Annotated in this window: 123 protein-coding genes and 3 riboswitches (2 of these 126 running past the window's edge); of the genes, 75 read left to right on the top strand and 48 right to left on the bottom strand. The window is 69.6% G+C overall.

Annotation, left to right across the window (positions count from 1 at the left end):
- The 10 genes from PUT80_RS09315 to PUT80_RS09270 form a co-directional block, all read right to left on the bottom strand.
- Nucleotides 1-2329, bottom strand: the 5' portion of a protein-coding gene (locus tag PUT80_RS09315) for a BTAD domain-containing putative transcriptional regulator (protein WP_238604463.1). 692 nt of this gene lie to the left of the window's left edge; only the first 2329 of its 3021 coding nucleotides appear in the window; its start codon is at nucleotides 2327-2329; its stop codon lies beyond the left edge, outside the window.
- A 158-nt stretch (nucleotides 2330-2487) separates the two neighbouring features.
- The gene (locus tag PUT80_RS09310; RefSeq protein WP_143271437.1) at nucleotides 2488-2925 is read right to left on the bottom strand and encodes a hypothetical protein; all 438 of its coding nucleotides are present in this window, start codon (nucleotides 2923-2925) and stop codon (nucleotides 2488-2490) included.
- Nucleotides 2926-3042: 117 nt separating this feature from the next.
- Complete coding sequence (locus PUT80_RS09305; protein WP_143271436.1) at nucleotides 3043-3897, bottom strand: hypothetical protein; 855 nt, start codon at nucleotides 3895-3897, stop codon at nucleotides 3043-3045.
- Nucleotides 3898-3938: 41 nt separating this feature from the next.
- Complete coding sequence (locus PUT80_RS09300) at nucleotides 3939-4502, bottom strand: hypothetical protein (RefSeq protein WP_308196524.1); 564 nt, start codon at nucleotides 4500-4502, stop codon at nucleotides 3939-3941.
- The gene (locus PUT80_RS09295; RefSeq protein ID WP_268745720.1) at nucleotides 4502-4972 is read right to left on the bottom strand and encodes a TadE family protein; all 471 of its coding nucleotides are present in this window, start codon (nucleotides 4970-4972) and stop codon (nucleotides 4502-4504) included. The genes PUT80_RS09300 and PUT80_RS09295 overlap by 1 nt, the downstream gene beginning before the upstream one ends.
- Nucleotides 4969-5445, bottom strand: a complete 477-nt coding sequence (locus PUT80_RS09290; RefSeq protein ID WP_235079100.1) for a TadE/TadG family type IV pilus assembly protein — start codon at nucleotides 5443-5445, stop codon at nucleotides 4969-4971. Before PUT80_RS09290 ends, PUT80_RS09295 begins: the two co-directional genes overlap by 4 nt.
- A complete protein-coding gene (locus PUT80_RS09285) occupies nucleotides 5442-5627 on the bottom strand; it encodes a hypothetical protein (RefSeq protein WP_037359953.1) in 186 nt (61 codons plus the stop codon). Before PUT80_RS09285 ends, PUT80_RS09290 begins: the two co-directional genes overlap by 4 nt.
- Nucleotides 5628-5666: 39 nt before the next feature.
- Nucleotides 5667-6560 carry a type II secretion system F family protein gene (locus tag PUT80_RS09280; RefSeq protein WP_037359951.1) on the bottom strand — a complete coding sequence of 298 codons (894 nt, stop codon included), beginning with the start codon at nucleotides 6558-6560 and terminating at the stop codon, nucleotides 5667-5669.
- Nucleotides 6557-7462 carry a type II secretion system F family protein gene (locus tag PUT80_RS09275; RefSeq protein ID WP_238604462.1) on the bottom strand — a complete coding sequence of 302 codons (906 nt, stop codon included), beginning with the start codon at nucleotides 7460-7462 and terminating at the stop codon, nucleotides 6557-6559. Before PUT80_RS09275 ends, PUT80_RS09280 begins: the two co-directional genes overlap by 4 nt.
- On the bottom strand, nucleotides 7459-8904 hold the full coding sequence (locus tag PUT80_RS09270) for an ATPase, T2SS/T4P/T4SS family (RefSeq protein WP_037359949.1): 1446 nt from the start codon (nucleotides 8902-8904) through the stop codon (nucleotides 7459-7461). Before PUT80_RS09270 ends, PUT80_RS09275 begins: the two co-directional genes overlap by 4 nt.
- Nucleotides 8905-9140: 236 nt before the next feature.
- Between PUT80_RS09270 and PUT80_RS09265 the strand changes: the two genes are divergently transcribed.
- Nucleotides 9141-9347 (top strand): hypothetical protein, encoded by a 207-nt coding sequence (locus PUT80_RS09265; protein WP_143271435.1) that lies wholly within the window; start codon nucleotides 9141-9143, stop codon nucleotides 9345-9347.
- A 389-nt stretch (nucleotides 9348-9736) separates the two neighbouring features.
- On the opposite strand, the gene PUT80_RS09260 is transcribed toward PUT80_RS09265, so the two are convergent.
- From PUT80_RS09260 to PUT80_RS09250, 3 genes are all read right to left on the bottom strand, one after another.
- The gene (locus PUT80_RS09260) at nucleotides 9737-10465 is read right to left on the bottom strand and encodes an SAF domain-containing protein (protein ID WP_081655062.1); all 729 of its coding nucleotides are present in this window, start codon (nucleotides 10463-10465) and stop codon (nucleotides 9737-9739) included.
- 120 nt (nucleotides 10466-10585) lie between these two features.
- Nucleotides 10586-11242: a hypothetical protein gene (locus tag PUT80_RS09255; RefSeq protein WP_235079097.1), complete on the bottom strand. Its 657-nt coding sequence runs from the start codon at nucleotides 11240-11242 to the stop codon at nucleotides 10586-10588.
- Between the two features lie 392 nt (nucleotides 11243-11634).
- Nucleotides 11635-12027 carry a hypothetical protein gene (locus PUT80_RS09250; protein WP_235079095.1) on the bottom strand — a complete coding sequence of 131 codons (393 nt, stop codon included), beginning with the start codon at nucleotides 12025-12027 and terminating at the stop codon, nucleotides 11635-11637.
- A 479-nt stretch (nucleotides 12028-12506) separates the two neighbouring features.
- Here PUT80_RS09250 and PUT80_RS09245 point away from each other — a divergent pair, with 479 nt between their 5' ends.
- The 16 genes from PUT80_RS09245 (at nucleotide 12507) to PUT80_RS09170 (ending at nucleotide 24190) form a co-directional block, all read left to right on the top strand.
- On the top strand, nucleotides 12507-13157 hold the full coding sequence (locus PUT80_RS09245) for a hypothetical protein (protein WP_051165943.1): 651 nt from the start codon (nucleotides 12507-12509) through the stop codon (nucleotides 13155-13157).
- Between the two features lie 94 nt (nucleotides 13158-13251).
- Complete coding sequence (locus PUT80_RS09240) at nucleotides 13252-13569, top strand: hypothetical protein (RefSeq protein ID WP_235079093.1); 318 nt, start codon at nucleotides 13252-13254, stop codon at nucleotides 13567-13569.
- Entirely contained in the window at nucleotides 13562-14089 is a 528-nt protein-coding gene (locus PUT80_RS09235; RefSeq protein ID WP_037359944.1) for a DUF6879 family protein, read from the top strand. The genes PUT80_RS09240 and PUT80_RS09235 overlap by 8 nt, the downstream gene beginning before the upstream one ends.
- A gap of 25 nt (nucleotides 14090-14114) precedes the next feature.
- Nucleotides 14115-14942, top strand: a complete 828-nt coding sequence (locus tag PUT80_RS09230) for a helix-turn-helix transcriptional regulator (protein ID WP_235079091.1) — start codon at nucleotides 14115-14117, stop codon at nucleotides 14940-14942.
- Between the two features lie 128 nt (nucleotides 14943-15070).
- The gene (locus PUT80_RS09225; protein ID WP_037359940.1) at nucleotides 15071-16222 is read left to right on the top strand and encodes a radical SAM protein; all 1152 of its coding nucleotides are present in this window, start codon (nucleotides 15071-15073) and stop codon (nucleotides 16220-16222) included.
- Nucleotides 16219-16794: a 3'-5' exonuclease gene (locus tag PUT80_RS09220; RefSeq protein ID WP_037359938.1), complete on the top strand. Its 576-nt coding sequence runs from the start codon at nucleotides 16219-16221 to the stop codon at nucleotides 16792-16794. Before PUT80_RS09225 ends, PUT80_RS09220 begins: the two co-directional genes overlap by 4 nt.
- Nucleotides 16775-17419, top strand: a complete 645-nt coding sequence (gene tmk, locus PUT80_RS09215; RefSeq protein ID WP_037359936.1) for a dTMP kinase — start codon at nucleotides 16775-16777, stop codon at nucleotides 17417-17419. The genes PUT80_RS09220 and tmk overlap by 20 nt, the downstream gene beginning before the upstream one ends.
- Before the next feature lie 760 nt (nucleotides 17420-18179).
- The gene (locus PUT80_RS09210) at nucleotides 18180-18524 is read left to right on the top strand and encodes a hypothetical protein (RefSeq protein ID WP_037359935.1); all 345 of its coding nucleotides are present in this window, start codon (nucleotides 18180-18182) and stop codon (nucleotides 18522-18524) included.
- Between the two features lie 269 nt (nucleotides 18525-18793).
- Nucleotides 18794-18982 (top strand): hypothetical protein, encoded by a 189-nt coding sequence (locus PUT80_RS09205; protein WP_037359933.1) that lies wholly within the window; start codon nucleotides 18794-18796, stop codon nucleotides 18980-18982.
- A 113-nt stretch (nucleotides 18983-19095) separates the two neighbouring features.
- The gene (locus PUT80_RS09200; protein ID WP_268745721.1) at nucleotides 19096-19347 is read left to right on the top strand and encodes a helix-turn-helix domain-containing protein; all 252 of its coding nucleotides are present in this window, start codon (nucleotides 19096-19098) and stop codon (nucleotides 19345-19347) included.
- Nucleotides 19344-19784 (top strand): NUDIX domain-containing protein, encoded by a 441-nt coding sequence (locus PUT80_RS09195; RefSeq protein WP_037359931.1) that lies wholly within the window; start codon nucleotides 19344-19346, stop codon nucleotides 19782-19784. The genes PUT80_RS09200 and PUT80_RS09195 overlap by 4 nt, the downstream gene beginning before the upstream one ends.
- The gene (locus PUT80_RS09190; RefSeq protein ID WP_158684461.1) at nucleotides 19772-20641 is read left to right on the top strand and encodes a hypothetical protein; all 870 of its coding nucleotides are present in this window, start codon (nucleotides 19772-19774) and stop codon (nucleotides 20639-20641) included. Before PUT80_RS09195 ends, PUT80_RS09190 begins: the two co-directional genes overlap by 13 nt.
- 251 nt (nucleotides 20642-20892) lie before the next feature.
- Nucleotides 20893-21216: a hypothetical protein gene (locus PUT80_RS09185; protein ID WP_037359927.1), complete on the top strand. Its 324-nt coding sequence runs from the start codon at nucleotides 20893-20895 to the stop codon at nucleotides 21214-21216.
- The gene (locus PUT80_RS09180) at nucleotides 21201-22172 is read left to right on the top strand and encodes a hypothetical protein (RefSeq protein ID WP_037359925.1); all 972 of its coding nucleotides are present in this window, start codon (nucleotides 21201-21203) and stop codon (nucleotides 22170-22172) included. Before PUT80_RS09185 ends, PUT80_RS09180 begins: the two co-directional genes overlap by 16 nt.
- Nucleotides 22173-22637: 465 nt before the next feature.
- Complete coding sequence (locus PUT80_RS09175) at nucleotides 22638-23549, top strand: Scr1 family TA system antitoxin-like transcriptional regulator (protein WP_037359923.1); 912 nt, start codon at nucleotides 22638-22640, stop codon at nucleotides 23547-23549.
- Nucleotides 23546-24190 carry a helix-turn-helix transcriptional regulator gene (locus PUT80_RS09170; RefSeq protein WP_106964894.1) on the top strand — a complete coding sequence of 215 codons (645 nt, stop codon included), beginning with the start codon at nucleotides 23546-23548 and terminating at the stop codon, nucleotides 24188-24190. Before PUT80_RS09175 ends, PUT80_RS09170 begins: the two co-directional genes overlap by 4 nt.
- 50 nt (nucleotides 24191-24240) lie before the next feature.
- Here the strand turns inward: PUT80_RS09170 and PUT80_RS09165 are convergent, their stop codons facing one another.
- Both PUT80_RS09165 and PUT80_RS09160 read right to left on the bottom strand, forming a co-directional pair.
- Nucleotides 24241-24783: a helix-turn-helix domain-containing protein gene (locus PUT80_RS09165; protein ID WP_081655058.1), complete on the bottom strand. Its 543-nt coding sequence runs from the start codon at nucleotides 24781-24783 to the stop codon at nucleotides 24241-24243.
- A gap of 164 nt (nucleotides 24784-24947) precedes the next feature.
- Complete coding sequence (locus PUT80_RS09160; protein WP_081655057.1) at nucleotides 24948-25568, bottom strand: GGDEF domain-containing protein; 621 nt, start codon at nucleotides 25566-25568, stop codon at nucleotides 24948-24950.
- 186 nt (nucleotides 25569-25754) lie between these two features.
- On the opposite strand from PUT80_RS09160, the gene PUT80_RS09155 reads away from it, so the two are divergent.
- From PUT80_RS09155 to PUT80_RS09140, 4 genes are all read left to right on the top strand, one after another.
- Nucleotides 25755-26243 carry a helix-turn-helix domain-containing protein gene (locus PUT80_RS09155; RefSeq protein WP_235079090.1) on the top strand — a complete coding sequence of 163 codons (489 nt, stop codon included), beginning with the start codon at nucleotides 25755-25757 and terminating at the stop codon, nucleotides 26241-26243.
- Nucleotides 26244-26321: 78 nt separating this feature from the next.
- Nucleotides 26322-26876 carry a hypothetical protein gene (locus tag PUT80_RS09150; protein WP_037359919.1) on the top strand — a complete coding sequence of 185 codons (555 nt, stop codon included), beginning with the start codon at nucleotides 26322-26324 and terminating at the stop codon, nucleotides 26874-26876.
- Complete coding sequence (locus tag PUT80_RS09145) at nucleotides 26873-28009, top strand: MAB_1171c family putative transporter (RefSeq protein WP_183124306.1); 1137 nt, start codon at nucleotides 26873-26875, stop codon at nucleotides 28007-28009. The genes PUT80_RS09150 and PUT80_RS09145 overlap by 4 nt, the downstream gene beginning before the upstream one ends.
- Nucleotides 28006-29214 carry an NAD(P)/FAD-dependent oxidoreductase gene (locus tag PUT80_RS09140; protein ID WP_037359917.1) on the top strand — a complete coding sequence of 403 codons (1209 nt, stop codon included), beginning with the start codon at nucleotides 28006-28008 and terminating at the stop codon, nucleotides 29212-29214. The genes PUT80_RS09145 and PUT80_RS09140 overlap by 4 nt, the downstream gene beginning before the upstream one ends.
- A 249-nt stretch (nucleotides 29215-29463) precedes the next feature.
- Here PUT80_RS09140 and PUT80_RS09135 read toward each other — a convergent pair whose 3' ends face one another.
- The 3 genes from PUT80_RS09135 to PUT80_RS09125 all read right to left on the bottom strand — a co-directional run bounded on the left by PUT80_RS09135 (nucleotide 29464) and on the right by PUT80_RS09125 (nucleotide 31899).
- Complete coding sequence (locus PUT80_RS09135) at nucleotides 29464-29763, bottom strand: hypothetical protein (RefSeq protein ID WP_037359915.1); 300 nt, start codon at nucleotides 29761-29763, stop codon at nucleotides 29464-29466.
- Nucleotides 29764-30494: 731 nt separating this feature from the next.
- Entirely contained in the window at nucleotides 30495-31019 is a 525-nt protein-coding gene (locus PUT80_RS09130) for a DinB family protein (protein WP_183124307.1), read from the bottom strand.
- A gap of 40 nt (nucleotides 31020-31059) precedes the next feature.
- Nucleotides 31060-31899 (bottom strand): GNAT family N-acetyltransferase, encoded by an 840-nt coding sequence (locus PUT80_RS09125; protein ID WP_101438014.1) that lies wholly within the window; start codon nucleotides 31897-31899, stop codon nucleotides 31060-31062.
- Nucleotides 31900-32000: 101 nt separating this feature from the next.
- Here PUT80_RS09125 and PUT80_RS09120 point away from each other — a divergent pair, with 101 nt between their 5' ends.
- From PUT80_RS09120 to PUT80_RS09105, 4 genes are all read left to right on the top strand, one after another.
- Nucleotides 32001-33341: an FAD-dependent oxidoreductase gene (locus tag PUT80_RS09120; protein ID WP_101438013.1), complete on the top strand. Its 1341-nt coding sequence runs from the start codon at nucleotides 32001-32003 to the stop codon at nucleotides 33339-33341.
- Nucleotides 33342-33347: 6 nt separating this feature from the next.
- Complete coding sequence (locus PUT80_RS09115) at nucleotides 33348-34562, top strand: MFS transporter (protein ID WP_183124308.1); 1215 nt, start codon at nucleotides 33348-33350, stop codon at nucleotides 34560-34562.
- Complete coding sequence (locus PUT80_RS09110) at nucleotides 34559-35641, top strand: NAD(P)-binding domain-containing protein (RefSeq protein ID WP_101438012.1); 1083 nt, start codon at nucleotides 34559-34561, stop codon at nucleotides 35639-35641. Before PUT80_RS09115 ends, PUT80_RS09110 begins: the two co-directional genes overlap by 4 nt.
- 283 nt (nucleotides 35642-35924) lie before the next feature.
- The gene (locus PUT80_RS09105; RefSeq protein WP_037359904.1) at nucleotides 35925-36689 is read left to right on the top strand and encodes a DUF4238 domain-containing protein; all 765 of its coding nucleotides are present in this window, start codon (nucleotides 35925-35927) and stop codon (nucleotides 36687-36689) included.
- 126 nt (nucleotides 36690-36815) lie between these two features.
- Here the strand turns inward: PUT80_RS09105 and PUT80_RS09100 are convergent, their stop codons facing one another.
- A complete protein-coding gene (locus PUT80_RS09100) occupies nucleotides 36816-37157 on the bottom strand; it encodes a metalloregulator ArsR/SmtB family transcription factor (RefSeq protein ID WP_037359903.1) in 342 nt (113 codons plus the stop codon).
- A gap of 186 nt (nucleotides 37158-37343) precedes the next feature.
- On the opposite strand from PUT80_RS09100, the gene PUT80_RS09095 reads away from it, so the two are divergent.
- Nucleotides 37344-37733 (top strand): helix-turn-helix transcriptional regulator, encoded by a 390-nt coding sequence (locus PUT80_RS09095; RefSeq protein ID WP_037359901.1) that lies wholly within the window; start codon nucleotides 37344-37346, stop codon nucleotides 37731-37733.
- 57 nt (nucleotides 37734-37790) lie between these two features.
- Here PUT80_RS09095 and PUT80_RS09090 read toward each other — a convergent pair whose 3' ends face one another.
- From PUT80_RS09090 to PUT80_RS09070, 5 genes are read right to left on the bottom strand one after another with little or no spacing between them, the layout of a single operon-like run.
- Nucleotides 37791-38681: an NAD(P)-binding domain-containing protein gene (locus PUT80_RS09090; protein ID WP_235079104.1), complete on the bottom strand. Its 891-nt coding sequence runs from the start codon at nucleotides 38679-38681 to the stop codon at nucleotides 37791-37793.
- Between the two features lie 29 nt (nucleotides 38682-38710).
- Nucleotides 38711-38848 carry an FAD-dependent oxidoreductase gene (locus PUT80_RS09085; protein ID WP_235079086.1) on the bottom strand — a complete coding sequence of 46 codons (138 nt, stop codon included), beginning with the start codon at nucleotides 38846-38848 and terminating at the stop codon, nucleotides 38711-38713.
- Nucleotides 38845-39933, bottom strand: coding sequence for an ACR3 family arsenite efflux transporter (gene arsB / locus PUT80_RS09080; protein ID WP_037359899.1), 1089 nt, complete (start codon nucleotides 39931-39933; stop codon nucleotides 38845-38847). Before arsB ends, PUT80_RS09085 begins: the two co-directional genes overlap by 4 nt.
- 33 nt (nucleotides 39934-39966) lie before the next feature.
- Nucleotides 39967-40371, bottom strand: coding sequence for an arsenate reductase ArsC (locus tag PUT80_RS09075; protein WP_037359896.1), 405 nt, complete (start codon nucleotides 40369-40371; stop codon nucleotides 39967-39969).
- 28 nt (nucleotides 40372-40399) lie between these two features.
- Nucleotides 40400-41041, bottom strand: a complete 642-nt coding sequence (locus PUT80_RS09070; RefSeq protein ID WP_051165952.1) for an arsenate reductase ArsC — start codon at nucleotides 41039-41041, stop codon at nucleotides 40400-40402.
- 112 nt (nucleotides 41042-41153) lie between these two features.
- On the opposite strand from PUT80_RS09070, the gene PUT80_RS09065 reads away from it, so the two are divergent.
- Nucleotides 41154-41564, top strand: coding sequence for a metalloregulator ArsR/SmtB family transcription factor (locus tag PUT80_RS09065; protein ID WP_063695767.1), 411 nt, complete (start codon nucleotides 41154-41156; stop codon nucleotides 41562-41564).
- A 26-nt stretch (nucleotides 41565-41590) separates the two neighbouring features.
- On the opposite strand, the gene PUT80_RS09060 is transcribed toward PUT80_RS09065, so the two are convergent.
- The gene (locus PUT80_RS09060) at nucleotides 41591-41842 is read right to left on the bottom strand and encodes a hypothetical protein (protein ID WP_143271432.1); all 252 of its coding nucleotides are present in this window, start codon (nucleotides 41840-41842) and stop codon (nucleotides 41591-41593) included.
- Between the two features lie 17 nt (nucleotides 41843-41859).
- Nucleotides 41860-42414, bottom strand: coding sequence for a Chromate resistance protein ChrB (locus PUT80_RS09055; protein ID WP_037359894.1), 555 nt, complete (start codon nucleotides 42412-42414; stop codon nucleotides 41860-41862).
- A gap of 94 nt (nucleotides 42415-42508) precedes the next feature.
- Here PUT80_RS09055 and PUT80_RS09050 point away from each other — a divergent pair, with 94 nt between their 5' ends.
- Together PUT80_RS09050 and PUT80_RS09045 are read left to right on the top strand one after the other, a co-directional pair.
- The gene (locus PUT80_RS09050; protein ID WP_051165938.1) at nucleotides 42509-43732 is read left to right on the top strand and encodes an MFS transporter; all 1224 of its coding nucleotides are present in this window, start codon (nucleotides 42509-42511) and stop codon (nucleotides 43730-43732) included.
- Between the two features lie 1252 nt (nucleotides 43733-44984).
- Complete coding sequence (locus tag PUT80_RS09045; protein ID WP_101438011.1) at nucleotides 44985-45329, top strand: HEAT repeat domain-containing protein; 345 nt, start codon at nucleotides 44985-44987, stop codon at nucleotides 45327-45329.
- A 72-nt stretch (nucleotides 45330-45401) separates the two neighbouring features.
- On the opposite strand, the gene crcB (PUT80_RS09040) is transcribed toward PUT80_RS09045, so the two are convergent.
- The 4 genes from crcB (PUT80_RS09040) to PUT80_RS09025 all read right to left on the bottom strand — a co-directional run bounded on the left by crcB (PUT80_RS09040) (nucleotide 45402) and on the right by PUT80_RS09025 (nucleotide 47143).
- On the bottom strand, nucleotides 45402-45770 hold the full coding sequence (gene crcB / locus PUT80_RS09040; protein ID WP_037359887.1) for a fluoride efflux transporter CrcB: 369 nt from the start codon (nucleotides 45768-45770) through the stop codon (nucleotides 45402-45404).
- A complete protein-coding gene (locus PUT80_RS09035; protein WP_037359885.1) occupies nucleotides 45767-46108 on the bottom strand; it encodes a DUF190 domain-containing protein in 342 nt (113 codons plus the stop codon). Before PUT80_RS09035 ends, crcB (PUT80_RS09040) begins: the two co-directional genes overlap by 4 nt.
- Before the next feature lie 2 nt (nucleotides 46109-46110).
- Complete coding sequence (crcB, locus tag PUT80_RS09030) at nucleotides 46111-46605, bottom strand: fluoride efflux transporter CrcB (protein WP_308196523.1); 495 nt, start codon at nucleotides 46603-46605, stop codon at nucleotides 46111-46113.
- Nucleotides 46606-46777: 172 nt separating this feature from the next.
- On the bottom strand, nucleotides 46778-47143 hold the full coding sequence (locus PUT80_RS09025) for a DUF190 domain-containing protein (protein ID WP_037359883.1): 366 nt from the start codon (nucleotides 47141-47143) through the stop codon (nucleotides 46778-46780).
- A 197-nt stretch (nucleotides 47144-47340) separates the two neighbouring features.
- Nucleotides 47341-47403: riboswitch (Fluoride riboswitch) on the top strand.
- A 111-nt stretch (nucleotides 47404-47514) separates the two neighbouring features.
- Between PUT80_RS09025 and PUT80_RS09020 the strand changes: the two genes are divergently transcribed.
- Nucleotides 47515-48477, top strand: a complete 963-nt coding sequence (locus PUT80_RS09020; RefSeq protein WP_037359881.1) for an NADH-quinone oxidoreductase subunit H — start codon at nucleotides 47515-47517, stop codon at nucleotides 48475-48477.
- A complete protein-coding gene (locus tag PUT80_RS09015) occupies nucleotides 48477-49169 on the top strand; it encodes a hydrogenase (RefSeq protein ID WP_183124309.1) in 693 nt (230 codons plus the stop codon). Before PUT80_RS09020 ends, PUT80_RS09015 begins: the two co-directional genes overlap by 1 nt.
- Nucleotides 49170-49466: 297 nt before the next feature.
- Here PUT80_RS09015 and PUT80_RS09010 read toward each other — a convergent pair whose 3' ends face one another.
- On the bottom strand, nucleotides 49467-49670 hold the full coding sequence (locus tag PUT80_RS09010; RefSeq protein WP_238608422.1) for a hypothetical protein: 204 nt from the start codon (nucleotides 49668-49670) through the stop codon (nucleotides 49467-49469).
- Between the two features lie 326 nt (nucleotides 49671-49996).
- Here PUT80_RS09010 and PUT80_RS09005 point away from each other — a divergent pair, with 326 nt between their 5' ends.
- The 7 genes from PUT80_RS09005 to PUT80_RS08975 all read left to right on the top strand — a co-directional run bounded on the left by PUT80_RS09005 (nucleotide 49997) and on the right by PUT80_RS08975 (nucleotide 56626).
- Entirely contained in the window at nucleotides 49997-50635 is a 639-nt protein-coding gene (locus PUT80_RS09005; protein WP_275291606.1) for a proton-conducting transporter membrane subunit, read from the top strand.
- Nucleotides 50632-52092: an NADH-quinone oxidoreductase subunit C gene (locus PUT80_RS09000; protein WP_183124310.1), complete on the top strand. Its 1461-nt coding sequence runs from the start codon at nucleotides 50632-50634 to the stop codon at nucleotides 52090-52092. The genes PUT80_RS09005 and PUT80_RS09000 overlap by 4 nt, the downstream gene beginning before the upstream one ends.
- Entirely contained in the window at nucleotides 52093-52866 is a 774-nt protein-coding gene (locus tag PUT80_RS08995) for a ferredoxin (protein ID WP_101438005.1), read from the top strand.
- The gene (locus PUT80_RS08990; protein WP_101438004.1) at nucleotides 52863-54902 is read left to right on the top strand and encodes a proton-conducting transporter membrane subunit; all 2040 of its coding nucleotides are present in this window, start codon (nucleotides 52863-52865) and stop codon (nucleotides 54900-54902) included. The genes PUT80_RS08995 and PUT80_RS08990 overlap by 4 nt, the downstream gene beginning before the upstream one ends.
- A 62-nt stretch (nucleotides 54903-54964) precedes the next feature.
- Nucleotides 54965-55183, top strand: coding sequence for a hypothetical protein (locus PUT80_RS08985; RefSeq protein ID WP_101438003.1), 219 nt, complete (start codon nucleotides 54965-54967; stop codon nucleotides 55181-55183).
- Between the two features lie 182 nt (nucleotides 55184-55365).
- A complete protein-coding gene (locus tag PUT80_RS08980) occupies nucleotides 55366-55659 on the top strand; it encodes a DUF3040 domain-containing protein (protein ID WP_101438002.1) in 294 nt (97 codons plus the stop codon).
- Between the two features lie 343 nt (nucleotides 55660-56002).
- Entirely contained in the window at nucleotides 56003-56626 is a 624-nt protein-coding gene (locus PUT80_RS08975) for a phosphatase PAP2 family protein (RefSeq protein ID WP_101438001.1), read from the top strand.
- An 18-nt stretch (nucleotides 56627-56644) separates the two neighbouring features.
- Here PUT80_RS08975 and PUT80_RS08970 read toward each other — a convergent pair whose 3' ends face one another.
- From PUT80_RS08970 to PUT80_RS08945, 6 genes are all read right to left on the bottom strand, one after another.
- Complete coding sequence (locus PUT80_RS08970) at nucleotides 56645-57523, bottom strand: ABC transporter ATP-binding protein (protein ID WP_101438000.1); 879 nt, start codon at nucleotides 57521-57523, stop codon at nucleotides 56645-56647.
- Nucleotides 57510-57929 carry a phosphatase PAP2 family protein gene (locus tag PUT80_RS08965; RefSeq protein ID WP_158242505.1) on the bottom strand — a complete coding sequence of 140 codons (420 nt, stop codon included), beginning with the start codon at nucleotides 57927-57929 and terminating at the stop codon, nucleotides 57510-57512. The genes PUT80_RS08970 and PUT80_RS08965 overlap by 14 nt, the downstream gene beginning before the upstream one ends.
- 99 nt (nucleotides 57930-58028) lie before the next feature.
- Nucleotides 58029-59705 (bottom strand): dynamin family protein, encoded by a 1677-nt coding sequence (locus PUT80_RS08960; protein WP_158242504.1) that lies wholly within the window; start codon nucleotides 59703-59705, stop codon nucleotides 58029-58031.
- Nucleotides 59702-60172 (bottom strand): NUDIX hydrolase, encoded by a 471-nt coding sequence (locus PUT80_RS08955; protein ID WP_037359862.1) that lies wholly within the window; start codon nucleotides 60170-60172, stop codon nucleotides 59702-59704. Before PUT80_RS08955 ends, PUT80_RS08960 begins: the two co-directional genes overlap by 4 nt.
- 47 nt (nucleotides 60173-60219) lie before the next feature.
- Nucleotides 60220-60284, bottom strand: a riboswitch (Fluoride riboswitch).
- Nucleotides 60285-60333: 49 nt separating this feature from the next.
- A complete protein-coding gene (locus PUT80_RS08950; RefSeq protein WP_037359860.1) occupies nucleotides 60334-61812 on the bottom strand; it encodes a hypothetical protein in 1479 nt (492 codons plus the stop codon).
- Nucleotides 61809-63335: a DNA mismatch repair protein MutS gene (locus tag PUT80_RS08945; protein ID WP_037359858.1), complete on the bottom strand. Its 1527-nt coding sequence runs from the start codon at nucleotides 63333-63335 to the stop codon at nucleotides 61809-61811. Before PUT80_RS08945 ends, PUT80_RS08950 begins: the two co-directional genes overlap by 4 nt.
- Nucleotides 63336-63364: 29 nt before the next feature.
- Nucleotides 63365-63426, bottom strand: a riboswitch (Fluoride riboswitch).
- Between the two features lie 136 nt (nucleotides 63427-63562).
- On the opposite strand from PUT80_RS08945, the gene PUT80_RS08940 reads away from it, so the two are divergent.
- The 10 genes from PUT80_RS08940 (at nucleotide 63563) to PUT80_RS08895 (ending at nucleotide 71895) form a co-directional block, all read left to right on the top strand.
- On the top strand, nucleotides 63563-64414 hold the full coding sequence (locus tag PUT80_RS08940) for a DUF4129 domain-containing protein (RefSeq protein WP_037359856.1): 852 nt from the start codon (nucleotides 63563-63565) through the stop codon (nucleotides 64412-64414).
- The gene (locus tag PUT80_RS08935) at nucleotides 64411-64845 is read left to right on the top strand and encodes a hypothetical protein (protein ID WP_037359854.1); all 435 of its coding nucleotides are present in this window, start codon (nucleotides 64411-64413) and stop codon (nucleotides 64843-64845) included. Before PUT80_RS08940 ends, PUT80_RS08935 begins: the two co-directional genes overlap by 4 nt.
- Nucleotides 64842-65810 carry a MoxR family ATPase gene (locus PUT80_RS08930; RefSeq protein ID WP_037359852.1) on the top strand — a complete coding sequence of 323 codons (969 nt, stop codon included), beginning with the start codon at nucleotides 64842-64844 and terminating at the stop codon, nucleotides 65808-65810. The genes PUT80_RS08935 and PUT80_RS08930 overlap by 4 nt, the downstream gene beginning before the upstream one ends.
- The gene (locus PUT80_RS08925) at nucleotides 65807-67045 is read left to right on the top strand and encodes a DUF58 domain-containing protein (RefSeq protein ID WP_051165935.1); all 1239 of its coding nucleotides are present in this window, start codon (nucleotides 65807-65809) and stop codon (nucleotides 67043-67045) included. The genes PUT80_RS08930 and PUT80_RS08925 overlap by 4 nt, the downstream gene beginning before the upstream one ends.
- The gene (locus PUT80_RS08920; protein ID WP_143271430.1) at nucleotides 67042-67512 is read left to right on the top strand and encodes a hypothetical protein; all 471 of its coding nucleotides are present in this window, start codon (nucleotides 67042-67044) and stop codon (nucleotides 67510-67512) included. The genes PUT80_RS08925 and PUT80_RS08920 overlap by 4 nt, the downstream gene beginning before the upstream one ends.
- A gap of 31 nt (nucleotides 67513-67543) precedes the next feature.
- Nucleotides 67544-68836 carry a phosphopyruvate hydratase gene (eno, locus tag PUT80_RS08915; RefSeq protein WP_200862802.1) on the top strand — a complete coding sequence of 431 codons (1293 nt, stop codon included), beginning with the start codon at nucleotides 67544-67546 and terminating at the stop codon, nucleotides 68834-68836.
- A 3-nt stretch (nucleotides 68837-68839) separates the two neighbouring features.
- Entirely contained in the window at nucleotides 68840-69280 is a 441-nt protein-coding gene (locus tag PUT80_RS08910; protein WP_037359848.1) for a hypothetical protein, read from the top strand.
- The gene (locus PUT80_RS08905; protein ID WP_037359845.1) at nucleotides 69277-70602 is read left to right on the top strand and encodes a hypothetical protein; all 1326 of its coding nucleotides are present in this window, start codon (nucleotides 69277-69279) and stop codon (nucleotides 70600-70602) included. The genes PUT80_RS08910 and PUT80_RS08905 overlap by 4 nt, the downstream gene beginning before the upstream one ends.
- Entirely contained in the window at nucleotides 70599-70880 is a 282-nt protein-coding gene (locus PUT80_RS08900) for a hypothetical protein (protein ID WP_037359843.1), read from the top strand. Before PUT80_RS08905 ends, PUT80_RS08900 begins: the two co-directional genes overlap by 4 nt.
- Nucleotides 70881-71250: 370 nt before the next feature.
- Entirely contained in the window at nucleotides 71251-71895 is a 645-nt protein-coding gene (locus PUT80_RS08895) for a PhoU domain-containing protein (protein ID WP_037359841.1), read from the top strand.
- 45 nt (nucleotides 71896-71940) lie between these two features.
- On the opposite strand, the gene PUT80_RS08890 is transcribed toward PUT80_RS08895, so the two are convergent.
- The 3 genes from PUT80_RS08890 to PUT80_RS08880 form a co-directional block, all read right to left on the bottom strand.
- On the bottom strand, nucleotides 71941-73074 hold the full coding sequence (locus PUT80_RS08890; RefSeq protein WP_081655054.1) for a site-2 protease family protein: 1134 nt from the start codon (nucleotides 73072-73074) through the stop codon (nucleotides 71941-71943).
- Nucleotides 73075-73478: 404 nt separating this feature from the next.
- The gene (locus PUT80_RS08885) at nucleotides 73479-73790 is read right to left on the bottom strand and encodes a hypothetical protein (RefSeq protein ID WP_051165934.1); all 312 of its coding nucleotides are present in this window, start codon (nucleotides 73788-73790) and stop codon (nucleotides 73479-73481) included.
- Nucleotides 73791-73953: 163 nt separating this feature from the next.
- Nucleotides 73954-75183: a hypothetical protein gene (locus PUT80_RS08880; RefSeq protein ID WP_051165933.1), complete on the bottom strand. Its 1230-nt coding sequence runs from the start codon at nucleotides 75181-75183 to the stop codon at nucleotides 73954-73956.
- 316 nt (nucleotides 75184-75499) lie between these two features.
- Here PUT80_RS08880 and PUT80_RS08875 point away from each other — a divergent pair, with 316 nt between their 5' ends.
- From PUT80_RS08875 to PUT80_RS08860, 4 genes are read left to right on the top strand one after another with little or no spacing between them, the layout of a single operon-like run.
- Entirely contained in the window at nucleotides 75500-76336 is an 837-nt protein-coding gene (locus PUT80_RS08875; protein WP_235079085.1) for a transporter substrate-binding domain-containing protein, read from the top strand.
- Nucleotides 76337-76346: 10 nt separating this feature from the next.
- On the top strand, nucleotides 76347-76991 hold the full coding sequence (locus PUT80_RS08870) for an amino acid ABC transporter permease (RefSeq protein ID WP_037359837.1): 645 nt from the start codon (nucleotides 76347-76349) through the stop codon (nucleotides 76989-76991).
- Nucleotides 76992-76993: 2 nt separating this feature from the next.
- On the top strand, nucleotides 76994-77803 hold the full coding sequence (locus tag PUT80_RS08865; protein ID WP_051165932.1) for an amino acid ABC transporter ATP-binding protein: 810 nt from the start codon (nucleotides 76994-76996) through the stop codon (nucleotides 77801-77803).
- Nucleotides 77800-78978, top strand: coding sequence for an aminotransferase class V-fold PLP-dependent enzyme (locus PUT80_RS08860; RefSeq protein ID WP_101437998.1), 1179 nt, complete (start codon nucleotides 77800-77802; stop codon nucleotides 78976-78978). The genes PUT80_RS08865 and PUT80_RS08860 overlap by 4 nt, the downstream gene beginning before the upstream one ends.
- Before the next feature lie 50 nt (nucleotides 78979-79028).
- Here the strand turns inward: PUT80_RS08860 and PUT80_RS08855 are convergent, their stop codons facing one another.
- A complete protein-coding gene (locus PUT80_RS08855) occupies nucleotides 79029-79886 on the bottom strand; it encodes an alpha/beta hydrolase (protein ID WP_101437997.1) in 858 nt (285 codons plus the stop codon).
- A 1049-nt stretch (nucleotides 79887-80935) separates the two neighbouring features.
- Nucleotides 80936-81298, bottom strand: a complete 363-nt coding sequence (locus PUT80_RS08850) for a metalloregulator ArsR/SmtB family transcription factor (protein ID WP_101441101.1) — start codon at nucleotides 81296-81298, stop codon at nucleotides 80936-80938.
- 193 nt (nucleotides 81299-81491) lie between these two features.
- Here PUT80_RS08850 and PUT80_RS08845 point away from each other — a divergent pair, with 193 nt between their 5' ends.
- From PUT80_RS08845 to PUT80_RS08790, 12 genes are all read left to right on the top strand, one after another.
- Nucleotides 81492-83426 carry a heavy metal translocating P-type ATPase gene (locus tag PUT80_RS08845; protein WP_101441100.1) on the top strand — a complete coding sequence of 645 codons (1935 nt, stop codon included), beginning with the start codon at nucleotides 81492-81494 and terminating at the stop codon, nucleotides 83424-83426.
- Between the two features lie 471 nt (nucleotides 83427-83897).
- Nucleotides 83898-84236: an NADH-quinone oxidoreductase subunit A gene (locus tag PUT80_RS08840; protein WP_220817034.1), complete on the top strand. Its 339-nt coding sequence runs from the start codon at nucleotides 83898-83900 to the stop codon at nucleotides 84234-84236.
- Entirely contained in the window at nucleotides 84227-85438 is a 1212-nt protein-coding gene (locus PUT80_RS08835; protein ID WP_101437996.1) for a hypothetical protein, read from the top strand. Before PUT80_RS08840 ends, PUT80_RS08835 begins: the two co-directional genes overlap by 10 nt.
- Complete coding sequence (locus tag PUT80_RS08830) at nucleotides 85431-86357, top strand: complex I subunit 1 family protein (RefSeq protein ID WP_101437995.1); 927 nt, start codon at nucleotides 85431-85433, stop codon at nucleotides 86355-86357. The genes PUT80_RS08835 and PUT80_RS08830 overlap by 8 nt, the downstream gene beginning before the upstream one ends.
- Before the next feature lie 16 nt (nucleotides 86358-86373).
- Entirely contained in the window at nucleotides 86374-86937 is a 564-nt protein-coding gene (locus PUT80_RS08825) for an NADH-quinone oxidoreductase subunit J (RefSeq protein WP_101437994.1), read from the top strand.
- Nucleotides 86934-87239 carry an NADH-quinone oxidoreductase subunit NuoK gene (gene nuoK / locus PUT80_RS08820; protein WP_101437993.1) on the top strand — a complete coding sequence of 102 codons (306 nt, stop codon included), beginning with the start codon at nucleotides 86934-86936 and terminating at the stop codon, nucleotides 87237-87239. Before PUT80_RS08825 ends, nuoK begins: the two co-directional genes overlap by 4 nt.
- Nucleotides 87240-87243: 4 nt before the next feature.
- On the top strand, nucleotides 87244-89067 hold the full coding sequence (locus PUT80_RS08815) for a proton-conducting transporter membrane subunit (RefSeq protein WP_101437992.1): 1824 nt from the start codon (nucleotides 87244-87246) through the stop codon (nucleotides 89065-89067).
- Between the two features lie 17 nt (nucleotides 89068-89084).
- Nucleotides 89085-90563 carry an NADH-quinone oxidoreductase subunit M gene (locus PUT80_RS08810; RefSeq protein WP_101437991.1) on the top strand — a complete coding sequence of 493 codons (1479 nt, stop codon included), beginning with the start codon at nucleotides 89085-89087 and terminating at the stop codon, nucleotides 90561-90563.
- 16 nt (nucleotides 90564-90579) lie between these two features.
- Complete coding sequence (locus tag PUT80_RS08805) at nucleotides 90580-91989, top strand: NADH-quinone oxidoreductase subunit N (RefSeq protein WP_037359823.1); 1410 nt, start codon at nucleotides 90580-90582, stop codon at nucleotides 91987-91989.
- Nucleotides 91990-92030: 41 nt separating this feature from the next.
- On the top strand, nucleotides 92031-93866 hold the full coding sequence (locus PUT80_RS08800; RefSeq protein WP_081655053.1) for a VanW family protein: 1836 nt from the start codon (nucleotides 92031-92033) through the stop codon (nucleotides 93864-93866).
- A 152-nt stretch (nucleotides 93867-94018) separates the two neighbouring features.
- Nucleotides 94019-95605, top strand: coding sequence for a multicopper oxidase family protein (locus tag PUT80_RS08795; protein ID WP_051165929.1), 1587 nt, complete (start codon nucleotides 94019-94021; stop codon nucleotides 95603-95605).
- On the top strand, nucleotides 95595-96101 hold the full coding sequence (locus PUT80_RS08790; protein WP_051165928.1) for a hypothetical protein: 507 nt from the start codon (nucleotides 95595-95597) through the stop codon (nucleotides 96099-96101). Before PUT80_RS08795 ends, PUT80_RS08790 begins: the two co-directional genes overlap by 11 nt.
- On the opposite strand, the gene PUT80_RS08785 is transcribed toward PUT80_RS08790, so the two are convergent.
- Entirely contained in the window at nucleotides 96028-96765 is a 738-nt protein-coding gene (locus tag PUT80_RS08785; protein WP_037359821.1) for a cytochrome c biogenesis protein CcdA, read from the bottom strand. The two genes, PUT80_RS08790 and PUT80_RS08785, sit on opposite strands and share 74 nt — an antisense overlap.
- Before the next feature lie 65 nt (nucleotides 96766-96830).
- Here PUT80_RS08785 and PUT80_RS08780 point away from each other — a divergent pair, with 65 nt between their 5' ends.
- From PUT80_RS08780 to PUT80_RS08745, 8 genes are all read left to right on the top strand, one after another.
- Complete coding sequence (locus PUT80_RS08780) at nucleotides 96831-97520, top strand: ABC transporter ATP-binding protein (protein WP_051165927.1); 690 nt, start codon at nucleotides 96831-96833, stop codon at nucleotides 97518-97520.
- On the top strand, nucleotides 97517-98197 hold the full coding sequence (locus tag PUT80_RS08775) for a heme exporter protein CcmB (protein WP_037359982.1): 681 nt from the start codon (nucleotides 97517-97519) through the stop codon (nucleotides 98195-98197). Before PUT80_RS08780 ends, PUT80_RS08775 begins: the two co-directional genes overlap by 4 nt.
- Nucleotides 98194-98925, top strand: coding sequence for a cytochrome c biogenesis protein CcsA (ccsA, locus tag PUT80_RS08770; protein WP_037359819.1), 732 nt, complete (start codon nucleotides 98194-98196; stop codon nucleotides 98923-98925). The genes PUT80_RS08775 and ccsA overlap by 4 nt, the downstream gene beginning before the upstream one ends.
- A gap of 108 nt (nucleotides 98926-99033) precedes the next feature.
- On the top strand, nucleotides 99034-99468 hold the full coding sequence (locus PUT80_RS08765; RefSeq protein WP_037359818.1) for a cytochrome c maturation protein CcmE: 435 nt from the start codon (nucleotides 99034-99036) through the stop codon (nucleotides 99466-99468).
- Nucleotides 99465-101438 (top strand): heme lyase CcmF/NrfE family subunit, encoded by a 1974-nt coding sequence (locus PUT80_RS08760; protein ID WP_037359816.1) that lies wholly within the window; start codon nucleotides 99465-99467, stop codon nucleotides 101436-101438. Before PUT80_RS08765 ends, PUT80_RS08760 begins: the two co-directional genes overlap by 4 nt.
- Complete coding sequence (locus PUT80_RS08755; protein WP_037359815.1) at nucleotides 101431-101898, top strand: cytochrome c-type biogenesis protein; 468 nt, start codon at nucleotides 101431-101433, stop codon at nucleotides 101896-101898. The genes PUT80_RS08760 and PUT80_RS08755 overlap by 8 nt, the downstream gene beginning before the upstream one ends.
- Entirely contained in the window at nucleotides 101895-102437 is a 543-nt protein-coding gene (locus tag PUT80_RS08750; RefSeq protein ID WP_051165926.1) for a hypothetical protein, read from the top strand. The genes PUT80_RS08755 and PUT80_RS08750 overlap by 4 nt, the downstream gene beginning before the upstream one ends.
- A complete protein-coding gene (locus PUT80_RS08745; RefSeq protein WP_037359813.1) occupies nucleotides 102434-103060 on the top strand; it encodes a redoxin family protein in 627 nt (208 codons plus the stop codon). Before PUT80_RS08750 ends, PUT80_RS08745 begins: the two co-directional genes overlap by 4 nt.
- Nucleotides 103061-103476: 416 nt before the next feature.
- Here the strand turns inward: PUT80_RS08745 and PUT80_RS08740 are convergent, their stop codons facing one another.
- The 4 genes from PUT80_RS08740 to PUT80_RS08725 all read right to left on the bottom strand — a co-directional run bounded on the left by PUT80_RS08740 (nucleotide 103477) and on the right by PUT80_RS08725 (nucleotide 106295).
- Nucleotides 103477-104472, bottom strand: a complete 996-nt coding sequence (locus PUT80_RS08740; protein ID WP_158242503.1) for a cytochrome c oxidase assembly protein — start codon at nucleotides 104470-104472, stop codon at nucleotides 103477-103479.
- Nucleotides 104473-104576: 104 nt separating this feature from the next.
- Nucleotides 104577-104882: a hypothetical protein gene (locus tag PUT80_RS08735; RefSeq protein WP_037359811.1), complete on the bottom strand. Its 306-nt coding sequence runs from the start codon at nucleotides 104880-104882 to the stop codon at nucleotides 104577-104579.
- Nucleotides 104883-104953: 71 nt separating this feature from the next.
- On the bottom strand, nucleotides 104954-105940 hold the full coding sequence (locus tag PUT80_RS08730; protein ID WP_235079083.1) for a cation diffusion facilitator family transporter: 987 nt from the start codon (nucleotides 105938-105940) through the stop codon (nucleotides 104954-104956).
- On the bottom strand, nucleotides 105927-106295 hold the full coding sequence (locus tag PUT80_RS08725; RefSeq protein ID WP_081655065.1) for a zf-TFIIB domain-containing protein: 369 nt from the start codon (nucleotides 106293-106295) through the stop codon (nucleotides 105927-105929). Before PUT80_RS08725 ends, PUT80_RS08730 begins: the two co-directional genes overlap by 14 nt.
- A gap of 161 nt (nucleotides 106296-106456) precedes the next feature.
- Here PUT80_RS08725 and PUT80_RS08720 point away from each other — a divergent pair, with 161 nt between their 5' ends.
- From PUT80_RS08720 to lspA, 3 genes are read left to right on the top strand one after another with little or no spacing between them, the layout of a single operon-like run.
- The gene (locus PUT80_RS08720) at nucleotides 106457-106873 is read left to right on the top strand and encodes a metalloregulator ArsR/SmtB family transcription factor (RefSeq protein WP_037359808.1); all 417 of its coding nucleotides are present in this window, start codon (nucleotides 106457-106459) and stop codon (nucleotides 106871-106873) included.
- Complete coding sequence (locus PUT80_RS08715) at nucleotides 106870-108834, top strand: cation-translocating P-type ATPase (protein WP_037359806.1); 1965 nt, start codon at nucleotides 106870-106872, stop codon at nucleotides 108832-108834. The genes PUT80_RS08720 and PUT80_RS08715 overlap by 4 nt, the downstream gene beginning before the upstream one ends.
- A 29-nt stretch (nucleotides 108835-108863) precedes the next feature.
- A complete protein-coding gene (lspA, locus tag PUT80_RS08710; protein WP_101437990.1) occupies nucleotides 108864-109337 on the top strand; it encodes a signal peptidase II in 474 nt (157 codons plus the stop codon).
- Between the two features lie 866 nt (nucleotides 109338-110203).
- Here the strand turns inward: lspA and PUT80_RS08705 are convergent.
- Nucleotides 110204-110444, bottom strand: partial view of a DUF2231 domain-containing protein gene (locus tag PUT80_RS08705; protein ID WP_158242502.1) — the 3' portion only. It continues 236 nt past the right edge of the window; only the last 241 of its 477 coding nucleotides appear in the window; its start codon lies off the right edge, out of view; its stop codon occupies nucleotides 110204-110206.

Here is a 110444-nt window from a genome sequence, read left to right as displayed (position 1 = left end):
GCGCAAGACACTCGATGAGATCGGTGGGATTCGGTTCAACGCGCATCAGGCGCAGTCGGCCGAGCACCTGCAGATGCAGCGGCGTGTCCTCGTCGGCGCTGAGCTGCACGGAGGCGTGGGCGGGTGTTTGCAGCAACGGACGACCGGTCGATTGCTCGTCGCCTGCCCGAGAGGTCGCGGGCTTCCCGTCCTTCGATGAGCCGGCTGTTCGCGGTGGGATAGGGGCACGCGGCGGGGGTCGAGGATCGTTGTTGGGCGGAAGTTCGGGGGTTTCCTGCTCGGTGGTGGCGTCCGGGGAAGCAATGTCGATCGCGCGGCGCGCCGGTGGCGAGGCTGGCAATGCTGACATTACGGGTGCTGGTTCGTGCGCCCCGCCGGTGATGAACTCGAAGTTCGTCTGGTGTGTCGGGCAGTCCGCACCGGCGTCGTCGGTGGCAGCAAACGCCGCACGGCGTGCGGGGGCGTCTTCGCCCCTGCGCACGGAGGTCGTCTCGGCCGCAGGCTGTCCGGGCGGCTCCGAGTCATCCGGTTCTGCGGCGTGGAGGAGGGCGAGCAGCTCTGTGGTGTCGGTTCCGGGCAGGGTGAACAAGCGGGCACCGCCCAGAGCATCGGCGAGAGTCGGGCTGGTCGCTCCGATGGTGCCGTCGTTGCGGACGCGCGCGGTGCCGCCGGGACGCCATTGGCCGAGAAGCACGCCGGCCAAGCCGAGACCGGCGCCGTTGTCGAGGATGGCCTGCATTCGTCGCTCGACATCTCCCGCGGGCGTTGCGACCAGCACCGCATGCGCCCTGTCGTCGGCGTCATGCTCCTGGTCGGCTTCGTCGTCGCGGACGCGTGTGAGGAGTTCTGCTTCCAGGACTGACAGCGCGGCCGGCAGGTCGTCAACGATGCGGAGCCGGGCAGGCGCCCCCAGAGGCAGGTCGGTACCGAACAGGGTTTCGGCGTCAGCGGCAGGAATGACCACGAATGCACCTTGGCCACCGTTCACCGCTGGCGCGAGCAGGGCGACGATCAGGGCACGCGCAGCGGCGTGGGCACCGGGGCCGATGAGTCCGAGCCCGCAGCTGCGGGCGAGGTCAAGCGCGACAGCCTGTCCCTCGCGGAGGCCGAGCACGGTCGTCTCTTGCGTGGGCAACGCTGCGCGCGCGGTGGCCTGCGCGCGGTCACGCGCATCGAGGTCAGCAGGCCGCGCGAAACCGGAGGGCTGCTGCGAGATGCGCGACGCATTCTCGCCGTCGTGGGGCAGCGTTGCGTAGTCGTATGCGATCCGCAGAGCACGTACGACCGGGGCCCCGCCCGGATCATCAGGTTCGGCTGCACTGGGCCGATAACGGCTTCGGCGGTGCAGCCGCACACTTATCATCGCGACAGTGATCAGCGCGGCAAGTCCCAGGCCGACAAAAGCACCGGTGGGCAATGAGATCCCAATGCCAGGAACGGCAGCGGCAGGAGCGGCTTTGGCTGGCGGCGAAGGAACGGACGGCAGCGGGGTTGAAGGGGCTTGTGTGTCGGGGCCAGGTGCCTGTGGCCGATCGGGCGGGCTGGGGTGCTCTGCGACAGGGGGCGGCGCGGGAGAGACGGATGTCAGCGCGGGCAACCGCAGTTGCCAACCTGGCCGAATGAGACTCGGCGTGGTGAACACCGTCCCGTCGATCTGCGTGGTGCCACGGTTGAGCTTCCAGATCTCCGGCCAGCGATTGCCGTCGCCAAGGCAGCGTTGAGCGACCCGCCACAGGCTGTCGTGCACACCGTGTTCAGGTGGCCGCACAGTTTCCATGTCCTGCTGGCTCGCCGTGGCAGCTCGAGTATGCGCCGCGGCGGTGACGATCGCGGGTCTATTTGTCGACAGGATCTCAGAACGGTGAACCGCCGTCGCGATGGTGGTGCGTCCGTCTGCGGAGGGTTCGAGCGCGGCAGCCTGTGTCGTTGTGGTCGGGGCGCTTGTCCGGCTGCTGAGGATGGAGAACACGATCGTCCCGACCAGCACGCCCGCGGCTGCGTGTAGCGGGCCATCCCGGACGCTTCCCCCTGAGCGCTGCCAAGGCGCGCAGCGAACCACGTCCGGGATCGCGGCCAGCACGTCGAACGTGAACCGGGCCCACAAGGGCCACAACGCGCAAGCCAGGGCGTCGAGCAGGAACTGAGGTGACATCGGCGCGAGCAGGGTGTTCTGGATTTCGTCCCAGGCAGGCAAGTGGTCGGGCAATGGCCAGCCGATGAATTGAACGAGTGCCGTAGGCAAGCCGCCAATCAGAGCAAGCAAGACGACGACTGCCAGCAGAGCGCGAAGAGCACGGGCAAGCACTCGGACCGTGGCGGCGAGGACCAACCAGGAACGGTGACCAGCGGCGAATGGTCGGGCCGGTTTCCGTTGCGCTGATTCTGATGTCGCGGTCATGACTTGCCCGTTTTCGTGGCGATGTGGAAATCGTGCTCGATGTGGTATCCACCAGCGTCGGCACAGTTGTGCCGCGCCGAGTAGCGAGGTCAGGTCACCGTTGGCGGGACAGGTGCACGCGCCTCCGTCGTAGTGGCGCTAGTCGCTCCCACCTCTGACGCCGCAGATGACTTATGGACTGCTGTCCTTTTCGTCGATTCTGGCCGGTGGTTCGGACCCGCCTTCGCAGCTGCCGCACTGGCCTTCGATCGCTGGCTTTTGACGCGAAGGGGTTTCTGACCATCGAACCAACGAGCCAGGTCAGTGGCAGATACATCGGTGAACTGCGCAAGCTCGTCGATGCTAATAACGTCGTTGGCAGCGGCCAAGGTTTTGCCGAGTTGCGTTTCGATCGCGGCGAGCTGGCCAGCGATCTCCGATCGCCTCTCCGCGAGGTCACCGACCTGCTTTGCTGCGGCTGATCGTCGTGCGCTGCGAGCAGAGTCGACTTCCTCGACGCGGCGCTCGATCTCCTCACCGGTGGCCATTTTTCTCCCTTCTCCGTTGACGCGCGGCACTTTCAGCTTTCGGCGGCACGTCGTTGCGACGGGGTTTCGCCGCTGTCGGTCCACAGCAGGTGATACGGGCATTCCTCGACAACGCACTCATCGGCAATGCCCCTCTGACGACGGCCACGACTCGACCGGCTGTTCCCACGGAAACCTTCCGGCGTCAACGACGTCGCGGGCAGCGGTGATGCCGCTGAACATGTGCTGCGCCAACGTTTCCGCGGTATGCAACAACTGTTGGGCCTCGCAGTGCTCGGGCAAGGCGGCAAGGGCTGCCTCAGTGCCTGCAGCCAGCTTGGCATGCCGAAGCTTCGCTTCCCATGCCCGAGTCAACACGAGGCAGCTGCGCATGTGAAGCAAGACCTCGTTAAGGACGTCCTCGATCTCAGCAACCGCCTCGCGTGCCACGGCACCCAGCTCGCCGACTGCGGACTTGGGCGCGCCGGCGAGTTCGTCGGCGAGGCTGCGGGCTGCGCGGGTGCGGTCCAGGAACTGGAGTGTCTGCCACACGATGCAATGCATCTCGCGTGGGACAGTGGAGCCAAGCCAGGCACGGGCCGGGCTGCGGCGCAGCTCGTCCACGCCCGTGATCATGGCACGCGCTGCGGTATCGGTTGCGCCGAGGCCGGTGAAGTCGCGGCTGCGGAAGAAGAACTCGCCCCGTCGGCGTTCCAGCCGGCACGAGGAGGCAGGGTCGTGGTCATGCTCGGTGAGCAATCCGGCGGCACGATCCCAGCCGATTACCACGCCCATTCCCGCCGCGAGAACTCCGGCGCAGACCAAGGCAACGCCCAGGTCCGAGCTCACTGCGACGGCGGTCAAGGCAATACCGCCCAGCACACCGATCACGACCTGTGGGTGCAGCGCGGCGCGGACGCGTTCGGCGCGCCACCGCGACGGCGGGACGTACGGGTTCAACAGCACGGAGTCCGGTCCGTCGACGAACGTCACGACTCTCACCGGCTTCGCCGCGGCGGACTGCCTGTGGCCTTTCATCGCGGCTTCCTCTCGACGGCGGCTGAAAAGAAGCTGCAGCAAGGGAATTTGAGCGGCGATCGTCTGCTGCCCATGGTTCCGCTCGAACCGGGAATCCCTTCCGAGACCACGAGTCCACGGTCTTCGCCGGACATTCCTCGTTGCGGCTGAGCCTGTCCTGTGCCGGTAACAGTGATCGAACCGATCCCGACGAACCCGAGTAGTTGGGTTGGCTGGCTGACAGTCACGGTCACAGTGACGGTGTTGCCAGCTACAGACACACTGCCACTTTCACCGGTGGCAGCAAGATACTGGCGCGCCAGAATGGTTGCTTGTCTGGGCACCAACCGCAGGGCTCCACTGGAACGGTAGGCGGACAGGTCGATGGCTTGCGCTCCGGCACGGGCAGCCTCTTGCGCCTCGCCGATCGCGCGAATTTTCGCGGCCAGGGCAAGGCCGCCGTCGAGTACCAGTCCGCTGAATGCGATGATTGCGGTGACCAGCACGACGACGAATGCGGTGACTCGTCCGTCTTCATCCGCGCGCAGACGTCGCAGCCGGACGGTCAAGGTGCCGAACATCAGGTACCCCCGGCATTGGCGGCGACGCCGCGGTATGTGTCCACAGGGGACGAGAATGACGCGGAGAGCTGAATGCTTCCCGGCATTCCGAGGAGCGCGAGGTCTGACAGTCCCGCCGTACAGGTGACTTCCACGCTGACGGTGGCCCCTGGCTGAAATCCCGCGGTATTGACGGTAACGGCCAGACTCCGGCACGTGATGCCGGCATTGGCCAGCGCTGCGGACGCAGTGGCGTGAGCGTCGTTCCGAGCGTTGGTCACGTTACGCGCGAGAGACGCCGCACGTGCTGCTTGGTGAGCTGCGTCTTCAAGCCGCAGGGTGGCATCCGCCATTCGTCCGCAGAAGACGATGAACAGGAGCATCATGATCAGACCCGGAGTGAGCAGGACCAACTCCGCGGCGGCCGATCCTCGCTCGTCGTCACGGAGCGAGCGCAACCGCTGTCCATAACGGACTCGCCGCGCGCTCACGGCTGGGCTCCGGAGCGAAAGCGTTCGACCGGACCCACAGCGTCACCCTCGGCAGTCAGTGTCAGGAAAGGAACGACTTGGATCACGCTGCCTTCCACGTGCACTGCCGCCCGGTCCGGGCTTCGACTCACGATGGCGCGCGGATCGCGCAGCGGGCCACTGCCGAGTTGCTGGAGAATCTGGTTGGCCTCGATCTGCCCGCGCGCGGTAGTCCCGCCCAGCACTCGCGTAGTCGACAGGGCTTGAGATGCGGCGGCTTGAGCAATATGGGAAGCGTGCATCCACAACGCAAACTGCGCGATCGACATGATCAGAAGCAGCAACAGAGGCGTAGCGAGCACGAGTTCTGCCGTGGCCGCGCCACGCTCGTCCGCCAAGATTTGACGCAACCCTCCACGCATCAACAGCCGTGGCGTCGTAGATGTTGTCGCCTTCGGCGAGCTGTCACCATCGATCCACATCGGCGGACTCACATGTGGATGCTGTTGGCCTTATCGGTGACCACTTTCACCAGCAAAGCGATCACGACCAAGGCCAGAGCGACGAGCGCGGCGGTGACGAGTACGGTTTCCGTGGTGTACCCACCTTCGTCTTCACGCAGGCGCCGCACGTGGTCCTTGACGAAGCTCCACAAGAGAACAATTGGCGTCAACATTGTTTCCTCCCATAAGTGTCGATTACCGATACCTGGCTTTCAAACCCCTCCTAGCACGGCAGCCACAGCCGGGTAGCCGATGAACAAGAGGAAACCGATGAAGAGCACAATCACGGGCAGGCTCATCCGTTCGGTGGCAGCTTGCGCGTCGCCCTCGGCTTCGGTGAGTTCCCGTGTCCGCAGTGCGGATGCCTTGGCTTGCAAGGACGCGCGGACGTGGGCGCCCTCCGTGCCTGCAAGGCTGACTGACGCGGACAGTTCGGCGAGCTCGCGGATGTCAAGTTCGGCCCCGAGTGCGCGAAGGGTGGCCCACGGGGTGACGCGGGTGACTTTTGCGATCGTCAGCGCACGTCGGATCTGGTTGAACGAGCGGCCACGGCCAACCGTGGCTGCGTCAGTAAGAGCGCCTTCCACTCCGGCACCCCCAGCGAGAGTGACCCGAATCAGATTCAGATAGGCGCTCAGCGCGAGGCGGAAGTCAGCCCGTCGGCGCGCGGCGGCGCGCCGAACCGTGATGTCGGGCAGCAAGAATCCGATGAACCCGGTAAGCAAGCTCGCGATCAGCGATACCTCCCAAGCCAGGGGCATGCCCAGCAGCGCAAGCGCGACCGAGACGAGCGTCGGCAGCAAGAGCCCGGCAATCGCGAGTGCCGCTTTGTCAGCCAGGTGGGCAGGGACAGGCCTGCCGGTCATGGCGAGGTCTTTGCGCACGACAGGGCTGGGCAGCCCGACTGCGGTCAACAGCCCGACGAACGGCTTTCCCAGCGTGGTCGCCCAGCCAGAACGTTCCAGTGGCGTAATCGGTGCTGGCGTAGGCGTGTTGTCGAGTCGCCGCAGGAGTGAGGCCAGACCGGGACGCGGTGGCACTGCCCATACCAGGATGGCCCAAATCCCGAGCCCGAACCCAGCTCCGATTGCCAATGCGGTGATCATGCTTGCCCCTCCCCTGTGGACGCTGTCGCGCCGTCGCGGCCGCGCAGTGCGTCAAGGTCAGTCAGGAACCGGTCTGGGGTCTGATAACGAGCCATGCGGGCGAGCCACAGAAACGACAGCGTGAAGAGCGCACCGACGACGGCGAGCATGATCTGTCCGAAGGCTGAGTCGAAGGGAGCCAGGTAACCGCGGTTGAGCGCGGTCAACCCGGCGGCGAACGCCAACGTGACTCCGACAATCATCCGGACGCTGGTCCGGGTGCGAGCGCGGCCAGCTTCCACCCGCAGCCGCATGGACACCTGCTCACGAGTCTCGGTCGCGAGTTCGCCGAGCAATTCGGCCAGCTGACGCGCTTGCTTCTCCGAGGCCAGCACCAGAGCGCTGATCAGCAGGTCGGCCGTCGGATCAGCGAGCTGATCGGCCAGGTGCCGCAGGCTGGCAGCTAGCCGGTCGCCGCGTTCGAGACGGAACGTCAGCTCGTGAATCTCCGGGCGAATCGCCTCGGGCACGGTCTCCGCAGTGGCAACGATGGCTTGCTCCAACCCCGCCGCCGCAGCGAGTGTGTCGCGCAGCATCTCGCTCCACGACGCGATCGCCTCGATGCGAGCCACAGTTCGGGCATGTTGTTTGTCCGAACCGAGCACCCGCGGCAAGCCCCAGGTCGCCATTGCCGCCAGCACGCCCCCGACAAGCCATCCCGTGGCGATGGCGACCACGATGCCCACTGCCGCGGCCGCGAGCAGCCACCGCGTCCGGAGCGGATCCCGTCCGGTCTGTCCTCTGTTGCGCCGGCTCCAACGAGGCCAGCGCACAGTGACGCCCCGCCAGGCGGCCACAATCAGCAGCAGACCGAGTTCGACACCAATTCCGAGCAGTGCCATCAACGCGGTGGTCGTAGTCACGGCTTCCACCACCCTTCAGCCCGGCCCGACAGATCCGGGTCGAAGCCCGCGTCGACAAGGTCGTCCACCGTGGCCGTCCGCAGCGGAATGCCGGGAATCGCGCGGAAATCAGCCCCTGGGCGCCACACCTCGTTCGAAATCACTTGAGTGCCGTCCGCACCGACGACTTCGCGGATTGAGGACACGACTCGCTTGCCGTCCTCGCCCCGGGGCTTCTCCAGATGGACCACGAAGTGCAGCGCGGAAGCAACCAGCAGGTTCGTGGCCTCCAGCGAAAGGCGTTCAGGCCCTTGGACCGCGTAGGCGGCGAGCTTCGTGAACACACCGCTGGACAGGGACGAATGCAGCGTGCCCATCGAGCCGTCGTTGCCCATGGACATCGCGTTGGTGAGCGGAATGACGACCGGGCCGCGAACCTCGCCGACAATGACCCGGTCCGGACTCATTCGCAGGGACTGCCACACCAGCTCGGACTGTGAAATCTCGCCCTGGCCCTCGACGTTGGCTTCGCGCGCCTGCATCGCGACGACATCCGGATGACCAGGGTCGTGGTCGAGTCCCAGTTCGAAGACGTCCTCGATGGTAACGAGCCGTTCGTGCGGCGGGATTGCCGAGGCCAACGCTCGCAGCAGGGTCGTCTTGCCGATCGCGACGCCGCCGGTCACCAGCACATTCTTGCGTGCCCGCACCATCGCCGTGAGAAAGTTCTCCAGCGCCAGGTCGACCGTTCCGTTCTCCCGCAGTTCCCGCAACGTTACTCGAGCGAACCGATGACGGCGGATCGAAAGCGACGGCCTGGCCGTCACCGCCATCACCGCCGACGCACGTTCGCCGCCAGGCAAGGAGAAGTTGACGATCGGACTGCCGCGGTCGAAGCGCCGTTCCTCCACACCGGAGCGTGCGGCGAGATCGCGGATCAGATCCACCAGTTCGGCGTCAGAGCCGATGATCGGAGGCAGGCGTTCCCGCAGGCCTGAGGCGTAACGCACGAACACTCGGTCCCCGTTGATGTTGACGTTCTCGATGTCCGGATTCGCGAGCAACGGCTCGAGGCCAGCCATACCGAAGATCTCGTCCAACACAGCGGAAACAACACGTTGCTCGACGTCCTGCGGCACTACCGCCCCGCCGGTGTCAAGTTCGTGCTGTGCTTGCTTTTCCGCGGCATCAGCGAGAATCGCCTGCGCCATCCGACGCCGCTCGCCCGGTTCCATCGCAGGACGGCCGGCATCGTCGTCGGCCTGCATACGGGTGGACAACTGCCGAGACAGTTCTCGGCGAAGATGAACGCGCAGCCGATCCACGGCCGCGGCGTGGCGAGGGTCGACGCCAGGAACGCTCGTCGGCCCTGGAAATGAAGAGGTGGGCGGTGGCAGGTTCGGTGGCATCGACACACCGTTAGGTGAGGCTTGCTGGCCCGGGTAGATGTGCGGCGAGGTCATGGGCGCGTCCCGTTCGTCGACGACCGCGCTCGATGCAGAGACAGCGGCGTGGCGACTGGACCACGAGAGTGGTTCGCTCGGGCACCGAAGGCTGCTGGCGCATTCGCCGCAGCATGCAGACGTCGCGCCGAGGCGAGCCCGTGCGCCAGCCGCAACGCCGCACGCCCCAGCGCCGAGCGGTCCGGACTCGGCCCGTTCCGGCTGTACCCGCACAGCACCGCAGCGCCCTTGGGGTCGTGAGGAAGCCTGCCCAAGACCCCGATCTGGAGTTCGTGTTCGACCTCGGCCGTGGCATAGCCGTCACCGACAAGAACGAAGCCTGGTCGCGAATTCCACGTCGCCGCGGTTCGGAGCTTGCCGGCGACATGAGACAGCTCGTCATCGCGGGCATGAGCCAGGAGCACCATCGCATCAGCCGCCCGGATGATCGGCAGAGCTGGTGAATCAGGGGCTGTTCGACCGCAGTCGGCCAGCACCACCACGCCAGGCTGATCACCTGCGGCGCGCAAGACCGAAGCGCCCCGTGGCGCGAGAACGCCCAAGGCAGCACGAGCTTGCTCCGCACCAACCGGACCGGCGATCACCCCAAGTCCAGCCGGCAGGCGTTGGACGTGCTGCCACAGCACCGACGCCTCCGCGCTCTTGCGTGCTGCGGCTGCCAAACTCACCAGCCCAGGCGCTGAGGGCAGCCGGAACCGCGCGGCCAGGTCTCCGCCCGCAGGATCGCACTCGACCACGACCGGTGTCTGCTCGGCCGGCCATCGCGCCGCCAGCGCGAGAGCGGCGGTCGTCGCCCCGGGCGACCCCTTCAGCGAACACAGAGCGATCAACATCAGCCGCCGCCTCCGCTCAATGCGACGAGACTGACCTGGCCTGCCGGAGCGGCGGCGAGCTGGCGGGCGTTCGCCTCTGGCAACTGCAACGAGACCACCGTGCTCTGCGGGTCCGGGCCCGCACCGACATCGCTCACCGTCGCAGTCCACTGCGCGATCGGAACCGCAACCTGTCCGGGATTACTACTCGCTGTCCCGGTCGAAGCTGAACCAGAAGACACCAGTACAGCGACCCGCGCACCAGGTGCGAGCGCTGGCGGGAACTGTCCGGCTTTCAATGCCACCGCGGCAATTGCCTGGCCGTCAACCGGGATCGCCGGCGGCCCCAGCGAGCCACGGGTCAGGAGTGTGCCGGCAGGCAAGCTGAACGCCGCAGGGCGACCGACCACAGTGGACGACTCGGCGGCCGGTACTGCGTCGAGCCCGACATCGGCAGACACGGAGACTTGCCGAAAGTCCGGTGCGGACAACAGATGGCCGACGGTGACCGGACGAGCCAACACCAGAACCGGCTGTCGGTTGTCAAGCTGGATGGACACGATCACCGCCGCGGCGGCGCAGGCGATCACTAACACGACACCGAGCAGCAGGTACGGAATCCGCCGAGACGGGCGAACGGTCTTCCAGCGCGACGGCGGCTCCTGTTTGCCTCCCCGCTGGGCCCAGGCGTCCGGTGGCGCGGTCGCCGTGCCAGCGGTGTCCGTGCGTGTCGAGGGGGGTGTGCTCATGACCGGCCTCCCTTCTGGTTTCAGGCATGGCGCCACCGCGCCGCGACGCCGTCTGCGGCGCGGTGGCTGTTCGGACTGAGTTCTGTGGTTGTCAGCGCGGAGCGCGTGCCCCGTTGCGGATCACCGTCCGCCGGTGTTGAGCGCTTGGCTCTCCGCCACGCGGAACGCCGCGTTGCCTGTGGTCGTCATGTCGGGGAATGTTCCGGATTGGCCAGCCCCGGACCATGAGACCGCCCAGTGCACGGTGGCTGTGACCGGATATGCGTTGTTCGGTTGCCCGGCCGAGGACGTCCGGTAGGTGTGACCGCAGTCCGGCGACGCTGCCTTCGGATCGCCCTTGGCAGGGAACGGGGTGCCGCCGCTGCCGCACGTCACCTTCGATCCGTCGCCCATCGACCACACGAGCGAGGTCGGTTTCGCGACCGCGGTCACCGAGACCCCGGGGACGGAGGCCGTGGCCGACTGCTGATCCCAGCCGCTCGACAACCACAACCACGTCGGCAGGGCCACCAGCTGATCTCGGCGCGGGTTCGCCGCGATCGTGGGGCTCGGCAATCGGAGCTGGTTGCGCGCGGCCTGCGCTAGTTCCGCAGGCGACGGCAGCGGAGCCGGACCAGGCGCTTGGCTGTCTGGAATCCAGATCGGCGTCCGGTACAGCGCATCCGAGAAGCCAGGGCCGGAGCACTTGTACAGGTACCACGCGCCCGGTCCCTGACCAGGGCTGGCTTGCGCCTGCAGAGGCCGCGCGGCGGTGTGCACCAACGGTGCCGTCCGCACGCTCGCCAGGCGAAACACCGCAGGCCGGACCTCAGTGCCGCGTTCCCGGTCGGATGGCCGATAGGCGGCGGTGATCGTTCCACCCGCCGGGGGCCGGTAGTCCGAGCGCTGGTATCCGCAGTCGGCGCTCTTGTCGTTCGGGCCGATCACTCGGTCGCCGGTGTCCGGCTGGTCATCGTGTTGACCTCCGCCCTGTCGGCCCGGATTCCTGCCGGGGCCGGACGGGACTCGCCCGGGGGTGCCGTCAGTACCGCCTTGGCCCGCGCCGAGCTGGCACGCCGGGGACGGAGTCTGCTGGCAATCCGCAGATCCCCAAGGGCCGCCCGCCAACGCCGGGGCTGCTCCTGCGAGCACCAGCGATCCGGTCGTCCCCGCAATCAGCGCAGCTCTCCTCAACATGACCCGACCTCGTGAATTCCGAAGTCGGTAACCCGCCATGCGCCGTCTCCCTGCCGTTCGACAACGGCATTGATTTGCCGACGTCCGCTCGGGCCGTCGTTGGCCGGCTGTCCGTTGTCCGCACGATAATGTTGCCAATTGCTGTCGTCGCCGCAGTCAGCGACGATCACCTTTGTCGGGTCTGTGGGCGGCTCGACGGATGACACCTTGGGTGAGTTCTTGGGCTGCCCTTTGGTCACGAGACCATTCGCCTTGTCCGCGTACAGGCCGCGGGTGATGTTGGTCAGTGCCGTGGCAGTGGCGTGCTGCCCTAAGCGCGGGTCCTGCCAGTTTGATGTCTTCGCCGCGGCGGCCATGTCTTCCCACATCCCGAGGTATGCCGCCACCGCTCCTTGACGTGCGGCGTCAGCCGGTGCTGTCGACGCTGGCGGTGCGGCTGCCGACGTAGGCGCTCCAGGAGCTTCGGAGGAGCCAGCGGGAGCAGGATCGGACGGCGAGCCCGCGCTGCATCCAGCCGCCAAGGCAGCGACGATGACGCTCGAAAACACCGCTGCTGGCCGACATGCCCTTTGGGAGACCACGGACTCCACCCCTCCACTCCTCTCACTCGAACTTCTGCCGAGTGCCCTGGCTCAGGTCTACCTTGCGTACCCATACTGACTGCAAGGTGTGGAAGTACCGACCCGGAAGTCGGAATGGTACTCTGCCTTCAACGTTCACCCATTCGAACTAGCAATGTGCGAGTTTCCCAACTGGCGAGTAGTAAATCTGGTAGTGCTGATGACGAGCTACTCAGCGCTGATTGGGGGCACCTCGTGAACCAGCCTCGCCCGAAAACTTCGAATACTTACGGGCCATAATCGCCATGCAGACCGCTGCGGTCCTGGGCTGGGCACTCGTTGGCGCAGCGCTCGCGTTGATGCTGCGCCCGATAGTCATCCGATATGCCGCTGCGAGCGAGCCCGCCACAGCACCGCCGCCCCTTGGCTTGCTCGAAGCCGTGACAGCCATCGTGTTCGCCGCACTCGCGTGCCGCTTCGACTGGTCCCTGGAACTGGTCGCGTACAGCGGCATTGGCGGGTTCGGTGTGCCGCTGGCAACAATCGACCTGCTCGTGCACAAACTGCCGAATATTCTTTTAGGCACGGCATTCGCGGTTCTAGGAATCTCGCTGGGGGCCGACGCTGCTCTGAATGCTCATGGCGGCAACTTTGCGCGAGCAGCCTCGGCGATGGCCGTCGCCTTGGCTGTCAACGGAGCTCTGTACGCCCTGGGCGGAATTGCCGGCGGCGACATGAAGCTGGCAGGACTGCTCGGAACTGGACTCGGCTGGATCAGCTGGGAGGCTGTCTGGGCCGGCCTCGCAGCGGGGTGGCTCCTCGGCGGCACCGTTGTCGGGGCCGCGAGAATCGTCGGGAAGCAGGGCGCGAGCGGGGACATCCCGCTCGGCCCGTTCCTCCTGGCCGGAGCACTGCCGTTCCTCCTATATTTCGGGTCATCGACGGTCGTACGCTGACTCCCGTCGATTCCCGGCAAGCTGCCCGGGGTACGCACAGCGAACCCTGGGGCAGCGATCCCGCGCTTCAGCCCAAGGACCCGCATTCTCACCGTTGACGGTCATGGTGTCGTGCGTCACCATGGTGAGCAACAAGATGGAAGTTGCTCGAAACGGAGGCATGATGCACGTTACGTTCCTCGGCAAGGATCCCGAATCCCAGGTCGACAACTCGCCGACGCTCTATGCCACTGACCGGACTGACCGCACCACCTACATTGCCCAGGGATGGAGGGTGACTGACCCGCAAGCGCTGGCCGCCATCGGACCGGTCCCCGATCATGAGACCCTGATCGAGATCCCCGAGGATGTCCTGAAGTTCTACGCCAAACGCTACGCACAGCAGGAGCCGAAGGAGGAACACGCTGACTGAGCTGATCAAGCCAGGACCGGAGTTCAGGCAACTCTTCCATGGCTTCGAGCACACGGCCTTCCGCTTGGAGACCTTCGATCAGTACGACGCGACGTACGAGAACGAGTCCCTGCGCAAATTCCTCGCCGGCGAGCCGGACGACCTGCCCTGGATGCAGAGCTGGCTTGACATGATCCGCGAAGCGAAGGCCGCGGGCCGGCTCTTCAGCCGCGTGCGCATCGTCTCAATGCCGCTCACGGACTACAGCCGGTTCGGCGTGTGGTGTTCGCAGTTCACCGGCGGAGCAGGCGAAGACATCCGCTACCTTCCGCGAACCCGTGCCGACCGGCTGCCGAAGCATGACTACTGGTTGTTCGACTCGCGCTTGCTGGTTCGGATGCATTTCGACGATCGCATGGGATTCTTAGGCGGCGAGGTCGTCGAAGACCCGGAGCAGGTAGTTCAACACAACTACTGGCGTGATGCAGCCTGGCATCACGCGGTACGGCGGGACGATTTTGCCAAGCAACAGGGCCTCTGATCCCTCGAACGTCCATGAGGCGCGCATGGCGCTCGGCGGTCGGCTCCGCGAGCTGCGCGAACAAGCCGGTCTGACCGGCAGGAAGCTCGCGGAGTCGCTGTCATGGCATTTCTCGAAGATCTCCAAGATCGAAAACGGCAAGCAGAAACCCAGCGAAGACGACATCAAGTCCTGGACGAAGGCGACTGGGCGCGAGGACGAGGCTCCTGCACTGCTCGCGTCGCTCCGCACACTGGAAGTTCAGCACGCCGAGTGGCAGCGGATTCTTCGTGGCGGCATCCGGCCGCGGCAGAACTCGCTTGCTGAACTGGATCAAAAGACGCAGCTGTTCCGCGTATTCGAGTCGACCGTGATTCCGGGGCTCCTTCAGACCTCCGAGTACGCTCGCGCGCGTTTCGCCGAAAGCATCCGTGTCTTCAAGCTCGCCAACGACATCAACGACGCAGTCGCGGGCCGCCTGAAGCGGCAGGACATCTTCTACCGGCCGGACAAGCGCTTCCACTTCGTCCTCACCGAGGCGGCTCTGCGCTTCCGCCTGTCAACTGTGCCGGTCATGCTCGGCCAGCTTGATCGCCTGGTCTCGATCTCCGCGCTCCCCAACGTCAAGCTCGGGATCATCGGATTTGACACCCAGTACACCGCAGCACCGTGGCACGGGTTCTGGTTGTACGACGAGGAGAAGGTCCTGGTCGAGACATATTCCGCGGCCCTCAACCTCGCACAGCCCCAAGAGATCGAGCTGTACTCGGACGTCTTCAGCGAACTCGCCGCTGTCGCCAGCTATGGCCGTGCCGCTCGCGCCATCATCACGCGCGTCATGGACGAGTTCGCAGAGCAGCTGCCGCAGGACTAGCGCCACGTTGCTCCGATCATCAACTGTTTGACTTGTTGCGTGCAACTACGAGCAACTTGCTTTTCTCGCGCACGTGAACCTGCCTAGTCTCCCTGAGTCCGCCCCGGCCGACCTTGGAGACGAGCTACGTGATTACGCCAGTACCCCTGCTCAGCAAGGACCGGATCGGCCTCCTCTCCGAGAGTGCGCGCGAGGTGGTCGAATATCGAAAGAGCGGCTTGAGCCTCAACCACATCCAGGGATGCCCACTGGGATGCGCATATTGCATCCGGCATACCTACGGGTTGTGGGACAAGGATCAGCCTGTTGCGCTCATGCCGGACGCGCAAGCGGTGGACGAACTGGTCAACCACCGGTATTTTCAACCGCACGTCACACCGGTCCAGTTGTTCAACCGGGCCACCGAGCCTTTCTTGCCGAAGGTCCGCCCGCACACGTATGCGGTGCTCGAAGATCTGGACGAACGCGAGCTGACCAATCACGTGCTGGTCATCACGCGGCACCAGCTCAAGCCCTACGACATCGACCGGTTGAACCAGCTTCGCCACGTCAAGCTGACGCTGCTGTTCACCTACTCAGGGATCGACGACCCGAAGATCGAACCGTACCCGTCGCACGTCGCAGCCGAGTCGTTGAAGCTGATGAGCGAACCGGTGCGGCGAAGGTACCGGACGATTCTCTATTGGCGTCCGCTCGTCCCCGGCCTGAACGACACCGATCAGCACCTCTCCATTGCGTACGAGTTGAGCCGGCACGCGGACGCTACGGTTTTCACTGGACTTTTCTACCGCGACCAGATCGCCGCGTACTACAAGGCCAACGGCATCCCCGAGCCCTATACCGATACTGCACGCCGCAAGATCGTGCCCGAGACGCTGGAACGCCGGGTCCTCGATGCGTTTGCTGACTCGGCTGCTTTGTTCCGCAAGACTTCCTGTGCCGTGTCGTACGCGCATGGCCTGCCCGACTACAACGGTCACTACGGCATTCGGGAACTTTGCGACATCTGCCCGCTCCCGCAGAGAGAACTGTGTGCCGGGGCGCAACGCGTGCCAGCAACAGAAGATGTACACCGTTGCGCCAGCGTGTTGCCCGAGGCGCGCGACCTTGAGGTCGTAGACATTTCCCAGCGGGCCGTCGTCGTGTCCGGCTTGGAAACTGAGCAGCCACGGTACTTCCTCCAGCACGCGCTCGGGTTTCAGGTGCACGACGCGAGACACCCTCACCATGCGCTCCGGCATGGTCGCGCCGACATTGGATGGACGGGAGTTCCAGCATGACTGACTGGACTGCACTCAGCTACGTCGTCGTGGATGTCGAGGGCAACGGCCAACAGCCCGCCGATCTCGTGGAGATTGCGGCTGTCCGGATCGAACACGGAAGCATCAGCGAGCCCGTCTCGTGGCTAGTGCGGCCTGGCCGGCCGATCACCCCTTTCGCGAAGCGGATCCACGGGATCACCAATGAGCAGGTAGCAGGAGCTCCCGCATTCGCCGAAATCGCCGCCGAGGTGCTGAAGGCCTTGGACGCCCCCGCGCTCATCGCCCACAACGCCCATGTTGACGTCGGTGTGCTGGAGCGCGAACTTGGCGACTGGGAATGCCCCGAAGTGTTCGACACGCTCAAGCTCTCGCGGCGCTTCTTGCCCGGCCATCCGACTTACAAGCTCGGATCGCTTGTCAGGCAGCTCGGGCTTGACGCTGGGCTGGAGGACATGCAGCAGCCGCATCGCGCCGCGTACGACACGACGGTGACCGCCCGGTTATTTGCTCATGTCGCGGCCGGGCGATCGCTCGAAGCACTCCGCGAACGACCGGAGCGAGGTGACGAAGATGACGCCGTCCTCTTCTGATCTCGACCGCGGCCTGCTCATCAGCGTCGACGGCCCCGGCGGTGCGGGAAAGACGACGATCGTCCGGCATCTGGCACAGATTCTTCTTGCGGAGGGCCGTCACGTGCACGTGACGGCGGAGCCGTCGAACGGCCCGATCGGGAAGCTCGCCGCCGAACTCACACCGACTGTCACCGGTCACGCTCTCGCATGCTTGTACGCGGCTGACCGGTATCACCACGTGGAAACCGAGATCAAGCCACGTATTCAGACTGGCCACGTGGTGATCTCCGACCGGTACCTGGCATCGGGGCTGGTCGTCCAGCGCTTCGACGGCGTGGACCCCGTGTTTCTCTGGCAGATCAACGAAGAAGTCGAACGACCGGACCTTACGGTCATCCTTGAGGCCGACCCCGACGTGATCTCGGAACGGTTGCACGCACGTGGACCGCACAACCGCTTCCAGAGCCCGCCAGGCAATAGCCGCACGGAGACCAAGTTCTACCGGGAAGCTCGCACGATGCTGGATGAGGTCGGCTTCCCCGTTCTGACCCTGGATTGCTCAAACCGTCCGCCTGAGCAGTCTGCCGCGATCATCCGCGACGAGCTGAATGCAATGCTCGAGCCCGCCGATTCAGCCACCTGATCGGTCACGGCAACGTCCAGCTCTGACTCAGTAGCCACCCCGGCGGTGTTTCGTGCCGCGCGGCGCGCATGCCTTCGGGGAAATCGGCGGCGGACGGGCGAGGTCGAGCCCGACGGCGTTCACATTCTGCCCAGCGGCAGAAAGCCTAGGCGCCCTCGCCTGTCTGCCGCCCCATAGCCGCGGTGGAGGCGGCTGACCCCGACCGGTCGCCTCCACCGCGCTCCACCCCGGATGAGAGGTGTCTGGAATGGCCGCACCAGTCCAACGCCTGTGGACGACGCCCTATACCTGCGGGCGCGACGGCATGCAGCATCAGGTCACCGACGAGGCCTTCTACGAGTCTCGCGAGCACGGCGTACCCCTCGTCGCCGTCTGCGGTCGTCAGCTGGAGTGTTCGCTCGCTATCTCGGCCCCCGGCGCTCAATGCGTCGAGTGCGCTCGGCTCATTCACCTGTCCCGTATGCGGCAGAGCGAGAAGCGGCGGGCTGTTCTTGTGCTCGTCCAGGGCGGTCCAACCGGACGGCATCGCCGGCCCCCGCCGGCTCGGCGGCCTCATCGCGTTCGCGGACGAAGCCAGCGCGGCAGGAGGGCGTCATGACAAACGACGATGGGCGAAAGCAGGACACCCGTGCGCCCGAGAATCCCGACGGTGAACTGGACGGTCGCGCAGACGTCGAAGCGAGGTTCCTGAAGATCCTGGGCAGGGCGTTGCGTTGTGAACGCGAGATCGGCGACTGGACGCGGCAGGACTTGGCGCGCGATGGGTGTTGGCCAGGCGACGCAGACTATCGCCTCGCACGAGTTCGGAACGCGCGCGATGACGGTCGCCCGGTTCACGGTGTACTGCAACGTATTGGGACTGCCGCCCGGACGCTTGTTCGAGCGCGTGTACGACGAGGCGATCAGCGACGGCACGGTAGTCGTGAACCTAGCCGAGCTGGCCCGGTCGGGACATCCACTCGCACGCTGGGCAGAGATCCGCTTGCGAGACCTGCCCCCGTACTCAATAGGCCGGCTGCTCGTTCCCCGGCCCGCGCAAGACGCGCTCGCTGAACTCTGCGAATGCGACAAGGGCCAACTGCTCGCTGAGTTGAAGGCAGCTTGACATGTTCCGGGAGAGCCCCAATGCGCCCTCATACAGGGTGTGCCTCGCACTCTGGCCGTTCTCACTTCGCGGCGAAGCGGTGATGCACAAGGTTCCGCAGAGACTCCTGCGAATCCTGTGCCGCGGGCGCACCTGGCTCGGGATGAGCGACTGCGGAGTCATCTGCCTTGCCGACGGGGAGCCTCGCGAGGACGTCGTTCTGATGTGGTGCATCAAGTGCTTCCCGGCGGGGACCGTGCCCGCCGCGCGTACGAGAGGAGTCAGCAGCCGTGATCTACCGGCCCGGTACCGCGCAGGACGCGGCGCGAATTCCCGCAGCACCCGGAGGGTTCCCAGACGATCGGGCGGCCGAGATGAGCCGCCCCTCCGTCATCCGCCACCGGCCGCTGGACGACTGGACCGCGACGCAGATCGCATGGCCGGTCGAGGACCGCGATCTCGCACCAGCCAACCATTAGCGCGAAGGACACCATGCGCAGCACGAGCCGCCTCCTCATCCCGGAAGCGCCTAGTCGCGCGGCACCGATTTCGATAACAAGAGAAAGGACGGGACACCTTGGCAGCGCCAGCAATCAGCATCAAGGGGTGTCGGATCACCGGACCCGCCCGGGACGCGATGCGCAGGAAGCTGAAGAAGAGGTACGAGAAAGGCGCGACTGTTCGTGCGCTGGCCGAGGAATGCGGGCGCTCGTACGGCTTCGTGCACCGGGTTCTTTCCGAGGCCGGAGTTCAGATGCGCAACCGAGGCTGGCGGGTCCGCAAGACACGCCCGGCCGCGCCGATCGGTTCGGGCCCTCAGCACTCGATGGGACATCCGCTATGAACAACAACGCCTGCCGCACACCAGGGCCACGAGTAGGAACGTACGCCCTCATCGGCCGCGACGAAGACATCCTGTTCATCACCGACGACACCGGTGCCTTTGTCTTGCCAGGCGGCCCGGTCCGCGACGGCGAACCCGTCGAGCAGGCACTCCGCCGCACCCTGCGCGGCCAGATCGACGCAGCGATCACCGGACTCGACTTCTGCTCCGTCGTCGAGCACGAAATAGACGGAGGCCGGCACGGGTCGTCGTCCGAGCTGGCGTTCCTGTTTGACGTGACGCTCGCCGACACCGACCGCATCACCGTTCACCGGCCTCGTACGCACCGGTGGGCGGGCGAGGCCGAGGTCTCTGTGCTGCGCCCGGCGGCAATCGCGGAGGTGCTCGCCGCCGGAAGCCTGTCCGCCGACGTTCCGTGGCGGGCGTGGACACCATGACCCAGTTACTCCGCACAGCGATTGACAACCGCGGCTGGCTCTCGGCCAGAGATGGCGAGTTGCCGCGTTCGGAGCCGGTTCCTGCCTTGGGATACCAGATGACGTCAAGGGAGGCGCAGAGCAGTCGCCTCGATGATGCGACAGATGCAGTTCCGGACTTCGCCGAACTGATCGGGCGCAGCGACGACCAGCTCGAAGAACTGGTCCTTGCCAACCTCGGCCCGGACGCGACCGGACTGTGGCAAGCCCTGCTACTCCCGCCGCTGCTCGACCGGGTCCGGACGATCTTGATCGCGACACAGCACAGGGTCGACAACGACCTCCGCACGCGGCGATCAAGGCGCAACGAACGAGGCAGCAAACTGGGCTTCGACCCGACGTCGCACTACGAACAGCGATACAGCCAGTGGCGTGTCCGCGTCACCATGTTCAAACGCCTCGTCGAGACCAGGTTGTCCCAGACGCGAGCCGCCGCTGCCGACGAAAACCACAAGGCAGCCGCCCTGAACCGCAGGCACCGCAACGCCGTGCGCAGGCTCGCCGAGGCCATCGACCGCCACCGCCGCACCCTCGGCGCAGAGGTCGATCCCGAGCCGGCCGATCGGGCGCTGTGGCAGATCCTCGAGGACGTCACCGTTCCTCTGGGACCACAAGGGGTTCCGGTCGCCGTCCGCGACATGCTCACCACGTACTGGTCGTCCGCGCAGAAGGGCGCAGCCATGGATGCCGAGACCACTAAGACCAAAAGCCAAAGTACGACGGAGTACCCGGCACCCTGGCCGGAAGACCTGGAGAGGTTCGCCGATGCGGTCCGGCCGACAACGAAGCCGAATCAGGACGCGGACGGCGAGAACTAGCGCTCCAGTCATCCGGTTTACCGCCGCGGCCCGTTGATACCCGACGACGTCAGCACACAGCAGCGCCCGTCGATAGACAGACAGGAGGCAAGAAACCGTTGCAGACACTCGCAGAGGCCGACGGAACCCGCTTGCCGCACGCAGAACGCGAGTCCCCGCGGCGGCCGACATCGCGCGGCTCTCGAAAGCCAGCACCGACCAATGAGAAGCAACGAGATTTGCTGAACGCTTGTCACTGTGGACTGCACTCCTTGTCCCAGGAGATCAACGCGGACGGCGGCACCGGAACCAAGACGGTCCAGCTCGCCTACCTCGAGGTCACCAGCGGTGCCGGTTCGACCGGCCGCACGTTCAACAGCCACCACAGGGACTTCTGCACCCGGAATTTCGACGAGCCCGACCCGACACTCTATTGCGACTGCAGGCTCTACGGCCTCTGCGACGCGGCACAGACGGTCACAGTCGTCTGGTCGCACACTACCGACAGGCCGACCGGCTGGAACACCACAGAACTGATCACCACGAGGCACGGACTCATGGAATGCCCGACCAGCACACGATGGAGCTGCCGCTGATGCCGGATCACGCAAACTGGACCCCAGCCGTGCAAGACCGCATCGGACTGCCGACATGGCGTCGACTCTACGACGCTCCGGGATTTGTCCACGAAACGGTCGACAAGAGCGGACGCACGTGGCGGATGTGGTTCGCCGACAGCGACATGCCCGGCGACCCGCATCCCCGCGGCTGGCGACTGGCCCGGCTCGCTGCGCTCGACCAGGCTACTTTCGTCCCGCACACCGGTGACGGCCGGGAGTTCGACACCGCCGCGGCACTGATCACCGCTGACGAGGCCGCGCGTGAACTCAGTGACCGCGCACGAGCACGGCAGCCTGCCGGACAGCTGCGCGCGGCCGAAGCACAGATCCTCCTGCTGGACGAAGCTTCACCGACCAACCTGCACCGGCACCTGCCGGGCCGACAACGCGCACAGGCTGTGGCCATAACACTGGACCAGGACACGGGCGTGCTGGACGCACGCGTCTTCGACGACGTGCTGCCCGACCGGACCGTCTGCTGGACGATCCCGTGCGTGACCACCGCCGCCGCGAATCGCGTACTACAGGAGGCCGCCAGCTTGGTCGGACCGCTGCTCGCCGATGTTCCGGCCGTGCTGTACCGCCGGATACGCGAACACCTCGCAACAGCGTTCTCCGACGACGATTTGGTATTAGGCATGTACGCCGGCGAGTGGTTCGAGAAAGACCCGGCATCCTCCGGGATCACCGCCGGAACAGGCGATCGCGAACTGGCCGAATGGGCCGCGGCCTACGACAAGAATGTCGCGTCCGGACGCTGGCGGAAGTTCTTCCCGCGGGGCTTGGACATCGGGAGGTGCCGACACGTGGTGCTGCGCGGCACCTACCTGTGGGCCCGCACGCACCGAGATCTGTTACGGGAGCAGCCCATCCGGCTCGACGTCCATACCCATACCATCGCGCCGAGCATCGGTTGTCGTGATGCCAGCTAGCACACCTGAGTTGAACAGCCGCAACGAGAAAATGGCGCAGGCATACCGGGACGGCGCAACGATCACGAGGATCGCCGCTGTCTACGGGCTGTCTCTGAGCTGGACAGGCCGGATTCTTCGCCAACAGGGCGTCGCGATGCCCCCTGTCCGGCAAGGAGTGAAACGAGAACTCAACGTCGCGCGAGTCGTCAGCGACTACCAGGGCGGAGCCACCATCCAGCAGGTCGCGGACACGCACCACGCGTCTTATGGCACGATCCGCCGGCTCCTCCTGCGCGAGAAAGTCGCAATCCGGCCCCATGGCGGCCAAAACGCGATCAGCCTCCGCGCCGCCCAAGCCGACAATGGCCCACCCCGACCAAAGAAGACGAAAGCGGTCCTGGCGCGGGCTCCCTCGACGCACAGTCCGCGCCGCCCACTCCCACCGACCCTGCTTCGGCAATAGCGCAAGAACATGGACGTTTCGTGACGAGCAAACAAGACACCCCTCAGCCGTCGCCCCGGCACCTGCTGCTCGGCGCTGTCCTTCACGCGCAACGCCGCAAGGCCGACAAGACCTTGCGCGAAGTGGCGAACCTGATCCACAAGCACCACGCGCAAGTCGCACAGTGGGAACTCGGCGTGCGCAAGCCCGACGCCGAGCACGTCGGCGGAATCCTCTGCGCCCTGTCCGTCGCTCCAGACGACCACGCCTACATCTCCAGCCTCGCGAGGACAACCGACCACAGCGTGGTAATCCTCCACCCGGCTCACCACCGCCACCATGCCGAAGCACGCAGCCACTTCACCCAACTCGCAAAATCCTTTGTGGACTACCATCCGACCCTCGTTCCCGCCTCCCTGTGGACCTCCGACTACGCCCGCGTTGTCCTGAAGGATCTCGGCGCGGCTCCCGGATGTGTCAGTGAATTCGTCAGAGCCCAGGCAGCGCAGCGAAGGCTTCTGCGGACCCCTACCGCGGAAACGAGCAGAAAACAGGTCGAAGTCTTCCTTGGCGAGCCTGCCCTGTCGTCCCATCTCCGAGCACCGGCGGTCACCTGCAGCCAGCTCCGATTCCTGCGGGCGCTAGAGAAGGCGAACCCGATGATCAGAGTGCGCATCGTTCCGTCGGAGATCTGCGGCAGCCCGGCACTGCAGGCCCCGTTCACCTGTTACGAGACGGCCGCAGGCCCGGTCACGTACTTCGCGCACCACAGTGCGGGTGTCTTCGCCCCCGACCACGGAGCCTACCGACGGCTCACCGCGGATCTGCGTCTGCTCGCACTGCCCACGACACAATCCCGGAAGGTGATCGACGACCGCATCCGAGACCTGGAACGACTTTCGCCTGCGGCAGAACTTGCCCAACCCCCAACGGCAACCGAGGCCCACCGGTGACCCTCGAACCGATACCCGCATCCGCCGTCGGCACACCGACACCCGACGCTGCAGCCCAACCGCCCGAGACAGCCGGAGCTTTCGTGCGCAGACGCCGGCAGGCATCGGGCCTGAGCATCAACCGCCTCGCGGTACGATCCGGGATCAGCGCCTCCACCATCGGAACCCTCGAACGAGGCCGCACCCCGCTGCAATCACTATGGACCGCCGCAGCCTTGGCCTACGCTCTGAAAGCCGATCCGTACGCACTAGCGATCGCCGCAGGCCGCAGCTACCCCGCAGCCACCCGTTCAGACCGCGACCGGGGACACCGCACCGTCCGAGCGTCCGACATCGCAGGGCCACACCGGACCCTGACCTGCTTCGGCGAAATGCTCTACCTGTGGCGCATCAGGCACAATCGCACCCTGACCCAGGTCGCCGAACTGACGGGTGCCGATCGCCTGTGGTTGTCGCGAGTCGAACGCATGGCGGCCGCGCCGTCGATCCCCACCGTCGTGAAGATCGCCTACGGTCTGAACCTGTCGCGCACAGAACTGCTGGTCCTGGCCATGCGCGACCAGCACTGCCGCAACCTGTACGCCCGCGAGAACATGGTGTACGCGCCGCATGTGCGCGACCTGTACGCCCGGTCCGGGTGACGGTTGCGACGACCGCACCCCGAGCGAGGAGGCTTGCCCAATAACTCAGCTCATTCGGAGCTGGACGCCTGGGAGTTGCATCGGCGTGCGCGGGCACGCTGTATGAGATCGGCATGTTTCGTCGCCCAAGTGACCATCGGCATCATCGCGTCGAGCGCTTCGGCCGTCTCCGGACTTAACGAATACTGCACGGAGGGCGGAAAAGCTGTGGACTGCTGGTGCCGAAGGATCAGCCCGTCGGCAGTCATGGTTTTGAGCGTGCGCGCGAGAACGCTTTCGTGCAGAGTGCGACGGTGCCCGCGGTCCCGTTCGCATAGTGTCCTGATCGTGTCGAGAAGCTCTTTATAGTGCTTTGGCCCATCGGCGAGCGCGACGATGACTGCGTGCATCCAGTCGCCGCTGAAAAGGCGCCTCACGTCTGACAGCTTGCGCAGCTGCTCGGCATCCCAGCCGTCGCGCCACGCGCCGTCGTGTCGGGAGCCGACGGGAACCGTCCCGTCTACATGAGCGGTAGGCCAGCGGCGCTTGACGGGCCTCAGGGTTCGTCCGGACGTCAGCTGGACTTGTCCAGTTCGGTTCGACAGCTCGGTCATTGCATCCTCCCGGCGGCTAGGTCGCAGTTCGAAGACGGGCAGGTCCGTTCGTGCAGCCGGCCGGGGAGGAGATCAGGCCGCAGAACGCGCAACGTCCATAAGGCCAGCGTAGGCCCCGTCGACTCGATCTTCAACTGTCAACAAGGGAGTAGTTTGGATGACTCTCATCTGAGTTTAGGACGACAGAGGTTTCGGGACAGGTCGCCGTCTGCCGCAATCAGCACGCGGTCCTTGCCAAACCGCTTTGCGCTCAGGAGGTTCGCATCGGCTCGTCGGACAAGATCCGCGATGCCAGTGCGGCCGCGGGCGTTCAGGACGACACCGCCGACGGAGGCGGTCAGCCCAGTGATGACGACAAAGCGTCCGTCCGCGGACCGAGCTTCGACGACTGCGCCGCGTATCCGCCCGAGGATCCGTTCTGCGATCCCCTTTGCGCACGCCCGGTTCGCGCCGGGAAGGAGCGCCATGAATTCGTCTCCGCCGTACCGCCCGACGATGTCTTCGCGCCGCACCGCGGCCGTGAGCTTCGCAGCGACCACGCGAAGGACGGCGTCGCCCGCAGGGTGACCGTATCGGTCGTTGACAGCCTTGAAATGATCAAGGTCGAGGACGAGCAGCGCGATCGCATGCCCTATGGACCCGTCGAGGACCGAGGCGACCCGGACGTCCCACCCTTCCCGATTAAGCACTCCGGTGTATTTGTCCGTGCCCCACGAGCCGAGCGGCTGTCCGCAGGCAGAGCAGCATGGCCCCTGCCCCGACAGGGATGGCCAGGTAGATACCATTGTTGATCTTCCTCCGAACGAGTGGCTTTGACTGACGTGAAGGCGTCCGGTTCGCTACCGTTGGTTCGGAGTTGAAATCACGATGATCGCGAGTTTAGGCTGGTCGCGCGGACGAGTTCAACCAGGATCAACATCCTCACTCGTACGGGTGTTTACGTGAGTGGAAGCAGTCGGGGTGGAGATCGCATGGCGACACCGGCGTATCCGGATGGGCACCTTCCGGCGAGCCTGCCGGACAACTTCGCGGACATCCTGGCCGCCAGGCTGAACAAGCTGTTCGCGACTATGAAGCCGCGCAGCGGCCAGGAGTACACGAACGACTTCGTCGCAGCGGAAATCACCGCCACGGGCGTGGGGATTTCCGGAAGCTACATCTGGCATCTGCGCAAGGCACGGAAAGACAACCCGACACTGCGCCACCTGTATGCACTGGCTGCGTTCTTCGGTGTGCCGGCGTCGTACTTCTTCGATGACGCGGTGACCGACCGGGTCGACGAACAGCTGCAGAAGCTCCAGGCTGCGCAGGAAAGCCTGACCGCGAACACGAGTGAAGCCCAGCTGATCGCGATGCGTGCGGGTGCTCTGTCCCCCGAGCGCCGACGGCTGGTGATGGACCTGCTCGACGTGGTCTATCGCGACGAGCAGGCTGAGCGAGGCCAATCGCCAACGGAGTGAGCGCTGTGGCAGGCAAGGGAGCGATCCGGCACGGTGGCTTATGTGCTAGTCCGGTCCTGAGCCTGGAGGGAGGGGCAGATGACGTCCGAACGGCAGCTGCGCCGTCGCTGCCGGCAGCTCTTGACTGATCTCGACATCCATCCGCCGTTGGATGTCACCGAACTGTGCCGCCGCGTCGGGATCCAGCGTGGCAAACCGATCAGGCTGCGTGCGCATCCCATCCCTGTCCCCGGCCCGTTCGGTGCTTGGGTCGCGGCGGCTTCGGCGGACTACATTTTCTACCAGCAGGAAACGAGCAAACCGCACCAAGACCACATCATCCTGCACGAACTCGGTCACATGCTGGCCGGCCACGACAGCGACGCACACGACGACACCCTGCTCAGCGACCTCTGCCCGGGTTCCTCGACCGAGTCCCTGCGCGCCGAGTACCCCGACCTGGCGCCGGACGCGGTCCGCCGCGCGCTCCGCCGCACCTCGTACGACACCGCGCAGGAATACGAAGCGGAAACAGTCGCCACCATCATCCTGGAGTGGGCTTCGGTTCTCGACCGTGTCTGGGTGCCCGCCGCAGGCAACGGCACTGCGCATCGAATGGAGACCGCGCTCAGCGACCGGCTGGGGTGGCTATGACCTACCTCGTCCTCGCCTACGGCATCGCCGCCATCGCGGTGCTGGCCTGGCTGGGCCTACGACTGAGCCGGACCCCGCAGAACCTGCCGCTGCGCGCCCTGACGGGTCTCGTCGCCTGTCTCGCTCTCGCCTTCCCCTTCGGCCTCGCCGCCGACCGCGAGGCGACCGTGCTCGGCCTCCCGCCGATGCTGTCCCGCCTGATCCAGCACGGCACGCTGCTGATCGGAGTGACCTGTCTGGTCCTTTTCTTCCTCTTCTCGGCCCTGGAACCACGCCAGGCATGGCCACGAGCCCGCCGTTTCGCCGTGCCGCTCGTCGCGGCCGAAGCCGTTTTGATCGCCACCGCGGCGCTCGCCCCTCCCACGGTCCACAGCAGTTCCTCGCCCGCGGGCGCCGTTTTCACCGTCACCGCGGATCTCTATCTGGCATTCGGCTTCGCCACCGCGTTCCTCTGGGCGCGCCGCTACGCCCGCGACGCCAACCCGCGCCTCGCCCGCGGCCTCCGGATTGCCTCCGTCGGCCTCGCCGCCATCGTGCTGGCGAACTGCGTGTTCATCCCCGAGATCATCCTGCGCCGGGCGGGCGCGTCGTCCCCCTCCGCGCTCGCCGAGACCAGCGGCGCCGCGGCCACCCTGCTCGGCGCGGTAGCCGCAGCCGTCTTCCTGCTTCCCGGCGTCGTCATCTTCCTCGCCGGCGTCATCTATCCCGCCGCCGCGATGCGGGTCACCGCACTGCGGGTCTGGGCAGGCCACCGCCGCGCATACCGCCAGCTCGATCCTTTGTGGACAGTGCTGCACGCGCAGTTTCCCGACGACGAACTGCAACGGGTCACCCCCAGTCCCTGGCGCGACCTCTTCCGGCTCCGCGGCACGCACCGGCGCTACTACCGCCGCGTCGTGGAATGCCGCGACGGTCTCGTCCGCATCAGCCCCTACCTGCCGCCCCGCGCCTGCGAAGGCTACGACGACCTGGCGCGCTCGCTGACACACGCGCTCGCCGCCCGAGCCGCAGGACAACAGGCCCGGTCGGTCCATGCGACACCGGTCGTCGTCGCGGCCGCCGACAGCCTCGACGCGGACGTCCGCGAACTGGTGTCCCTCTCCCGCGCCATGAACTCGACAGGAGACCCATGACCACGGCCATGATCATCGGCGGGGGAATCGCCGGCCCCGTCACCGCGATGGCACTGCAGAAAGCCGGGATCGACTCGGCAATCTACGAGGCCTACCCCACCACCGCGGACGGCGTCGGCGCGTTCCTCAGCATCATGCACAACGGACTCGACGCCCTCACCGCCATCGACGCCGCCGACCTCGTACGCACACACTCTTTCCCAGCCAGCACCGTCGAATTCTTCAACCACCGCGGCACCCGGCTCGGCCAGGCCCCCATCGGCGGCGCCGCCGGAGACCGCGGCCCGCGGATGATCAAGCGGTCCACGCTCTACCGCGCACTCCGCGACGAAGCCAGCCGCCGCGGCATCGCCGTCCACCACGGCAAACGCCTCACCAGCGCAACCACCACACCTGGCGACCCGGTCACCGCGCAATTCGCCGACGGCACCGAAACCCAAGGCAGCCTGCTGATCGGAGCGGACGGCATCCACTCCGCCACCCGCGGGCTCATCGACCCCGCCGCGCCGAACCCGCGCTACACCGGCGCCATCACCGTCTGCGGCTACGCCGCCCACGCCGCCGTCACCACCGAACCCGGCACCTTCCGGATGGTCTTCGGCCGCAAGGCGTTCTTCGCGTTCCTCACCGCACCCGACGGCCAGACCTGGTGGTTCGCCAACCTCCCCCACCCCCGCACCGAACTCACCAAAGAACAACTCGCCAGCACCACCTCCGACGAATGGAAACAACGGGTCGCCGGACTCCTCGCACGCGACCGGACACCGGCAGCCGATATCGTCCGCGCCAGCGACGATGCCGTCACCGGCGCCAACGGCTACGACATCGCCACCACGCCCACCTGGCACACCGACACGACCATCATCATCGGCGACGCCGCCCACGTCTCCGCCCCCAACGCCGGCCATGGCGCCTCCATGGCCATCGAAGACAGCATCGTCCTCGCCCAATGCCTCCGCGACCTGCCCACACCCCAAGCATTCCACGCCTACGAAACCATCCGACGCCCCCGCGTCGAACGCGTCGTCGCCACCAGCGCACGCATGGGCGGCAACGCAACCCCCGGCCCCGTCAAACGGATGATCCGCGACGCCGTCCTCCCCCGAAAACTCAAGAAAGGACCACGCAACACCGCATCCTGGCTCACCGGCTACCACATCGACTGGCACCAGTCCGTTGCCCAGCCAGACGAAGTACCGCGATAGGCCAGTAACTGGGCGCACTTGTGAGCTGGTGAGTCATCAGACGACGGAAGAAGTCGTCGAACACGTTTGCTGCGTGAGGTCGGAACGCTTTCGCCGCCTGCCTAGTGCCGCAAGAGTGCGGCCAAGGCTCGAGCTACCGACACCGCAAACAGCCCTGTACCTTGGCACGCGTCCTCGAGCAGAGTGGGCGGAGCGCAGGCCTGAAAAGTGACGCTCTTCGCTGCTGAGACTCGGCAACCGCCAACCGTTTTACCCGTGGGTCCGCGGCCGGTAGTCGCCGAACCGGTGACGACGGGCAGGCCCTCGTCTGCGGAGCAGGTGGGCTGGCACGTAGTGGCTGACCGGCCGTGAAAATTGGTCGTCGGCGGTGACGAGCTCGTAGGTAACCCAGCTGAGCATTCCTCCGTCCTCGCGGCGAGCCCGCTCGAACAGCAGGCCGGGACCGTCGGTCTCGGTCCGCAAGCCAGCGCGGTTGCGTGCGACGAGGATTTCCGTACACAGCACGAGCAGCTTGCGCACGCCTACCCAGACCGGAATCGGCGGACTCACTCTCCGAACGGTTGACGGCCACTCGTCCACCACAAAATCACCCTGCTCGTATCCACAGCCTGGGCCGCCTGCAGCCCGGCAACCCGTACTCAGAGCCGAACATGCGTTCGACCCTGAGTCACATTGGTCTAGCCGGAGCGGCGGGTTACCCGTCGTCGCCCAGAACGTCACGCTTCTTGATTGAAAAGGCAAAAGGGGAATCGGCATCATTGCACCCTGGGCGCCCCGTCGTGTCGGGCGGATCCTGCGCGGGATCGCAACCCGTCGCGGCGCACGAGTCGTTGTGGAGGCGATGGTGGGCGGCCCTCCCGTTCCGCCCACCATCCTGGTTGCCCATCGGACAGCCTTCCCCCATGCCGCAGCTCTCAACTGGCGAGCAGGCTGGCTGCTCCGGCCGCACCGGACGTGGCAGCGATTGCCGCGGCGACGGTGGCGGCTGCGTCCCGAAAGCCGTTGCCCCCAGCACTTTGCCGACGGCGGCGCGGATGTCCGCAGGTGTGGCTGGTTCGCCGTCGAGCGCGATTCCGGCATCCCGCTCGGCGAGGCGTGCGGCCAGTGCCGGTTGACGGCGGCGTGCTCGGGCAGCCCGGCCACGGGCACGGCGTGCCGCATGGCCGCGGCCACTGTGCCGTGACCGGCGTGGGTGACCACGGCGGCCGCGTCCAGGAGACCCTCGGCGTGGGGGACGAATGCGACAATGGCGGCGTCGCCCGGCACGCGCACCCGCTGGGTCACTCGGAGCCGGAGTGCAGCGTGAGCTGTCGTGCGTGGTGGTCGAAGTGCCGGGTCGGGAACCGGTAGACGTCGGCCAGTGACATGCGGTCGCGGAAGTAGGGGTCCCAGCGGGTCGGAAAGTGCATCGTCCGGGCGAGGGCGGCCTCAGTTTCCCGGTCGAGTCGCTGGTGCAGACGCGCGATCGCGCGGTCTGCGACAGCTGCCATCCCCCGGCGTTTCAGGAGGTTCCCTCCGAGGCGGGAACCGACGTAGTTCACGGCATCGAAGGGGACGGTCACCGCGTTCAGGGCCTGTGCGTAGCGCTTGCCCACGCTGTCAGGGAGCCGGTCGAACAGTGCGACCAGGTTCCGCAGTGCCCAGACGATCAGGTAGCCGAGCAGCATGTGGAACAGCAGTTCGCGGTTGGTCCAGCGGGTCCCGTTGCTGGCGCGGCGCAGGTCCGCGTCGCTCGCCTGGTCGAGAAGCCGGTGAAACTCGGTGCGAGCACGCTCCATCTCGTCGTGAACGGCCTGCCTGTCCACGCGTTCAGTGTCCGCCTCGCGAGACGGGAAATCCAGCCGCTCAGTTGACGGGGCTGCGGCGTTCGAGGAAGACGGTGTCGTGCCAGGTTCCGTCGCGTTGGGCGATGCGTTCGCGGACGCCGATGGTGCGGTAGCCAGCGGAGTGGTGCAGGGCGAGGCTGGCGCGGTTGTCGGTGAAGATGGAGGTTTGCAGGGTCCAGAGTCCGGCGTCGTCGGCGGCCATGACCTGTGTGCGCAGCAAGGCTTTCCCGACGCCGCGGCCGCGGTGGGCTTCGGCGATGTAGACGGAGGTTTCGGCGACGCCGGAGTAGCAGTCGCGGTTCGAGACGGGGCTGGCGGCGGCCCAGCCGACGACTTGTCCGTCACGGTCGGCGACCCACCGGTGCCCGGGCAGCCACGTCGCGTCGAGGGCTTTGCGGGCGGGGACCGCGGTGTCGAAGGTCGCGATGCCGGTGGCGATGCCCTCGCCGTAGATCCGCCGCACGGCGGTCCAGTCCGCGGGTTCGAGGGCGCGGACGGTGATGTCGGCGGGCACGTCGTCGGGGCAGCAGGGGCGGGGGCCGAGCAGGCCCATGACGGCGTCGGCGGCGTGCGGGAGCCCGGTGCAGCAGGCTTCGTTGACGGTGACGACGGTGGCGGTGCCGACCTTTTCCAGGTGCACGAACCCGACGTCGGCGAGCTTGCGCACGTGATGCGACGTCGTGGACTGGCTGGTGCCGAGGATCTCGGTGAGCGCGCCGACGGTGATGCCGCGCGGGCTGGTGGACACGGCGTGCAGCAGCCGGACGCGGACGGGTTCGGCGAGGCAGGCGAACCAGTCGGCGTAGGTGGCGGCGTCGGCGGTCGGCAGCACTTGGGCCTGGGGCAGCGCGATCGGCATGCGGACAGTATATCGATCGCGGTCGATGGTTGCATCCATCGATCGCGCTCGATACAGTCTGGCTCGTTAATCGAGTCCGATCGATGAATCAGGGGTGTGGGATGAGCGAGTACCCGGTCGTGGTGGTGGGGGCGGGCCCGGTGGGGCTGGCCGCGGCGGCGCAGCTGCTGGAGCGGGGTCTGGAGCCGCTGGTGCTGGAACGCGGGCCGCGTGCGGGTGCTGCGGTAGCGGCGTGGCATCACGTCCGGTTGTTCTCGGCGTGGTCGGAGCTGGTCGACCCGGCGGGCGGCCGTCTGCTGGAGCCGACCGGGTGGGTCCGTCCGGACGGCGCGGAGTACCCGACAGGCCGCGAATGGGCCGAGCGGTACCTGCAGCCGCTGGCCGAGGCGCTGGGGTCTCGGGTGCGGTTCGGCGCCGAGGTGGTCGGGGTCGCGCGGCGGGGCCGGGACCGGGTGGTCGACAGCGGCCGCGACGACGAGCCGTTCTCCGTGCACGTGCGCACCGCCGCGGGCGAGCAGCGGCTGCTGGCTTCCGCGGTGATCGACGCGTCCGGGACGTGGGGAAGCCCGAACCCGCTGGGCGGCGAGGGCCTGCCCGCGATCGGCGAACACGCCGCAGCCGACCGGATCGTCTACCGGGTCCCGAATCTGGGCGACGCGCAGGTGCGGGTTCGGTACTCCGGCAAGCACATCGCGGTGGCGGGCAGCGGGCATTCGGCGCTGACGGCGTTGGTGGCGTTGTCCGGGCTGGCGAAGGAAAACCCGGCGACGCGGATCAGCTGGGTGCTGCGCCGCGGCGGGATCGGCACCGCGTTCGGCGGCGGCGACGCCGACCAGCTGCCCGCCCGCGGCGCGCTCGGCACGCGCGCGAAGGAAGCGGTGGAAGCGGGGCTGGTCTCGGTGGTGACCGGGTTCCGCACCGAGACCGTGGAGCGCGACGACACCGGCCGGTTGAGCCTGGGGTCGGCGAACGGGCAGCGGCTGTCCGATGTGGACGAAGTGGTGGCGTTGACCGGGTTCCGCCCCGAGCTGGGGTGGCTGTCGGAGATCCGGCTGGAACTCGATGCGACGCTGCAGGCTCCGGTGCGGCTGGCGCCGCTGGTCGACCCGAACGTGCATTCGTGCGGGACGGTGTACCCGCACGGCGCGAAGGAACTCGCGCACCCGGAGACCGGGTTCTACCTGGCCGGGATGAAGAGCTACGGCCGCGCGCCGACGTTCCTGGCGATGACCGGCTACGAGCAGGTCCGCAGCATCGCCGCCGCACTCGCGGGCGACCACGAGGCCGCGGGCCGGGTGGAGCTGGTCCTGGCCGAGACCGGCGTGTGCGGCGGGGCGGGACTGTTCGACGACCCCGGCACGACCGCAGCGTCGGACGGGTGTTGCGGTCCGGCGGAGCCGGAGGTGCTGACGCTGGCCGCGCCGTCGCGCGCCGGGAACTGACGCGGCGTGCGCGGCACGGCGACGGCGCGGTCCGCGGCACTGCCGGTGTCCGGGCTGCGCCGAGTGCTGGCCGTTCTCTGTCTCACCGAGATCACCAGCTGGGGCGTGCTCTACTACGCGTTCCCCGTGCTGGCCCCGGACATCAGCCGCGACACCGGCTGGCCCGCGGCCGCGGTGACCGCCGCCCTCTCCGGCGCGCAACTGGTGTCCGCCGTCGCCGGAATCGGGGTGGGCCGGTGGCTGGACCGGCACGGCCCGCGCGTGCTGATGACGGTCGGGTCGCTGCTGGCGGTCCCGGCGGTGGTGCTGGTCGCGACCGCGCAGAACCTCGCGTGGTTCATCGCGGCGTGGGCGCTGGCCGGGCTGGCGATGAGCGCGACGCTGTACCCGCCCGCGTTCGCCGCGCTGACCCGCTGGCACGGCCCGCGTCGCGTCCCGGCGCTCACCACCCTCACCCTGGTGGCCGGGCTGGCCAGCACCGTGTTCGCGCCGTTGACCGCGCTGCTGGCCGCGTACCTGGACTGGCGCCACACCTACCTGGTGCTGCTGGCGATCCTCGCCGCGGTCACCATCCCCGGGCACTGGTTCGGGCTGCGCGGGCCGTGGCCGCCCGCCGAACCCCCACAACACGAGGCGGCGCACGGGGACCCGGCGCGGATCGCGCGCAGCAGCGGGTTCCGGATCCTGGTGACGGCATTCAGCCTGGCGACGTTCTCCGTGTTCGCCGTCGTGGTGAACCTGGTGCCGCTGCTGCTCGAACGCGGGATCAGTCCCGGCACCGCCGCGCTCGCGCTCGGCCTCGGCGGCACCGGGCAAGTCCTCGGCCGTCTCGGCTACGCCGCGCTCGCCCGCCGCACCGGCGTCCGCGCCCGCACCGCCGCCTCCCTCGCCGCGACGTCGCTGACCACCGTTCTGCTGAGCCTGCTCACCACCACCGTCGCGCTGATCGCCGCTTCGGTCGTGGCGGGGATGGCGCGCGGGGTCTTCACCTTGCTGCAGGCCACTGCGATCACCGACCGCTGGGGCCCGGCGCACTACGGCCGCCTCAACGGCCTGCTCTCCGCCCCGATGACCGTCACCATGGCGCTCGCCCCGTTCGCCGGGTCCGCCCTCGCCGCCGCGTTCGGCAGCTACCGCCCCGCCTTCCTCGCCCTCGCCGCGGTCAACCTCGCCGCCGCGGTCCTCGCCCTGACCGTCACCCCGACCCGGAGCACGCCATGACCGAAGACCCGCACGCGATCGTCCTCGGCGGCGGCCAGTCCGGCCTCGCCGCCGCCCACGCCCTCCTGATGAGGGGCCTGCGGCCGCTCGTGCTGGAAGCCGGACCCGAACCGGTCGGATCCTGGCCGCACTACTACGACAGCCTCACCCTGTTCTCCCCGGCCCGCTACAGCAGCCTGCCCGGCTGCCCCTTCCCCGGCGACCCCGACCGCTACCCGCACCGCGACGACGTCGTCGCCTACCTGCGCCGCTACGCCGCCGCACTCGACGCCGACATCCGCACCCGCCACCGCGCCACCACGGTCACCCGCGACCGCGACGGGTTCGCCGTCCGCACCGAGCACGGCGATGCCTTCACCGCGCCCGCGCTCATCGCCGCCACCGGAGGCTTCAGCCGCCCCCACACCCCGGCCCTGCCCGGACTCGACGAGTTCGCCGGGACCGTCCTGCACTCCAGCGAATACCGCAACCCCGCGCCGTTCGCCGGGCAGCGGGTCATCGTCGTCGGCGCCGGGAACTCCGCCGTGCAGATCGCCGCCGAACTCGCCGAACACGCCCGCGTCACCCTCGCCACCCGCGCGCCGATCCGCTTCGCCCCGCAACGCCCGCTCGGCCGCGACGCGCACTGGTGGACCGCCACGCTCGGCCTCGACCACCTTCCCGTCGGGCACCTCCTGTCCGCCCCGCCCGCGACACCCGTGGCCGACCCTGGCCGCTACCAGGCCGCGGTCGCCGCCGGGCGGCCCGACCGGCGGCCGATGTTCACCCGCCTCGACGGCGACAGCGTGCACTGGCCCAACGGCACGAGCGAACCCGCCGACACGATCGTTCTCGCGACCGGGTTCCGGCCTGGACTGTCCTATCTGGACGGAACTGGGGCGTTGCGGGACGGGATCCCGTTGCAGAGGAAGGGGTTGTCCACGACCGTGCCCGGGCTCGGCTATGTCGGGCTGGAGTGGCAGCGCAGCTTCGCCTCCGCCACCCTGCGCGGCGTCGGCCGCGACGCCGCCTACCTCGTCGACCGGCTGATCGGCACCCCGGTGTCGGCCGGGCGGCGGTGCTGCCAGCCGGTCAGCTGAGCCTGGCCTTCAGCAGCCGGAGCGATTCCGGTAACTGATTCCTGTCGGTGCTCGATGACATGCTTGCCGCGGAAGGTGCTGACGAACAGGGGCGCGCGATGAGCAACGACCACACCGTGCCGCAGATGTACCTGCGGCGGTTCGGCTGGCAGCGGAAACCCGGCAGCCGCGAGTGGTTCATCTCCACCCGCAACATCGACTGCCTCGACCAGCCGTTCGGATCGAACATCCGGAAGGTCGCCGCGGTGGGCGACTTCTACGGCGAACGGGCCGAGAAGCTGCTGTGCAACCCGAAAAGCAGGCGGTGCCCGCGTTCGACACGATGCTCGAAGACCCCCGGGGCGCACTGCCCGGGCCGGGCCGGTGGCCGTTGCCGGCCAACGAGCGTGCCGCGCTGGCGTGGTGGATCGCCTCGCAGATCGTGCGGACCGTCCGCCAGCGGAAACGTCTGCAACACCTCGCCGGCGACGGAACCGGCCAGCTGGCGCTGCCCCAGTCGATCAGGTCAGCGGCGGGCCGCGACGAGCAGCTCCGGTTCATGGGAGAACAGCTCGCCCGGCTGAGCTGGGTGATCTTCGATCGGCCGTGGGGCCTCGGGTTCAGCGACCTGTGCCTGTGGACCGGCGACGTGCCTGTCGTCGTCCTGAACGCCCAGGACGCCCAGAACCAGCTGCTGGCGACCGCGTACTGCGACGTCATCCTGCCGCTCGACCCGCACCGCTTCCTGCTGCTGCCCGGCCACCGCGCGAGAAAGGAAGACCCCCGGAAGCGGGTCGACCACCGGTTCAAAATGGAGGGCGGCACGGGACAGATCGTCAGCCAGATGATCTTCGACGCCGCCGACTCCCAGGTGTTCTGCCACCGTGACCACGACCCGACCCCGCACTTGCGGCTGACCGGGCCACGGCTGCCGACGCCCTGGACCGGAGACAGTCACGGGGGCCCGACCTGGATCGTCGAATACGCGAGCATGAATCCGGGCTGGACCGTCGAGCGGCGCTGGCTCAGCGAGCACCCGCCGCCACGAGATTCGTCGCCCGCAGCGTGATTCTCCTTCCACGGCTCGGAGTTCGTGCTCAAGCAGTTTCCCCGAAGGACTGAGACTCCCGTCCCTGACCACGATGCCGTAGAACCGACACCGCGGCACCAGGCCGGCGGCGCTGCTGCCAGCCGGTCAGCTGAGCGGCACCGCCAGCAGCCCGGACAACGCGGACATGGCTTCCTCGCGGGTCCGGTAGCGGATCGAGGTGCCGCGGCGTTCTGTCTCGACCAGTCCGGCCTCGCGCAGCACCTTCAAGTGGTGCGAGATCGTCGGCCCGGTCACCGCGAACGCCGCTGCCAACTCCCCGGCCGAGGTGTCCCCACCCGCGCAGATCAGCGACAGCAGCCGCAGCCGCACCGGATCGGCCAGCGCCCTGAACCCGGCCGCGAACTGCCCGGCGTCCTCGGCAGACAGCGGCTCCTGCACAAGCGGTGCGCAGCACGCCGCGGTGGACGCGGGTGTCGGGTCGGGCATGGCGTGATCGTCGCAGGCACTCCCGGCGGCCGGGCCGACGGGTCAGGCCCGGGGCGGTCTCCCGGCCCAGGCGAGCGCGGCGAGCGCCAATGCCGTGCAGGCGGCGACGTAGCCGTGTCGACGCGCTCAGCAAGACCGCGAGCGGAGAGGTTGACAGCGATTTAGCAGTTTAGTTAGCTTCTAAGCATGCCGACTACGGCGCTCAGCGAACTGCTCAACCGCCGTCTCGAACTCGCTGGCTTGTCCCAGAAGGAACTCGCGGAGAAGGTTGCCGTCACGCCCGGCCGCATATCGCAGATCATGGGAGGGGAGCGTCCCGGCGAATCGCTCCTAGAAAAGATCTGCGAGGTGCTGCACATCCCCGAGGAGATGCTGCTAAACGCGGAGATCAGGCAGATCGTGCCCGGGGTTGCCCTCGACCCGTTCGAGCAGATGGTGCTGGGCCTCAACGACCTCTCGGACGAGCAGCAAGACGGCCTGCTCGCGGTCTACGCGTCCTACACCGGACGGTCTTCCCTGCGCAACGCTGCGACCTACCGGAAGGTTCGCGACAGTTCGGGCGGCGACGACGGATGACCTGATCGCGTTCCGCCGGAAACGACCGTGCTCGCGCATGGTGGATGTCAAGGCAGGTCAGGAACCAGCTCGCCCGTCCGGATCGGCCTGCCGGGCGATCTCGGAGACGGCGGCGCGTGCGGTCGGGCCGACGGCGGCGAGAGTGGCCGATCCGGGGCCGGTCCAGTCGCCGTAGCCGAGCAGATGCAGCCGCGGTTCGTCGACAGCGCGGGTTCCCTCGGTGCGGATCGCTCCGCCCGCAGTACGCAGCCCTAGCGAGGCGAGGTGTCCCAGCGTGGGCCGGAACCCGGTGCACCACACCACCGCGTCGACGGAGAGGCGGCTGCCGTCGCTCCACATCGGACCGTCCGCGGCCAGGCGCGCGAACATCGGCCGGTGAGTGAGCAGCCCGGCGTCGCGGGCGACGCGGACCGGCGGCACGGCGACGATGTCGCCGAGGCTCCCGACCCCGCCCGGATCGGCCTGGCCGGCGGCGAGCGCGCGGGCGCGGCGGCTGGCCAGGTCGAACAGGGCTCGGCCGTCGACGTCGTCGGGCAGGAACCGCGGCGGCCGCCGCGTCACCCACGTCACCGTCGCGACCGGGGCGAGGTCGGCGGCGATCTGCGCGCCGGAGTTCCCGCCCCCGACCACCACGACGCGCTGCCCGGCGAACGCGGCCGGACCGTCGTAGTCGACGGTGTGCAGCTGCCGTCCGCCGAACTCGCCGGAGACCAGCGACAGGAACGGCCGCCACCAGGTGCCGGTCGCGGAGATCACCGCCGCCGCGTCCCAGGAGGTCGTGTCGGTGGCGACCCGCAGCCCGCCGCGGTCGCGGACCACGCTGGTCACGGTCTCGCCGCGCACGATCGGCAGGGCGTAGCGCTTTTCGTAGGCGGCGAGGTAGTCGACCACGTGCGGCGCGGTCGGGTACCCCTCGCCGGGGTAGGGCGGCATCGGCCAGCCGGGCAGGGCGCTGTAGCGGGCCGGGGAGAACAGCCTCAGCGACTCCCACCCGTGCCGCCCGGATCGGGCTGCGCGTCGAGGATGACGAAGTCCAGGCCGGCGCGGCGCAGGTAGAACCCAGCGGCGAGCCCGGCCTGCCCGCCGCCGACCACTGCTACCTGGGTGCGGTTCACGTCCGGGATGCGTTGGTGCGCCAGCGTTTGCGCAGCCACAGGCTCACGTACACGAGCGCGACCAGCACCGGGACCTCGATCAGCGGCCCGACCACGCCGGCGAGGGCTTGGCCGGAGGTCACGCCGAACACGCCGATCGCGACGGCGATGGCGAGTTCGAAGTTGTTGCCCGCCGCGGTGAACGCCAAGGTCGTGGTCCGCGCATAGGACAGGCCCGACGCTTTGCCGAGCAGGTAGCCGCCACCCCACATCAGCGCGAAATAGGCCAGCAGGGGCAGGGCGATCCGGGCGACGTCGAGCGGACGGGAGGTGATGTTGTCGCCCTGCAGCGCGAACAGCACCACGATCGTGAACAGCAGCCCGTACAGCGCGACCGGCCCGATCTTCGGCAGGAACTTGCTTTCGTACCAGTCGCGGCCGCGGGTGCGTTCGCCGATGCGCCGCGACAAATACCCGGCCACGAGCGGGATGCCGAGGAAGATGACCACCGACAGCGCGATCTCCCACGGGGAGAAGGAAACGCTCGTGGTGTCGAGGCCGAGCCAGCCGGGCAGCAGCTCGAGGTAGAACCAGCCCAGCACCCCGAACATGATCACCTGGAACACCGAGTTCAAAGCGACCAGCACGGCGGCGGCCTCGCGGTCGCCGCAGGCCAGGTCGTTCCAGATGATCACCATCGCGATGCAGCGGGCGAGCCCGACGATGATCAGCCCGGTGCGGTACTCGGGCAGGTCCGGCAGCAGCAGCCAGGCCAGGGCGAACATCAGCGCCGGGCCGACGATCCAGTTCAGCATCAGCGACAGCACCATCGTGCGCGTGTCCCGGGTGACGGTGTCGAGCTTGTCGTAGCGGACCTTCGCCAGCACCGGGTACATCATCAGCAGCAGCCCGAGCGCGATCGGCAGCGACACCTGCCCGATCTTCACCGCGTCCAGCACGGACTGCAGGCCGGGCACGACGCTGCCCAGGCCGAGCCCGGCGGCCATCGCCACGATGATCCACACCGGCAGGAACCGGTCCAGGAACGAGAGCTTGTGCAGGACGTCGCCATCGGCCGGGGCGGTGTCGTCGGCGGTCTGTGTCACGATTCTCCTTGCGGCAGAACAGGTGTGAAGGAATCAGGCGTCGAGCAGTTCGGCGAGCAGGCCGCGGACCCGGCGGTCGATCTCGTCGCGGATCGGGCGCACCGCCTCCACGCCCCTCCCGGCCGGGTCGTCCAGCGCCCAGTCGAGGTAGCGCTTGCCCGGAAACACCGGACAGGTGTCGCCGCAGCCCATCGTGATCACCACGTCCGACGCCTCGACGTCGGCGGTGGAGAGCTTCGTCGGGATCTCCGCGGTGATGTCCAGGCCCCACTCGGCCAACGCCCGCGCGGCGGCCGGGTTCACCTGCTCCGCCGGCTCCGACCCTGCCGAGCGGACCGCGACCCGGCCCAGGCCGTGGTGCGCCAGCAGCGCCGCGGCCATCTGGGAACGGCCGGCGTTGTGCACGCACACGAACAGCACTTCCGGAACACGCGACACTAGGATTCCTTTCTCGGCAACGGAAAAATCACGGAGTCAGCTCGTCGAGCAGGCCGCGGACGCGGGCGTCCATATCGTCGCGGATGCGCCGCACCGCCGCCGGCGGCTGCCCGTCCGGGTCCGGCACCGCCCAGTCCAGATAGCGGCGGCCGGGGAACACCGGGCACGCGTCACCGCAGCCCATCGTCACCACCACGTCCGCCGCCCGCACCACCTCGTCGGTCAACGGCTTCGGATACGCCGACGTCAGCGACACGCCCAGCTCCGCCAGCGCCGCGGTGACCGTCTCCGGGATCTCCCGCGTCGGCCGCGACCCGGCCGAGCGCACCGCCACCCGGCCGAACGCGTGATGGTCCAGCAGCGCCGCCGCCATCTGCGACCGGCCCGCGTTGTGCACGCACACGAACAGCACCTGCGGCACCTCCACCCGCAACAGCCCCGACGCCCGGCCCCGGTCCAGCAGCCGCTCGCGCGCGAACCGCGCCGTCAGCGCCGGCAAATGCGTGCGCACCGTCGCCGACTCCGACAACAGCGCGTACGACTCGCGCACGAACCGCGCCACCGCCTCCCGCTCGAACGTCCCGCGGAACCGGTCCGCCAGCTCGTCCACGATCCGCTCGACCTGCGCGTCCGCGTCATGCACGGGCAAGCCGCCAGCAGGCAGCACCATCACCCACACCCCTTGGATCGACTTCTCTCAATCCAAGTGAACTCGATTGCATCGAACTTTGTCAATCCAGCAGGTATGGTCGACTACGGCACACGAACCGACGGGAGGACCCATGGCGGGCGAACACCGGCACAACCGCACCCCGGTCCCGGTCACCCTGCTGCTGGCCGAACCCGCCGCGGCCGTCACCGACACCGACGCCCACCAGGCCGCGGCCCTGTTCAAAGCCCTCGCCGACCCGCTGCGCATCCGGCTCGTGTCCCTCATCCGCTACTCGCCCGGCGGCGAAGCCTGCTTCTGCGACCTCGCCGAGGAATTCGCCATGCCGCAGCCCACCCTCAGCCACCACCTGCGCGTCCTCGTCTCCGCCGGACTGCTCACCCGCGAACGCCGCGGCACCTGGAGCTGGTACCGCCTCGTCCCCGAACCCCTGGAGACCCTCCGGGCACTGCTGGACACCGGCGGCCCGCTCGTCGACCAGATCGCGCCCGTCGCGGATACCGATCGCAACAAACGGTGCTGATCACCTCTCGCTGTCAATGCCCGTGGTCATCCTCCTGACATCGGCTCGTCGCCTTGCAGGCCAAGAGTCATGGCGCAACTGTTGCCGGTCGCGGCACGCGTGCCTCGGTGTACGACTGCGATTCCGGCGATCGCGAGCAACGCCCCTGCTGGTGCGCTGGCACGGAGTGCGGTGACGACTCCGCTTTCGGGCGCCAGCAACAGGATCGCAGCACCGGCCAGGACGACGTGCTGCCAGAGCTGAGCCAGGCTGAATGCCATCAGAACGGCCCGCGGCACCCGCCAAGGCGACCCGATCAGTGTCCGTCGGCGTCCGACGCGTACACCTTCGCCGCGTACTCCTCGAGCACCCGCTCACACCGTTCCAGCGCCCGGAGCGTCTCGGCGCGGCCAGGCGCGGCGAGGACGTCCCGTTCGGTGACCTTCGCCAGCCAGTTCCGCAGCTTGGTCAGGTCTTCCTCGTTCTCCTCGAGTTCCGCGTAGGTGAAGTGCTCGGCGGCGGTTTCCTTCTCGATTTCGGCCAGGAAGTCCTGGCACTTGTCGACGATTTCCTCGTACTCGTCGTCGCGAGCGGCCTGGAAGGTGGCGACGATGTCCGCCTGCCCGACGAGCGCGGTGCTCGTGAGCAGCTGCGCCGTTCCGCCCATTTCCACGATCTCGTGGCGCAGCTTCCGCAGCGCGCGTTCCGCTGCCGGTGCGGCCGGGAGAGTGGCGACGGAGTTCTGGAGATAGACGGCGCCGAGTCCTTTGAGGCGGCGCCACACCGTGGCTCGCAGGCGAGTCGGTTCCGGCGGGACCCGGTAGATCAGCAGCAGCCAGCCACGGGGGGCGTTCGTCTTCTGGTCGGGCACGGGCTCAGTCTGCCCGATCGTGCCGTCGCGTGCTGATGCGTAACGGCGGTTACTTTGCTACCGTAACGCGGTCGTCTTGAGGCGGTGGCGCGGTATGGCCGATAAGGCTCGCGGGCGGCGGTTGTCCGCCGGGTTGAAGTTCGTGCTGATGGTCGGCGTGATGAGCTTCTTCGCCGACTTCACCTACGAGTCGTCGCGCGCGGTCATCGGGCCTTTCCTCGGGCTGCTCGGGGCCGGTGCGCTGGCGATCGCAGTGGTCACCGGGTTCGGCGAGCTGCTCGGGTACGGGCTGCGGGTGGTGTCCGGTCGCGGGGCGGACCGCACCGGCCGGTACTGGCCGATCACGATCAGCGGGTACGTGTTGCAGATGTCGGTGGTCCCGTTGCTGGCACTGGCCGGAAGCTGGCAGGTCGCCGCGCTGCTGGTGATCCTCGAACGGGTCGGCAAGGCGATCCGCAATCCGCCGCGGGACGCGATGCTGTCCCATGCCGCGAAGCAGATCGGGTACGGCTGGGGTTTCGGCGTGCACGAGGCGCTCGACCAGTTCGGGGCCATGTTCGGGCCGCTGCTGATCGCGTTGGTGCTGGCGAGCAGCCGGCACGACTACCGGCTCGCGTTCGCCGTCCTCGCCGTGCCCGCCGCGATCATGCTCTGTCTGCTGGGCGTAGCGCGGCTGGTCTACCCGCGCCCGCAGGACCTGGAGCCCTCGACGGCCCCGGTGCAGGCGCACGGGTTCCCGCGGCGGTTCTGGCTGTATCTGGCCGCCGCGGCGCTGGTCGCGGCGGGCTTCGCCGACTTTCCCGTGATCGCGTTCCACTTCCAGCAGGCAGGCGCCGTGTCCGCCGACCTGACGCCGATCTTCTACGCCGTCGCGATGGCGGTCAGCGGCGCGGGATCACTGCTGTTCGGGCGGCTGTTCGACCGCTTCGGGATCGGCCTGCTCATCCCGCTGACCGTGGTCGCCGCGGCCTACGCGCCGCTGGCGTTCCTCGGCGGCTTCTGGCCCGCGCTGATCGGCATGTGCTTGTGGGGGCTGGGAATGGGCGTGCACGAATCGATCATCCCGGCCGCGGTGGCCCCGATGGTCCCGGCCGACCGGCGGGCCTCGGCCTACGGTCTGTTCACCGGCGTCTACGGCGTCGCGTGGTTCGCTGGCAGCGCGGCCATCGGTGCGCTGTTCAGCGTGTCCCTCACGATTGTGGTGCTGTTCTCGGTCGTGGCGCAGCTCGCCGCCGTCCCGCTGCTGATCCTCGTGCGCCGCAGGCACGAAGCATCGGACGGAACTTCGTCTGCGCCGCCTCGGCCAGCGCCGGGTTGAGTTCGACCTGGTGCTCGCCGGCCGGAGTGCGCACCGTCAGCCTTTCGCCGCTCGCGTCGAGGCCGGCGATGTGTTCCCGGGCGACAGCAAGGAGATTCACCCCGTGCCGCAGCGGCGCCCGGCCGGTCACGTGCCGCAGCACCACCAATTCGTACCGGGTCAGCACCACCTGCGCGGCGGGCCGGGTCCGCCGGTGCCGCCACCACCGGCCGCGAACCGATTCCGCGGCCGCCGACAGGCACCGCGGCGGCCGGGGGTCGCCGAGGCCGACCAGCAGCGAGTACGGAAGCTCCTCCCACTGGACGTGCTCGCCGGTGGCGGACATCGTCGACGCCCCGGTGCTCGCGAGCGCGTGGGCCCGCAGCCGGGTCAGCAGGTCGCCGACAGCGGGCCACGCGGGCGAGCGGTAGTGGATCGTCAGCTGGGTGCGGGCTCCGGTCAGTACCAGGCAGCCGTGTTCGCCCGCCAGCAGGTGCTCGGCGGCGACCAGCTCGGCGTAGGGGATCACGCCCACCACGCGGGGGTAGGGCAGATCGTCCACCCACTGCGCCACCCCGCGCGGGCCCATGCCCACGACCTGGTCCGGGACGCAGACCAGCCCGTCGGCCGCCGGTCGCGTCGCGGACGGCAGCACCAGCAGGTCGCCCGGGCGCGGCGGGCCGACGAGATCGGCGAGGTCCTCGGCCGCGTCCACCGGGAGAAACCGCGCGGACGACGGCCGGAAGGACCGCGCCGGGCCGCCGCCGAGCTCGGCGAGGTCGCGTTCGACCGGGATCTCCCACGGAGCGCACGGCGCGTCGAGGGAACTCACCGGCACCGCCCGTTTCGCGAACATCCCGACTCCTTCGCCAGCCCTCTCATGATAAGCCCGCGAGCACGCGAACAGATTCGCCGAACGTGTCCGCTTCGGCGACCGAGCCTCCGGCGCGCACGACGGTCCGCTTTCCCGTTCGCGACAGACCCATCCGACAACCCGCCCGCCGACCGCGACGACGTGGATGACCGGGCTCTCCGGGGAACCACCGGGTGCTGGCCACCGCCTGGTGCGCGCGAGCCGTTCGGCGGCCTCGTCCTGGGGGACGCGCCATTTTTCGCGGAGGCGGTGCGCTCTGCTCCGCGGGCTACCGGCGGCTGAGTGCCGTATGAAGCAGGCGCGGGGTGCGGCGAACTTCGTCACAGGGTCCCGCCCGTCCAGCCGGACGACGCGAGGAAGACCGGATGCCGTGGATTTGCCAGATGAACCAGTGCGACCGTGCTGGGTGCCTCCCCCGCGAAGGAGCCGCTGTGTGCCGTCGTGGCCGCCGACCTCGACTACGTCGACCGTCTGCTGTGGACGCTGCGGCACCCGCTGCCGGAGCGGCGGATCATCGCCGCCGAAATTCTGGGCGCCCGCAAGGAACACCGTGCTCTCGGCCCGCTGCGCACGCTGCTCGCCGAAGGACCCGACCCGTACCTGGCCACCGCCGTCTTGCAGGCGCTGGTCCGCATCGGCGGAGTCGGCGCGCACCGCGATCTGCTCGACAGTTACGCCTCCTGTGGCCCCGCACCCGCGAGACGGGCGGCGCTGAGCCTGCTGGGCCGTCCGCTGCCCGGATGACCGCCGGGTCGAGATCCGTTCGGCGCCGAGCCCGGAAGGAGACTCGGTCAGCGGTAACCCGTATTGCCGGGTTCAGCCCACCAGGGCGTGCAAGACGGTGTATCCGATCAGCGCCGCGCCCAGCCCGGCGATCACGCTGATGATCACGTTCATCGCGGCGTAGAAGTACAGTTTTTGCTCCAGCAGCCGCACCGTTTCGTAGCTGAAGGTGCTGTAGGTGGTGAGGGCGCCGCAGAAGCCGGTGCCGATCAGCGCCAGCAGCGGTGCGGGCAGCGCGGTTCCGGCTCCGGCGAGCCCGCCCAGGATCAGGCAGCCGGCGAGGTTGACGCTGAACGTGCCCCACGGGAACAGGCTGTCGTGCCGGTTCTGCACCGTGCGGTCGGTCAGGTAACGCAGCGGCGCGCCGACCATCGCGCCGACGAACACGAGCACGGCGGTCATGGGCGGCGGACTCCGTCGGTGCTCAGCACTTCGACCTCGTCCAGCAGGACGGCGCCCTCGCTGATCAGCTCGTCCAGTTCGGGCAGGAACGCGCGGATCTTGTCTTCCCGGTCGACGATCAGGATCGTGATCGGGAGGTCTTCGGACATGCTCAGCAGCCGGGTGGTGTGGATCATCGCGTGGATCCCGTAGCCCTCGCAGCCGCGCAGCACGGTGGCGCCGGCCAATCCGGCGTCCCGGGCGCGTTCGATGATCACCCGGTGCAGCGGCTTGTGGTGCCGGACGTCGTCCTCGCCGATGAAGATCGACATGCGCAGGGCGTATCCCGTGAGCTGCATGATCAGACCCTTTCTTCGGGTTGGCGGACGAGACTGGTCACGGTCCGGGTGAGCCAGACGGCGGCGATCACCGCGAGCAGCGCGCAGAGCAAAGTTCCCGCCAGGTAAGCGAAAGCGAGCCCGACGGTGTCCGGCTGCAGCAAGCCGCGCGTCTCCACCGCGTAGGTGGAGAAGGTCGTGAATCCGCCGAGCACGCCGACGCCGAGGAAGGGCCGCACGAGCCGGTGCGCGGGCCACACCTCGGTGATGAGCACCATGAGAACGCCGATCAGGAAGCAGCCGGCGACGTTCGTGCCGAAGGTGGCCCACGGGAAGCGGCCGGGCGCAGTGGGCAGCAGCGTGGCCAGGCCGTAGCGGGCCAGTGCCCCGAGACCACCGCCGACCGCGATGAGGACGAGCACCAATCCGTGCGTGCGGAAGAGTTCCCGGCGCTGTGCCGGTACTTGGAGATCGACATCCGGGTCGATCGGGTCGGTCACGTCGACCTCATTGCTCACGCACGCCTCCTGCTTGTCCTGGGCACGACACTGGTCAAGCAGGGACTGTTGGCGGCGGGCAGAGCCGCGGTTCTTCCGGGCTGACCCCGAAGCGGCGAGCCCCACCGCCGCAGCTCCAGTCTAGCCGAGCCGGCGTCCGCGGGCCCGCGGGCTGTGCCGGGTTTCACCCGCGTCAGCTCACGGACCACCAATGCGACTGCTTCGGCGCGGATTCGGTGTAGCGGATCGTTTCCACTTCGTCGACCACGATCAGGCCGCTGATTTCGAGGTCGTCCAATTCGGACAGGAACGCCCGGATCTTCTCTTCGGAGTCCACGATCAGCACCAGCAGCGGCAGGTGCTCGCTCAGCCGGAACACGTGCTGGGTGTGGATCCGCGACGACACGCCGTAACCCTCGAAGCCGCGCAGGACGCTCGCGCCCGCGAGACCGGCCTTGTGCGCCCGGTGCACGATTTCCACGTATGTCGGCTTGTGGTGCCAGATGTCGCCGTCGCCGAGGAAGATCGACAGTCGCAGCGCCCTTTTGGTGATCTTCACAGCGGTCCTCCTGGTCCGGCGCGGCAAGCATCGGCCAGGAAGCCATCAGCCTCGGCGGAGGCGGTTCGGGCACACACGAGCCCCGGCGGGATCCATCGCCGCGTCCAGTACAACCGCTCGGGGACCCGGCGGTCAAGAACCCATCCGGGTCCGCGGCGGCGCACGGGCTTGCGCGACGTCGCCGTGGTGGTCACACTGGGAACACAGGCGATGGGGCTCGCCTTAACCGCGGATCCTCCGCTAATGGCCTCTACCGCACCACCTTCGTGTTCGCACGCTGGCAGGCCGGTAGAGGAGGTCCGGGTGGACGAGGATTCCGAAGGCTCCGCAGTCCCCGATCATCAGCTCGCTCCCCGGCTCGGGGAGCGATCGTGAACCCGCCGGTGCCGATCCCGCTCGTGCAGCTGGCGCAGGCGCTGACTGTGCTGGTCGCCGCGCCCGGGGTGTCCGGCGTGATCGCGCGGGTGGAATCGCGGCTGCAGGGACGGCGCGGCACCCGCTTGCTCCAGCCGTACTACGACCTGGGCAAACTGTTCCGCAAGGAATCCCTGGCTCCGAACGGAGCGAGCTGGGTCTTCCTGGTCGCCCCGATCGGCGCGATGGCGTGCTACCTGACCGTGCCGCTGCTGATCCCGGTGCTCACCACGTTCCCGTTGCCGCTGGGGTACATGGGCGACATCCTCGGCGGCGGGTTCGTGCTGGCGCTCGCCAGCTTCGCGGTCGCGGTGGCCGCTGCCGAAACCGGTTCGCCCTACGCGCAATTGGGAGCCAGCCGGACCAAAACCTTCGGCGCGATCACCGAACCGGTGGTGTTGTTCGTGGTCTTCACCGTCGCGCTGGTGACCGGAACCGACCTTCCGTACGCGCTGGCCGAAACCGTCCGGTCCTCGGCCGAGCAGATCGTGCGTCCGGCGCACCTGCTCGCCGCGGCCGCGCTGCTGCTGGTGATCCTGGCCGAAACCGGCAGGATCCCGGTAGAAACGCACACCGGGACCAACGAGTTCGGCATGATCGAGGAAGCCCGGGCGTTCGAGCACTCCGGCCCGTACCTGGCGATGCTGCGCTGGGGATCGGCGATGAAGCAGCTGATCCTCTTCACCATCCTGATCAACGTGTTCATCGCCCCGTGGGGGCTGGCCGCCACGCCCGGGATCGGGAACGTGGCGCTCGCGATCGCGGCGCTGCTGGGCAAATGCGCGGTGCTCGGCGTCCTGATCGCGGTGATCGACAACTCGTTCGCGAAGCTGCGGCTGTTCAAGATCACCGAGTTCGTCGCGGCGGCGTTCCTGCTCGCGGTGCTGGCCGTGTTCACCCTCTACTTCGGAGGCGGCTGATGAACGTCCTGGCCGCGGACCCCGCCGCCGTCGCGCCGCCCGGAGTGTATGCCGGAGTGGCGAACGGGCTGGCGGTGCTGGTGCTGCTGACCGAGTTCGCGATGCTGCGGACCGCGTTGCTGCGCGCGCAAGTCCGGGTGTATGCCGCGCAGTCGCTGCTGGTGTCCCTGCTCGCGGTGGTCGTCGCGGTCGTGCGGGACGTGCCGGAGCTGTACGCCCTGGCGGCGTTGTCCTTGGCGCTCAAGGTGATCGTCGTGCCGTGGCTGGTGCTGCGGATGCTGCGCACGGCGGGCACCGAGATCGCCGGCAGCGGCGCGCTCGGCGTGGCCAGCGAGGTGCTGCTGGCGGTCGCGGTGGCGGCGTTCGGGTTCTTCGCGACCGGGCGCTTCCAAGTCACCAGCCCCGCGCTCCCGGAAACCGCGCTCGCGCTGTCGGTCGCGGTGATCCTGGTGGCGTTCGTGCTGATGATCGTGCGCCGTGACGTGGTCTCGCAGGCGATCGGGTTTTTCTCGCTGGAGAACGGAGTTTCCCTGGCCAGTCTCGTGGTCGCTGCCGGGATGCCGTTGATCCTCGAGGTGGCGTTCCTGTTCGACCTGCTGGTCGCGGTGGTCGTGTTCGGGGTGCTCATGCAGGTCCACCACCGCCGATCGGAATCGCTGTCCACCCGCGACCTCACGAAGCTGAGGGGGTGAGGCTATGCCGGTCGTCCTCGTCCTGCTGACCGCTCTCCCGCTGGTGTCCGCCCTTGGCGCGCTCCCGGCCCGCGTCCGGGCGAGCGAGACGCTGAGCCTGCTCACCGCGCTGGCTAGCCTCGGCCTCGCCGTCGTGCTGGTGCCCGCGGTCGTGCGCGGGCCGGTGCAGTTCGGGATCCTCCGGGCCGACGCGGTGTCGGTCGTGTTCCTGCTCGGCACCACTTTCCTCTACGCCGCGACCGCGGTGTACTCGATCGGCTATCTCCAGTCCGAACGCGACCGTCCGGGATTCGCCCGCTACGCCCGGAGATTCCACATCGGACTGAACCTGTTCGCCTGGTCGATGATGTGCGCGCCGCTCATGGACGGCCTCGCCCTGCTGTGGATCGCGGTGGAGATCACCACCGTCGTGTCGGCGCTGCTGGTGGCGCTGGACGACACCGACAACGCCGCCGAAGCCGCGTGGAAGTACGTGCTGCTCGCCTCCGCCGGTCTAGGCATCGGGCTGCTCGCCACGATTGTCATGTACTACGCCGGCTCCACCGTCCTCGGCTCGTCCTACGACGTCGCGTTCGCGCCCCTGCTCACCGCCGGGAAAACCTTGCCGCACAACGCCGTTCAGCTGGCGTTCGTGCTCGCCGTCGTCGGGTTCGGCACCAAGGTCGGGCTCTTCCCGGTGCACACCTGGCTGCCGGACGCGCATTCCGAGGCGCCGACGCCGGTCTCGGCGATGCTGTCCGGCTCGCTGCTCGCGGTGAGCTTCTACGCGGTGCTGCGCTATTACCAGGTCGCCGCCGGCACGCTCGGCTCCGGCTTCCCCCCGAACGGTGCTGCTCGTGTTCGGCGTCCTCACCCTGCTGCTGGCCGCGCTGTACCTGCTGGAGCAACGCGACCTCAAACGGCTGCTGGCCTACTCCAGCGTCGAGCACATGGGCATCCTCACGATCGGCATCGGGCTCGGCGCGCCCTTGGCACTCGCCGGAGTCCTGCTGCACGTGGTCGCCCACGCCGCGGCGAAAGGCAACGCCTTCTTCGGCGCCGGGGTGCTGGTCCGCAAGTACGGCACCAAGGACACCGGCACCATCCGGTCCTGTTTGGACACTTTGCCGTGGACGGCGCCGCTGTTCCTGTTCGCGATACTGGCGTTGTCGGCGATGCCGCCGTTCGGGCTGTTCCGCAGCGAGTTCCAGATCGTCGCCGGCGGGCTCGCCGGCGCCCACGACACGGTCACCGTGGTCCTCGTCGTGCTGGTCACGCTGGCTTTCCTCGGGCTGTCGGTGGCGACGACGCGGATGCTCTTCGTCCGCGGCGGCACCGAGCTGCCGGTGCGCGGGGAGCCGAGTGCCTGGATGGTCGCGCCGATGGTGGCCGGGCTGCTGGTGCTGATCGTGCTCGGCGTGCACCCGCCAGCGGACTTCGCCGATCTCCTGGCCCGCGGAGTGGCCGAGCTGGGAGGCGGGACATGAGCCGGGAGGAGATCTTCGCCCGGATCGGCGACGGGGCGCGGTTCGCCGCCCTGATCGGCGACGGCGACCTCACCGAAGGCGTGACCCTGCACGTGCTGCTGGCCCGGCCGGGCGGCATCGACGTCGCAGACCTGCGGCTCCTGCCCGGCACCGGCGCCTATCCCGCGCTGACGCCGAGGATTCCCTCCGCGTTCTGGTACGAGCGCAAGCTGCATGACTTGTTCGGCGTGGTCCCGCAGGGCCATCCGCGGCTCGACCCGCTCGTGCTGCCGCACCCGGACGACAACGAACCCCTGCCCAGCCCCGGCGCCGCGTTCCACCCGTCCCACGTCGAGCCGGACGAGCGCGCGCTGCCCAGCCACGTGATGGGCACCGGCCTGTTCAGCCTCCCGCACGGTCCCGTCCGCTCCGGGGTGTTCGAATCGGTGGAGTACGTCGTCGAGACCCCGGGCGAGGACATCCCGCACGTGAACGTCCGCCCGCACTTCAAACACCGCGGCCTGGAAGTGCGCTTCGAAGGAATGGCCCCGAATCACGCGGTTCTGCTGGCCGAACGGGTCGAGGGAATCGCCTCCGTCGCGCATGCCCTCGCGTTCTGCCACGCCGTCGAGGAACTCGCCGATGCGCAGCCGCCGCTGACCGCACAGCTGGTGCGCGCGCTGCACGCGGAACTCGAACGCATCGCCAGCCACCTCGACGTCGCCATGAAACTCGCCGACGCCGCCGGCCTCGCGGTCGCCGTCGCCCGCTTCGGCTGGCACAAGGAGCGCACGCTGCGGCTGGTGTCCGCGTTGTGCGGCAACCGATTCGGCCGCGGTGTCGTGATTCCCGGCGGAGTACGCGCGCTTCCGATGCTCGGCCGCGAAGACCTCCGGTCCCGAATGGACGCTCTCCGCCGCGCCGTCTCCGCCGACGCCGAGGCGTTGATGCAGACCGCGTCGTTCCTCGACCGGCTGCGCGGAACCGGGCCGCTGGACGAGGATTTCGCCCTGGAGCACGGTCTGCTCGGCCCGGTCGGACGGGCCGGCGGCACCGGCGACGACACCCGGTGGGACCGGCCCTACGACGCCTACCCCAAGCTCAGCCGCACGCCCGGGCCGCGCCGCAGCGACGGCGACGCGATGGCCCGGCTGCGGGTGCGGTGGGACGAGGTCGCCGAGTCGTTCGACCTGCTTGCCCAGATCGTCGAACTGCTCGGCGACCGGCCCGACGAGACGCTGGCCGCCCCGGTCGGCCCGGTCGCCGGTCAGGCGGTCGGCTGGGCCGAAGCACCGCAGGGCGAAGTGCTGTACTTCCTCGACGCCGAGCGCGACGGGCGGCTGCGGCGATGCGCGCCGAGGTCAGCGTCGTTCCACAACCTCGCCGTGTTCTCCCAGGCGTTCCACGGCGACATCCTGACCGATTTCCCGTTCATCGAGGCCAGTTTCGGCCTCTCCATAGCCGGGGTGGCGATGTAGATGCCTTGGGTTTTCCGCGGCTTGCGCGACGGGATCGTCACGACCGGACACCCCCGGCGGCCCGACGCCGACGACGTCCGCTCGATCGCCCGCACGGTCGGCGAAACGGCCTGGGACCCGGGGCTGGACGAGCTGTGTCCCACCGGCGCGATCCAGGATGACCACGGCCGGGTCCGGCTCGACCAGGGCCGGTGCATCGGGTGCGGTGCCTGTGTCGCCGCCCGGCCCGACCGGTTCGGCTGGCAGGACGGCAACGACGTCGCCCGGCTCTCCCGGGAAGCCCTCGTGGTGCCCGAACTGGCCGAGACCGATGCCGAACTGCGCCGTCTTCGTGCCGCGTTGTCCCGGCGCACCAGGGCATTCCGCCGGTCCGTCCACATCAGACACGTCGACGCGGGCTCGGACGGCGCCGAGGAATGGGAAGTACTCGCCTTGCTCAACCCGGTCTACGACGTGCACCGGCTGGGGATCTTCTTCACCGCCAGCCCCCGCCACGCCGACCTCCTGCTCGTCACCGGCGCCGGAACGCACGGGATGGCCGCGCCGCTGGCCCGCACGCTGGAGGCGCTGCCGCGTCCGCTTGCGGTCATCGCCGTGGGCGCCGACGCGATCAGCGGCGGCCTGGTCTCGCCCTCCTACGCCACTGCCGGCGGCATCGGCGACCTGCTCCCGGTCGACGTGTGGGTGCCGGGGTCGCCGCCGAGCCCGTTCCGGCTGCTGCACGCGATCCTGCTGGCCACCGGCCGGCTGACCGGGACGAGGCGAACGCGATGACGGCCGTCCTGATCGCCGCGCTCGGCCTGCTCGGCCTCGCGCTGCTGGCCGATCTGGTGCTCGGCGTCCGGCACGCTTGGGCCCGCCCCCTGCCTTATCTGCTCGGCGCCGCGGCCGCGACCCTGCTGACCATCGTCGGCGCCGCCGGGCTCACGGGGCACCCGATCCGGCTGAGCCTCGACGCGTTCCTCGGCTTCGGCGCGGCCGACCTGACCGTCGACCGGCTCTCCGCACTGTTCCTCGTAATCAGCTTCTCCGTCGCCGTCCCGGTCTCGCTGGCGTGCGCGGACTGGGCGGTCCGGCCGCACCGCGTCCGGGCAAGGGGCCTCAGCTGCGCCTATGCGCTCGCCTTCGCGTCGATCGCGGTCATCGTCACCGCCGACCACGTGTTCGTGTTCCTGTTCGCCTGGGAGACGCTGACCGTCGCCTTCTACCTCATGACCGCCCACCAGCGCGGCTGCACCGCGACACCGGCGATCGTCACCATCGCACTCGGCAAGGTCAGCGGCGCGGCACTGCTGGTCGGCCTGCTGCTGCTCGCCGCCCAAAGCCGCAGCTTCTCCTTCCCCAGCTTCACGACGCTGCCGCACACCGGCGTCCGCGACGCGGCCTACGCCTTGCTGGTGCTCGGTTTCGCGGTCAAGGTCGGGCTGGTCCCGGTGCACGTGTGGATGCCGCGCGGCTACCGCGCCGCACCGGGACCGTTGCGCGCGGTCATGGCCGGAGTCGCGGTGAACGTCGGGTTCTACGGCCTCTGGCGGACCCTCGCGCTCCTGCACCAGCCGCCGCCCTGGCTCGCCGTCGTCGTGCTCCTGCTGGGCGGCGCGACCGCGCTGCTGGGCATCGCGCACGCCACCGTGCAAACCGATCTCGCCGAGGTGGTCGCCTACTCCAGCGTGGAGAACGCCGGGCTCATCACGGTCGGCTACGCGGTCGCGATGATCGGCGCCGCCGCCTCGATGCCGCCGCTGATCGCGGTCGGGCTGCTCGCCGCCACCCTGCAAACGATCGCGCACGCACTGGCCAAATCGTTGTTGTTCACCGCCACGGCCGGGATCGAGGACGCGACCGGCACGACCGAACTCGACGACCTGCGCGGCGTCGGGCACCGTCTGCGGTTCTCCGGCACGGGGCTGGCGATCGGCGCGCTCACCCTCGCCGGGCTGCCGCTGACTGCCGGGTTCGTGTCCGAGTGGTTCCTGTTGGAGGCGCTGATGCAGCAGTTCCGGCTTGGCGCGCTCGGCTACACCCTGCCGCTCGCCGTCACCGGCGCGCTGGTCGCGCTCACTGCGGGCTTCGCCGCCGTCGCTTTCGTGCGCATCGTCGGGCTCACCGTGCTCGGCCCCCGCGGACCGCGCGACGCGGAACTGGCCCGGGACACCGGCCCGCTCGGCAAGCTCGCCCTCACCGCCCTCGGCGCCGGCTGTCTGGCGGTCGCCGCCGTCGCGCCCCTCCAGGTGCGGGTCATCGCCGCCGGGCTCGGCCCGATCGTGCCCCGCGACGCCACCGGGTCCGCGATCAAGGGGCCCTGGGTGCTGCAACCGGTGTTCCCCGGCTTCTCCATCCTCTCCCCGTCCTGGCTCGCCGTCGTGCTGCCGGCGCTGCTGGCCGGGGCCGGACTCCTGTGCCTGGTGTTCGCGCGGGGCCGCATGTTCGCCGTCCGCCGGGTGCCCGCGTGGCGTTCGGCGACCGGCGGGGTCGAAGGCGAGAACCAGTACAAACCCTTCGCCTTCACCAACCCGACCCGCAAGGTCCTGGCGAACGTGCTGCTGACCCGCGCCGAACTGCGCACGGTCGAACGCCAGAGCGGCGGCCGGGACGACGACCCGCGCCCCGACGCCGCCGGCGCCCACCTCGGCTACACCTCCGACGTCGTGGAAGCCGTCGAACAGTTCCTCTACCGGCCGCTGCTGCGCCCGCTGCGCGCCGCCGTCCGCACCGCCAAACGCCTCCAGAACGGACGGCTCGACGCCTATGTCGGCTACCTGCTGATCGCCTTCGTCGCCGTGCTCGCCCTCGTGCTCATCCTCGCCTGACCAGAAAGGACAACCCCGTGCACTGCCTCGACTGCTCTCTCGCCAATGAAACGCGCCCCGCCGTGGGAATCTGCACCACCTGCGGCGCCGCGGTCTGCCGCGACTGCGTCCGCGTCGGCCACAACTCCGTCCCGCACTCCACCGGCTTCAGCTCCGCAGACCTGGCCTTCACCGAAATCCGGCAGTTGGCCTGCCTGCCTTGTGCCACCGCGTTGTCCGCCCGGCACGCCCGCGAGTACGGCTTCGCGCCGCCGACTCTCCCGCCCGTCGAAACGCAGTAGACTCCGCCACGCGCATCAGCGCCCGGCGGTGGGGCTCGCCGGACCCAACCGCGGCCGTGCGCCGCCAACAGCCCCTGCCTGGTCCGACGATCGCTGCGATCACACAGGCAGGGAGGCCACGGGTGGCAACTCTGGTCATGCTCCGCGGTTTTGCGCCCCTCTGCTACGACGTGTAGCCGGCCATGGCACTGCGCGATCACGAACAACAGCAGCTCGACGAGATCGAGCACGAGCTTGTCCGGGAAAACCCGCGGCTGGCCCGGCGCTTCGCTGCGTTTCACCCGGTGCGCCTGTCCACGCTCGCCGCTGCCGCCGCGGGTCTGCTCACCCTGCTGGCCACCGAGCTGGTGATCACGGTCGTCGGGATCGGCATGGGCTCCCCCGGGCCGATCGTGGTGGGCGCTCTGCTCACCGCCTTGGTCCCGGCGACGCTCATCCGGCACTTCACCTGCGGCTGGAAGCAAGGCAACAGTTAGGTCTGGAAAATAACGACAGTTAGCATCCCCAAGATCGGTGCCCCTGCCGCCGCACGCTAGCCTGACCGCTTCCCTGAACCGGCGACCTGCGAGGACGGCAGCACGTGAGCATGATCGACATCGCTCAGGCGATCGTCCGGGACCGGTCGCCGGCCGCGATCTCGCACCTCAACCAGGAGCGATGCCGCCTGCCGAGGCCGCGCGCCTGCCGGCAGGCGACCGCCCGGACCCCATCCCGCTACGATGACGAGAATCTACAACCATGTAGATGAAGACGGAGGAGTCCGCCCCCCGTCGCAAGCACCAGCCCACCGCTCGCCACTGCCCAGAAAGACCACCTGCCATGGCTCCCAGTTCCCCCTTCCGGCTCGCCTTCGACGGCTCGACCGTCGACGGCTCGTGGTTCACCTCGGTGACCGACTTCGCGCGGCACACCGCCTGGCTCAACGCTCCGGCCGAAGCCTGGACCCAGTACGGACTGGGGGTCTTCGCCGTGCTGATGATCGTGGGCTGGTGGCAGGCCCGGCGCGCGGACGCGGCCACGATGACCGCCGCCCTCGTCGCCCCCGTCTGCGTTCTGGTCGCCTTCGTCGTCGCCGAGGTCGTCAAGTCCGGCGTCGCCGAACTGCGGCCCTGCCGTTCCCTGCCGAACGCCTTCATCGTCGAAGCCTGCCCCGCACTCGACGACTACGCCTTCCCCAGCGGCCACTCCACCGTCGCCGCCGCCACCGTCGCGGCCCTGTATCTGGTCAGCCGCCGGCTCTGCGCCATCGCCGCCTTGTTCGCCCTCGCGGAAGGAGCCTCCCGCGTCTACGTCGGCGCGCACTACCCGCACGACGTCGCCGGCTCGTTCGTCGTCGGTCTCCTCGTCGCCCTCGCCGCCAGCGTCGTCCTGCGCCGGGTGGCCTCCGGGTATGTCGAGACCCTGCGCACCGGACGCCTCCGGCCGCTCCTGGCGGTCAGCTGACCGATTCCTATCGGCTGGTCACAGATCCTCGTGCAGCACTTCTCCCGGAGTTTCCCGGTCCGGGGCGACGACACGGGGATGCACAAGCTGAAGGACACGGTCGGCGGCGATCGGATCGTCGGCGGCCCGGCGCTGCTGGGGTTCAGCGTCCGCCCGGCCTGAGCTACCCGTGTAGGCGCGCACCACGTCTGTCGCGGGGCCGGCTCGCACGATGCGCCCGGAGTCCAGCCACAGCGCCGAATCGCAGAGGTCGAGCAGGAACTCCTCGGTGTGCGAGGCGAACACCAGCAGCCCGCAGCGCGCGACCAGGTCGTGCAGCCGTGCCCGGGCGCGTTCGAGAAAGTCCGCGTCGACCGCGCTGATGCCTTCGTCCAGCAGCAGGATCTCCGGGTCGATCGACGTCACCACGCCCAGCGCCAGCCGCACCCGCATGCCGGTGGAGTAGGTGCGCAGCGGCATCCGCAGGTAGTCGCCGAGTTCGGTGAAGTCGGCGATCTCGTCGATCCGGGCCCGCATCCGGCGGCGGGTCATGCCGAGGAACATGCCGCGCACGACGATGTTCTCCAGTCCGGAGATTTCCGGGTCCATGCCGAGGCCGAGGTCGAACACCGGCGCCACCCGGCCGGTGCGCCGCGCGGATCCGCGGGTGGGTTCGTAGATCCCGGCCACCAGCCGCAGCAGGGTGGACTTGCCCGCGCCGTTGTGCCCGACCAGCCCGACGCGGTCGCCCTCGGCCAGCGAGACGGTGATGTCCCGCAACGCCGTCACGATCGGCACTTTCGCCCCGGTCCGGATCGTCCCGCCGGCGGAGGTGAGCACGCGTTTCTTCAGCGAGCGGGACTTCGCGTCGAAGATCGGGAACTCCACGAAGGCGTGGCACAGCTCAACGCCGGCCATTCCGGCGCCTCCCGCCCGAGAGCGCCAGTGCCGCCGCCGCGAATGCCCAGCCGGCCAGCACGTCGGTGGGCCAGTGCACGCCGAGCACGATCCGGCTGATCCCGACGGCCGCCGCGACCGGCACCGCGACGATTCCCGGCCGGCGCAACAGGTTCACGGCGACCAGACCCGCACCCAGCGTGCCGAGAGTCGTGTGCCTGGAAGGAAAACTCGGGCCGGACCATTCCGTGCGCCACAACCGTTCCGGCGGACGCGGCCGGTCGATCAGATCGGCCAGGCCGCGTCGCAGTGCAGCCGCGACCGCGAGCGTGACGATCGGCGCGGCCCGCCCGCCGGATCGCGTCAGGAGGCACGAGGCGCCGACCGCGGCCCAGGCGACCGGAGTCTCCCCGAGCGTGGTCACCATCTGAGCGCACCGCACCGCGGACCGCGGTGTCTGCCCGTGGACCCATTCCAGGACCTGGAGTTCCGTCTGCCGCCAGCGCGCACATCCGATCATGGCGGCTCACCGTGCCGCGGCGCTGAGGACGGTGGTGTCAAGCTCGCGTACGGCCTGGTCGAGCACGCTGATCTGCTCGCCGAGTTCGTCGAGCTGGACGTCCGGACCGGCACTCTCCCGGCGCGCGGCTTCGGCGAGTCCGCGTTCGAGTGCGGCGAGCTGGGCCCGCCAGATCTCCGCGAGCGCGCGTTCGGTCCCGCATGCGTTGTCCTGCAACCAGTCCTGCAGCGCAGAGCGGGCGCGCCCGAACGGCCGGGGCACGGCATTCGCCGCCCAGTCGACCAGGTGACGGTGCAACCGCTTGCGGCGGATCGCTGCCGGCAGGCGGTGTGCGAGTGCCGTGGTGACCAGTTCCCGCCAAACGACCTCCGGGCCGAGTTCGAGTACCGGCAACCGTGGCGCGGCAGCGGTTTCCGGCATCGGCACCTCGTCCAGCCGGATTCCGAGCACCTCGGCCGCGGCCTGCCGTGACCGCGCGAGATCCGCAGTCAGACCGGACAACGCCTGCCGGGCGCCGGCGTGCATGGCCGTCTCCAACTCCGCGCCCAAGCGGTTGAACCACTCCGCGCAGCGCCCGGCCGCCAGGTCGCCGATCCGGTGCCGGACGAGATCTGCTGCGGTCTCGGGGCGCGCGGGCTGTTCCGGCAACGCGGCCCCCAGCACTTCCCGCGTGGCCGCACGCGCCGCGCCGACCGCACGCTCGTGTGCGGCATCCAAGTCTGCCCGCGCCCGCCGCGCCGCACCGTGCAGATGGTCCACGGCGGCCGTTTCCGCGACCCGGGCGTTGTCGAGTATCGCCCGCAGGGCGCGCACCGCACCCGCACTGTCCTCAGTGGACCGTCGGATCAGCTCGTACTCGATCCGCAGGCCGTCCAGTACCGCGGTCGTTTCCCGGCGCAGCGCACGCGCGGTCGAGGACACGACGTCCGCTTCGCCGCAGCGTGCGATCCGTTCCCCGAGCCACGCGACCAATTCCGTCGGCGCGCCGGTGCGCAACGAGACCGGCAGCACCGGGACGTCCGAGCCGAGCGGTCCGGCGACCGCGGCCCGGGTGAACGCGACGATCTCGGCCAAATCGCCGGGCCGCACCAGGTCGGTTTTGTTGACCAGCACCGCCGCGGCCGCCGCGGTCGTCATCACCTCTGCGGCCAGCGTCAGCTCAGCCTGCGAGACAGGCGGATCGGCGGCCACCACGAGCACGGCGAGGTCCACGCTGTCGCGCGCCCGCGCGGCTTCCTCGGTGTTGGCCTGATGTACAGATCCGGTGCCGGGCGAGTCGACCACTTCGGTGCCTGCTGGGAGACAGGCCGACGGCGCTGAGATCCGCACGGTGTCCACCTGCCGGACGTTGCCGGGGTTGCCGCGTTCGCTGACCAGCTCGGCGACCTCGTCCAGCCCGATCGGACGGCTGCGGCCGTCGCGGTAGCGGACCTCGGCATCCACAGTGGACGCGACGGTGACGGTGGTCGCGACCGACGTCACCGGCAGTGCGCCGGTCGGCAGCAAGTCGCGGGCGAACAGCGTGTTCACCAAGGTGCTCTTGCCGCGCTTGGCCTCGCCGAGCACGAGCACCCGGACCTGCCCGGACAAGGCACGGGACACCGCGTCGTCCACCACTCGCGCCCGTTCGACCGGGAGATACCGCCGGACCAGGTCGGCCAGGTTCGCCAGCGCGGCAGTCACGACGATCGCCTCGCCTCGGCCGGCGCCGGGCGCCACACGTTGCCCAGGTAGGCGGCAGTCCGCTGCGCGCCACCCGCATGGAAGCCGCGCAGATACCCGCCGATCGGAGGCCGCAGCTCCAGCGACAGCACGTGTTCCAGCCGCACGAACCGCGGCACCAGGCCGTCCTCGACCCCGTGCGGCTCGGCGTCCGGGTCGTCGGTCTCGGCGTGCAGCACGATCTCGACCAGGTGCTGGCCGTAACGCGAATTCGTTGCCTCCAGCACGAACGCGACGCCCGTCGGCGTGACCGCGAGACCGGTCTCCTCGCGCACTTCGCGGCGCACGCACGCGCCGACGGACTCCCCGTCCTGTTGCGTGCCGCCGGGCAGCACCCAGTCGGTGATCCGCTGGCACAGCAGGACGTGGGCGTCGCGCAGGATCAGGCCGGTGCAGCGCAGGTTGACGGGTTTGGCGTCCAGCCCCATGGCTTCCTCCTCGTCCGGTCGCCCGGCAGAATGCTGCGCGGACGCGGTCGCGGGTAGAAGCCATCAGCGCCGGACGGCGCGAATCACGGCGAGCCCCATCGCCGGTCGCGGTGCCGAGCACCACGGACTGATCCACGGTAGCAGCCGAGCACGCGCGGTGCCTAGCGGTGACCGGCGAAGACGCGGCGATAGGAGTCCGCGCCGTAGCTGGTCGGCAGCGGTTCGCCTTCGGTCAGGGTGAACGTCCGCTCGCGCTCCGCGCGCAGGAACAGCATGTCGTCGCGGTGCTGCTCGCACAGGCTGTGGCCGAGGTCGTAGAGGTGGGTCACGAACAGGACTTTGACGCCTGTTTCGGTGAGCGCGCGGACCACCTGGCGAGCGAGTTCGGATCCTTCGGCCTCGTTGGTGGAGGCGAACGATTCGTTGCACAGCAGCAGGCCGCCGGGCCGGATCCGGTCGGCGATCTCGCTCATCCGGGCCAGCTCCTCGTCCAGCTTGCCCCGGGTCATCGTGTCGTCCTCCTCGCGTTTGAAATGGGTGAACAGGCCCGTGCACGTGTTCGCCCGCAAGGCTTCCGCCGCCGTGAACATCCCGGCCTGCAGCATCAGCTGCGCGGTGCCGCAGCTGCGCAGGAACGTGGATTTGCCGCCCTGGTTCGCGCCGGTGACGAGGACCAGCGTCTTGCCGTCGGCGTCGACGTCGTTGCCCACCACCTGTTCATCGGACCGCAGGGCGAGGCACACGTCGTACAGTCCGCGCGCGGTCAGCACCGGCTCTCCGCTCGGTTCCGGAGCGGGAAAGCAGACCGGTTTCCCTTTCGCGCGCAGGCGTTCGTGCAGGTTCAGGCAGCCGAGGCAGAAGGCGAGTTCGGCGCGCAGCACGCGGAAGAAGCTCTTCACGTGATCAGCCGATTGGGCCAGCGCGTTGGCCACGACGTTCACCCCGCGCCCTTGCAGGTCGCCGAGGGCCCGGGCACCGGCCTCGTCCCGCGCCGGCACGACGAACCCGTAGCTGGGCGGGGCGCTCGTGGTGATCCGCTCGATCCAGCTTCGTTTCGGCATCCGGTGCAGGCCGAACCGCACGCCGCGGTTCCCCTGTCCCAGCTCCGCGCTCATCAGCACGCCGCGGGGGAATTCGAGTTCCTCCAAGTGGTTCTCGGCCACGGCGAAGTAGTCGTCGTCGAGTTCCTCCCGCAGCATCGCGAAGAACCGGGCGAATCCCGGCGAGCGAAATTCGCCGCCGCGCTCAATCGCTTGCTGCCGCAGCTGTTTGAGGTTGTCCACGAGGAATTCGAGCGTTTTCACCGACCGGTTCAGGATGTGCTCGGGCGAGTCGCGGGAAAGGATCCCGAACCACACCTTCCGCTCGACCTGGCGCGCGTCGACCGCGATGGCGTAGAGGTCGCGCACGACCCCGGGATGGGCGACGCAGTCGGCGAGAACCTGCTGGCGATACCGGATCGCGTCCGGGTCGGTCAGGCTCGCGAACATGATTCGGGGCACGAGGTCGCGCAGGAAGTCGTCGCCGGCGGCCATGGCGTCGAACAGGGTCTCCAGTTCCAGATCCTGGACGAGGTCGTCCGGCGGCGGCGGGGCGTCGAGATCGGCGTCCTGGTCTCGGTGCAGCAGGAAGACTTTCATCGCCCGATCCGCCTTCGCAGGGTGTCGTAGGCTAGTCCGTATTTCTCGGCGATCGCCGCGGCGTAAGCGAGCCCGTCGGCCGCCCGCCGTTCAAGCCGGTAAGTGCGTTCGGCCGGATCGTCCGGAACGACCCCGCCGACCATGCTGACCGTCGCCTCGCCCAGCGACGCGAGATCGTCCACAAAGGTCACATACACCGTCAGCGCGCCCAAGTCGATGATGCGGCGCAGCACGTCGGTGCCGATGAACCGGGCGTCGTGCAGGGTGGTGGACGCGAAGCTCTCGTTCAGCACGAGCACGCTGTCGCTCGTCGCGTCGCGCAGGATGTCCCGGATCCGCACCAGCTCGTCGTCGAGCTTGCCGCGCAGGGTGATCGGATTCTCCTCGCGTTCGAAATGCGTGAACACCCGGTCCGGGAGGAACAGCCTGGCTCGCGCCGCGGGCACCGGGCATCCGAGCGCGGCCAGGTGCGCGAGCTGGCCGAACATGCGCGCGAACGTCGTCTTGCCGCCCTGGTTCGGCCCGGTCACCACCAGCACCCGTTCGGCACCCGACAGTCGGAAGTCGTTGCACACCAACGGGCTGTCCGGGACGAGCTTGGTGGCGAGAGCGAGGTCGAAGGCGTCCTCGGCGTAAATGTCGTGCGAGGTCGCCGAAATCTCCGGATAGCAGAACCGCAGACCGGTCGCCGACAGCCGCCGGATGTGCGCCAGGTAGGCGAGGTAGAACTGCACCTCGCGATCGAACCGGCCGATCGCGGCCGCCAGGTAGTCACGATGCCGTTCGCAGTAGTCCGCGAGAGCGCGGAACGCGCCCGGGTACAGCCGGGCCGCGCAGTCGAGAACCTGCGCCTCGATGTGGTTCATCTCCGGCGGCTCGGAAAACCGGACGAAGTAGTCCTTCACCGCGCCCTGTTTGAACTTCGCGAACGTCTTCTCGACCTCGCTGCTGTAGTCCGCGTCGTCGTCGAACCGGCTGACCTTGACTCGCGCGCCCTGGACGTGCACGCGGTACTTGATCCGCGCGAGCTGCTCCTGGAGATCACGCGTGTCGGCAAGCAATGCGTGAAAAGGTTGCGCCGCAAGGTATCCGGCGACGTGCTCGTGGATCGACCGCAGGCCGCGGGACCGGATCTCGACGCGGTCCAGCCCTTCCCGCAGCGCCGCGACCGCTCCACAGTAGACATCCACCGCGTCGAGGAACCACCGCTGCTTCTGCCGGGGATAGTGGATCTTTCCGGCCAGCGCCAGGCGCTCGCGCATGCGCCGCATCCGCTCGGCGAACTCCTCGACCACCTCGCGCACGTCGTCGCGCTGGAGGTCGCGGAACACTTCGTGCCGATACTCGACGGCAGGCGCCTCGTGCAGCGGCGCGGAGAAGAACAGGCCCAGGTCGTACTCGGCCCGCCCGGCAGTCACCGCGGACACCGCCTGGCCGAGATTCAGATCGCCGAAGAACGCGGGCTCGGCCGGTCTGCCGACGGTTTCGCCACCCGGGAACAGGACGCTCGGAGAACGCGCCATGCCGCACCACCCGCTTCCACACCAGCTCGGCACTGGTAGAAGCCATCAGCCGGGGGCGGCGGTTGCGGCGAGCTTCATCGCCTCACCCGAGCATACCCGAGCCAGCCCTCCGGCTGATCGCGTCCGGCGTCCGGCCGTGGCACAATCGCAGGCAGGTGATGGGGCTCACCACAACCGCGGCACGCCGCTAACGGTCCCTGACGAACACGTCAGGGAGAGGTGTGCGAATGCGACACCGGGGTGAAGCCACCGCGCTGATCACCGTCGGCGTCCTGCTGGCGCTCGGCGTGGCCGGAGTGCGTGCCCGCGGAAACGCCCGCTGGTCGTTCGCGGGGCCGTTCGCGCACGTCGGGGGCACGACGCTGGCTGTCCTCACCTCGATCCTCGTCCTCGCCGCGGTTCTTCCGGTGCTCGCGTTCTTCGCGGCGCTGCGCCGTCGCCGGAGGCCTGAGGACGACGACTTCGAGGCCGTCCACGAGCCGCTGGGCACGAAATGGGGCCGGCGGTGGGCAGTGCTGATCACCCTGGCCGTCGTCGCCGCACCGCTCGTGGTCCTGGCTGTCGTGGCGTCGCGAGCCACCCCGCCGACGCAGCCTCCAGTCCGGTTCGTGCCCCCTCCGCCAGCAGCCGCGCCCTCGGTGGCTTCCCCCGGCGGCGGGCCGTCCTGGCTGTTGCCGGTCGTGCTGCTGGCAGCCCTGCTCCTGCTGCTTCTCCGATGGCACCGCCGGGCGCCGCGTCCGATCGAGGCGTCAGGTGGTCTGGCGGAGGCTGCGGCAGCGGGCCGCGGCGAAATCGTCGCGGCGGTCACCGGCGGGCCGCGAGGGGCGATCCTGCGGTCGTTCGCGGCGATGGAGCGCGCACTCGCACAGTCCGCGGCGGCACCCCGGCTCTCCGACACCCCGTCGGCGGTGCTCGCCCGCGCCGCAGACGGCGGACTCGTGCGCGCAGGACCGGCACAGCGGCTGGTCGACGTGTTCGCCGAAGCACGCTTCAGCAGCCACCCGATCACCGGCGCGCACCAGGACACCGCGCGCCAGGCCCTGGACGAACTCCTCCACGACCTCGGCAGGCGACCATGATCACCGTCCTGTTCAGCGTCGCCGCGGCGGTCCTGCTCGCCGTCGGCTATGCGATCGCCTCGGTCGCAGGCCTCTTCGTCACCGCAGTGCTGATCACCGTGCTGGCGATAGTCAACGTCCGGGCAGCTCTGCGCCCCTCGCAGACCGCGGCCGCACCGGCCCGCGAGGCTCGGCGGCCGGACTTCCCCGGCTATGCCAAGCTCGCCGCCGCCGTGGCCTGGTCCGGCACCTCCCGGCACGCCTGGGACTGCGACCTGCGCCCGGTCCTCGTGCGCCTGCTGGGACCGGACCCGGACGGAAGGCGCCTCCTCGGCGAAGACCTCTGGCCGCTGGTCGACCCGAGCCGCGCGCGGTCCGGCGACCGCGACGCCCCAGGACCGTCGCACCAGACCCTCGCCGCGATCCTCGACCGCTTGGAGGCCCTCCGATGACGCTCACCGACGCCGCCATGACCGGAGCCCGCTCGACCGCCGTCCTGGACGAGGTCGAACGCGCCGTCGTCGGCAAACGCGCCGTCCTGGAGCTGATCCTGCTCGGCGCGCTCGCGCGCGGGCACGTGCTCATCGAAGACCTGCCCGGCCTCGGCAAGACACTGATCGCCCGATCGTTCGCGACCGTGCTCGGCCTCGGCTTCGCCCGCATCCAGTTCACCCCGGACCTGTTGCCCTCCGACGTCACCGGCGCCGTCGTCTACGACCAGGCCGACCGGCGGCTGGTGTTCCGGCCCGGGCCGGTGTTCGCCAACCTGCTGCTTGCCGACGAAATCAACCGCACCCCGCCGAAAACCCAGGCCGCGCTGCTGGAAGCGATGGCCGAAGGGCAGGTCACCGTCGACGGGCGCACGCACCCGCTGCCGGACCCGTTCGTCGTGCTCGCCACCGACAACCCGATCGAATACGAGGGCACCTATCCCTTGCCCGAAGCGCAGCTCGACCGGTTCGCCCTGCGCGTCCGCATCGGCTACCTGCCCGCCGAACGCGAACAGGACATGCTCCGCCGCCGCCTCGACCGCGGCTCCGCTCCGGCCGCGCTGCACCAGATCCTGGCTTCCGGCGAGCTGACCGCCCTGCGCGAATCGGTGGAACAGGCCGAGGTCGACCCGGACGTCCTGGCCTACGTCGTGCGGCTCGCGGCGGCGACCCGCGAGCACACCCAGGTGGTGGTCGGCGCCAGCCCCCGGGCCTGCCTGGAGCTTGTGCAGCTGGCCCGCGCGAAGGCGCTGCTGGCCGGCCGGGACTATGTCGTGCCCGAAGACGTCAAGGATCTCGTGCCCGCGTGCTGGGCGCACCGGCTCAGCCTGCGGCCCGAACTGTGGGTCCGTCAGGTGCGCGGCGAAGACGTGCTCGCCCGGATTCTCGACGACGTCCCCGTCCCGCGCGCCGGGCGGCCGACATGAGCGCGTATCCGGTGCACTGGCATCCGACCCCGCTCGCAGTGACACTCGCGACCTGTGCCGGACTCGCGATGCTGACCGGGATGCTGCTCGGCCGGGCGGACCTGATCGGGTTCGCCGCACCTCTGCTGGGCGCTCTCGCCGTCGGCCGCCGACGCCGGACGCCCGCCGAGTCGCTCACCGTCGATACCGCGCTGCCGGAGCCCCGCTGCCTTGAACACGACACAGTTCCGCTGACCGTCGACGTCCACGCACGCGGCGCGGCCGACGAGATCTCCGTGTCGCTGCCCACGCCTCGCATCGCTGCGTCCACTGAGGACGGACGCACGTTCGCGCTGCGACTGCTCCGTTGGGGGCGCTGGTCCGTACAACCGCGAGTGGCCGCCTACGCCCATTCAGGATTGCTCGAAGCCGTGGTGATCGCGGACGCCGGCGAAATACGCGCCTACCCCCGTACCACGACGCTCGACAGCCTGCCGCGCCCCGCTGATCTTCCCGACCGCGCCGGAGTCCACATCGGACGACGCAGGGGCAGCGGCATCGAATTCGCCGCCGTCCGGCCCTACCAGCCGGGAGATCTGCTGCGCCACGTCAACTGGACCGCCACCGCACGGCGAGGACAGCTGTACATCACCGATCGGCTCGCCGAGCAGGCCGCCGAGATCATCGCTGTGATCGACACCTTCTCCGCCGTCCCGCAGTCCGGCGGGTCCACATTGGACCTCGGCGTGCACGGCGCGACCGCCGTCGTGCGGACGGCCCTGCACCGGGGCGACCGGGCCGGCGTCGTCGCGCTCGGCGGGATCCTGCGCTGGATCGGCCCGGATGCCAGCGCGCGGCAGTTCTACCGCGTCGCCGACACTGTGGTCGAGGCCCGTCTCGACGATGCCGTCGTCGAGCCGGACCTCTCCCGGATCCCGCGGCCCGCGCTGCCGCCACGCGCCGCCGTGATCGTGTTCTCGCCGCTGCTCGACCACCGCGCGCTCAACGCCGTGCAGGACCTGCACCGCAGGGGGTGCGCGATCGTCGTGGTCGACACGCTGCGCACCGAACCGCCCATCGGCCGAGACGCCGAGACCGACCGCCTCGCAGTACGGCTGTGGCGCCTCGACCGACGCCGGGTCGAAACCCGCCTGACCGGCCTCGGGATCCCCGTCGTCCAGTGGAACGAGCGCCAGCAGCTCGACGACGTCCTCGGACCGCTCAGCCTTCGCCCGCTGATCGGGAGGACCCGATGAACACACTCGCCCGCGGACCGATTCCTATGCTCGGCACCGGCGTCCCCATGGCCGCCTCCACTCTCCAGGTCTCGCCCGTCGTCGTGGCCAGCGCAGCCGTCACGCTGCTGTTCGTCCTCGTCACCGCCCGCTGGCCGGGCTCATGGGCCGCCCCGCTCGCGGTCGTGACCGCTGCCTTCGCCGTTGCCGTGGGGACGCCGTCGCCGCCCGCAGCCTGCGCAACCGGGTTCCTGGCCCTCACGTTCCTGCTCGCCGGCGAAGCCCGCCGCACCCTCGCAGGCCATGCCGACCTGCCAGGCTGGCTGCGCCACCGCAGCCGCCTGCTGCTCGGCGGGCTCGCCGGCATCGCCGCAGCCCTCGTCGGCGACATGTGGACCACCGGCTCGCCCTGGCTTGCCGCAGCAGGCGTTCTCGCACTCGGCGGGGCGTACCTGCTCGCCGTGCGCCCCCTTGCCCCACCGCAATAAACCACGCGTCCCGACCCTTACGGAGAACGTCATGACCACCATGCAGATCACCGACCTCCGCGCCCGCGAAATCCTGGACTCCCGCGGCCGTCCCACTCTGGCCGTCGCCGTCTCCAGCGGGTCGCGGCACGCCACCGCGACTGTGCCTTCCGGTGCCTCGACCGGCCGGAACGAAGCCTGCGAACGTCGCGACGGCGACCCGGCCCGCTACGGCGGCGCGGGAGTCCTCGGCGCCGTCGAGTCGGTCAACACCGAGGTGCGGCACCTCCTGATCGCCCGCCACTGGACCGGTCTCGCCGAGATCGACCTGGCAATGGTCGAGCTGGACGGCACTGCCGACCGCAGCCGCCTCGGCGCGAACGCGATCGTCGGCGTGTCCATGGCGGTCGCCCGTCTGCTCGCGGACGCCGAGAAGGTTCCGCTGTGGTCCTGGCTGCACGTCCCGGGCGGGCGGCCGCGGCTGCCGGTGCCGCACTTCAACGTCCTCAACGGCGGCGCGCACGCCCGCACCGGCCTCGACTTCCAGGAATTCATGATCGCCCCGCTCGCCGCGGCCAGCCTGCCCGAGGCGATCCGCACCGGCGCGGAGGTCTACGCCGCGCTCCAGGCGCTGCTGACCGAACGCGGATACACCGTCGGTCTCGGCGACGAGGGCGGCTTCGCTCCGGACGTCACCCGGCCCGAAGACGCGCTGCAGCTGCTGCTCCGCGCGATCGAGGACGCCGGCTACCCGGCCGGCCAAGACGGCATCGCCATCGCGCTGGACCCGGCCGCGTCGCAGTTCCGCCAAGCCGACGGCACGTACCTGGTCAACGGCCGCCGGCACAGCTCGTCGGATCTCGTGCAGCGCTACGTCGAAATGGTGCGCGACTTCCCGATCTGGAGCATCGAAGACGGCATGGCCGAGGACGACCTCGCCGGGTGGCGCGAACTCACCGCGGAACTCGGCGACCGCATCCAGCTGGTCGGCGACGACAACTTCGTCACCAACCCGGCCCGCATCGCCCGCGGCGCCGGCCTCGGCGTCGCCAACGCCGCCTTGATCAAGCTCAACCAGGTCGGCACCGTCACCGAAACCCTCGAAGCGATCGAGATCTGCCGCGAACACCGCTACGGCCAGATGATCTCGCACCGATCCGGGGAAACGACCGACGACTTCATCGCCGACCTCGCCGTCGGCACCGGCTGCGGACAGCTCAAGGCCGGTGCCCCGGCCCGCGGCGAACGCGTCGCGAAATACAACCGCCTGCTGGAGATCGCCGCCGACGCGCCCGAACTCCCTTACGGCATCCCGGAAACCGCGTTCACCGTCCGCCTGGGATGAACCGTGCCCGGCTTCCTGCACCGCTTCCGCCGCCCCGCGCTCTCCGCCAGAGAGCAGCTGGCGCGGTTGTCGTCGGTGCTCGACCGCGCCGCGGCAGTAGCACCGGAGACCGAGACCGCCGTACGAGCCTGCGGCGCCGCTGGTGACGTGCCCGGCGCCATCGGCCACGCCGGCAGCGAACTCGTCAGCACCTACCACCGGCTCCGCGAAGAACTGAACAGCATCCCCGTGGACCGCGAACGCGCCCCGCTGGCAGACGAAATCGGCCGGCTGCTGCAGTACCACCAATGGCTCATGCGCACCGCCGTGCAGCTGGCCTTCTCCCTCAACCAAGACCCGCGCCGCGAAGCCATGCGCCGCCGACTCGACGGCGTCGGCCCACCCGCCGCGCGACTGCAGGCTCTCCGCGACCAAGTGGCAGAACGTCTCCGGAGCGAGCCGTGAACACCCCACGAGACGATGATGAACGCCACCGCCTCATTCGCGCCCTGGCCGACGACGGCTGCCTCCTGTGCCGCGACAAAGACGCCGCCGAACACCACTGGCACACCTGGTACGTCATGGAAACCCACCGAGATCCCGGCTACCGCCGCCGGATCGCGGCCGCTGGCGGCTTCTGCGCACGCCACCTGCGTCTGTTGACCACCACCTCCGAAGGCATCCGGGTCCTTCCCTCGCTCCTGGGAGATCTGATCGCCTCCGCTCTCGGCGGCGTGACCGGCTGCCACTGCGATCCCTGCGACAAAATGACCGCCGCCGTCGACCGCCGTCTCGGCGCCCTCGTCCGATGGCTCGACGACCCCGAGGTCATCAACGGAATCCGCCGGCTGTGCACCCACCACCTGCTCGACGTCCTGAACACAGCTCCGTGGCCGTTCGCGACCACACTCGCCGCCATCGCCCGGGACCAGCCATACACGCCTCCCTCCGATCCCGACCTCCTCATCCGGGCTCCGCACCTCACCGCCGCGGCCGAACTCTTCGCCGAGGACGACAAACGACTCACCGAACAGTCCACAACAGACAGAGCAACCCACGCCCTCGACCTTCCCTGCTGCCCCGTATGCCGCGCCCGCAGCCGCGGCGAACTGCGTTACGCCACCTGGCTTCTCGGCCAAGACGTCGCCCGCCTCGACCCCGGCGAGCCCTGGCTTTGCCCGACGCACCTCGCAGACGCCACCCTTCTCGACCACGACAGCGCCTGCACGATCTGGGCGACGATGCACCAGGCCGAACACGCCCGCCTTGCCCAGCTCGCCGACCGCCTCGACGCTTCGCCGCTCCCCGGGTTTTTCGCCCGCCTTCGCGCAGCCTGGCCGCACCTGCTCGAACGTCGCCGGGACAGGGCCGCTGCCGCATTTCGACGTCCGGAACGATTCGTCGCCGAGGCCCTCCGGAACTTCCGTGACAACCAACCCTCGTGTACTGCCTGCGCCGCGGGCGACCTCGCCGAACGTCGCGAACTCGCACTGCTCGACGCGGCCTCCCTGCACCACACCGTCCGCGAACGCTGGACCCGCGGCCACGGACTGTGCCGTGACCATGCCGCACTCGCCGCATCGGACCTCGCCAAAGACGTCCTGCGCAGCCGCCTGACGCTGCTGGGCTGGGAGCTTGAGGAAACCCAGCGCAAACACGCCTGGCACACCCGCCACGAACCAGCGACCCCAGCCGAAACGTCCTGGCCCCGCGCGATCCCCTTCCTCCGCGGCGATGCCTGCCTCGGCCTCGCCCCCGCCGAATTCGACGACCAGGACACGCCATGAGCGCCCCGCACACCCCCGACCCCGGCTACGCCGGCCGGGGTCCGATGTTCTGGCTGCCGCCACACGGCTTCGGCAACGGAATCTCCGCGCAGGCCTGGGCGGAGATCGCCGACCTCACCGCCGAGGAACTCCCCGAAGCACTGCTCGCCCTCACCGAAGCCGACATCGCCGCCTACACCGCGGCCGTCCGCGGTCGCCCCGGCTATTACCGGCTGTGGGTCGACTCGCTGCGCTATCTCCATGCCGAAGACGTCCTCATGGACGTCCTGCGCTCCTGACGCCGAAATCCCGCACGCGGACCAGCAACCCAGCGAGCGAGACCACGATGAACGCGCAGCCTCCGCCGAACTGATCGAACGCCGCCCAGCCGCACCAGGAACTCGGCGGCCGAACATGCCCGCGGAAACGTCACTTCCGCGGAGGGGGCGGATCCTGCCCGCGTTTGGTGCCGCAGTTCTGCCGTGACGTCCAGGCGTACAGCGCGAAAGCGCTACCCGCCCAGCGCCTGCCGTGGCCGGAATGCTCGGCACCGGGCGAAGGGCTGGGCGTGCTCGCCGGGCGGCGATGTCGCCGGACGTGCTCGCCGGATCCGGAAGGGTGCCAGTGTGCGGATGCCGAGGTCCAGGTACAGCGTTAGGCTCGTTGTTCATGCGGGTGACCTTCCACGGCGAGCTGGTCCAGCTGCGCGAGCAGCTGGTCGCGATGTGCGCGATGGCCGCTCAGGCGATGCGGCAGGCGAGCCGGGCGTTGCTGATGGCCGACCTCGACCTGGCCGAGCGGGTGATCGCCGGAGACGCCGCGCTGGATCAGGCTCGCGGCGGCTGCGAGGATCACGCGCAGAGTCTGCTGGCGTTGCAGGCTCCGGTCGCCAGCGACCTGCGAAGCATCCTCGCCGCGGTCTACTCGGCGGAGAAGATCGAGCGCATGGGCGACCTGGCTGCCCACATCGCCGACACCGCACGCTTCAGCCATCCCGACCACGCCGTGCCCGCCGACCTTGAGGACACGTTCGCCCGGCTGGGCGAGATCGCCGCCGGCATGGCCGACCGGCTGGGCGAACTGATCGGCCAGCCGGGCGTCGACGGCTTCGCCGAACTCGACGAGACCGACCACGCTGTCGATGCCCTGCATTCCCGGGTGCTCACCACGATCACCGGCCCCGGCTGGCCGTACGGGGTGCGCACGGCCACCAGCCTGGCACTGCTGGCCCGCTTCCACGAACGCTTCGCCGACCAGGCCGTCTCCGTCGCCAAGCGACTGGACTTCGCCGCCACGGGCGAGTTCCCCGCATAGCCGGCTGACGAGACGCAGACTGCTCAACGAACGACCCGTCCGGCCTCAGGAGCGAGCCGCCCGCGGATCCAGATCACCCTCCGCGAGCAGGCCCTTCGGTACACCGGCCCGATCGACGACCACAAGCTCGGCACCGCTGCGCACGCGTTCGGCGAGTTCCCGTCCGCGGAGACCAGCCGGGACGATCGCGTCCTCTCCGACCGTCCGGGCAACAGCCACGACAGGCACGGCCGGGCGCTGCGCCGGCGGCACCGCAAGCAGCGCCGACCGGCTCACGACTCCCCAGGCCCGGTCCTCGACGTCGAGGACCACCAGCTCCCGCACGCCGTACTGCTCGGCCACCATCAGCGACTCGGCAACGGACAGATGCTCGGCGACCGGAAGGACCGGCCGGCACAGGCTGCCGGCATCCGGCACCGGGAGGACGGCTTCGCTCAGCGCCTCCGACGCGCCTGCCCAGATCATCACCCCGGCGAAGACGAAGACGGCGGCGAACATGATCCCCGTCGAGGCACCGCCCAGGAGCCGCACGAGCGGAACCACGACGATCAGCACCGCGAGCAGACGCCCGAACCAGCCGGCGATCCTCGTCGCGCGCCGGCGGTCTCCGAAGACCCGCCACGCACCGGCTCGCAGGAGGTGCCCGCCGTCCAGCGGCAGCCCCGGCAGCAGGTTGAACAGGGCCAACGCCACGTTGAGAACAGCGAAGACATGGGTGAGCACCTCCGCCAGACCCGTCAGCGGCACCAGATCTTCAGCCAGGGCGGCCAGACCCGCCACCAGAACCGACGCCGCGGGCCCGCCGGCCGCCAGCAGCGCCTCGCCTCCGGGCGTGCGCGGGTCCCGGTCGAATTCGGTCGCACCGCCCAGCAGGTCGATCGTGATTCGCTTCGCCGGCATCCCGAGCGCCCGCCCCGCCGCCACATGGCCGAACTCGTGCACCAGCACGGACAACACCAGCACCGCTGGAAACACCAACGCCACCGCGTACCGCGCGATCCCGAGGCCGGGCGCCCACCTCCCTACCCACGGTGCGAACACGTAGACCATCAACGCGGCCAGCAGCGCCATCCACGGGCTCATCCGGACCGGAACCCGGCCGATCCGGCCGCACCCCCAGTCTCCGCCGCGCCGGCCCCACCGCGAAACGGCGCCTGGACCGCGCTGATGACGTCGCATGGAGTCATATTACTATATAGGTTAGTACTAATTGAGTTCCCGAGCCGGAGAGGAGGCGCGATGCCGCTCTCCTGCCCGATGACCGACGAAGCAGCCGCATATCTCCTGAAGAATCTGAGACCCGCGGAGCACGAGCGATTCCGGCGGCACTTGCGAGTCTGCATCGCGTGCCGCCGCGAGACCGACGAGCTGGGGCCCGTCGTCGACCTCCTCCGGGGCTTGCGCCCGGACCGTCCGGAGCACAGACCGGCGGACTGAAAACACGAACGCGATCTCCTGCTGTGATCGGCTGTCCGGCGCGCGAAGGAGAGCAGCGCTGCCGAAAATCACTGCCGCCTGAACCGTTCGGCCAGCTGGGGATCATTCTCCCACCACAGTCCTGCGGGCAGGCCTGCCCCCGCTGTTCAGTCGCCGCCGCCGCTGGGCTGAGCGGGCGACGTACCGGGTGCGGCGGAGCCCACCTCGATCGTCGTGTCCATGCCGAGTTCCTTGTGGTTGCCGACCGGGCAGGAAAGCTCATAGCGCCCTGGCTGGAGCGTGACGGTGAAGCTCCCCGACTCGCCGCCGCGCAAGGTGCCGGTCTTCTGATCGGCACCGCCGGGTCCGGCGAGTTCCAGCGCGTGGACTGTCGTTCCGCTGTTGCTCGCGACGAAGGTGTAGGTGCCGGGTGCCCACGTTCGCTGCGGCAGCCGGATCGCGAACTCGGTCAGCTCCACCGCGACCCGCGTCCCCGGCGGCGCAGCGCTCGACGACCGAGCCGGCGAAGCTGGGCTGCCGGGCGATCCGGCACCGCTCCCGCCGCATCCGGCCGCGCCGAGCGCCAGGATTCCGCCAGCCGCGGCTGCCCGGAGACCGCCCCGCCGACACGTCGCGCCGCGCCTAGCCATGGCGGCCGCCCGACGCCGGATCGCAGTAGTCGATGTCGTTCGTGGGATGGAACGGCCCCACGAGCAGCGCCCGCTTGAACGGGCCGCCCTCGGCGATCTCCTCCGCCGAAACGTCCAGCGTGAACTGGTCCCCCGGACGCAGCCGGCGGCCGGCGATCACGACCGGGGCGCGCACGAGGTAGATCGCCGACCAGGGGCAGCAGTAGTAGTTGCCGATCGCCGCGCCGCTGGCCGTGGTCCCGGCCGCGATCGCCTCCGCCCGCAGCGCCGCATCGATCTGCGCCTGGATCGTCAGCGTCGCCGCGGGGTCCGGGTCGCAGCGCCACAGGTGATCGATTGCCCGGCGCGCGGCCGGGTCGCGCTTCCAGCTCGCCCGGCTTGCCGGGTCGGTGAGGCACCACGGGTCGAAGCCCGCCTGTCCGGGAACCGGCAAGGCCGGTCCCGACACCATCGCGACCTGGACGTCGGGGCGATCCAGCAGAGCCGGCATCGCGAGCAGCTGCCCGATGAGGTAGTAGCGCTCGATCGCGCACTTGACCGAGTTCTCGACCCGCTGATGAACGGCCGCGTCAGCGTTCGGGGACCACAGCGACTCCGCGTAGGACGCAGTGCCCTCGGCTTCCGCCACCATCCCGTCGACGGTGGCCGCGAGGGCGTTCTTGCCCGCGGGGATTCCGGTGCGGGCGAAGTCGGCCTGCGCTGCCTGAACATGGTCGCGCATCGTCCGCACCGCGGCGAGCATGGCGGCCAGATGCGCACGCGGACACGGTTCGGCCTCGACCCAGGCGGGAAGCGAGGCGGGCAGGCTCACCTCGGCGGCGACGTCGAAACCGGGGTCGCGCGCGGCCCGTCGTGCGCGCGACGACCACTGCTCGACCTCGCCGAGGAACGCGGCCGCCTGCTCCGCCGTCACCGGCGGAAGGTATCCGACGGTCCGGGGAACCGCCGTGTAGTCCGCCTCGACGAACTGGTCGCCGAGGGTCTGCAAGGCGAATGCGTTCCAGGTGCACAGCAGCTGGCTCAGCTCGCCTGGGCGCGCTTGCCACAGCGTGGCCCCGCGGCCGGCAAGGCGGTCCCGGAGTTTCTCCGCCGTCAGCAAGTCCTCGTACGCGCCCGCACCGGCTCGCCGGTACGCCTCCACCGTCTCGGCCGAGACCTCTCCCCGCAGCACAGCCGCGAGCCGGGTCATCAGCGTCGGCCGCACCGCTTGCTGCTCCGGCATGAGCGTCCACCTTCCACTCCGGACAGACCGTCAATCTACTACTTGAGTTAGGAGCGAGGAAGCGCGCGCACGCGTCGTCGCCTTGTTCGCGCAGGCAGCCGGCAGTAGGTTGACGGCCCTCGGCTCGCCCGCCGCGACCTTACGCTCAGGTCGTTACGGTTCGGTTTCCAGTCCGACAGCCGGGTGAACCCCCGTTGACCCATACCCTAGGGGGGCATACAGTCCACTCGTTCGAGTGATGCGCATCACGACCGAAGCGGCTGCCGCGACGGGTGTCCGATGGCCGCCAGATTCCTCTGTCCCCAAGGGAGCCGCCATGCGCAAGGTACGGATGCAGCTGTCGCGAAGGGTCGTCCTGTCCTCGGTTCTGATCGTCTCGGCCGGGACGGTGCTCGGTTGTTCGAGCGCAGCCTCCGGAGACGTGCTGCAGAAGGTGCGCGACAGCGGCACCTTGCGCGTCGCGCTGACACAAGCGAATCCACCGTGGAATTTCGTTGGCCCGTCGGGCACTCCGATCGGCTACGACGTGGATGTCGCCAACGAACTGGCGCGCCGGATGGGCGTCGGGAAGGTCGAATTCGTCCAGGCGAGTTTCCAGACGTTCATCGAAGGCATCAAGGCGGGCCGGTACGACATGGTGATCTCCGGCCAGACCATCACCGCGGCCCGCAAGCAACAGGTCGACTTCTCCCGGCCCTACGAGGTGAACGGAATCTCGGTCTTCGTTCAGGCGTCGAATCCGAAGATCGCCTCGCTGACCGACCTCAAGGGCAAGACGGTCGCGGTGTCGGCAGGCACGACGCAGCAAAGCTTCGCACAGGACAAGATCCCGGACGTGCAGGTGAAAACGTACGAGAACGCGACACTCGGCCTGACCGATCTTTCCCGCGGGAACGCCGACGCGATGCTGGTTTCACGCTTCCAGGGCAGTTACCTGGCCAGCAAGAACGGCCTCGCCGTGAAGCCGGTGGGACCGCTGCTGGAGAGCGAGGTCAACGGCATGTCCTTCCGCAAGGATTCGCCCGCGCTCAAACAGGAAGCCGACAAGGCGATCGCCGCGATGATCGCCGACGGCACCCTGACCCGCATCTCGAAGCAGTGGCTCGGCGGCCTGGACATGGCGGCCGAACTCAAGACCGCGCCGGCGAACTAGGGAGGACGTCATGGACCTGCTCGCCAACGCGTTTCCCATGCTGGCCAAAGGACTCGGCGTCACCGTGCTGCTCGGCGTGGTGTCGTTCGCCCTCGGCTCGGCGCTCGGTGCGCTGATCGCACTGGCGCGGATCTCGTCGATCCGGGTGCTGCGGGCCGTCGCGATCGGCTACGTCTCGGTGTTCCGCGGCACCCCGCTGCTGATCCAGATCATGGTGCTCTACTTCGGACTGCCGCAGCTGGGCGTCCAGCTGGAGCCGATCCCGTCAGCGATCCTGGCTCTGACGCTGTTCTCCGCCGCCTACCTCAGCGAGAACTTCCGCGGCGGAATCCTCGGTGTCGACAAAGGACAGTGGGAAGCCGCCTCCTCGATCGGCATGCCGTACTGGCGCACTTTCCGCAGGATCGTGTTCCCGCAGGCGATCCGGATCGCGACGCCGGCGGTCGGCAGCCGCTTCATCGCACTCATGAAGGACACCTCGCTGGCGTCGGTGGTGACCGTGGTCGAGCTGACCCGGGTCGCGGAAAGCGTGGGAAACGCCAGTTTCCGTTACATGGAGGCATTCCTGCTCGCCGGGCTGATGTACTGGCTGATCAACACGTTGCTGTCGCTCGGGCAGAGCGTGCTCGAAAAGCGGATGGGAAGGGCGTACTGAAGATGACCCAGCCGATGATCGAACTTCGCGGCATCCACAAGCGCTTCGCCGACCTCGAGGTGCTCCGCGGCGTGGACCTGACCGTCCGGGCCGGCGAGGTCGTGGTCCTCATGGGACCGTCCGGATCGGGCAAGACGACCCTGGTGCGGTGCATGAACCTGTTGGAGGAGCCCGATTCCGGGCATCTGCGCGTCTGCGACTGCGCTTTCGACTGCGGTTCGCCGCGCGACCGCGCCGGACGGCGGCTGGCGCGGCAAGCCCGCCGGCGAACCGGCATGGTCTTCCAGCAGTTCAACCTGTTCCCGCACATGACCGCCCTGGGCAACGTCATCGAGGGGCCGCGCCAGGTCCGTCAGCTGCCGATGTCCGAGGCGATCGCCCTCGGCGAGCGGCTGCTGGACAGGGTCGGGCTGTCCGGAAAACGCGACGAATACCCATCCCGCCTCTCGGGCGGTCAGAAGCAGCGAGTCGCCATCGCCCGGGCGCTGGCGATGGAACCGCGGGCAGTGCTCTTCGACGAACCCACCTCGGCACTGGACCCCGAACTGCACGCCGAGGTGCTGGAAGTCATCAGGGAGCTGGCCGGAGAAGGCATGACCATGGTGATCGTCACGCACGAGACCCACTTCGCCCGCGAAATCGCCGACCGCATCGTGTTCATGGACGGCGGCGTCATCGTCGAAGAAGCGGCGCCGGAAGCCTTCTTCACCCGGCCGACCCAGGAACGGGCACGCTCGTTCCTGCGACTGGTGGATCACACGGGCGCGACGGCAGCCGCGCCCCTCCCCCGACGCGGCGAGGAGGCGGTATGACCCCGTTCGACGTCGACACCGCACGCAAGGAAACGCCCGGCTGCGAGACGGTCGTGCACTTCAACAACGCCGGAGCCGCCTTGATGCCGCGTCCGGTGCTGGACAGCGTCATCGGGCATCTCAATCTCGAAGCGAGCATCGGCGGATACGAGGCCGCTGCCGCCGCGAACGACGCCCTGGAAGGCGTCTACCCGTCGGCGGCGCGCCTGCTCGGCTGCGCACCGGACGAGATCGCGTTCCTCGACAGCGCCACCCGGGCCTGGGACTTGGCGTTCTTCGCGATTCCGTTCCGGCCCGGCGACCGCGTCCTCACCAGCGAAGCCGAGTACGCGAGCAACTTCATCGCCTACCTGCAGGCCGCCGAGCGCCACGGCATCGAGGTGGCGGTAGTGCCCAACGACGAATCCGGCCAGATTTCGGTGCCGCGGCTGCGCGAGATGCTCGACGACCGGGTCCGGCTGGTCTCGCTGACCCACGTGCCCACCAACGGCGGCCTGGTCAACCCGGCGGCGGAAGTCGGCCGCGCGGCCCGCGAGGCCGGCGTGCTGTTCCTGCTCGACGCCTGCCAGTCGGCCGGCCAGATCCCGCTCGACGTCGACGCGATCGGCTGCGACCTGCTGTCGCTGACCGGGCGCAAGTACCTGCGCGGGCCGCGCGGGACCGGGATCCTCTACGTCCGCCGCGAACGGCTGGCCGAGCTGACACCGCCCATGCTGGACCTGCACGCCGCCAAGTGGGTAGCGCGCGACCGCTACGAGATGCGCGAGGACGCACGCCGGTTCGAATCCTGGGAATTCAACGTCGCGGCGAAAATCGGCTTCGGCGCTGCGGTCGACTACGCGCTCGGCTGGGATCTCGACGCCATCTGGGAGCGCGTCAGCCGGCTTGCCGCCGACCTTCGCCCCCGACTGGACGAACTGCCGGGTGTCCGCGTGCGCGACGTCGGCGCCGAGCAGTGCGGAATCGTCTCCTTCACCGTCGACGCCATGACCGGCGACGCGGTGAAAACGGCGCTGGCACAACACTCGATCAACGTGAGCGTGTCCCGCGCACCGTCGACTCGCTGGGACATGGAGCATCGCGGCCTGGCCGAGGTCGTGCGCGCCTCGCTGCACTACTACAACACCGTCGAGGAGATCGACGCCTTCTGCCGCGTGCTCCACGCTGCCGGATGAACTCGGCCGGCCTCGCGGAGTCGCTCCGATGCGGCGGAAGCGCCTCCACCTCACCGAATCCGCTGCGGGAGCAGGCTCGCCAGGGCTTCCTCCTGGCGGCCGAACATCGCGAGGTGCCCTTCGCCGCGGCAGCGGTGCAGCGCCGCGCCAGGGATCCGAGCCGCGAGATGTTCGGCGTGGTGGAACGGGACCAGCGAATCGCGGTCGCCGTGCCACAACGACACCGGGACGGCGATCGCGGCCAGGTCGAATCCCCACGGCCGCACGAATGCCAGGTCGTCCGCAATCACTCCGGCCCAGCCCTGCCGGGCAGCCTCGGCCAAGCCCGGTGCCAGGGCTTCGCCGAGCCCGTCGATCCCGCCGAATGCCCGCACCTCGTCCGCCGGCAAGTCCGCCGCAAGGCTCCCGCCGGAGAGAAGGCTCTCCAATCGCTCCGGTTCCTGTGCCGCGCACGAGAATTCGCGCGCGTTCGGCGCGTGCATCCCCTCGAACGCGCCCGGCCGGTCGAGCGGTCCGATCCCGCACGTGAGCGCCACCGCAGTCACTCGGTCCGGACAGGACCATGCCGTCGCGAGCGCGAAGGGTGCACCGCCGGACATCCCGGTCACGGCGAACGCGTCTACGCCGAGAGCATCGGCCAGCCGCGCGGCATCGCACGCGACGTCGAGCAGCGTCCGGCCCGGGCGCGGGTCGGAGCGGCCATAGCCAGGCCGGTCGAAGGTGATCAGCCGGACGCCGAGTCCGGCAGTCGCCTCTTCGCCGGGAAACTGTTCCCGCCTCGACCCGGGCGTGCCGTGGAACCGGAACACCGGGAATCCGTCGCGGTTGCCCCGCTCCTCGAACGCGAGCCGCCTGCCGTCTTCCAGCTCCACGGTTCGCGCCGGGAAGCTGTCTTGCGTCGGTGCCATGGCGCAACCGTACGAACGAGCACGCTCGCTCGCCTCCACCCCAAGGTTGATCCCGGGTCGACAGCCCGGCAGGCTCGCCGGTCGAGATCGATGCCTTCTGCCGCGCTCCGCATTGCCGGATGATCTCGGCCGAAAGCACGCCTGAGGATCAGGTGCGGCCCATCGCCGACCCCGCCGGACGGGGCAAAACTCTTCCGCGGCAACGTACCCGCTGACCGACCGCACTCTTCGGCAGCTCGGGCGAGCGACCGAACATCGCGATGTGCCTTTCGCCTCGGCTCGCGGCGACGCAAGCGCCGCAGCAGGTTGCCGATGTACGAACTTGCCCGAGGCGGGATCCGGTCCTTTCGATCTTCCTGAGATGTGGACGGCAGTGCGGCGGGGCCAAGGCGCCGCAGCAGCCGTTTCGAGGGTCGCCTGTGCGAGCGCGGCGGTGACCCGGCGCGAGGCGGGTGCGGCGTCATGCTCAGCGGCCTCGTTGCCGACCTCGCCGGTCTCCCGGCAGGCCGGCACGCAATGCCAGGGACTTAACCTTCGTGGCCTCGGCCCGCTGACCGTCCATAAAGGACGTCGGGATCGCCGAAATGCTCTATCGATGCCCGCATGACTGTTTTCGCAGGTCCGCGAGGGGAACCCTGAGGGACTCAGAGTCAATGCCAGGAACTTAAGCCGCGTCGACACGGCCTGCTGACCGTCCACAAGAGAAGCCGACGCCGCCGGAATGACCGATTGATGCCCTTCTGACCGTTCCCGCCGCGCACCCAATGCCACATTGGGTGCGTCGCATGCACCCAATGCCACATTGGGGCGCTGGCCCTCCCTCTGCCGAGCCACCGAGTCCAGCCAGCTCTGCGACCTAGGACAGACACGCCTCAACCGCACCCACAGCTTCACCTCAAGTTCCTGGCATGGGGAATCAGAGTCCCTCCCCGCGCGGCCGGCCGGAACCGATCGGCGGGGGCACAGCGGCTCCGCCCCGGCGGACCGGCGTCGAGTTCCGGCAGGGCGCTTCCGCGGACTCGGTGCACCACCCCGGGTTCCGAGGACGGTCAGCCCGCGGTGCGGGGAGCGTCGCTCAACCCGAGACGCAAGTGCTCGCTGTGGTAGACGGCTTCGTCCAGCAGCTGGGCGACGTGGTTGTCGTAGAGGCTGTAGACAATGCTGCGGCCGGTCCGGGTGCCGGTGACCAGGCCGAGATTGCGCAGCAGCCGCAACTGATGCGACACCGCGGACTGTTCCATGCCGATCGCCTCCGCGAGCGCGGTGACCGGCCGGGGTTCGTGCCGCAGTTCGGTCAGGATCAGCAACCGGCTCGGGGTGGCCAGCGCCTGCAGGGTGGTGGCGACGTGCGCGGCCGACTCGGCGTCGAGCCGCGCTGCCGGGCGGTCGCGCCCCTGCACCCCGTGTCCCATGCGGTGCAGCATAACTCACCCCATAACGCATGAAGACATCTTCATGTGTTCTGTTATCGTGATCCGGTCAGCCCGCTCGTCTTGGAGGTTCCTCGTGGTCTCGTCGCCCACCGTCGCAGCCGGCGCTTCAGCTGTCGCGGCGTCTGCCGAGGCTGTCCCCGCACGGCGGACCCGGCTGTTCGCGCTGGCGGAGATGCGCTGGGCCGCGGCCGCGCTGGCGCTGTTCCTGGCCGGGCTGGCCGTGCAGCTGGCCGGCGGTCCGGCGTGGGCGTGGTGGGCGCTGTACCTGGCCTGCTACATCACCGGCGGATGGGAACCCGGATGGGCCGGGCTGCAGGCGCTGCGCGAGAAGACCCTGGACGTCGACCTGCTGATGGTCGCCGCCGCGATCGGGGCCGCGGCGATCGGGCAGGTGATGGACGGCGGCCTGCTGATCGTCATCTTCGCCACCTCCGGCGCGCTGGAGGCACTGGCCACCGCCCGCACCGAGGACGCGGTCCGCGGCCTGCTCGACCTCGCGCCCGAAACCGCGACCCGCCTCGGCCCCGACGGCGCCGAGCACACGGTGCGGGCGGCCGATCTGGAGGTCGGCGACGTCGTGCTGGTGCGGCCCGGCGAGCGCATCGCCGCCGACGGCGCGGTCGTGGGCGGGGCCAGCGAAGTCGACCAGGCGACCATCACCGGCGAACCGCTGCCGGTGGACAAGACGACCGGCGACGAGGTGTTCGCCGGCACCCTCAACGGCACCGGGTCGCTGCGGGTGCGCGTGGACCGCCGCGCCGAAGACTCCGTCGTCGCCCGCATCGCTTCCCTGGTCGAGCAGGCCAGCCGGACCAAGGCGAAAACCCAGCTGTTCATCGAAAAAGTCGAGCAGCGCTACTCGCTCGGCATGGTCGCCGCGACCATCGCCCTGTTCGTGCTCCCGCTGCTGTGGGGCGACCCGCTGCAGGACTCGCTGTTGCGCGCGATGACGTTCATGATCGTCGCCTCGCCCTGCGCGGTGGTCCTCGCGACGATGCCGCCGCTGCTGGCCGCGATCGCCAACGCCGGGCGCCACGGCGTGCTCGCCAAGTCCGCCGTCGTGATGGAGCAGCTCGGCGCGACCACCCGCGTCGCCTTCGACAAGACCGGCACTCTCACCCGCGGCGTCCCGGAGCTGGCCGAGATCCGCGTCCTGCCCGGTACGCGCTTCACCGAAGACGACGTCCTGCGGCTGGCCGCAGCGGCCGAGCACCCCAGCGAGCACCCGCTCGCCGCCGCTGTCGTGCGGGCAGCCCGAGCCCGCGGCCTCGAACTGCCCGCCGTCGACGAATTCAGCGCCCAGCCCGGGCGCGGCGTCTCCGCGCGGGTAGAGGACCGGTTCATCCAAGTCGGCTCGCCTGGCGCCCTCCTGCCGGAGGGAGACGGCACGGCCGGCCTCGCCACCGCCGCCTCCGCGGTCGACGCCCTGCAGCAGCGCGGCAGCACCGCCGTGGTCGTGCGGTGCGAGCACCAGCCGATCGCGGTACTGGCGATCACCGACCAGCTGCGCCCCGAAGCCGCCGGCACCGTCGCGGCAGTCACCCGGCTCACCGGCGCCGCCCCGGTCCTGTTGACCGGAGACAACCATGCCACAGCCCGGAAACTGGCCGGCCAGGTCGGGATCGCCGACGTGCGCGCCGGGCTGCTGCCCGACGACAAGGTCATCGCCGTGCGCGAACTGGCAGCCGACGGCCAGCGCGTCACCGTGATCGGCGACGGCATCAACGACGCCCCCGCGCTCGCCGCCGCCCACACCGGAATCGCGATGGGCGGAGCGGGATCCGACCTGACCCTGCAGACCGCCGACGCCGTGATCATCCGCGACGACCTCGCCACGGTCCCCGCCGTCATCGCGCTGTCGCGCCGAGCCCGCCGCGTCGTCACCGCCAACCTCGTCATCGCCGCGACCTTCATCACCGCCCTGGTCCTCTGGGACCTGATCGGCACCCTCCCGCTCCCGCTCGGCGTCGCCGGACACGAAGGCTCCACGGTCATCGTCGGCCTCAACGGCCTCCGCCTCCTGCGCGCGGCGGCCTGGCGCCGCGCCGTCCGCGAGTCCGCACCGGCCGCCGGCGGAGATCGGGAAGCCGCGACGTCCGGAACCTGACGCTGCCGATCGTCGCGACTTTCTTGCCAGCAGCGGATTTCGGCCGCCGCGGTGTGTTCTCCCGGAGATGGCCGGGGCACCAGCCGTCCGGGCCCGCCGCGCGAGGTCGACGAATCGCCACAGTTCCAGGCCAACGACATCCCGCCGGCCGCAGCGTCCGAAGAGGACAGTCGAGCGGCCCCACCTGCTCGTCTGTCCGAGCCACCCCGCCAGATCACGCGCCCCGGAACCGGAACACAGGAAACCTGCCGAGGTCGCCCGCTCACCGGCCGCCTGGCGTTTCCATGCCACGGCCCACCCGTACGAAACACCGCTCCAACCCGCCCTCTGCACCGAAGCCGATCCCAGATCGACAGCCCGCGAGCGCCCCTATAGCATTACCCCGTACCCGTATAGGAGCGTCGAACTGCCGGTCCCGGTCCGGCCCTCTAAGCTCCGTAGTAGACCGATGCAGACCGAGGAGGCGGAGTGCTGGGTGCGCTCGCGGCCCTTGCCGCGGTTGTCCTGCTGGCCGCCGGCGGCTACGCCTTCGCGCGGCTGGTCCGGCTCGCGCCGACCGCACGGGACGTCCTGCCGTTCCTCTCCGGCGGTTCCCCGGCCGAGCACGCGGTGTCCCGTTTCCACGTCCGCTGGTACCCGATCACCATGGTGTTCCTCGCCTTCGACATGGAGATGGTCTTCATGTACCCGTGGACGCTGGTCGTCAAGGAAGTCGGGACCACGGCGGTCGTGGAGATGTTCGCGTTCCTCGCCGTGCTCTTCGCCGGAGTCTGGTACGCGCGGCGGGAAGGCGTGTTCCGATGGACCTGACCGCCTGGCTGCTCCAACGGATTTCGGTGCGGCCGCTGCTCGTCAGCACGGTCGGGGGAACTGCCGCCCGGCTCGCCGCGGAACAGCGGGTCCGCCGGCGCGGCTGGCGTCCCGCGCTGAACCCGGCCGAAGCGAACCTGCTGATCGTCGCCGGACCGCAGGATCCGGCGATGGAGCCGTTCCTCGAAGCCGTGTGGCGCGTCGTCCCGGAACCCCGGTCCCGAGCCGACATCGCCGATCCCGCCGAGGCGGACGCCAAGCTGACCGAGGCGGAACAGCAGCTCCGCTCCGGGGTGCTGCCGCCGGATGCCGACCTGGACCGCCACGAAGCAGCCCGCAGTCAGCATCCTCCGGCCGACAACCACGGAATGCACGGCCACGAGATGCACCACGGCGGCGACGCTGAGCCCGGCATGGGGCACGGCGGGCACGACATGAGCAAGCACGGCCACCAAGCCCACGACTCGGACGATGGCGGGCACCAAGGCCACGACATGGGCCACAGCGAGCACCAGTCCCACGACATGGGGCACAGCGGGCACCACGGACACGACATGGGCGGGATGTCCATGCCCGGCGGCATCCCGATGGCGGACCGCGCCGACGACCGCGACGGCCTGAAACTCGACCGGCTCACCGTGCCGCTCGGCCCGGTGCTGCCCGCGTGGCCGGCCGGGCTGCTGGTGCGGACAACGCTGCAAGGCGACGTGATCCAAGAGGCCGAAGTCGAAGCGGTGCGCGGCCACCCGCACGGCATGGAGCCGTTCTGGGACACGCTCCCGCTCGAAAGCACCCGGATCGCCGCGCGACGGCTCGACAGCTGCGCGCGGCTGCTGTCCGTCGCGGGCTGGGAGGACGCCGCCGTCGCCGCCTGCCGGTTGCGCGACGATCTGCTCGCCGGACGCGACGTCGGCGGCCAGCTGGCCCGGTGGGCCCGCCGCGTCCGGCGGTCGAGGACGCTGCGCTGGTCGTTGTCCGGGCTGGGGCGGCTCGACCGCGGAGCGCTGGCCGGCGACACCGCCGATCGCCTGTACCGCTGGCTCGACGAGGCGACCGGCACCGCACCGGCCACCGTCGAGGACCCGGACGAAATTCTCGCTCTGCTGCCCGATCTGCTCGCCGGTGCCGAACTCGCGGCGGCGCGGTTGATCGTCGCCGGGCTCGATCCCGATCTCGAGCGGACGCGGGTGACCCATGCGTGACGAACTGCCCTGGTGGGCAGGATTGCTCCTGCCGCTCGTGCTGGCGGCCCTCGCCGCGGCGACCGCGTCGACGGACGCCGTGCTCACCGCCCGGACCGCGGGAGCACCGGCACGACAGGCGCTGACCCTCCCGCTGCGCGACCTCGCCGGATTCCTGGTGCAGCAGCGGCGGCGCACACTGGCCGCAGATGTCCTCTTAGGACAGAGCGGAGCGGTCGCGCTCCTGGCCGCCGCCGTGCTCGCGTCGCTGGTCACCCCATTCGGCCAGCGGCCGGTCGCGGACTTCTCGATCGGCATCGTCTGGTTCAACGCCATGGAGGTGGTGGCCTGGGCGGCCGTCTGGCTGGTCGGCTGGGGCGCCAACTCGGCGTACGGCCTGGTCGGGAGCTACCGGTTCATCGCGCAGGGGCTGGCCTACGAGCTGCCGCACATGTTCGCGTTGATCACCGCGGCGCTGGGCGCGGGTTCGCTGCGGGTGCCGGATGTGGTGGCCGCGCAGAGTTCACTGTGGTTCGCGGTGTGGATGCCCGCCGCATTCGCCGGGTACCTGCTGTCGGTTCCGGCGATGGCGTTCTGGGGCCCGTTCGATCACCCGGTCGGCTCCGACGCGTCCGGCGGAGCGGCGGCCGAACTGTCCGGAGTGGACCGTCTGGTGTTCCTCGGCGGACGCTGGCTGCTGCTGGTGTCCGGGGCGGCGTTCGCGGTGCCGCTGTTCCTCGGCGGCGGCGCCGGGCCGCTGCTGCCGCCGTGGTTGTGGTCGGTGGTCAAGACCCTCGCGGTGCTGGCCGTGCTGGTGTGGCTGAAACGCCGGCTGCCGACCGTGCGGATGGAGCGCTACCAGGAGATCGCCTGGGTCGTGCTGATCCCGGTGACGCTGGTGCAGGCGCTGGTCGTCGCTGTCGTTGTGCTCGTTCGCTGAGGAAGGGAGCAGTCGCATGTGGACACAAGTCGCGTTCTGGGCCTGCGCCGTCGCGGCGGTCGCGACGGGAGTCGCGGTGTTCCGGGTCGACTCGATGGCGCGGGCGACCTTCGCTCTGCTGGCGTCGTTCGTCTTCGCGGCGGGCACGCTCCTGCTGCTGAACCTGGCCTACCTCGGGATCCTGGTCGTGCTGATGATGATCATGGAGATGGTCGTGATGGTCGTCTTCATGATCATGTACATGATGAACCCGGCCGGGTTGATGCCGATGACGATGGTGCACAACCAGAAGGGCTCGCTCGCGATCTCCGGCGCGGTGTTCGCCGCGCTGGCCGCCGGGATTTTCCTGGTTCCGTGGCCGGCATCCGCCCGGCCGCGCCCGGCCGACCCGACACGGGCGCTGGGCGAGGCGCTGATGGGGTCGAAGATGCTCGTCATGATGGTGCTCGGGCTGTGCCTGTTCGCCACGATGGTCGCCACCGTCGTCCTGGCGACCCACCGCGGCCGGTACGACCGCTACGGCGACCGTCTGGACGCGAAACGTCCGGACGATCCGGTGCGGGGAGGGCTGAACCGGTGACCCTGCAGGCTTTTCTCTTGCTGGCCGCGGCGTTGTTCAGCGTCGGCCTGTACGGCGCGTTGTCGCAGCAGTCCATCGTGATGATCATGATGGGCCTGGAGCTGATGGCGAACGCGGTGATCGTCGCCGGAGCCGCCTTCTGGTACTTCGTCTCCCCCGATCGGCCCGACGGCCAGGTCGTCGTGCTCGTCGCGGTGACGCTGATGGCGGTGGACATGGCGGTCGGCTTCGCCGTCGTCACGGCGATCTTCCGGCGTCGTGACGTCGACCTGACCGACTCCGCCGCCGACCTCAAGGGCTGATCCGATGACGCTGTGGCTGTTGATCGGTCTTCCCCTCGTCGCCGGTGCGGTGCTGCTGCTTTCGCGCCGCAGCGGCGACCGGATCGCGCCCGCGGTCGGCATGGGCATCGCCGTGGCGACGCTCGCGCTGGCGGTCGCCGCCGCGGTCGCCCGGCCCGCCGTGACCGTTCCGCTGCTCGCGAACCTGCCGATCGGGCTGGCGGTGGACGGGCTGTCCGCGGTCATGGTGATCACTGTCGCCGCGGTTCTGGCGGCGGTGCTGGTGTTCGCGGCCGGCGAGTTCGGCGCCGAGGAATCACGGGCGCGTTTTCACGGGCTGATGCTGGTGTTCGCCGGGGCCATGCTGGTCACCGTCACCGCGCGCGACCTCGTCGTCCTGTTGATGGCCTGGGAGGTCATGGGGGCCTGTTCGTACGCCCTGATCGGCTTCTGGTGGCAGGAGAACCGCCGGGTGGAATCCGGGGCGATCGCGTTCCTCGCCACGAGGTCGGGCGATCTCGGCCTGTATCTCGCGGCAGGGGCGGCGCTGGCGGGCGGGGTCCCGGGGCTCGCCCTCGCCGGGCTTCCCGGCGCGGCGGGCGGCTGGCGCGACGCCGTCGCGGCCGGACTGGTGCTGGCCGCGCTGGGGAAGTCCGCGCAGCTGCCGTTCAGCTTCTGGCTTTCCCGCGCGATGGACGGCCCGAGCCCGGTCTCGGCACTGCTGCACTCGGCCACGATGGTCGCCGCCGGGGCGTACCTGCTGATCCGGGTCGAGCCGTTGCTGGGGGCGACGGGCTGGGCCGCGGACACGGCGGCCTGGGCCGGGGTGGTGACGGCGCTCGTCCTCGGCGTGGTGGCGGTGGTGCAACGGGACCTCAAGCAGGTGCTGGCGGCCTCGACGTGTTCGCAGATCGGGTTCATGGTGCTCGCCGCCGGAGCCGGGGGCCAGGCAGCCGGGACCGGCCAGCTGGTCGCGCACGCGGCGACGAAGAGCCTGCTGTTCCTCGGCGCCGGGGCCTGGCTCTTCGGGCTGGGGACGAAGGATCTGCATCGGCTGCGCGGCGCGGCACGGCGGTATCCGTTGCTGGGCGCGGTTTTCAGCATCGGCGCGCTGACGCTGGCCGGGGTGCCGCCGCTGTCGATCTGGGTGACCAAGGACGCGGTGCTCGCGTCCGCGCTCGCGCACTCCCCGGCGCTGTACGTCGCCGGCCTTGCCGCCGCACTGGTCAGCGGCGCCTACGTCGGACGGATCCTGACCATCCTCTGGGCTCCCGCCGGCACCGCGCCGGGCGATCGCCTGCCCGCGCTGCTGCTCGCGCCGTTGCCCGTCCTCGCGGCCGCCGCCGCGCTGCTCGGGATCGGCGGTGTGCCCGGCCTGTCGCGGCGGTTCGCCGAACTCCTCGGCGCCGCGGAGCCCGTCGAACCGGGCTGGGCGCAGCTGGCCGCGTCCGGCGTCATCGCCGTCGCCGGTGTCGCGGGGGCCGCGGCCTGGACCCGTGCCCGAACGCTGCCCGAGAACGGAGCGCTGGCCGACTGGTTGCGGCTGGAACGCTTGGCGCACCGGGCTTTCGTCGTGCCGGCCGACTGGCTGGCGCGTAGTCTCGCCCGCTTCGACGACCGGGTCGTGGACGGCGGCGTGCGCGCGGCCGCGGCGACCGGCGCGGCGCTGGCCCGGCTGGCCGATCTGCGCGTCGAGGTGTCGATCGAGGCCGTCGTCCGCGGCGTGTCCGGCGGCGCGCAAGCGCTCGGGCGGCTCGCGCGCCGGCCGCAGACCGGGCAGCTGCACCACTACTACGCCCAAGCCGCGATCGCTCTGGGCGTCCTGGCCATTCTGGTGATCTTCCTGTGACGAACGTGAGGTGACGCGTGCTCAGCGTCGTGGTGTTCCTGCCCTTGGCGGCCGCGGTGGTCCCGTTCGCGATCCCGCGCGCCGGCGACCGGTTCGTGCGCTGGTGGTGGCTCGCCGTCGCGGCGGCCGATTTCCTGCTGACGATTGTCCTGTGGGCGGCTCGTCCCGCCGGCGACGGCTATGCCTACGAAGTGAACCTGCGGTGGATTCCCAGCATCAGCTCGGGCTACCACCTCGGGGTGGACGGCCTCAGCCTGCCGCTCGTGGTCTTGACCGCCGGGCTTTTCCTCGCCTGCGCGATTTATTCGCTGCGGCAAGAGAAGCAAGTACGGTCGTTCGCCGCGTTGTTCCTGTTCCTGGAGACGGTGAGCCTCGGGCTGTTCGTGGCGCTCGACCTGATCCTGTTCTTCGTTTTCTTCGATCTGTCCATTGTGGGCATGTACTTCGTGATCGCCGGCTGGGGCCATCGCGACGCCGCGCGGGCCGCGCTCAAGTTCTTCCTCTACACCTTCCTCGGGTCGCTCGCGCTGCTCGTCGGTTTCATCGCGCTCTATGTCACGGCCGCGCCGCACACCTTCGACATCGTCGAACTGACCCGCCAGAACCCGCTGGCCGGCGGCGGCTGGGCCGCGGGCCTGGTGCTGCTGGCGCTCGGCGTCGGGTTCGCGATCAAGACCCCGACCGTGCCGTTCCACACCTGGCTTCCGCCCGCGCACACCGAAGCGCCTGCCGCCGGTTCGGCGATCCTGGCCGGGGTGCTGCTGAAGATGGGGACCTACGGCTTCATCCGGATCGCCATGCCGATCCTGCCCGGCACGTGGCGCCGCTACGCGGTCGTGTTCGTCGTGGCCGGGGTGGTGAGTGTCCTTTATGGAGCGTTGGTCGCGCTGGGCCAGCGGGACTTCAAGCGGATGATCGCCTACACCTCGGTCAACCACATGGGATACATCATCCTGGCGATCGGCGCGGCCGGGATGGCCGCGGGCTCGGCGAGCGAAGCCCGCGAGCTGGCCGTGACCGGCGCGGTCACGCAGATGGTGAGCCACGGCCTGATCACCGGCGCGCTGTTCCTCCTCGCCGGAGTCCTCTACGAACGCGGCGGCACCTACGACCTCGACCGGTTCGGCGGGCTGGCCGCGAGCGCACCCCGGTTCGCGGGCCTGACTGCCGCGGCCGCCTTCGCTTCCCTGGGACTGCCGGGTTTCTCCGGCTTCATCGCGGAGTTCCAGATCTTCACCGGTTCCCTCGGCGCCGCCCCGGTCGCGACCGTGCTGGCGTTCCTCGGCATCCTGGTGACCGCCGCGCTGTTCCTGCGCGCGTTCCAGAAAGTGTTCCTCGGCAAGCCCGGCACGCCGGCCGCGGACCTCACCGTCGCCGAGGGCGTCTCGATCGCGCCGCTGCTGGTGCTCGCCGTCGTGATCGGGGTCTTCCCGCGGTTCCTGCTCGACCTGATCGAACCCGCGTCGCGGTCGGTCCTGAACCTCCTGGCCCGGTGACCGCGCCGTGGAGACGATGAACGAAGACCCGCTCGCGCTGCTGCCGGAGATCATCCTCGCGGTCGCCTCGGTCGCGGGGCTGTTGCTGGGCTCCTACCTGCCGCGCCGGCGGCAATGGCCGGTCCGCCTCCTCGCCGCGCTCGCCTGCGCGGCCGGGCTGGCCGCGACCGTGGCGGTTTGGGGCGATCCGGTCCGCACGGTCTTCGGCGGCAGCTACGCGATCGACGTCGGCACCAACGCCGGACGCGTCATCGTCCTGGTCGCCGTGCTGCTCACCCTCGGCGTGAGCGCGCGAGAGTTCCGGTCCGCGCCGCGCGAGAGCGAGTGGTACGTCCTGATCCTGCTCGCGGCGCTGGGCACGATCGTCCTCACCGGCGCGAACGATCTGTTGCTCCTGGTCGCCGCGTACCTGCTCGCGAGCATCCCGCTGTACGCGGTCGCCGGGTTCGCCAAAGACGACGCCGGCACCGAGGGAGCGCTCAAGTTCTACCTGCTCGGCGCGCTGCTCGGGATCATCATGCTGGCCGGAGCCACCGTCTTGTTCGGAGTCGGCGGCTCTAGCGCCTACGCCGACTTGCAGAAGGCGCTCGGCACTGCCCCGGCGGCCGCCGTCGCCGTCGGCTTCGTCGGCGTGCTCGCCGGGCTGCTGTTCAAGATGGGCGCGGTCCCGGCGCACTTCTGGATCCCCGATGTCACCGAAGGCACCCGCCCGCCCGCCGCCGCGTTCCTCACCACCGTCCCCAAAATCGGCGGCGTCGTCGCGGCGTACCGCCTGGCCGCCGCGATGACCGGCTCGCACCTCGACTGGGCCCTGCTGATCGCCATCGTCGCCGCCGCCACCATGACGCTTGGCAACCTCGCCGCGTTCTTCCAGCGCGACGTCCGCCGCCTGCTCGGCTACTCCACCATCAGCCAGGTCGGCTACCTCCTGATGGCCGTCGCCGTGGCCGGACGCAACGAGCTGGCCCTGCCGAGCATGCTGCTCTACCTCGGCGCTTACGCGGTCACCAACCTCGGCGCCTTCGCGGTCGTTTGCGCGCTGCCGGGGCGGCGGACGATCGACGAGTATCGCGGGCTCCTGCGGCACCAGCCCTGGCTCGCCGTCAGCCTGGTGGTGTGCCTGCTCGGGCTGGTCGGCACTCCGCCCACCGCGGTCTTCACCGGCAAGCTGACGATCTTCGCCGCGGCGCTCGACGGCGGCTACGCCTGGCTGGTCGTCGTCGCAGCCGTCAACACCGTGGCGAGCCTGTTCTACTACCTGCGCTGGATCACCCCCGCCGTCCGCCGGAGCGACGAGCCGGACCCGGCCGTTCCCGGCGGCTGGGCGGCCGCGACCGCGTACGTCACCGCGGCCGGATCCCTCGTGCTCGGCCCCCTCGCCGGGCTCGCGCTCGCCGCCCTGCGCGGGGACCTGGCGTCGATGTGAGGACCGGATCCCCCGCCGCTGGCCCGCCCGACCGGGCAACTATGGACGATAGTAGCCTGGGCTCCCTGCACCGCCGCACGCGGCAAAACCACGGCTACCCGGGGGTTTTCTTGCATCCAGCGACCGACAACGCGAGCTGGCCGTCGACGGATCCGGACGACCAGGACCCCGGCGGCGGGAGCGGCGCCGCGCGCCCGTGGTGGCGGCGCCCGCTGACCATCGCGCTCGCCGCCGCGGCGGGAGCACTGGCCGTGGCGTACGTGATCGGCGCGATCGCGACGATCGGCGAGGTGCCCGGCGGCACCACCGTCGCCGGCGTGGCGGTCGGCGGGCTGTCCCCGGCAGAGGCCCAGGCCAAGCTGACCGCGGCGCTGACACCGCGCCTTGCCCAGCCCGTCCAGGTCAGCGCGGGCGACCGCACGGCCCGGTTCGTGCCGGCGTCCGCGAAGATCCAGGTCGACTACGCCGCGACGGTGGCGCAGGCGGGAACCCAGTCCCCGACCCCGTGGGGTCTTCTCGGCTCACTGTTCGGGGGCCGCGAATTCCGCGTGATGTCCAGCGGCGACGACCAGGCGCTCAACGCCGTCATCGCCGGCCTCCGCCCGGCCGTCGACCGCCCGATGACGGAAGGCGACGTGCGTTTCGACGGCGTCGCCCCGGTGCCCGTACAGCCCGAAGCCGGGCAGGAACTGGACGAAACGGCGGCCCGCCAGGCGCTCGTGACGGAGTGGGCGAACGCCGCGGACGTCAAGCTGCCGATCCGGACGCTCCAGCCCAAGGTCCCGGCCGACGAAGTCCGGCGAGCGGTCGACGAGATCGCCAAACCCGCGGTGTCGGCTCCCGCGACCGTGCGAGGCGACGGCCGCGACGCCGCCGTGACCCCGGCGCGCATCGCGGCGGCCCTGCGGTTCCGGGCCGGCGACAACGGAAATCTGGTGCCCAGCCTCGACAAGGACAAACTCGGCGCGGTCGCCGACAAACTGGCAGCCACCGAGAAGCAGGGCCAGGACGCCCGGATGGACTTCTCCAGCGGCTCTCCCGTCGTCACGCCGTCGACCGACGGGCGGCAGATCGACTGGGACCAGACCCTGGCCGGCCTCCTGAAGGCGATCACCGGCCCGGGAGACCGGGCGGTGCAAGCGAAATACACCGACGTACCGGCGAAGGTCACCAGCGGCGCGGTCAAGAGCCTCGGCATCAAGGAAGTCATCGGAGAGTTCACGACCACCGGGTTCGCGCAAGATTCCGGCGTGAACATCCGCGTCGTCGCCCAGAAGGTGAACGGCGCGATCGTCAAGCCCGGCGAAACCTTCAGTCTCAACGGCTACACCGGCCCGCGCGGCACACCGCAGGGCTACGTCGAAGCCGGCGTGATCGAAGAAGGCGTGCCCGCCCGCGAAGTCGGCGGCGGCATCTCGCAATTCGCCACCACGACCTACAACGCGGCGTACTTCGCCGGCATGACCGACGCCGGGCACAAGGAACACAGCTTCTACATCAGCCGCTACCCCGCGGCGCGCGAGGCGACGGTGTTCCAGAACCCGGACGGCAGCAGCGTGATCGACCTGAAGTTCGCCAACGACTCCGCCACCGGCGTGGCGATCCAGACGATCTGGACGAACTCCTCGATCACCGTCAAGCTGTGGGGCACCAAACACGTGAACGTCGAATCGGTCCCCGGCCCGAAACACGACTTCGTGAACCCGCCCACCGTCACGAAATCCGACGCCTCGTGCAAACCGGTCCAGGGCAAGCCCGGCTTCACCGCCTCCGACACCCGCGTCATCCGCGACCTCGGCGGCAAGGAGCTCAGCCGGCACACCCGCAACGTGCGCTACAACCCCGAGCCCACCGTCGTCTGCGCCGGAAGCGGCTGACCCGCCCGATATGTACTATCGAATCTAGTAGGCCCGGACCCGCTCCGGGAGGACGCGGCGCGGGCGTGAAGGGAACCCCGCGGGACTCAGAGTCCGTGAGGGTTCCCCTCACGGACGCGCTCGCCACGCAACGACAACGGAATCGGGACCCCATGACGCCTGCCGACCCTTCGCCGACCGCCCCGAACCGCCAGCTGAACCGGCGCGGCTTCCTCGTGCTCGGCGCGGGCGCGACCGCCGCCTTCGGGCTGGCCGCCTGCTCGTCCGGCGGATCTGCCGCGGCACCGGCCAAGATCGGCCCGTCCTCGCCGCTGGTCGGGCGCGCCGAGGCGGCCCGGCGCGCCGCGAACGCGCCGGTGCGCCAGGTCGAGCTGACCGCACAGGCAGGCGAACTCGACCTCGGGCAGGCCAAGGTCGCAACCTGGAGCTTCGGGCAGCTGCCCGGCCAGGAAATCCGCCTCAAACGAGGCGAGGTGCTGCGCGCGAAGGTGAACAACCGGCTACCCCAGCCGACCACCATCCACTGGCACGGACTGGCGCTGCGCAACGACATGGACGGCGTGCCCGACCTCACCCAGCCGGCGATCGCGGCCGGGAAGGACTTCACCTACGAGTTCGCCGCGCCGGAGGCCGGCACGTTCTGGTTCCACCCGCACGTCGGCACCCAGCTCGACCGGGGCCTGTACGGACCGCTCGTCATCGAGGACCCGGCGGACGGCCGCGACTACGACACGGAGCTGGTCGTCGTCCTCGACGACTGGATCGACGGCACCGGCACCGACCCGGACGCCGTGCTCGCCAACCTCAAGAAGAACGGCATGGTCATGGGCGGCGGGCAGTCGTCCTCGATGCCGGACATGCCAGGAATGGGCAGCGGCTCCGGCATGCCGCCGATGTCCGGCATGGGCGGCATGCCGCAGTCGGCCACCCTCGGCGGGGACGCCGGCGACGTGACCTACCCCTACTTCCTGGCCAACGGCACCCGCTCGGTCGCGCCGACCAGTGTCAAGGCCAAACCCGGGCAGCGGATCCGGCTCCGGCTGATCAACGCGGCCGGCGACACCGCGTTCCGCGTCGGCGTGCCCGGCGTTCCGATGCGGATCACCCACACCGACGGCTTCCCGGCCAGCGCGCCCGGCAACGCGGCGACGGTGCTGCTGGGCATGGGCGAACGGGTCGACGCGGTGATCACCGTTCCCTCCAGCGGCGTCCCGATCCTTGCTCTCGCCGAGGGCAAGGGTGGGTACGCCCAGGTGCTGGTGCACGCCGGCGGCAGCACCGCGTCCGCGGTGAACGACGCGGCCGCCGAGCAGCTGAAGACCGCGAAAGTCCTGACCGTGGCCGATTTCTCCGCAGCACCCCAGGTCTCGTTGAAGGACAAGACCCCCGACGTCACCCACGATCTCAAACTGGCCGGGCCGGGCGCGAAGTACGACTGGACGATCAACGGGAAACCGTACAACCCGAACGACGGGCTCCCGGTCCGCAAGGGACAGCGGGTACGCCTGCGGTTCGTGAACGAAACGGACATGTACCACCCGATGCACCTGCACGGCCACACTTTCCAGGTACGCACGCCGAAAGCGGCCGGCCCGCGCAAGGACACCGTCCTGGTCCTGCCCCGGCGCACCGTCGAGGTGGACTTCGACGCGGACAACCCGGGCCAGTGGCTGACCCACTGCCACAACGTCTACCACGGCGAGGCCGGAATGATGACCGTGGTGTCCTATGTGGAATGACAACGGACGCCGCTGGACGCTCGCGGCCGCGGCCGCGGCGGTGAGCGCACTCGCCGTCGGGGTGCCGACCGACGTGATCGACACCCCGCTGTTCACCCGGATGACGCCGGTGCGGTGGTGGGAGTACCCGGTGCTCGTCCTGACCGCGGTCCTCACCGGATTGTGGGTCGCGATTCCCCGGCCCAGCGCGGATGCGCGCGGACGCGCCGGCGTGGCCGGTTCGGTCACCGCGGCGGTGTTCGCCGTCGGCTGCCCCGTGTGCAACAAGATCGTGGTCGGATTGCTCGGCATCTCCGGCGCGCTCGGCATCTGGGCGCCCGTTCAGCCCCTGCTCGCGGCGTTCTCGCTGGCCGCATTGGCCGCCGCGGTCGTGCTGCGGTGGCGGCGACGGGCGTGCACCGCGGATACGTGCCCGCCGGAGATCACAACGGAGGCCAGCCCAGCCGGGCGAACGCCGCCAGCATCCGGCCCATCAGCTGCGTCCAGCCTCCGGTGAGCATCACGACGCCCATCGCGATCAGCAGGACCCCGCCGGCGATCTCGACTTTCCGCGTGTGCGCGCGCAGCCACGCCAGGCTGCGCTGCCCCCGCGCGACGCCGATCGCGACCAACACGAACGGCACGCCCAGCCCGAGCGAGTAGGCCGCCAGCAGCAGCGCGCCGGTGCCCAGGGTGGCACTGCTGGCGGCGGTCGCGAGGATCGAGGCCAGCACCGGCCCGACACACGGCGTCCAGCCGAGCCCGAACGCCGCGCCGAGCACCACCGCGCCCGCGGGGCCGCTGCGCACGCGGTGCAGGTCGAACCGGGCTTCCCGCTGCAGCAACGGAATCCGGACGACTCCGAGCGACGCCAGCCCCATGCCGATGACGAGCACACCGCCCGCAATCGTCAGAATTTGCCGATGCTGCGCCAAAAGCAGCCCGAACGCCGACGCCGTGACGCCGAGCGCGACGAACACGATCGTGAACCCTGCGATGAACAACGCGGACGCCAGGCCCACCCGCGGCTTGGCGCGCATCGCCGTCGGGTTCCCCTCCGGGGCGCGGCCGAGCCCGGAGACGTAGGACACGTAGCCCGGCAGCAGCGGCAGCGCGCACGGCGAAGTGAACGAAATGACCCCGGCGGCGATCGCCAGGGACAGCGAGGCATACAGATCCACGAGCGAAAAACCTGCCGTCGGGGGCCGGGACCTGGTCTCAGGCCAGGGCTTGTACTCTACGATCGATGATAGTAGAGCAGGGCGAGCCAGTGATCGCGGTGACCGGGCTCGGTGTGCGGTTGGGCCGCACGCCGGTGCTGCGCGCGCTCGACCTCGCGGTCGGTGCGGGTGAGGTCTACGGCGTGCTCGGCCCGAACGGCGCGGGGAAAAGCACTCTCCTGCGCGTGCTGGCCACCCTGCTGCGTCCCACGGCCGGCACCGGAAAAGTGCTCGGCGCCCGGCTCGGCACCGACGAAGTCCGTGCTGCACGGCCGTCGATCGCCTTGGCAGGACACGATTCCTCGTTGCATCCCCGGCTGACGCTCGAGGAGAATCTCCGCCATGTGGCCGCGCTGACCGGGCGGGACGCCGCTGCGGTGCCGGACGCGCTCGACGTCGTCGGGCTGCGCCGGGCTGCCGGACGGCGCGCCGAGCACTGCTCGCAGGGCATGCTCCGCCGTGCCGATCTCGCCAGGGTGGTGCTGACCGAACCGGCGCTGCTGTTGCTCGACGAACCGCACGCCGGGCTCGACCGGTCGTCGTTCGGACTGGTCGACCTGGTCGTCCAGCGGGTCCGGGCGCGCGGCGGGGCCGCGGTCGTGGTCGCGCACGACGCGCCGCGGGTCTGGGCGCTGGCCGACCGGGTCGGGGAACTCCTCGACGGCGGTCTCGTCGCGCTGCACCGCGAACCCGCCCCGGAAAGCGAGTGGCGATGACCGTCCTGTCCCCCGCTCCGCTCCGCCAGGCACGGACCATCGCCGGCGCCGAGTTGCGGATCGAGGCGCGCGCGGGCGAAGCGCTCTGGATCATCACGCCGTTCGGCGCCGTCGCGCTGCTGCTGACGCCGATGGCGGTCGGTGCGGACCGCCCGCTGCTCAGCCAGCTGGGCACGGGCATGTACTGGGTCGTGGTGCTGCTCTTCGGCGTGCTGGTCGCGCTGCGCCAGACCGCGACCGACTCGCCCGGCCACCTGGCCATGCTCCGGATGACCGGAATGCCGGCCGCGGCCCGGCTCGGCGGGCGCGCCGCCGCGACGGCGGTCGTCCTGCTCGCGTTCGAGACGCTGCTGCTGCCGGTGATGATCGCGCTGTACCAGCCTGATCTCGCCGGGTGGGCGTGGCTGGCGGCAGCGCTTCCGCTGACTGCTGCCGGGCTCGCGGCTCTCGGCACTCTCGCCGGCGCGTTGGTGCACGGCATGGCAGGCCGCAGCACGCTCGGGCCGCTGCTGGTCTGCCCGCTGGCGCTGCCGCTTCTGCTGGGTGCGACCGAACTGGTCGAGGAAGGCGGCTACGGGCAGGTCCCGTGGCTGTGGTTGCTGCTGCTGGTCACCGTCACCGGAATCGGCTGGCTCGCTCTGCTGCTCGGCGCGAACGCGTTGGAGGAATCGTCATGAACCTGTTCGGCAGGCGGCTTCCCGCCGCCGCGCTCGTCCTGCTCGCGGCCGGTCTCGCCGGCGCGGTCCTCGCGCCGCCGGACCGGTTCCAAGGCGACTACCAGCGGCTGATGTACGTGCACGTGCCCACCGCGTGGGTCGCCTACCTCTGTTTCGGCCTCACCGGGCTCGCCAGCGCGCTGTGGCTGTGGCGCCGCGGCGCCCGCTTCGACCGGCTCGCCGCGGCGAGCGCGGAACTCGGGGTGCTGTTCACCGGCCTGACGATCGTGCTCGGCTCCTGGTGGGGCAAACCGGTGTGGGGCGTGTGGTGGACCTGGGACCCCCGCCTGGTCACCACCGCGCTGATGTTCTTCGTTTACCTCGGCTATCTGGCCCTGCGCCGGGCGACGCTCGATCCGGTCGCCCGCGCGCGCCGCTCGGCGGTGCTCGGCGTGGTCGCCGTCGTGCAGGTGCCGGTCGTGCACATGTCGGTGGTGTGGTGGCGGGCGCTGCACCAGCCGCCGACAGTGCTGAAGCCGGGCGATCCGACGATCGACCACCGGATGCTCGCCGTGCTGCTGCTCAACGTGGTCGCGTTCACCGTGTTCGCGGGAATGCTGCTGCGCGCCCGGCTCCGGCTCACCGCGCTGGAGGACGAACTCGCTGCCGCACAAGCGGCCGAGGACACCGAAGTCGCGGGCGGCGCCGTCACCGCGCCGCACCTGGAAGGACGGATGCGGGATGCCTGAATGGGCCTGGGTGACGATCGGCTTCGCCATCGCTTTCGGCACGCTCGCCGGGTACACGCTGCGGCTGCGCCTTCGGGCAGAGGCGATCCGGCGGGAACGGGAGGAGCGGTGAAGCGGTACCGCCTGCTCGCCGTCGCCGGCATCGGGATCGTCGCCGTCCTGGTCGGGGTGCTGATGTTCGGGAACCTCAACGGCAACCTCGTCTACTACCTCACGCCGGCCGAGGCGATCGCGAAACACGCCGACTACCCCGACGGCCGCCGGTTCCAGCTCGGCGGGTTCGTGCGGCCGGGCAGCGTCGCCCACACCCCGGAAGGGCTGCGGTTCGTCGTGTCCTCCGACGTGAAGCCCGGCAGCCCGGCAGTCCCCGTCCTGCACAACGGCCCGCTCGCGCAACTGTTCCAGCCCGGCATCGGGGTGATCGTCGAAGGTTCCTGGCGGGACGGCCAATTCGACTCCGACACGATGATCGTCAAACACGACGAGAACTACCGGCCGCCCGCGACACCGGCCCCGGCCCCGTCTGGAGGTGATTCCCGGTGACCGCCGTGCTTCCCGCCGCGGGCTGGGGCGGCGCATTCCTCGGCCTCGCCGCGTCGCTCGTGCTGGCCTGGTACGGATTCCGCGCGCAGCGCCGGCCCGGCTCCGTCCGAATCGGACAGTTGCGGCTGGCCTCGTTCGTGATGCTCGGCGGAGCGGTGCTGTCGATGGCCGCGCTCGAAACGGCGTTGCTGACCGACGACTTCGCCATGTCCTACGTCGCCGAGACGCACTCGCGTGCCACGCCGCTGCTGTTCACCATCACCAGCGCGTGGTCGGCTCTCGGCGGCAGCATCGTCCTGTGGACGCTGCTGCTGGCCGGGTACGTCTTCGTCGCCCGCCGCAAGGTGACCGACCCCGGCGACCGGCTGGGCACCGGCGCGCTCGGCGTCATGGGCCTCGTGGCGGCCTTTTTCTTCGGGCTGGTGACCACCGTCGCCAACCCGTTCCGGATCGTGGCGAACCCGCCCGCCGACGGCCCGGGCCCGAACCCGTTGCTGCGCAACGACATCATGGTGGCGATCCATCCCCCGCTGCTGTACCTCGGCTTCGTCGGGTTCACGGTGTCGTTCGCCTACGCCATGTCGGCGCTGCTCATCCGCCGCGGCGGCACCGACTGGCTGGTCCGCACCCGGCGGGCGAACCTCGTCGCCTGGACGTTCCTCACCGCGGGCCTGATCGTCGGCGCGTGGTGGTCCTACCAGGTGCTCGGCTGGGGCGGCTACTGGGCGTGGGACCCGGTCGAGAACGCGGCGCTGATCCCCTGGCTGGCGGCGACCGCGTTCGTCCACTCCGCCGTCGTGCAGGTGAAGCGCGGAACCCTGCAGGCGTGGAACTTCGTGCTCGCGCTGGCGACCTTCGCGCTGACGATCCTGGGCACCTTCCTCACCCGGTCCTCGGTGGTGGCGTCGGTGCACTCCTTCACCCAGTCCGGGGTCGGACCCGCTTTGCTCGGCTTCTTCGTGGTCGTCCTGGCCGGCGGGTTCACGCTGTTCGCGCTGCGCGGCGAACACGTCGCCTCCCGCACCGGGTCGCTGCGGCTCGCCAGCCGCGAGGGGCTCTTCCTGGTCAACAACCTGGTGCTGTGCCTTTTCGCCTTCGTCGTGCTGCTCGGGACCGTGTACCCGATCTTCGTCGAGGCGTTCACCGGAGGCCAGGTCTCGGTCGGCCGCCCGTTCTTCGACCGGATGGCCGTGCCCCTGTCGTTCGCGCTGCTGCTGGCGATGGGCGCCGGGCCGTTCACCCCCTACCGCTGGGCGACCGCGCGCGTGCTCTGGACCCGGCTGGCCTTCCCGATGCTGATCGGCAGCATCGCCGCCGCCGCGTTCGCGGTGGCGGGAATCCGCTCCGTCGGCGTCGTCGCGGTCGCCTTCCTCGCGGCGACCATCGTCTCCGCGAGCATCCGGCATCTGTTCGCCACCGCGCCGAACCGGCGCCCGTCCGGCTTGTGGCGGCTGGTGTCCGGGCAGCGCGCCTATTGGGGCGGGCAGCTCGCGCACATCGGCGTCGCGGTCGTCGCCCTCGCCATCTCCGTGGCCGGAGCCACCGCGACCCGTGCGACGGTCACCCTCACCCCCGAGCACCCGGCCGAATTCGCCGGCTACACCGTCATGTTCACCAAGAGCGAGCAACACACCGAACCCGACCGCACCCAGCGCGACGCGCATCTGGAATTCCGCGACAACGGACAGCTCGCCTGGACGGCCCAGCCCAAACTGGAGACCTTCGCCAACCAGCCCCAGGCCGTCGGCACCCCGGACGTGTGGAGCACCGCGGGCCGCGACGTCTACGTCGCGCTGGCGCAGATCGCCCCCGGCACCGTGACGGTGAACCTCTACCGCTACCCGCTCATGTCCTGGCTGTGGACAGGAGGGTTCCTCATGGCCGCGGGCGGCGCGTGGGCCCTCAGCGAACGGCGCCGACGCGGTTCCCCGACTGCCGAACCCGCCGAGGAGACGGTGAGCCATGCGTAAAAGCCTGCTCGCGCTCGCCGGAATCCTCGTCCTGCTCGGCCTCACCGCCGGGCTGCTCCTCAGCGGCGGGAACGGGACCGCGGACCGGGCGCACGACCTCGACCAGCGACTGCGCTGCCCGGTGTGCAAGAGCGTGTCGATCGCCGAATCGCCGTCCGAGACGGCCACTGCCATGCGGCAGGCGGTGCAGGATCAGGTCGCCGCCGGCCGCAGCGATCAGCAGGTCCTCGGCTTCTTCCGGGCCCGCTACGGCGACTGGGTGCTGCTTGATCCGCCAGTGAGCGGCCGCACGCTGTGGGTGTGGCTGCTGCCGCTGGCCGGCATCGCCGCCGGAGCGCTCTTGCTGGCCGGGCTCTTGCGGAAACGACCCGACGTCCCGGAACTGGCCGGCGACGAACGCGCGCGTGTCGAACTGGCGCTGCGCCACGCCCGCGAACAAGGCACCGGAGAGACTCTGTGACCGCCGCCGAAGAACGCGACCAGGCCCTGCGCGACATCCTCGCGCTCGAAGCGCAAGTCGACGCCGGGGAAATCCCGCCGGACGCCGCACGACGCCTGCGCGCCGAGTACGAGCAGGCCGCCGCCGACGCGATCAACCGCCTCGACGAACCCGCCAAGCCCGTCTCCCGGCGACGCCGCACCCGCGAGGCACGGACGAGGACCATCGCCTACCTCGGCACGCTCGTCGCGGCCGGGATCGCTGCGGTCGTCGTCCTCCCCGCCGCCGTGCAACAGCGTCCCCAGAACGGTTTCGTGACCGGGAACGAGGTCATGCAGTCCAGCGCCCCCGCTGCGCCGCTTCCTTCGGGAACCGGCGCCGCCGACACCGCGCTGTGGATGCAGGCGAACCTGCAGCTCTTCGCTCAAAACAACCCGGCCGCCGCGCTGCGCACCCTCGACCAGCTCCGGCAACGACCCGGGCTGCCCGCCCAGACCCGCCAGGACGTCGACGCCATGATCGCCACCGCGCGGCGCGAACTGGCCAAGGAGGGACGATGACAGCCGGCGCCGACGCCCGCCGCGGCACCATGCGATGGCTCCGCTGGACCGCGCTCGCCGTCGCCGTCGCCGCGGTCGCCGTCGGCGTGCTCATCAGCACCCGGATCGGCGACGACCCGAACCTGGTCGACACCCCGCTGATCGGCAAGCCCGCACCCGAGCTCACCCTGCCCTACCTCGAACGAGACGGCGGCCTCGCGCTGCGTTCGCTGCGCGGCCAGGTCGTCGTGGTCAACTTCTGGGCCTCATGGTGCGTGCCGTGCCGCGAGGAACAGCCCACCCTGACCGCCGCCGCGGACGCCTACCGCACGGCGGGCGTGACCTTCGTCGGCATCAGCTACCAGGACCAGCCCAAGTCCGCGGTCGGATTCCTCAACGAACTCGGCCGCGGCAAGAGCTACCAGTACGTCACCGACCCCGGCTCCCGCGCGGCCATGGAATTCGGGATCTACGGCATCCCGGAAACGTTCTTCCTCGACCGCTCCGGAACCATCGTCGCCAAGATCACCGGCCCGGTGGACCCGCCGCTGCTGAAGTCCGCCCTCGACGACATCGTCGCCGGGCGGAAACCGCAGTCCCGCACCGGCGGCTCCGTCCAGCCCGCTCCCGGCCAGGGCCGCTGACCTCCGTCAGCCATGCCAGAATGAGGCCGTGGTGAGGCTCCGGCGCTGATCAGGAGCGTCGCGCACCGGTCGGCATCCGGTGGGTCCTAACTGCTCCAGCTCGCCCTCGCTGTCAGCGGCGATCGAGCCGAAGAAGTCACAGCGCTCGCGTCGACGATGCGCCGTCCGGCTGCGCATCGAGTGCACGGCCACGATTCATCTGGGCTCGCCGCATCGGCGGTGGGTGTTCTGCTGGTACCGCTTGTCCAGACCCGGGCCGCCGTGCCGGACGGCTGGCCCCCTTGCGGGCAGATGGAGCCCGGCGCACCGGTAGGCGGCACCGTGGTCTTCTTGTCGACGGCACAACCGGTTGGTCGCTGATGTCCAGCACCGCCGGTGAGCGAAGCCGCTTGCGATGGCGGGCAGAGGCACCGGAATTAGCCGTCCTGGGGCGGTTTTTGCTGTGTCCATCGGAAGTGTGCCGCGACGTTCGGGTCGTCTTCCCACCAGGGGCGCATCGTGGCAGGTAGTTCCGCAGCAGTGCCGGCCGTTTCAGCGGCTGTTGCTGTGGGGTTTTGTCTGCGTTGTTCGGCTCGTTGGTATTGGTCGAGTTGTGCGTCGATCTCGGCGGCGTGTTCCTTGTCGCGGCGTCGCAGTTGCTGCATGGACAGGATGAGGAAGGGTACGAGGGCGAGGTCGCCGAGGCCCCACAGGACGGCCGCACCGGTTGTCTGGTCGGTGTCGGGGGGAAGCCCTCCTGCGCCGTTGAGTGCGAGATAGTAGTCGGCGGCGACGAGGCTGCCGGACATGAGCAGGGCGATGGGGACGATGACGTCGAGGGCGACTTCGGCGAAGGTCAGTCCGACCGAGACGACGTGCGGGTACAGCTTGGGCACGGGATCGCGTTGCAGGCGGGTCCAGAAGTAGTGTGCCCCGGCGATCAGTAGCGCGGCTTGGGTGAGTTCGCTGGTCCAGTGGCTGCGCAGCCCGGCTTCGTACCAGCCGCTGCCGTAGAGCGCGATGGGTACGCCGAGCAGCACTAGCACGCCGATCAGCGGATGGGTGACGGCCCGCATGGCGGCCGAGTGCAGGATGCGGCTGCACCGTGCCCTGGTTGCCGGGGTTGCGGTGTCGCGGGCGAGTCGGGCGGGCAGGGCGTGGGCGAGGAATTGCGGTGTGATCATCAGCAGCGTGACGACTTGGATGGCGCGGACGCTGAAGAGAACGTTCTGATAGGCCCCGATCGAGGTCACGGTGACGAGGGCGTAACTGCCGAGCCCGCTGTAGCACCACACGATGCGGCTTGCGGGCCAGGTGCCACCGGCTCGGCGGAGCTTCCGCACGCGCAGGGCGTACCAGAGACCGAAGGCCAGCATCGCCGCGATCGGTGCGGGATGCCAGGACCATGCGGTGAGCGCGGTGGTCCAGGTCAAGGGTGGCAAGGAAACGGTCGGCATGATGGCTGCGTCACGGGTCCTGTCGGTCTCGGGTCACGGCCACGCGGATGCTCGCTCAGGCCGCTGTCACCGTCGGGCGGTTACGGGGAATTCGGCGCGGCCCCGTCCTCGGAGCCTCTCGTTCTGCTCTCGGGAAGGCCGTCATCCGGGCGGTCGTCGGCCGCGTCGTCGCCTGCCGCGGCACCGTCAGGATCCTCGACTCCGGAGGGCATGCCGGTCGTGGTGGCGCCGGCTTCGCCCGCCTGGGCGGCGATGCGGCGGCGTTCGGGGTCGCGGGCTTGGGCGATGCCGATTCCGGTGAGCGCGGCGGCGAGGGCGACGACGATGGCGATCAGGGTCCAGACTCCGGCCGTGCCTGAGCCGGCGGCCAGTAGCGTGGTCGTCATGGTGGGTTCCTCCGTGCGGGCGCGGCCGGCCCAGGCCCGCGTGGAAACGTTGAGCTGACCTGGGCCGGGGTTCATGGCTGGGGTCGGTAGGTCCGGCCGTGCGGGTGGTCGCAGTGCTCGTCGTCGGCCTCGGGTGTGGTGTGGTCGACCTGCAGGGTGGTGTGTTCCAGGTGGTGGCGTGCGCGCATGATCTCCTCGACGCCCTGGCGGATGGCGTGGCAGTCGGCGCCCGGTTTGACGAGGATGTGCGCGGACAGCGCGGTGTCGCCGGAGGTGATCTGCCAGATGTGCAGGTCGTGAATCTGCACTACGTCGGGCACGGCGGCCAACTCGCCGCCGATCGCCTCGGGGTCCAGGTGCGCGGGGGCGGCTTCGAGGAAGATCCGCCCGGATTCCTTGACCAGGCCCCAGCCCGCCTTGGCCATCAGCGCCGCGACGATCAACGCGGCGATGGCGTCCGCGCGGGCGAAGCCGGTCCAGAGGATCACGCCACCGGCGACCGCGGTCGCGATGAACGCGTAGAGGTCGTTGAGGATGTGCTGGAACGCACCCTCGACGTTCAGGCTGGACCGGTTGGCGCGGCTGATGCACCAGGACGCGGCCACGTTGACCGCGATGCCCACCAGTGCGGTGATGAACACCAGCAGCCCCTCCACCGGTGGGGGGTCGATGAGCCGGCGTACGCCCTCGTAGACGAACCACGCGGTCAGCAACAGCAGGGTGATGCCGTTGGCCTGGGCGGAGAGGATCTCGGCGCGTTTGAGGCCGTAGGTGTAGTTGCCGCGCGCGGGCCGGGCCGCCAGCCGGATCGCGATGAGCGCGAGCACGATCGACGCGGCGTCGGTGAGCATGTGCCCGGCGTCGGAGATCAGCGCCAGCGATCCGGCGATCAGCCCGACCACCACCTCGGCCGTCATGAACGCCACGATCAGCCCGAGCGCGAGACCGAGCCACTTCCGGTCCGCGTTCGCCGACACCCCGTGCCCGTGTCCGTGTCCGGTCTCGCCGGTCCCCTCCGCCTGCCCGGCACGTTGGGCCTGGTGTTCAGTGGTGGCCACCGTGGTGCCCTCCGTGCTGCGGACGGTACTCGTGCTGCCCGAACAGCTCACCCAGGAACCCGCCGCCATGGCGGCGCTCGCCGTAGGCGGGTGGCGGGTAGTACGGCTGAGCCGGTGCCGCGTACTGCGGCGGCGCAGGCTGCGACGGCGGGGTGGGCTGGGCGGCGGCGTAGAACCTGGCCTCCGCCGTGGCCAGCTGTTCCATCTCGCCGCGGTCGAGGAATACCCCGCCGCAACCGGTGCACTGGTCGATCTCCACCCCGAACCGGTTCACCGGCAGCATCTGGGACACACATTTCGGGCACAACAACCCCGCCCCGCCGCCTGTCGGCTGCTCGCCTGTCGCGCTACTCATCGCTGCACCTCTCGCGTCGTCATCGCTCACGTCCGCTGCCTATCCTGCCTCAAGTATAGTGATATGCGCATAAATGGATTACTGGGGTCCGAGCGAGTCCGGGCACGTCCTCTGACGCAGTCGTTGTCGTTTGAATCGCCAATTGCTGCTATCATCGTCTTGTGGCGATGATAAGCAGGGATGGATGCCTCGCGTCGAGCGTGGGCGCGGGCTTGGACCCGGCGGTGGCGCTGTTCCACAGTCTCTCCGACGCCACCCGGCTGGCGATCGTGCAACGCCTCGCTCATGGGGAGGCGCGGGTCGCAGACCTGGTGGCCGCGCTGGGGATGGCGCAGTCCACGGTCTCGGCGCACGTGGCCTGCCTGCGTGATTGCGCGCTGGTGGTGGGCCGCCCGCAGGGCCGGCAGGTGTTCTACAGCCTCGCCCGGCCGGAGTTGATGGACCTGCTGGCGTCGGCGGAGACGCTGCTGGCCGCGACCGGCAACGCGGTGGCGCTGTGCCCGAACTACGGCACCGACGCCGCGGCCGACGCAACCCCGGACAGCGTGATTCGGGATAGCAAGGAGAGTGCTCGATGAGTGACGCGTGCGGCTGCGGCCACGAAGAACCTGTGAGCGTGGAGGCCGAGGAGCACGAGCCGGAGCGGCTGTGGCAAGTCAAGGAACTGCAGTTCGCGGCGAGCTCTGGAGCGTTCCTGCTCGCCGCGCTGATCGCCGGCTGGGCCGGCGCGGCGCGGCCGGTGGAGCTGGTGCTGGAGGTGGCGGCGTTGCTGGCCGGTGCCTACACCTTCGTCCCGTCCACGCTGAAGCGGCTGGTGAAGGGCAAGATCGGGGTCGGCACGCTGATGACGATCGCCGCGGTCGGCGCGGTCATTCTCGGCGAGGTCGGCGAGGCCTCGATGCTGGCTTTCCTGTTCTCCATCAGTGAGGGCCTGGAGGAGTACTCGCTGGCCCGCACCCGTCGCGGCCTGCGTGCCCTGCTGTCCCTGGTTCCCGAGCAGGCCACCGTCTTGCGCGACGGCACGGAGGTCATGGTGTCGCCGGCCGAGCTGCGGGTCGGCGACAGCATGCTGGTCAAGCCCGGTGAGCGAATCGCCACCGACGGCATCATCCGCGACGGCCGTACTGCCTTGGACGTCTCGGCGATCACCGGCGAATCGGTGCCGGTCGAGGCAGGTCCCGGCAGCGAGGTGTTCGCTGGATCGATCAACGGCACCGGCGTGCTCGAAGTCGAGGTCACCACCACCGCGGAGGACAACTCCCTGGCGCGGATCGTGCGGATCGTGGAAGCCGAACAGGCCCGTAAGGGCGCCTCCCAACGCCTCGCGGACCGCATCGCGAAACCGTTGGTGCCGGGCATCATGATCGCCGCCGCGCTGATCGCTGCGGTCGGCAGCCTGCTCGGCGACCCGGTCACCTGGATCGAGCGTGCCCTGGTCGTGCTCGTCGCCGCCTCCCCGTGCGCGCTGGCGATCTCCGTGCCCGTCGCGGTCGTGGCCGCGGTCGGCGCGGCCAGCAAGCTCGGCGTGCTGGTCAAGGGCGGTGCCGCCCTCGAAGCGCTCGGTGCGGTCCGCGGAGTCGCGTTGGACAAGACCGGCACCCTCACCGCGAACCGGCCCGCCGTCATCGACGTCGCCACCACCCATGGCGCGAGCCGCGAGCAGGTCCTGCACCTGGCAGCAGCATTGGAGGCCCGCAGCGAACATCCTCTCGCGAGGGCGATCCTTGCCGCGGTCGACGAGGTCACCCCGGCCTCGGCCGTGGAGGCGGTCACCGGGGCGGGTCTCACCGGCCGTCTGGACGGGCGCACCGTTCGGCTGGGGCGTCCCGGCTGGCTCGAACCCAGCTCACTGGCGACGGACGTGGCGCGGATGCAGCAGGCCGGCGCGACCGCGGTGCTGGTCGAGCAGGACGGCCAGGTCGTCGGCGCGATCGCGGTCCGCGACGAGCTTCGCCCGGAAGCCGTCGAGGTGGTGGCGCAGCTTCGCCGGGACGGCTACCACGTCGCGATGCTCACCGGCGACAACCACGCCACCGCCACCGCACTGGCGAAGGACGTCGGGATCGAAAACGTGCACGCCGAACTCCGCCCGGAGGACAAGGCTCGCCTGATCGAACAGCTGCGCAGCCAGCGCTCCACCGCGATGGTGGGCGACGGCGTCAACGACGCGCCGGCCCTGGCCACCGCCGATCTGGGCATCGCGATGGGCGCGATGGGCACCGACGTGGCGATCGAGACCGCTGACGTCGCGCTCATGGGCGAGGACCTGCGGCACCTGCCGCAGGCGTTCACCCACGCCCGCCGCGCCCGGCGGATCATGCTGCAGAACGTCGGCCTGTCCCTCGGGTTGATCACCGTGTTGATCCCGCTGGCGTTGTTCGGCGTGGTCGGCTTGGCCGCGGTGGTACTGGTGCATGAGTTGGCCGAGGTCGTCGTCATCGCCAACGGCGTCCGCGCCGGCCGCACCAAGTCCCTGCAGATCACAGGAGGTCGCAGGCAGACGGCGTCGATGTCCGCCGCGGTCGGGGTGTCCTCGTGACGACCGGTCAACCCACTCGCACGGCCAGAGTGACCCGAGCACGGGTCGCGCTGGCGGCCACCGCCGCGCTGCTGGCCGCGCTCGACCTCGGCCTGAAAGCCTGGGCGAGCGGGGCCTTGGCTGACGGGACGTCGGCCGATCTCGGGGTGATTCAGCTGCGGCTGACGTTCAACTCCGGGGTGGCGTTCAGCCTCGGCGACACCCTGCCCGGTTGGGTGGTGCTCGGTGTCACCGGGTTGATCGTCGCCGGGCTCGCGGTGTTCGCCTGGCGCAAAGCACGCACGGCGAACCTGGCTGTACGGCTGGGGCTGGCCGCGGTGCTGGCCGGGGCGATCGCCAACCTCGCCGACCGGGCCGCCGACGGGGTCGTGACCGACTACCTGCACACCGGCTGGTTCCCCACATTCAACCTCGCCGATGTCTTCATCACCGTCGGCGGCGCTGTGCTGGTTCTGGCCAGTCTCCGCGCCACCGATGGCACCACGAGGGACTCGGCACCGTGATCCCGCGAGATCAAGATCGGATCACAGCCCACCAAATTCGTGAACTCGACCTCGACCCTCAAGATCGAACGTCGACCAGGGTGAACAGCGACCGGCGGCGCGAGCGGCAGATCCCCTCCAGCGAGGGCAGTTAGTTGTTGCCGTGGTAGGCCGACACCGCTCGAACGCCGCAGACAGCTGCGCCGCCCAGCCACTCAGCTTCCGCCGCTCGTCCTGAAGCGCCGCCAGCCGTTCCGCTGCTCGCTCGCACAGTCCCAGCCATGTGCTTCAGAACATGGCAATCACCGCGACTCTCCTCGATCCGCTACTGTGCAGCGGGCTGATCAGCAACGTCACCCACTTCGAGTCGCCGGTCTCGCACATGTCGACGCAGCCATCCTTGCCTCACCGGCGAAGCGCACGACATTCCCCGGCAGCACGCCCCTCCAACCACAGCCCGGCCGGGCCGATCGCGTGCGGTGCCTGCAAATCCGCCAGTCGTGCCTTGGAACTTGCCCAGCGTGGTCGCCTGCGCCCAGGTCTTCGTCCGATCGAACTCGCTACGCCGCGCGGCCGGGTCCGCCACCGGGCCGCGATCCAGGCAGGCACACTCGGCCCGTCAGCCCGGGCCGCGACCATCGTAGTGAACCGCGGGTTGACATCCGTGCGGAGCACGGCTGCCATCGCGTCCGGCGTCACGTGCCCCGGCGACCCTCAGCAGGCCGCACCAGCTCCTCCACGCGACGTTGATCAGGTCGGCCGGGTTGTCCTGCCTCTGCTGCTGCACGGATCGCCGCCTCGGCAACCGCCCGCACCTCGCCGCCTCGCGCTTCACGTCCGGGTGCTCACCCACGAACTACCGATGCCGTCTGGCGGTCCGATCCGTGTCAGCCTTCGCCGCCACCATCCGGCAGCGCAGTCCCGAGCCGGTGCGCGACCAGCGCGCCCCACACCACGGTCGCCACGAGCGCCGCCGCGTTGGCGAGCGCGTAAACCAGCACGCCCGCCGGGATCGCCCGGTCGGGCGGAGCGCCCAGCCGGAGCACGTACTCGACCAGGTACGCCAGGATGAGCGCCATCGCCAGGCTCAGGTGCACCAGCAGGCGCCGGTAGGCGGCAGTGCCCGAG

It is taken from the genome of Amycolatopsis sp. La24 (assembly GCF_029087445.1).
GTDB classification, from domain to species: domain Bacteria; phylum Actinomycetota; class Actinomycetes; order Mycobacteriales; family Pseudonocardiaceae; genus Amycolatopsis; species Amycolatopsis nivea.
The sequence above is the reverse complement of the archived record's forward strand: the minus strand, read 5'-3'. Positions and strand labels throughout refer to the sequence as shown.

What these genes read in the sequence shown, in the direction of transcription:
- PUT80_RS09310 (WP_143271437.1), bottom strand. Translation starts at nt 2,925, where the DNA reads ATGGCCACCGGTGAGGAGATCGAGCGCCGCGTCGAGGAAGTCGACTCT.
- PUT80_RS09300 (WP_308196524.1), bottom strand. Translation starts at nt 4,502, where the DNA reads ATGTTCGGCACCTTGACCGTCCGGCTGCGACGTCTGCGCGCGGATGAA.
- PUT80_RS09285 (WP_037359953.1), bottom strand. Translation starts at nt 5,627, where the DNA reads ATGTTGACGCCAATTGTTCTCTTGTGGAGCTTCGTCAAGGACCACGTG.
- PUT80_RS09280 (WP_037359951.1), bottom strand. Translation starts at nt 6,560, where the DNA reads ATGATCACCGCATTGGCAATCGGAGCTGGGTTCGGGCTCGGGATTTGG.
- PUT80_RS09270 (WP_037359949.1), bottom strand. Translation starts at nt 8,904, where the DNA reads ATGACCTCGCCGCACATCTACCCGGGCCAGCAAGCCTCACCTAACGGT.
- PUT80_RS09260 (WP_081655062.1), bottom strand. Translation starts at nt 10,465, where the DNA reads ATGAGCACACCCCCCTCGACACGCACGGACACCGCTGGCACGGCGACC.
- PUT80_RS09245 (WP_051165943.1), top strand. Translation starts at nt 12,507, where the DNA reads ATGCAGACCGCTGCGGTCCTGGGCTGGGCACTCGTTGGCGCAGCGCTC.
- PUT80_RS09230 (WP_235079091.1), top strand. Translation starts at nt 14,115, where the DNA reads ATGGCGCTCGGCGGTCGGCTCCGCGAGCTGCGCGAACAAGCCGGTCTG.
- PUT80_RS09220 (WP_037359938.1), top strand. Translation starts at nt 16,219, where the DNA reads ATGACTGACTGGACTGCACTCAGCTACGTCGTCGTGGATGTCGAGGGC.
- tmk (WP_037359936.1), top strand. Translation starts at nt 16,775, where the DNA reads ATGACGCCGTCCTCTTCTGATCTCGACCGCGGCCTGCTCATCAGCGTC.
- PUT80_RS09210 (WP_037359935.1), top strand. Translation starts at nt 18,180, where the DNA reads ATGGGTGTTGGCCAGGCGACGCAGACTATCGCCTCGCACGAGTTCGGA.
- PUT80_RS09195 (WP_037359931.1), top strand. Translation starts at nt 19,344, where the DNA reads ATGAACAACAACGCCTGCCGCACACCAGGGCCACGAGTAGGAACGTAC.
- PUT80_RS09180 (WP_037359925.1), top strand. Translation starts at nt 21,201, where the DNA reads ATGGAGCTGCCGCTGATGCCGGATCACGCAAACTGGACCCCAGCCGTG.
- PUT80_RS09165 (WP_081655058.1), bottom strand. Translation starts at nt 24,783, where the DNA reads ATGACCGAGCTGTCGAACCGAACTGGACAAGTCCAGCTGACGTCCGGA.
- PUT80_RS09160 (WP_081655057.1), bottom strand. Translation starts at nt 25,568, where the DNA reads ATGGTATCTACCTGGCCATCCCTGTCGGGGCAGGGGCCATGCTGCTCT.
- PUT80_RS09155 (WP_235079090.1), top strand. Translation starts at nt 25,755, where the DNA reads ATGGCGACACCGGCGTATCCGGATGGGCACCTTCCGGCGAGCCTGCCG.
- PUT80_RS09150 (WP_037359919.1), top strand. Translation starts at nt 26,322, where the DNA reads ATGACGTCCGAACGGCAGCTGCGCCGTCGCTGCCGGCAGCTCTTGACT.
- PUT80_RS09145 (WP_183124306.1), top strand. Translation starts at nt 26,873, where the DNA reads ATGACCTACCTCGTCCTCGCCTACGGCATCGCCGCCATCGCGGTGCTG.
- PUT80_RS09140 (WP_037359917.1), top strand. Translation starts at nt 28,006, where the DNA reads ATGACCACGGCCATGATCATCGGCGGGGGAATCGCCGGCCCCGTCACC.
- PUT80_RS09125 (WP_101438014.1), bottom strand. Translation starts at nt 31,899, where the DNA reads ATGCCGATCGCGCTGCCCCAGGCCCAAGTGCTGCCGACCGCCGACGCC.
- PUT80_RS09120 (WP_101438013.1), top strand. Translation starts at nt 32,001, where the DNA reads ATGAGCGAGTACCCGGTCGTGGTGGTGGGGGCGGGCCCGGTGGGGCTG.
- PUT80_RS09110 (WP_101438012.1), top strand. Translation starts at nt 34,559, where the DNA reads ATGACCGAAGACCCGCACGCGATCGTCCTCGGCGGCGGCCAGTCCGGC.
- PUT80_RS09100 (WP_037359903.1), bottom strand. Translation starts at nt 37,157, where the DNA reads ATGCCCGACCCGACACCCGCGTCCACCGCGGCGTGCTGCGCACCGCTT.
- PUT80_RS09095 (WP_037359901.1), top strand. Translation starts at nt 37,344, where the DNA reads ATGCCGACTACGGCGCTCAGCGAACTGCTCAACCGCCGTCTCGAACTC.
- PUT80_RS09070 (WP_051165952.1), bottom strand. Translation starts at nt 41,041, where the DNA reads ATGGTGCTGCCTGCTGGCGGCTTGCCCGTGCATGACGCGGACGCGCAG.
- PUT80_RS09065 (WP_063695767.1), top strand. Translation starts at nt 41,154, where the DNA reads ATGGCGGGCGAACACCGGCACAACCGCACCCCGGTCCCGGTCACCCTG.
- PUT80_RS09050 (WP_051165938.1), top strand. Translation starts at nt 42,509, where the DNA reads ATGGCCGATAAGGCTCGCGGGCGGCGGTTGTCCGCCGGGTTGAAGTTC.
- crcB (WP_037359887.1), bottom strand. Translation starts at nt 45,770, where the DNA reads ATGACCGCCGTGCTCGTGTTCGTCGGCGCGATGGTCGGCGCGCCGCTG.
- PUT80_RS09035 (WP_037359885.1), bottom strand. Translation starts at nt 46,108, where the DNA reads ATGCAGCTCACGGGATACGCCCTGCGCATGTCGATCTTCATCGGCGAG.
- PUT80_RS09015 (WP_183124309.1), top strand. Translation starts at nt 48,477, where the DNA reads ATGAACGTCCTGGCCGCGGACCCCGCCGCCGTCGCGCCGCCCGGAGTG.
- PUT80_RS09010 (WP_238608422.1), bottom strand. Translation starts at nt 49,670, where the DNA reads ATGCCTAGACCGGCGGAGGCGAGCAGCACGTACTTCCACGCGGCTTCG.
- PUT80_RS09000 (WP_183124310.1), top strand. Translation starts at nt 50,632, where the DNA reads ATGAGCCGGGAGGAGATCTTCGCCCGGATCGGCGACGGGGCGCGGTTC.
- PUT80_RS08995 (WP_101438005.1), top strand. Translation starts at nt 52,093, where the DNA reads ATGCCTTGGGTTTTCCGCGGCTTGCGCGACGGGATCGTCACGACCGGA.
- PUT80_RS08990 (WP_101438004.1), top strand. Translation starts at nt 52,863, where the DNA reads ATGACGGCCGTCCTGATCGCCGCGCTCGGCCTGCTCGGCCTCGCGCTG.
- PUT80_RS08980 (WP_101438002.1), top strand. Translation starts at nt 55,366, where the DNA reads ATGGCACTGCGCGATCACGAACAACAGCAGCTCGACGAGATCGAGCAC.
- PUT80_RS08975 (WP_101438001.1), top strand. Translation starts at nt 56,003, where the DNA reads ATGGCTCCCAGTTCCCCCTTCCGGCTCGCCTTCGACGGCTCGACCGTC.
- PUT80_RS08970 (WP_101438000.1), bottom strand. Translation starts at nt 57,523, where the DNA reads ATGGCCGGCGTTGAGCTGTGCCACGCCTTCGTGGAGTTCCCGATCTTC.
- PUT80_RS08965 (WP_158242505.1), bottom strand. Translation starts at nt 57,929, where the DNA reads ATGGTGACCACGCTCGGGGAGACTCCGGTCGCCTGGGCCGCGGTCGGC.
- PUT80_RS08955 (WP_037359862.1), bottom strand. Translation starts at nt 60,172, where the DNA reads ATGGGGCTGGACGCCAAACCCGTCAACCTGCGCTGCACCGGCCTGATC.
- PUT80_RS08950 (WP_037359860.1), bottom strand. Translation starts at nt 61,812, where the DNA reads ATGAAAGTCTTCCTGCTGCACCGAGACCAGGACGCCGATCTCGACGCC.
- PUT80_RS08945 (WP_037359858.1), bottom strand. Translation starts at nt 63,335, where the DNA reads ATGGCGCGTTCTCCGAGCGTCCTGTTCCCGGGTGGCGAAACCGTCGGC.
- PUT80_RS08940 (WP_037359856.1), top strand. Translation starts at nt 63,563, where the DNA reads ATGCGACACCGGGGTGAAGCCACCGCGCTGATCACCGTCGGCGTCCTG.
- PUT80_RS08935 (WP_037359854.1), top strand. Translation starts at nt 64,411, where the DNA reads ATGATCACCGTCCTGTTCAGCGTCGCCGCGGCGGTCCTGCTCGCCGTC.
- PUT80_RS08930 (WP_037359852.1), top strand. Translation starts at nt 64,842, where the DNA reads ATGACGCTCACCGACGCCGCCATGACCGGAGCCCGCTCGACCGCCGTC.
- PUT80_RS08925 (WP_051165935.1), top strand. Translation starts at nt 65,807, where the DNA reads ATGAGCGCGTATCCGGTGCACTGGCATCCGACCCCGCTCGCAGTGACA.
- PUT80_RS08920 (WP_143271430.1), top strand. Translation starts at nt 67,042, where the DNA reads ATGAACACACTCGCCCGCGGACCGATTCCTATGCTCGGCACCGGCGTC.
- eno (WP_200862802.1), top strand. Translation starts at nt 67,544, where the DNA reads ATGACCACCATGCAGATCACCGACCTCCGCGCCCGCGAAATCCTGGAC.
- PUT80_RS08900 (WP_037359843.1), top strand. Translation starts at nt 70,599, where the DNA reads ATGAGCGCCCCGCACACCCCCGACCCCGGCTACGCCGGCCGGGGTCCG.
- PUT80_RS08895 (WP_037359841.1), top strand. Translation starts at nt 71,251, where the DNA reads ATGCGGGTGACCTTCCACGGCGAGCTGGTCCAGCTGCGCGAGCAGCTG.
- PUT80_RS08890 (WP_081655054.1), bottom strand. Translation starts at nt 73,074, where the DNA reads ATGCGACGTCATCAGCGCGGTCCAGGCGCCGTTTCGCGGTGGGGCCGG.
- PUT80_RS08880 (WP_051165933.1), bottom strand. Translation starts at nt 75,183, where the DNA reads ATGCCGGAGCAGCAAGCGGTGCGGCCGACGCTGATGACCCGGCTCGCG.
- PUT80_RS08875 (WP_235079085.1), top strand. Translation starts at nt 75,500, where the DNA reads ATGCGCAAGGTACGGATGCAGCTGTCGCGAAGGGTCGTCCTGTCCTCG.
- PUT80_RS08870 (WP_037359837.1), top strand. Translation starts at nt 76,347, where the DNA reads ATGGACCTGCTCGCCAACGCGTTTCCCATGCTGGCCAAAGGACTCGGC.
- PUT80_RS08865 (WP_051165932.1), top strand. Translation starts at nt 76,994, where the DNA reads ATGACCCAGCCGATGATCGAACTTCGCGGCATCCACAAGCGCTTCGCC.
- PUT80_RS08860 (WP_101437998.1), top strand. Translation starts at nt 77,800, where the DNA reads ATGACCCCGTTCGACGTCGACACCGCACGCAAGGAAACGCCCGGCTGC.
- PUT80_RS08855 (WP_101437997.1), bottom strand. Translation starts at nt 79,886, where the DNA reads ATGGCACCGACGCAAGACAGCTTCCCGGCGCGAACCGTGGAGCTGGAA.
- PUT80_RS08850 (WP_101441101.1), bottom strand. Translation starts at nt 81,298, where the DNA reads ATGGGACACGGGGTGCAGGGGCGCGACCGCCCGGCAGCGCGGCTCGAC.
- PUT80_RS08845 (WP_101441100.1), top strand. Translation starts at nt 81,492, where the DNA reads ATGCGCTGGGCCGCGGCCGCGCTGGCGCTGTTCCTGGCCGGGCTGGCC.
- PUT80_RS08835 (WP_101437996.1), top strand. Translation starts at nt 84,227, where the DNA reads ATGGACCTGACCGCCTGGCTGCTCCAACGGATTTCGGTGCGGCCGCTG.
- PUT80_RS08830 (WP_101437995.1), top strand. Translation starts at nt 85,431, where the DNA reads ATGCGTGACGAACTGCCCTGGTGGGCAGGATTGCTCCTGCCGCTCGTG.
- PUT80_RS08825 (WP_101437994.1), top strand. Translation starts at nt 86,374, where the DNA reads ATGTGGACACAAGTCGCGTTCTGGGCCTGCGCCGTCGCGGCGGTCGCG.
- PUT80_RS08815 (WP_101437992.1), top strand. Translation starts at nt 87,244, where the DNA reads ATGACGCTGTGGCTGTTGATCGGTCTTCCCCTCGTCGCCGGTGCGGTG.
- PUT80_RS08805 (WP_037359823.1), top strand. Translation starts at nt 90,580, where the DNA reads ATGAACGAAGACCCGCTCGCGCTGCTGCCGGAGATCATCCTCGCGGTC.
- PUT80_RS08800 (WP_081655053.1), top strand. Translation starts at nt 92,031, where the DNA reads ATGGACGATAGTAGCCTGGGCTCCCTGCACCGCCGCACGCGGCAAAAC.
- PUT80_RS08795 (WP_051165929.1), top strand. Translation starts at nt 94,019, where the DNA reads ATGACGCCTGCCGACCCTTCGCCGACCGCCCCGAACCGCCAGCTGAAC.
- PUT80_RS08790 (WP_051165928.1), top strand. Translation starts at nt 95,595, where the DNA reads ATGTGGAATGACAACGGACGCCGCTGGACGCTCGCGGCCGCGGCCGCG.
- PUT80_RS08780 (WP_051165927.1), top strand. Translation starts at nt 96,831, where the DNA reads ATGATAGTAGAGCAGGGCGAGCCAGTGATCGCGGTGACCGGGCTCGGT.
- PUT80_RS08775 (WP_037359982.1), top strand. Translation starts at nt 97,517, where the DNA reads ATGACCGTCCTGTCCCCCGCTCCGCTCCGCCAGGCACGGACCATCGCC.
- ccsA (WP_037359819.1), top strand. Translation starts at nt 98,194, where the DNA reads ATGAACCTGTTCGGCAGGCGGCTTCCCGCCGCCGCGCTCGTCCTGCTC.
- PUT80_RS08755 (WP_037359815.1), top strand. Translation starts at nt 101,431, where the DNA reads ATGCGTAAAAGCCTGCTCGCGCTCGCCGGAATCCTCGTCCTGCTCGGC.
- PUT80_RS08745 (WP_037359813.1), top strand. Translation starts at nt 102,434, where the DNA reads ATGACAGCCGGCGCCGACGCCCGCCGCGGCACCATGCGATGGCTCCGC.
- PUT80_RS08735 (WP_037359811.1), bottom strand. Translation starts at nt 104,882, where the DNA reads ATGACGACCACGCTACTGGCCGCCGGCTCAGGCACGGCCGGAGTCTGG.
- PUT80_RS08725 (WP_081655065.1), bottom strand. Translation starts at nt 106,295, where the DNA reads ATGAGTAGCGCGACAGGCGAGCAGCCGACAGGCGGCGGGGCGGGGTTG.
- PUT80_RS08715 (WP_037359806.1), top strand. Translation starts at nt 106,870, where the DNA reads ATGAGTGACGCGTGCGGCTGCGGCCACGAAGAACCTGTGAGCGTGGAG.